Genomic DNA, 115,343 nt, shown 5'->3' with positions numbered 1-115,343 from the left:
TAGATGGCAGGAACAGGAACCGCGCACCTGCGCGACGCAGACAACGACGACCTGCTGCTCACCGTGCGTAATCTGGTGGTGGAGTACGACACCGGACGCGCCGGAAAGGTACATGCGGTGTCGGACATCAGTTTCGATGTCAAACGCGGTGAAACACTCGGCGTGGTAGGCGAATCGGGCTGCGGCAAATCGACCGTGGCCAAAGCGGTCATGCAGCTCCCCCAGCCCACATCGGGTGAGGTGAAATTCAAGGGTGACGATCTTGCCGCGATGTCCCCGCGCGAACTCCGGTCTGCGCGACGCACCCTTCAGATGATCTTTCAGGACCCCATTTCGTCTCTCAATCCGTTACGCAAGGTGCGGCACATCGTCGCCGAAGGACTCGATGTGGCCGGCGGCCGCAGCCGGGCGGAGAAGCAGGCGATGGTCGACGACATTCTCTCCGTAGTCGGACTCGATCCGGATGTCGCGGGAGACCGGCGACCGCACGAGTTCTCGGGTGGTCAATGTCAGCGAATCTCCATTGCCCGCGCCATGGTAGTGGAGCCCGAGCTGGTGATCTGTGACGAGCCGGTGTCCGCACTCGACGTGTCGGTACAGGCCCAGATCCTCAACCTCCTCGAGGACATGAAGGAACGCTACGGCCTCACGCTGTTGTTCATCGCCCATGATCTCGCTGTGGTCAAGAATGTCAGCGACAGAGTCATGGTCATGTACCTGGGAAAGGTATGCGAGGTCGCCTCCCCGGATCTGCTCTACGCCGAACCGCTGCATCCGTATACCGAGGCGCTGCTGTCTGCGATCCCTGAACCCGATCCCGATGTAGTGCCCGTGGAGATCACCCTCTCCGGTGACCTGCCCTCCCCGATCGCTCCACCCAGTGGCTGCCGCTTTCGCACGCGATGTCCACGGGCAGAGTCGATCTGTGCCGAGCAGGAGCCGCAGATCCGCGAGGTGCGACCGAAGCACTTCGTCGCCTGTCATCTGACGTCCTGAGGGGGATCTGAACAACGGTGGGCCCGGTCTGGAACGCACCGGAAGTCGGCGACGTCGGTCTCCCGATCAATGGGATGCGCGCTCTCATCGATGCCGTACGGGCCTACCGTGAAGTCGATGCCGATTGTGAGGAAAAGTCGACGATCACACATCTCACGTCGCGAATCCCTGTGGTTGCGAGGTGATCGCGGCAGGTGCAGCCCTGCAACACCTCGGTCCAGTGACTGTCCGACGACCTCGGCCCCCGACTTCAGCAATCGAGGTGTTATCCACGCCCGCTCAGCGTCCGTCCGGCTCGCTCTGCTTGCTGTGGCAACGTTCGTCGTCACGACGAACTCCCTGAACATCGCGGGACTGCTTCCGAATATCGCCGAAGCACTCGATGTGCCTATCGGCAGTGTGAGCTATGGGATCACGGCGTACGCACTGGTCGCCGCGATCGCCTCTCCGCTGTTTGCTTCCGTCTTCTCTCGCCGCTCCCGAACCGCCGTCCTGGCCACCGGCCTCGTTGTCGTTGCCGTCGGCACGTTGGTGGCGGCAGCGGCGCCGAGCCTCTCCTGGTTCATCGGTGGTCGTGCGCTCTCCGCGTTGGGCGCCGCAGCCGTGGTGCCGGTGGCTATGGCAGTGGCGCCGGAGATCGTCGCCCCTGAGCGGCGGGGGCGCGCCCTGGCCGCGGTAGGTCTGGGTTTCACGGCAGCATCCGTGCTGGGCGCACCGATCGCCACGGCTCTCGCCGCCTGGACAGACTGGCGGATTTCGTTGGGGATCGTTGCTGGACTGGCAGCTCTGGTATCCCTTGCGATGGCCGGGTTCATGCGAGGCCTGCCGATCGGGCACGTTCCAGGTGGGCGAGCACTGCTCACCGTATTCTCGAATCCTCTGTTGCTTATCGCCTTGGCGGGTAACGTCCTCGTCGTTCTGGCTATGGAGATCGTGTACATATTCGGTTCGGAAGTGTCGGGCCGTACCGGCACCCACTTGGCAATCTTGTTGCTGTTGCTCGGAATAGCGGCCATCGTCGGAAACCTCGTGGGCGGCCTGCTCAACGACAGGTGGGGCCATGATCCCGTCGGTTTGCTCAGTACCGCGGTATTGGCCTGCACCTTGCTTTTTCTCATGTTCGCCGACAACAGCTATGCACTGGCGGCCGTCGGGTTTGCGGCGTACGGCATGGCGTCGTACCTGGTGATCATTCCTCGTCAGGATCAATTGATCTCGATCGCACCACAGGTAGCCACGGTGTCACTCTCCTGGTTCTCCACCACGAACTATGTCGGCATCGCACTTGTACCGTTGATCGGGGCCCAACTGGTGCCCAGCGGTGGTTCTGCCCTCACACTGGGTGGAGCAGCGGTCGCATGCCTGGCCATCGCGCTCTTCGCTCTGGGACTGCAGGTGCAACGGCGGACAGCTCGCCTCACGCCAGTGGTCGTGACTTTCGCCGACGCCGGTACTCAGCCTGCGAGGAGCCTCGAGTGATCGGGGCGGGGTGGTGTTGCGAACCGGGTTTCATGGAGTCGAGTTTCCCTGCACCTGCTCCGGCCATCCGGTGGAAACTCGACTCGGCAGGCAAGCGGCGAACTACCCCTGATCGCGTGCGGCTGCCGCTTTTCCGGCTCGCCGCCCGAAGAAGCTGCCGTCACCGAGGCTGGCACCACTCGCATAGCCGCCGGCACAGACACCGGTGGTGCACCGCCCCGCCGCGAAGAGCCCCGGGATCTTTTCCCCCGAAACATGGAGGACTTCGGAATACACGGTCGTCTTCAATCCTCCCAAGGGGAAGCCGCTCGTCATTCCACGCAGATCGAAGGCGGCGATCGGAGTTCCGATGGGCCTCACCCATTTCTCGTTCTTGGAGAACAGTGGGTCGGATCCGTTCTCGGCGTGCATGTTGTAGACGTTGACCGTAGAGGTGAGCGTCCCAGCGGGCAGTCCCATCTCCGCCTCGAGTTCGGCAGCAGACTCACACACCCACGTCGGTTGCAGACCTGCCGATCCCGGGCCCAGCACTTCGTCGTGTGCCTGCTGGTCGATGATCAGAAATGCCTCATTGTTCTGGTGGAACAACATCGCCTGTCCGATTCTGCCCGGGTAGGTGTCCTCGGTGATGAATCGTTGACCGTGCGCGTTGACGATGATTCCTCGGACCATCAGCTGCGGTGAGGTATGGACAGCGACTTCTGCCGCATCCATGTGCGCCGTCGCGGCGCCGAGTGCCTGCCCGATCCGGATCGCGCGCCCGTCGTGTGCGTCGATCGCGGAGCCCGGGCGGCCGACGAGGACCGGAGCGTTGTCGCGCACCATGTCCTCGTCGAACGCGAAGCTTCCCATCGCGAGCACGACACCGCGGCGTGCTCGAACAGTGAACTGGCGACCGTACCGTCGCGCAACCACACCCACCACACGACCATCCTCGTCCACCGCCACAGTCTGGACCCGAACATCGTATTCGGCTTTCACTCCCAGCTTTTCGGCCGTGTCGACGAGCGGTTTCATGAGCATGTAGCCACCGCCGCGTTCCCCGGTCTTCTTGTTGTCCATCTGCGGAAGATGCCCGCGCGGTGCCGGCGGAATCAGGTCCTTGAAGGGTGCTGCGTTCTCTCCCCCGGAGTACATCAGCCCTTCGTCGCCGCCCGGCTCCCAGCCCGGCTCACCCCAGAACTCTTCTTTGAACGGCACTCCGGCTTCGACGAGCCAGTTGTAGTGGTCGACGCTGCCTTCGCAGTAGGCGTCGACCTTCTCGTCGTCGGTGGCGGGGCCGAGTGCCGCTTTCATGAACGCCTTCATGTTCTCGACCGTGTCGTCGAATCCACAGGCCTTCTGCAGCGGCGTCCCACCGCCGAGATAGATGAACCCGCCCGCCATCGATGCCGCACCACCCCAACCTCCTGACCGTTCGAGCACGAGCACCTCGGCACCGGCGCGCGCGGCTTCGATCGCGGCCGCGGCGCCGGCCACCCCATAGCCTGCGATCACGACGTCGGCGTCGGCGTCCCAGGCCGTGATCTCGGATTCGGGAATCGGGCGGACAGTGTCTACAAGCATGTGAATCTCCTCCGACAGACGGCATCTCAACGTGCCGCACGGTCTCACCGCCGGGATGTCAGGGGGAGATAACCTCCCGCTCAGTGGTCGGCGGACGGGGCGATCGCGGCAGTGACCGCCGACACTCGTATCAACTCGTACTCGGCCGGCGTGATCCGCCTTCGTCCACAGCTTGTCGCCGCATCAGGCAGCGAACCACGCCCGTCTCGTCTCAGGAGAACAATCGATGTCCGATTCCTCACCCCGGTCGTTCGCCGGTCGCCTCGATGGCGCAACGGCGTCGAAATCAACGGCCTTGGTCATTGCCGCTCTGGTCCTGGCGGAATGCGTAAGTGCATTCGAAGCCGGGATGATTTTCATCGCGTTGCCCCGGTTCGGCGAAATCTTCGATGCACCGGCGTCGACGACAGGGTGGGCGGTGACTGCCTACATGCTCGTGGGCGCGACGACGGCGCTCGTTGGCGGCCGTCTCGGCGACATGTACGGCCGCAAGAAGGTTCTCATCATCGCCATGCTGGTATCGACGCTCGGTTCGGTGATCAGCGTCTTCGGTGATTCGATGGGAGCGATCATCGTCGGCCGGGGTGTGCAGGGCGCAGCCGGCGCGATCCTGCCACTCTGTTACGGCCTCGCACGTGAAGCGTTGCCCCCGGGCAAGGTTTCCCTCGCCGTCGGATACATCAGCGGAGCGGCGCTTCTCGCCGGATCGGGTGGCTACTTCATTGCAGGGGTACTGCTCGATGTGGCCGACTGGCACATGATCTTCGTCTTTGCGGCCGTTCTCGCCGTCGTGGCTTCGGTGGTGGCCTGGCTCGTCCTTCCCGGAACCCACACACGCACAGAACTGCCACGATTCGACTATCTGGGCGCCGCGCTGCTGACGCCGGGTCTGATCGCACTTCTGTATGGCATCACCCAAGGACCGACATGGGGCTGGACGAGTTTCGGTGTCGTCGGTCTCATCATCGGTGGTCTCGCGATCCTGGCCGTGTGGACTCTGTGGGAACTGCGTCTAGAGGAACCCCTCGTCAATCTCCGTGTGCTCGCCACCAAGCGGATGTCGCTCAATCTGATTGCAGTGTCGGTACTCGCACTCGGCCCCATCGGGGCCGTGCAGATCGTCACCCCGATGGTGCTCCAGGCTCCGACGTCCCTGCCCGTCGGCCTCGGGATGTCCGCGACCGTTGCGGGCCTCATCGGCGGCATCGGTGCCATTGTGGGGTTCGCAGCTTCTCCGGTAGCCGGGATGGTCGCCGGACGCTGGGGCGGTCGCACCGCATTCTTCATCGGGGCCGCCCTGTTTGCCGTGGCCAACCTCATGATCCTCATCGGCCACAAGTCTCTGCTCGTCATGATCGGTGTCTTCGTTGTCGCCGCCGTCGCAACGGCATTCGCATACACCGGTTATCCGAAGATCGTCATCGAGTCGGTCCCCGAGGACGTCACAAGTGTCACGACCGGCGTGCTGGCCACCGCCCGGCAGGCGTTTTCGGCGATCAGCGTGGCCATCGCGTCGGTCATGCTCTCCATGTGGACCGTCCCGGGAACCACGATGCCCACACTGATGTCGTTCAACCTTGCGGTGGGATGGTTTGTTCTGTGTTCGCTGGTCGTGGCGGCCATCTGCCTGTTCATCGGCCGTCCGAAGCAAGAGGCGGCCACCGTCTCGGACACGGTGGGTGACGAAGACGGTGCCGACATGTCGACCGCTCCGGCCTGACCGAGAGCTCTGCATCCGGCAGTGTTCCGACCAGCGGGACGCTCTCTGTTCCTCGGCCCGGACAGTCCATCACCATGACGATCATCACACCAACCGCCCCATCTGCAGCCGGAGGACTCATGTCACAGAGCACAGTAGAAGCCGGATCCGATGACGTACGCGAGATCGAGGCAGCGGCACCGCCCACCCGGTTCGCTCGGGGATGGCACTGCCTTGGGCTCGCGCGGACATTCCGCGACGGGAAGCCCCATCAGGTGGACGCATTCGGCTCCAGCCTCGTCGTCTTCGCCGACAGCAAGGGGCAGTTGAAGGTTCTCGATGCGTACTGCCGGCACATGGGCGGCAACCTTGCACAGGGATCGGTCAAGGGCGATTCGGTCGCGTGCCCGTTCCACGATTGGCGGTGGGGCGGCAACGGACGCTGCACCGACATTCCCTACGCGCGCCGCGTACCGCCGCTGGCCAAGACGCGTGCGTGGCTCACCCTCGAGCGCAACGGGCAGCTGTTCGTCTGGCACGACCCGCAGGGCAATCCGCCCCCGTCGGACGTGACGATCCCTGAGATCGAGGGCGTCGGCTCGTCGGAATGGTCCGACTGGACGTGGAATTCGATCCTCATCAAGGGTTCGCACTGTCGTGAGATCGTCGACAATGTCGTCGATATGGCCCACTTCTTCTACGTGCACTATGCGTTCCCGGTCTATTTCAAGAACGTGTTCGAGGGACACGTCGCTACCCAGATGATGAACTCGAAAGGGCGACAGGACATCGCACTGGGTACCAACTACGGCAACCCGGACATTCCCAACAAGTCGCATGCCTCGTACTTCGGCCCCTCGTACATGATCGACTGGCTCGAGAACGAATCGAGCGGCGAGAAGATCGAAACGGTGCTCATCAACTGCCACTACCCCGTGACGAGCGATTCCTTCGTCCTGCAGTACGGAGCGATGGTGAAGAAGCTCCCCGGCCTGACCGACGCCGAAGCCGATGAGATGGCCGCCCAATTCGCGGCGGGCGTGGAGATCGGCTTCGAGCAGGATGTCGAGATCTGGAAGAACAAGACGTCGATCGACAACCCGCTGCTGTCCGAGGAGGACGGGCCCGTGTACCAGCTCCGCCGCTGGTACAACCAGTTCTACGTCGACGTCGAGGATGTCACGGACGACATGACCAAGCGCTTCGAATTCGAACTCGACACAACCCGGGCGGTGTCGAGTTGGAAGCAGGAGGTCGACGAGAACCTGGCGAAGATGGGAGCCGAACCGCACGCGGCGATGTGACACGATATTTCGCAGGCAGGTCCACACGGAAGCCGTGTGGACCTGCCTTTTTCTATCAGCAAAACCATCCCGCGAAGCGGGAGGCCACCTACGGGGGCGCCCTCACGGACCATAGAGTTTCGGTATGGCTGACGAGAAGATATTCGTGGTCGACCGCGTGGTCACGAAAGCCGGATGTGCGCGCGCGTTCGTCGACAAATACATCGCGGAGTACGCACCGGGCGGGAGCGAACGGGGGATGACTCTCGATCGGATTCTCGTGAGCCCACCGATCTGGTCCGACGACGAAACCAACGTCGTCACCATCACCTGGACCGTGGACGGTGTCGAGTCGTGGTGGCAGATGACCCGACAGGGCCGGCGGGATCCCGACCTGGGCCGGTGGTGGTCGAGAATGGACGAGCTGGTCATCGAACGCTCGCGCACCATGGCCGCCGAGTCTGACGATGTCGAAGGGCTTTCCGATGTATAACGTTATCAGAGTCGTGCATTTCGCCGAGGCCACCGACGCCTCGGATCGCGCCGAGTACATCGAGACAGTACGAATCGCCGTCAAAGAACTCGGCGCACTACGGCAACTCGTCGCGCCGACCCTTCCCGGGGTGATCAACGGCGGGGATGCACTCGTCCACCTTCACTTTCCCTCGGCCGAGGACGCCGCCCGCCACACCGCTGAACTCGACGCGGCGCTTCGGGGTCCCATCACAGTCAGGGTCGACGGGGTCGGATATCCCGCATGTCCGGCGCAGGCACGAGTAGACGAGCCGCGAACACTCTACCGGGCGTTGCTGATACGAGTGGATCCGAGCGCCGCTGGCGACGCCGTGGAGCGATTCGAACGCGACCTGCTGAAGATGCCCGACTACATATCCTCGATCGTCGCGTGGCGCCTGAGCCGGGTCGCCGACTCCGTCGGTAGCACCGAGTGGACACACGTCTGGGAACAGGAGTTCACCGACCACGCAGCACTCATGGGCCAGTACCTGAACCATCCCGTCCACTGGAGCGTCGTCGACCGCTGGTTCGACCCGGAATGCCCTGAGTCGGTGGTTCGCGATCGGGTGTGCCACACGTTTTGCACCGTCGACGACATCGTCGTCGAATAGTGCAAGGCCCTCGGACTGTCGATGGCAGTCCGAGGGCCACACGGGATCGGGACGACTCAGTCGAACAGTCCGCGCATCATTCTCCAGATCTCCTGGCGTGCAGACTCGGTCAGTGACAGCGAAGGGAACGTCAAGAACCCGTGGAAGAGACCGTCGAATCGCCGATGACGAACCCGAACACCCTCTGCTGTAAGTCGTTCCGCGTAGTCATCTCCGGAAGAGCACGGCGGATCCAGCTCTGCAGTGATCACTACGGCCGCCGGTAGTCCGGCAAGGGATCCGGTCCGTGTGGGGACTACTCGTGCATCGTCGGTGCCGTCCGGAGCGTACTGCTCCCAGTACCACTTCATCGCCTTGGTCGTGTTGTAGTACCCCGACCCGAACTTCCGGTACGACTCGGTGTCGAAATCGGCGTCGATCACCGGGTAGAACAGGGCCTGACCGAACACGGCGGGTCCGTCGTTGTCGCGAGCCGCGATCGCGACCGTCGCGGCGAGATTTCCGCCGGCACTGTCGCCGGCGAGCACGATCCGCGACGGATCGCCTCCGTAGTTCGCGGCGTTCTCGGCTGCCCACTCGAGGGCCGCATACATGTCCTCGTGCGCGGCAGGTGCCCGATGTTCAGGCGCAAGCCGGTAGTCGACGGACACGACGACGACACTCACTCCTTCTGCCATCGCGCGACAGAATTCGTCATGGCTGTCGAGATCACAGAAGACGAATCCGCCGCCGTGCGCGAACACGACCACCGGGAGTTCGGGCTCGGTGCTCTCGGGGCGATAGATACGCAGCGCCAGGACTCCGCCCGGGCCGTCGATGGTGAGGTCGTGCACCTCGCGCATGGCAGGGAGATGCTGCAGCGGCGCGCGCCTGCTACGGATGATGTCGCGCAACTCCGGAGGTGGAACCGTCGTGACGTCGGGAAATCCGGAGTTCAGGGCTTCCAGCATGGACGCAACTTCAGGGTGCAATGACATGTCGGTCTCCTCGTCGTGGTGCGACGTCACGCTAGGTCCGCTGTCGAGCGGTCCGAAACCCTGTCTCCCGGCCAGCGGTCGGCTACATCGGCACAACTCTTCGTCACGCTCAGTGGGACGACACCTTCATTCGGGTCGATTCGATGTCGACGATGAACCGTGAAGCACATCCGCAGCACGGTCCCCCGCCGTGCATCATCTGGAACGTGGAGGAATCGACACGATGGCCGTCTCTCCCGGCACTGCTCCCTCACCCGACGACGTCTACGATCCCGACGTCCTGCAGCTGGTCGAAGCAATCCGCGCGCGCCGCGGCGGCTCCCTGCAGGACACAGGAATCGACAGCGCCCGCCGCTCACTCGAGTCGATCACTCGGCCGCCCGGCCCCGAGATGCGTTCGGTGGAGGCCGTCGAATTCGCCGGCCCCCACGGCGTCGTTCCGATGCGCATCTACCGCCCTCACTCCGCACCGGAACACGATGCTCCCGCACTGCTCTGGTTTCACGGCGGAGGCATGATCATGGGCACGCTCGACTCGTTCGATCTTCTCGCGCGGGAAGTCGCAGACTCGACACAAGCCGTGGTGATCAACGTCGGCTACCGGCTCGCACCCGAATACCGGTATCCGGTCGCCCACGACGAGGCCTATGCCTCACTGCAGTGGCTACACGACAGTGCACACGATCGAGGTGTGGACCCGGCGCGCATCGGGGTCGGTGGGGACAGCGCCGGAGGTGGTCTGGCAGCGGCTACCGCCCTGCGGGCACGCAACGACAGCGGTCCGCGCATCGCACAGCAGATCCTGATGTACCCGGGCCTCGAGCGTCGCTGCGACCGCCCGTCCATGCGGCGCTTCGGCGACAGCCCTTTTCTTCGAGCCGACGACATCGATTGGATGAAATCCCTGTATCTGGGAGACGACCCCGCCGCGGACGATGAATACGGAACGCCTGTTCTTGCCGAAGATCTCACGAACCTCCCGCCGGCCGTCGTGGTCTGTGGTTACGCCGACCCCCTCCGTGATGGGGTGGAGGACTACGGGAGGCGTCTACAGGAAGCCGGTGTGTCGACGGCGATCATCCGCTACCCGGGTGTCGGGCATGGATTCTTCATGCAGACGCACGCCCTGGCACGCGCTCGCGCCGCGATGACGGAAGTCGGCGCTCTGGTCGCCGCACGATTCGCACATTCCGGCTGACCACGCACACACAGCGTTCCCACGGGCGCCATCCGGCTCCACTCCCCACACGCCGAGGAGACGATGATGTCCCGAAATTCTGAATCACACGCGGAGAGCCGCAATACCGAGCACGTGGATGTGGTGGTGATCGGCATGGGTGCTGCCGGCTGCGCCGCTGCACGGACGGCCCACGACGCAGGCGCCACCGTCGTCGTACTGGAGAAGGCGGCTGCCGCCGAAGCCGGGGGAAACACGCGAGTATCCGGTGGTGGCTGGTTCCACCACGATGACCCCGATCGTGCAGCGGTGTATCTCCGCGCGCTGTGCGGCGACCGGGCATTGCCCGAGTCCGTCGTCCAGGCATGGGCACACGGCTCCCGGGAGGTGTCGGCCTGGGTGGAGTCGCTCGGTGTCGAAGTGGGTCCCCACGGCGACTACAACTCCGCAGGCGCGGAGTATCCGGAATTGCCGGGCAGCGAATGCTACGGCGGATTGCACTGCGTCGACGGAACACTCGGGCACGGACGACTGTTCGACGCCTTCGAGAAGGCGTTACACGAGCGGGGAATCGATGTACGATACGACACTCCCGCGACCGGCTTGGTGACCGACTCTGCCACGGGCGCGGTGACCGGTGTCGTCACCGCAGCCGGTGAGCAAATCCACGCCCGCGGCGGCGTCGTACTGGCCACCGGTGGCTTCGAGGGCGATCGGACCCTGGTGCGTACACATCTCGGCCTCGACGATGTGCCGGTGTGGGGCAGTGCAGCGGCCACCGGCGATGGGCTTCGCATGGCGCAAGAGGTCGGAGCAGACCTGTGGCACATGGACAACATGATGGCGGTCAATGGAATCACCGAACCCGGTTCACGGCACGGATATTTCGCGATGTTCGTGCACTCACGCGGAGTGATCTGGGTGGACGACACCGGGCAGCGCTTCGTCGACGAATTCGTCCTGTCGGGACACGGACAGGCATTGATCGACGGAAAGTATGTGTTGCATCCGCAGCGATCCATGTGGGTCGTGTTCGACGAGCACACACGGTCGGCCGGGCCGATCAGCGGATCGGCCGATGTTCTGCCGGTCGGCTGGAACGTGCTGATGAACGGATACCGGTGGAGCGCCGACAACATTGCGGAGATCGAAGCGGGATGGATCCAGCGTGGCGACACTCTCGACGAATTGGCCTCGGCGACGGGCTTGCCCGCGGATGCGCTTGCCGAGGGCGGTGAGGCCCCCGTCGGGACGAACATGCGCGCGTTCTCGACACCGCAGGTACCGCCATCGAGGGACTCTATGCGGCGGGCACGGCGAGTTCGCCGTTCAGCTGGGCGAAAGACGGAGGCTTCCACATCGCCGATGCGATCGTGTTCGGCCGGATCGCGGGAGCCCACGCGGCTCGACACACCACCTGAACGTCGAAGATCGACACGGTCGATCACGAACTTCGGCAGGCACTTCTCGTGACCTGCTTCACAACGGTGGGCGCATGTGGCACTATTCCTAATAGAAACATCCACGTCCACGCGCCACAGGCGCCGCGGTTGTAGGAGCAACTATGACGATCCCAGTCGGATCCGACCACACGACACCCAGCGCAGTCCTCGAGCGCGTCGGTCTCGTACTCGACGCGTTCGACGGCGCAGGCCGTCTCACTCTCGCCCAGATCGTGCGCCGAACGGGCCTCCCCCGCTCTTCTGCCCACCGCATGCTCGAGCGACTGGTATCGATGCGATGGCTCCACCGCGAAGGTCGCGATTACACCCTCGGCTTACGGCTGATGGAGCTCGGCTCACTCGCTGTGCACCAAGACAGGCTGCACACCACAGCGCTACCACACCTGCAGGAACTCCACCGCGTCACCGGCTTCGTCGTCCACCTCGCCGTCCTCGACGGTGACGATCTGGTCTATCTCGAAAAGCTCGGTGGGCGGCTGGCCACGGTCGTTCCCACCCGCATCGGTGGGCGGCGCCGGGCGGACACCACTGCGCTCGGCAAATCGCTTCTGGCGTACTCGGGCACACCCGGTGACACCTACAACCACATCCGGGAGCACGGGATCGCCTACGAGAGAGAAGAATCTCTACCCGGATTCGGGTGTATCGCGGTTCCGATCGGCCCCATCGGCTCCGCGGTCGCCGCAGTATCGGTGTGCGGACCGTTGCCTCACCTGCGCTTCGACCATCGCCTGACCGCACCGGTCCGGATGACCGCCACCGCGATCTGGCGCAAACTCGACCGCAACCACGTCGCTCCGACACTCCAGCGTCGCCTGCCCCTGCGCATGGCTCCCAGCGCAAGAGAGCCCCAATACGCCTGACAGACAGCCATTGTGGATGTCCGGCAATTACTCAGCGCATTCCGAGTCGTCGGACGGGTCTCGGTTCGGCCCGTCCGACACGCCTTTCCAGCTTCCCGGATTCCGAGGAAGTGGCATACCGAACTCGCCGATGTCACTGCGAGCAAAACGACCCGCGGCGTCATCGATGTCGTCGAGAAGTTGCTTCGACAGCTCGATCTCGGCCTCGAAGTATCGTTCGGCCCATCGCAGGCTCATCTGTGAAAAGCCCCATCCGGGCTCACGATCGGAGTGTTCGGCGTGTTCGCCGGCTCGGCGCAGCTTGTCTTCGAGATTGACGATGTGGTCGCGCACAATCGCTTTCAGCTGCTCCGGGTCGTTGAGATGCCCCATGTACATCCGCAGCATGACACCGTGTTTGAGCACCGGTATCTCCACGGGCGCCTCACGCGACCATGTGCGTACCGCGTCGATGCCGGACTCGGTGATCGCGTAGACCCGTCGGCCGCGTGTACCCGGCTCACTCACCACCCGGGACTGTACGAACCCGAGCTTCTCGAGCTTCTTGAGTTCCGCATAGACCTGACTGACGGACGGACTCCAGTAGAAGAACCCGATGCTCCAATCAGCCCACTTCTTCAGGTCGTTGCCGGTGAGTTCCTCTCCGAACGACAGCATGCCCAGGACAGCCCAACTCGTGGCGGGCAGGGCGGGATACTGGTCGGCACCGGATTCTGACACTACCGAAGCGTAACAACGACGGTGAGCATCCAGCGTCCCGAATCTCCCGCTACGCGGGACGGACGCCCCTCATCGCCACCTCGACGCGGATAGCGTCGGCAGACCCGGCATTCCCCAGCGTCCTCACAGAAGAAGCCGTGCCGGTGTCCGAAGCCGACGCCCAGCTTCTGCAGACACCTGATGCCCGGCCGCCCGACAAGGAGACATCGTGACCGCCCGTGACATCCCCGACGTACTCGCACCCGCACAGCTGGGTCCGATCACACTGCGCAATCGCATCATCAAAGCCGCAACATTCGAAGCCGCCACTCCCGGTGCGCTGGTCTCCGACGATCTCATCGAGTACCACCGTCGTCCGGCGGCCGGAGGCGTCGGCATGACCACGGTCGCGTATTGCGCAGTCGCGCCAGAAGGCCGGACCGAGGCAAATCAGATCTGGATGCGCCCGGACGCCGTCCCCGGCCTGCGGCGGCTCACCGACGCGATCCACGCCGAAGGCGCTGCGGCTTCGGCTCAACTCGGGCACGCCGGTCCGGTGGCCAACGGTGCGAGCAATGGGTCGCCGGCGCTCGGACCGTCTCGCCAACTCAACCCGCTCAGTATGCGCACCGTTCACGCAGCGACACTCCACGACATCGAACGAATTCGTCTGGCGCACGGGAATGCCGCGCGCCTCGCGGTCGAGTCCGGCTTCGATGCGGTCGAGATCCACTTCGGCCACAACTATTTCGCAAGTTCGTTCCTCAGTCCCAAGATCAACAAACGCAACGACGCGTACGGCGGTTCATTGGCGAACCGCGCCCGCCTGGTACGTGAAACCGCACGCACGGTTCGCGAAGCCGTCGGCGGCAAAGTCGCGATCCTTGCAAAACTGAACATGGACGACGGCGTGCCGGGCGGCTTCTGGCTCGACGAGGCTGTGCACGTGGCGCAGTGGCTCGAGGAGGACGGTTCACTCGATGCCATCGAACTCACCGTGGGCAGCTCGCTGCTCAATTCGATGTATCTGTTCAAGGGAGATGTACCCCTACGCGAGTTCGCCTCGGTGATGCGTGAACCCGTCCGCACCGGAATGAAACTGGTGGGCAAGCACTTCCTCAAGTCGTATCCCTATCAGCCCTTGTTCATGCTCGAACAGGCTCGCCAGATCCGAGCGGCGGTGAAGATGCCGCTCGTACTGCTCGGCGGCGTCACCGACCGCGCCGGGATGGACACGGCCATGGCCGAAGGATTCGAGTTCGTCGCGATGGCCAGGGCGTTGCTGCGCGAACCCGACCTGGTCAACCGGATCGCCGACAACCAGGGCCACCGCTCTCTGTGCATCCACTGCAACAAGTGCATGCCCACGATCTTCACCGGCACCCGCTGCGTACTGGTGGAACCCACTCTCGCGCACTGACCGAGAGTAATCCGGGCCGGGCAGTTCACTGCCCGGCCCACGTTCGTTCACGAATACGACTCGGCTATTTCCCTCGGTACGAGTAGAACGCCGGCGTGTGATCGACCCGAAGTCGCGTGAGATTGCGGTAGCTGATCAGCCACGTCCCGTCCACCCTGCGGTATTCCTCGTGGTAATGGCCCCACCCGTGCAGATGTTCCTCGGTGGCGCCGTCCATCCACCACAGCACGTCCTCCATCGCCCAGATGCCGGTCGCGGTGGTGTCGGAGGTGAGGGTGATCTCCGGGTTGTGCCCGTGGTGGGCGGAGGTGACGGTGACCGGGCCGTCGAGGAACTGCTGGATCATGTTCTTCAGCGGTTCCCTGCCCACGACCACACCGGGTCGCTGCGCGGGAGGCAGGTGACTGTGGTCGCCGCCCTCGAGGCGGAACGTCTCGCTGACGACGTCCTCGGTGTGCAGCTCGGGGTAGCGCTCCCACTGCTTGAGGTCCATCACCCGCAGTCGAGCAGCGAACACACGCTTGATCTCCTCGATCGCGAGCAGTTGTTCTGCGGGCGAGAGGGTGAGGTCGGCGCCGGACATCAGAGCTTCCGCATATCTGCGGGCGACCAGAACGCACGCATCGAAGTGATGCGGCCCTGCTCGTCGAAGGTCATCACATCGATCGGTTCGACCTCGTAGGTGGCGTCGCCCATCGGCGTGCTGACGCGGAAATGGAATGCGGCGCTCGCTCCGCTGATCTTCAAGGTCAGCAGTTCGGCCGTCTGCCGGGTGCCCTCGAGTGCGCTGTAGTGCGCCACGATGGCCTCGCGACCCACCTTCGACTCGGAGCCGACCGGGTCCTCGAGGATCGCGTCGTCGGAGTACAGCGCAGCGATGGTCGCCGACGAACCCGAGTGCAGCGCGTCCAGGTAAGCATCGACCTTGGACCGGATCACGTCGGCGGTGGGGATGGTTTCGGTTACGGACATGGGCGCGACGCTACGACGACCCGGTCGCCGCCCGGAGGCACTTTCCCGTTGAGCGAGAGATCGGTTTCCGTACCGCCACGCACGGCGTTCCACCGCTCACCGGGAACCCGCGTGACCAATCCGGATCTCGTACCGGACACTGGTAGGGACGACGACTTCGGACAGGAGCTGGGATGACCACGGAACATGCAGTGCTGGATCCACGCACCATGCGCGACGTGATGGGCAACTTCTGCACGGGAGTCACGGTGATCACCGCCCTCGACGGTGACCAGCCGCTCGGCTTCGCGTGCCAGTCCTTCACTTCGGTGTCGCTGGAACCGCCGCTGGTGTCGTTCTGCCCGGCGCGCACGTCGACGACGTGGCCGAAGATCCGCGAGATCGGCACGTTCGCCATCAACGTCCTCGCCGACAGCCAACGCACCCTGTGTGGGGCGTTCGCGACGAGCGGCGGAAACAAGTTCAACGGCGTGAACTGGTCGCCGGGCGACAATGGCGCTCCCGCGATCGAGGGCGCACTCGCACGAGTGGAAGCGACCATCGAAACCGAACACGACGCCGGTGACCACACGATCGTGGTGGCCCGTGTCACCGGGTTGACCACCTTGGATCCGAACAGCCCTCTGCTGTTCTACCGCGGCAGCTACGGCACCTTCGACGAGATGTGAATCGCGTGCCGGAATAGCGGTCTCCGGTGACGGGTTGCACCGAAGGTGTGCCCGGCGGCCGATGCCGGGCCCCGACGCGAAGGACTCTCGGTGACCATTCCCCTCTCCATCCTCGATCTGGCACACATCGGCAAGGGCGAATCCGCACGCGACAGCTTCGAGGCGAGCGTGAAAATGGCCCAGCTCGCAGAGAAGTGGGGGTACCGACGGATCTGGTACGCCGAGCACCACAACATGCCTTCGATCGCGTCGTCGGCCACGAGTGTCCTGATCGCGCACATCGCCGCACACACCTCGACGATCCGTCTCGGTGCGGGCGGCATCATGCTCCCCAATCATTCGCCACTCACCATCGCCGAACAGTTCGGCACGTTGGAGACGCTGCATCCCGGTCGTATCGACCTCGGAGTGGGCCGCGCTCCCGGCAGCGACCAGAAGACGATGAGGGCGCTGCGACGCGACCCGTCGTCGGCAGACAGCTTCCCGCAGGACGTGCTCGAACTCCAGGCATACCTGCGCGGCGACTCCCGCATCCCCGGCGTCGACGCCGTCCCCGGCAAGGGCACCGACGTGCCGCTCTACATTCTCGGGTCGTCCCTGTTCGGCGCAAAGCTCGCCGCATTGCTCGGCCTGCCGTACGCGTTCGCATCACACTTCGCGCCGCAGTCCCTCGAAGAAGCGGTGCAGCTGTATCGCAACGAATACCAGCCGTCGGAGCAGCACCCCGAACCGCACATCATCGCGGGCGTCGGCGTCATCGCGGCAGACACCGCCGACGAGGCTGCAGAGTTGTTCGAGCAGACCAAGCGTCAGCGCGTCGTGCAGATGGTGGGGCGGGGTCGCACCTTCACCGACGACGAGATCGACCTGCTGCTCGACTCCCCCGCCGGGATGCAGGTGCTCACCATGTTGCGCTACACCGCTGTCGGCACCGCCGACGAGGTACGCGACTACCTGGACGCGTTCACGGAGCGCGCTCAGGCCGACGAGTTGATCGTCGTGTCGTCGGCGCCGGGTCGCGCGGCGTGGCTGCGGTCGCTCGAACTGGTCGCGCAGGTCAGCGGGCTGGTCCCCGCCTGACCATCGACCGAATGTCACCTTCATGCACCTCGAGTAGCCGAAGGTGACATTCGGCCCTACAGGGGAGGGAATCGGGAATGGGAAGCTGATCCCACCGATATCTACTCGTGGGTACACTTTGGCGGCCAGCCGGCCATTCGCAGTAGGCACCGAGACCCCCGCAGGAGCACAATGAAACTTCGCACCCGCGTCATTGCCGCCGCCGTATTCGCCGTCGCGACCCTCGCAGCCCCGGCCGCTGCCGGTGCCGAGGGACTCCCCGACGATGGCCCCACCATCACGATGACCGTCACGAACCACACCGACGCGCCCATGATCTACTCCGGGGACAGCAACGAATACGGGCAGTGGGTCGACAAGCCTGCAACGGTCATCGCGGCCAACGCGACCACGACGATCAGCGCTGTCGCCTCGGACCGTCGTGGATTCGGGCTCCAGGTGACCTACACGATGCCGGGCGACGCGCACGTGACGTTGATGTCGAACAATTACGGCACCGGACCCGCCAACGCCGACGGAACGCGGGTCGACGGCGGCAATCAACACGGTTACTCCATCGCATCGCACGTCGAGACGGGATTCCCGTTCATGAAGGCGACCTACACTGTCGCTCGTCCCTGAGACCACAGTTTCCCTGAAACCACAAGCGGCCGAACGCCACTCCCCTCGGGGCGAGTAACGTTCGGCCGCGTCTTCTCAGTGTGTCAGCGGGTCGCAGCGTCCTTCACGGCCAGATGCGCGAACAACGCGCTCGTGCCGATCGGGTTGCCACCACCGGGGTAGACGGTGCCGCTCGGCGCCGCCATCGTGTTGCCCGCCGCATAGAGGCCGGCGATCGGGGTGCCCTCGGTGTCGAGGACGCGACCGACGGTGTCCGTCTTCAGTCCACCCTTGGTGCCGAGGTCGGAGATACCGAACTGTGCAGCGTGGAACGGGCCCTTCTCGATCGGGACCAGTGCCGAACCGCCGCCGGTGAAGGCGAGGTCGTAGGGTTCGTCGCCGCGGCCGAAGTCCTCGTCGACGCCCTTGACCACGAGTTCGTTGAACCGCGCGACCGTCGCTTCGAGCGCCTCTGCGGGGACACCGATCTGCTCGGCGAGCCCGGTGAGGGTGTCGGCCGTCTTCCACAGCCCCTTCTCGACGTACTCCTCGGTCGCCGAGAACGGAACGTTCGTTGCCCCGACCGGAGGCACCGGGCCGCGGCTGTCGTCGTAGATCATCCAGAACGGCAGCGTCATGTCGCCGCTCTCCATGCGGTCGATGACCTCGCGACCCAGCCGGTCATACGGCGCGTACTCGTTCGTGAAACGCTTTCCGTCCTGGTCGACGAAGATTCCGGCGGTGAAGCACAACGCGAAGGCGGAGCGTCCGTCCGGATGCGTCAATCCGGGAGACCACCATGCCTCGCCCATGAGGTCGACGTCGGAGCCCACAGCGATACCGGCCTGGTGTGCCTTGCCGAGGTTCGACCACGGCCCCATCGAGTCGCGAGCAGCGCCGGGAACGCCGTATTTGCTGCGCATCTCGTCGTTCTGGTCGAAGCCGCCTGCCGCGAGGACGACACCCTTGCGCGCGCGGATTGCGCGACGCTCTTCGCCGTTCGACACGATCGCACCGACCACGACGCCGTCTTCGACGACGAGCTCTTCGAGCGGTGTGTTGCGGTGCAACTGCACGTTCGGGAACTTGCGCAGCGCGATGAGGAACCGGCCGACGAGCGCACGGCCACCGATGAGCATGTCGGGCAGCGCGTCGCCGTTGCGTTCGCGTCCGAGCGGGCCACGGATCGACTCGTTGAGTTCCGGGTCGTCGGCGATCGGCAGGGGCTTCGGCACGATGTGACGACCCTCCGCGCGCGCCTTGGGTGCCTTGCCGAAGTAATCCGGCCACGGATAGGGCACGAACTCGAGGTCGGTATCGGTTTCGAGGTAGTCGACCAAGGGTGCGCCGCCGCGGACGTATGCGTCCTGTAGTTCGCGGGGCGTCCGGTCGCCGACGACGGCGTGGTAGTACTCGAGTGCGTCCTCGATGGTGTCGTCGTCTCCGGCGCGCTTCAGTACCGCGTTGGTCGGGAACCAGACTCCGCCACCACCGGAGTACGAGGTGGTGCCGCCGTAGTACTCGGAGGCTTCGACGAGGGTGACGGAGAGTCCCTCACGTGCTGCCGTGTAGGCGCCGCAGCACCCTCCGGCTCCCGATCCGACGACGAGTACGTCACATTCTTCGGCCCAATCCACCATGCTTGATGCCTTCCGCTGCTCGGTTCTGTGGAACACGCCACAGTGTGCCCGCGGGGAAGGCTCTCCGTTCGTGGGATTCCGCTGATCGGGAGGGTATGCGGATCAGCGGTCGCGTTGGCCGCGCGGTTTCCACACCACCAGCGCATTGCTGCGCGGAATCGGAACCAGTTCGCGTCGGGCGGAGCGCAGCTGAGCGATCTCCAGCGACATCTCCGAGACCCGCTGCTGCAGGGCCTCGACCTGGTTGGTCAGTTCGATGATCCGCTTGATACCGGCGAGACTGACACCCTCGTCCTGGGACAACCGCTGGACCTCGCGGAGCAGTTCGACGTCGCGCGGCGAGTACCGGCGACCGCCACCACTGGTGCGGTGCGGGGTCACCAGTCCGAGCCGGTCGTAGTTACGCAGCGTCTGCGCGTGCATCCCTGCGAGTTCGGCCGCGACCGAGATGACGTAGACACGTGCATCCGGGTCGGGCGCGTTGCGGAAGCCTGGCATCTCGTTCATCGTGCACCTGCCCATCCTTCACGTGGATCGAATCCACTGGCCTCTTCGGCCTGAAGATATGTACGCAGCGCCTCGGTCGCCTTGTCGTCGAGGTTCTGTGGGATCGCCACCTTGAGGGTCACCAGCAGATCGCCCGCGCCGCCGCCGCGTTTCGCGACACCGCGGCCACGGACGCGCATGACCCGGCCGTCGGCGGTGCCCGGCGGAATCTTCAGCCCGACACGGCCTTCCAGTGTCGGCACGGACACGGTGCCGCCCAACACGAGTTCGCCGTAGCTGACGGGAAGTACGAGGGTCAGGTCGTCGCCTTCGCGACCGAAGATCTTGTCGGAGCGCACGTGCACCGTGACGAACAGGTCGCCCGACGGCGCGCCGCGCAGTCCGGCCTCACCCTGCCCGGCGAGCCGGATCTTCGAGCCGTCCTTCACGCCCGCGGGGACACGGACGGTGATGGTCCGAGTGCGGTTCTGCACTCCGGATCCGTGACAGTCGTGGCACGGGCTGTCGATGATCGAGCCGCTACCACGGCAGTCGTCGCACGGCTCCGAGAACCCGAACGCGCCCTGGTTGCGCGAGATGATGCCGCTTCCGTTGCAGCGTGGGCAGACCCGCGGGCTGGTGCCCGGTTCGGCGCCGCTGCCATGACACGTGGTGCACGGCGCGGGGCTGGTCATGCGCAGGGGAACCGTGACGCCTAGCACTGCGTCACGGAAGTCGAGTGTGGTTTCTGTCTCGACGTCGCTGCCGCGACGCGGACGCGACCGGGTAGCGCCACCGGCGCCCCCACCACGGTTGAACACGCCCCCGAACAGGTCGCCGAGGCCGCCGTCGCCGGCTGCGCCCCCACCGAACAGGTCGCCGAGGTCGAAGGTGCTGCTACCGGAGAATCCCCCGCCGCCTGGCTGGAATCCACCGCCTCCGGGTACGCCGCCGGAAGCGAACAGGCGACGGGTCTCGTCGTACTCCTTGCGCTTGGCAGGGTCGGACAGCACGGCGTTGGCTTCGCTGACCGCCTTGAAGCGTTCCTCTGCGGCAGAGTCGCCGGGGTTGGCGTCGGGATGCAGGTCCCGTGCCAGCTTGCGGTAGGCCTTCTTGATCTCGTCGGCCGATGCGGACGAGGAAACGCCCAGATCCTTGTAGAAGTCCTTCTCGATCCACTCCCGTTGGCTCACTGGGCGCCTCCTCCTTCCGTTGTTGTTGTTCTTACTCTGCGCCGGACTCGTCCGACGACTTATCTTGCGGTGTGTCCGACGGATCTCCGTCGGTCACGGTGACCATCGCGTGTCGCAGGATCCGCTCGTTGTAGCGGTAGCCCTTGCGCAGGACCGCCCCGAGAACGGGATGGTTACCGTCGCCCTCCATCTGGACCGCTTCGTGGAGTTCGGGGTCGAAGGGGTCACCTTCGACTCCGAATCCGGCCAGCCCCAGCGAGTCGAACACCGTGGTCAACTTGTCGGACATCGCCTTGAGCGGGCCCGACTCTAGATCTCCGTGTGCTCGCGCACGGTCGAGATCGTCGAGCACGTCGAGGAACTTCGCCGCGACCGAGGCCTTGGCTTCCTCCACCACTGCGGCGCGCTGGGCATCGGACCGACGCCGGTAGTTGGCGTACTCGGCCGTGACGCGCTGCAGATCCGCAGTGCGCTCGGCGAGTTCGTCCGATTCCGGCTTCTCCGCAGCCTCCTCGGCGGCCGCTTCTGCGTCGCCCTCCGAGGCAGGAGCAGGCTCGACCACGTCGCCTTCGAGAGGTTCGGTGTCGCGAACCTCGAAGGTCTCCGGGTCGATCCGTCGCTTGTCGGTGACGGTGACCGGCTCCTGCTCGGGGGTACCCGAAGTCACTTCTTCTCCGTGTCGTTGGGCTCGTCGACAACCTCGGCGTCGACGACGTCGTCGGCACCGGCGGCTGCGCCGTCACCGGCTGCCGCACCTTCGGCGCCCTGCGACTCGTAGATGGCCTGGCCGAGAGCCTGCGACTCGGTCGCGAGCTTCTCGACGGCAGACTTCACCGCGGCGATGTCGGACCCGGCGAGAGCGTCGTTGGCTTCCTTGATGGCAGCCTCGACCTTCTCCTTGACGTCGGCCGGCACCTTGTCCTCGTTGTCCTTGATGAACTTCTCGGTCTGGTGCACGAGCGACTCGGCCTGGTTGCGAACCTCGGCCTCCTCGCGACGGGTCTTGTCTTCCTCGGCGTGAGCCTCGGCGTCCTTGACCATCCGGTCGATCTCCTCCTGGGACAGGCCGGAGCCGTCCTGGATCTTGATCGTGTTCTCCTTGCCGGTGCCCTTGTCGCGGGCGGTGACGTGCACGATGCCGTTGGCGTCGATATCGAAGGTCACCTCGATCTGCGGGACACCGCGCGGAGCCGGTGCGATTCCGCCGAGCTCGAACGAACCGAGCAGCTTGTTGTGCGCTGCGATTTCGCGCTCGCCCTGGAAGACCTGGATCTGCACGGACGGCTGGTTGTCGTCGGCCGTGGTGAAGGTCTCGGACCGCTTGGTCGGGATCGTGGTGTTGCGCTCGATGAGCTTGGTCATCACGCCACCCTTGGTCTCGATACCCAGCGACAGCGGGGTGACATCGAGCAGCAGGACGTCCTTGACCTCACCCTTGAGCACGCCGGCCTGCAGGGCTGCGCCCACAGCGACGACCTCGTCGGGGTTGACGCCCTTGTTGGGCTCGCGGCCACCGGTGAGCTCGCGCACCAGATCGGTGACGGCAGGCATACGGGTGGAACCACCGACGAGCACGACGTGGTCGATGTCGCCGACCGCGATGCCTGCGTCCTTGACGACCTGCTGGAACGGTGCTCGGGTGCGCTCGAGGAGATCGTTGGTGATCTTCTGGAACTCCGAGCGGGTCAGCTGCTCGTCGAGGAAGAGCGGGTTCTTGTCCGCGTCGACCGTGATGTACGGCAGGTTGATGGACGTCGACTGCGAGCTCGACAGCTCGATCTTCGCCTTCTCCGCGGCCTCACGCAGACGCTGCAGAGCCATCTTGTCCTTGGTGAGGTCTACGCCGTGCTGCGACTTGAACTTGTCGACGAGCCAGGTCACGATGCGCTCGTCCCAGTCGTCGCCACCGAGGTGGTTGTCGCCGGAGGTGGCACGCACCTCGACGACTCCGTCGCCGATCTCGAGGAGGGACACGTCGAACGTGCCGCCACCGAGGTCGAAGACGAGGATGGTCTGTTCTTTCTCACCCTTGTCGAGGCCGTATGCGAGCGCGGCCGCGGTGGGCTCGTTGACGATGCGCAGGACGTTGAGGCCGGCGATGGTGCCGGCTTCCTTCGTCGCCTGACGCTGGGAGTCGTTGAAGTACGCGGGGACCGTGATGACCGCGTCGGTGATGTCCTCGCCCAGGTAGGCCTCGGCGTCGCGCTTGAGCTTCATCAGCGTGCGAGCGCTGATCTCCTGCGAGGTGTACTTCTTGTCGTCGATCGCAACGTTCCAGTCGGTGCCGACGTGGCGCTTGACCGAGCGGATCGTGCGGTCGACGTTGGTGACCGCCTGATTCTTGGCGGGCTGACCCACCAGAACTTCGCCGTTCTTGGCGAACGCAACAACCGACGGGGTGGTGCGTGAACCTTCAGCGTTTGCGACCACGACGGGTTCGCCGCCCTCCAGGACGGAGACGACCGAGTTGGTGGTCCCGAGGTCGATACCGACCGCACGAGCCATGATTTCCTCCAAATGCTTTCGAGAATGTTCCTTGCTCAACCTGAGCCTGTCCGACTCACACTGAGCGCGGTCGACTCGACTTTGCACCCACAGGACCCTGCAAGTCAAGCAAGTTGAGTGACATACGCTCAAGTTGTCTGATGGGTCCAACGGCAGGTATCGGAAGAATGTTCCGAATGTGACCTAAATCACTTACGGTTGCAACCGAAATGGGCAACCACACCGGCTACGAAACGCGGTATCTGCCCGAAAGCGTTGTAACGGTGCTTGTCCACAGGCGTCCCGGTTGTCCACAGATCCTGCGTCCGGGCACAGATCCTTCCCGATCTCGTCGCAGTGTGCCGCGACGCTGACCGGCATGACCGAACCACTGTTGACACTCCGATCCGATCTATTGGCAACCGGCACCACCGCCGACGAGATCCGGCACGCGCTGCGCAACGGATCACTGAAGCGCATCGCACGCGGCATCTACGTCGACGCCGCCACCGACCTCGATCCCGTCGCGCAACACCGCGCTCGCCTGTCAGTGCTTCGGGGCACCTTCTCCGACGACGAAGCCATCAGCCACGTCTCGGCTGCCGTCCTACACGGATTCGACTTGTGGGACATCGATCTGACGTGCATTCACCTCACCCGCGACCGCGCCTCCGGCGGAAGCCATCGCGGCACCCGGCATATCCGCACCACGCCACTACTGCCCGACGAGATCTGCCACGTCGACGGCGTCCCCTGACCTCCGTCGCGCGAACGGTCGTCGACCTGGCACGGACCCTGCCGGTCGACCAAGCGGTGATCACCGGAGACTCCGCGCTGCGGATGCACCCGGACGCCGCATTGTCGTTGCCCGAGACAGTGGCCGCGGGACGAGCGCGGCAAGGGATCGCGAAGGCCCGTCGAGCCGTGGAATTCCTCGACGGCCGCAGCGAGAGCCCTGGCGAATCACTCAGCCGGCTCCGGATCCACACCGCAGGTCTCCCTGCTCCCGCATTTCAGCAGGAACTCCGAACCGGCTCCGGAGTGTTCGTCGCCCGGCCCGACTTCTTCTGGAAGGACCCGGGCGTGGTCGGAGAGTTCGACGGGCGCGGCAAGTACGGCGCCGACGCGCCCGGCGCGACCGCGGAGGCCATCCACCGCGAGAAACTCCGGGAGGACGCGATCCGGTCGCTCGGCTACGAGGTGGTGCGGTGGACATGGCGGGAGTTGTTCGAGTTCGACGCGGTGCGCACACGCTTGGACGACGCAGCCGCCAGAGCACGTCGACGGTAGTTACAAGAACAACGGACAGATACAGACCCTCGCAAAGGTTGTATCTGTCCGTTGCTCCGCTTCTACACCGACCGAGTTCTACGCCGACCGAGCCTCGTTCGCCTTCGTGATGAACTCGATCTGCTCGGGACTCGGCCCGCAGAACTCCTGCTCGATCCGCTGCGCGTTGTCGGTGTGCATGCGGTACATGCCGTCGCGCAGTCCCTCGTCACCGCCGTGGAACTGTTCGAGCAGCCCCATCCACTGCGCCGCCATCTCCTGGGCTTCGGGCGCCTCCGGATCCATGCCGGCGCTCAGCGCGGCATTCACGCGTGGAATGAGCTCCTGCCACGACGATTCCGCCGCCGCAATCGTGTCCTCACCCAACTCTGCGCGACGCTCGGCCAGGTCTGCGAGCTGAGATTCGCTGAAATAGCGTTTCACTGTGTCATCCACGTCGGTCACTCCTTTGATCACTTCGAGGAAGTCGGCCACCGAGGCGTCCGGCGACGTCCGCACTCTCCGGGAGAGCATCTCGACGTGCGCGCGCAAGGTGCGTGTCGCGGTGAGTTGCTCGTCCAGATACGCACGGTGCGCATCGAGGATCTCCGACAGTGACGTGTCTCCGTCGGTGACCGCGGCGATGGAGTCGAGCGACAAACCGAGTTGACGCAACGCCAGCACTTGGTAGAGCCGCTGCACATCGTCCGCCTCGTACAGGCGATGCCCCGACGTCGTCCGCCCCGACGGACACACCAGTCCGATCTCGTCCCAGTGATGCAGTGTCCGCACGGTCAGGCCCGTCGCCGACGCGAGCGGTCCCACCTTCCATGTCTCGGTGGTTCGCATCGTTCACCCACTTCCACCGGCACTGTCTGCGCCGGCACGATCGACGCTAGGACCTCACGTTACGTGAGGATCAAGTCGACGAATTCTGCGACGCGGGCGCGTTCACGAGCGGAGCGCGGTGACGATCCCCTCCGCGCTGCGCGCCGCCACCGTCGCCGCCCGGGCGGTCAGTGGGTCGAGGAGCGGATGCTCGGCGCGCTCACGCCACCACCGCACCGCGGCGACACCGACATCGCGAACCTGGGTGAGCGGCGCGTCGCCGGGCAGACCGAGCCGCTGCGTCGCCTCGATCCCGAAACCACCGATCAGGCGTTGCAGGGCGGCGAGTTCATCGTCGGCCAGCGACACCTGCGCCGAGCGCAACCGGCCGAGCAGCCGCAACTCGGCGAAGCCGTGCCCGTCGGCGAGTTCCCGCTGCACTGCCGCGAGCAACTCCCGGTCGCCGCGCGTGCGCACCACCTTGTCGAGTGCGAGCAGTGCCGAGTGCGCCTTGAGCTGGTCTGCCCGCTGACCGAACTGCACGTCGATCACTTGGCGCAGTTCGTCGAGGCCGCTGCGTGCCACGAGTTCGGCAGCGAGCGACGACGAATCGCAGACCCCGAGCTGGACGAGGGCGACGGCCATCCGGATCCCGAAGAGCCCGAACCGGTCGGCGAGCTGTGCGCGCATCGCAGGATCGACAGGGAGCTCGATGTCGGACCGTGAGAAGCGGTCGGCGGAGAGCATCGCGATCTGCAGCTGCTCCCCCGGTACCTGCGCGAGCGCCTCGAACGCCACGAACTCGGACTGACGGAGCGTGCGCGCGGCCAGTGCCAGCAGGCCGGCAACGGGAACGACCGCCTGACACAATCCCGTTCGTTCGAGCTCGCCCGTGAGTCGCGACGCGACATCTCGGGCCGAGACCATGGCGTCGGCGCGTCCCGCCCCCACCTCGTCGGCGCGGGACACCACTCCGATGACACCGAGCGGTCCGGATTCGCCTCCCACATGCCGCCCGATCCGGTCGAGGAACTCGACGTCGGCGGCGCCGAGGGTTCGCATCAGATAGACCACCGCGTCGGCCCCGGACGCGGCGTCGTCGGGGGTCAGCAACGCCAGGGTGCGGGCCGACACGTCCCGAGACAGCGACGACGTGCCCGGGGTATCGACGAGCGTGGTGTGTGCGAGCGCGCTGGCAGGCCATTCGACATCGATTCGGTCGACGCGGTCGGCCGTGAGCGGACCGAGATCGAATGTGAGCCGACGATCGTGCCGTTGCACGGGCACGGCGAGCTTCCGGCCGCCGTCGTACCAGGCGGACACCGCCGGCGTGGACCCGTTCCGATACCACGTGACGACGCGTGTGCATTCGGTTGCGTCGGTCGGGGCGATGTCCTGTCCGACAAGCGCATTGAGGAGCGTGGACTTGCCTGCCTTCAGAGACCCGGCGAGCGCCACGCGCAGCGGCTGGTCGAGCCGGTGCGCACACGCTGCGATCGACTCGGCCACCACCGGATCCGCACCGTACCGTTCGCGGGCGGTTGCGACGAGGCGGCGGGCGCGCTCGAGAGCCGCGCTCACGACTCGATCCCGGCGAATCGGGCCATGCGGTCGCGCAGGCCGGCCAGCTGGGTCACCTGGCGGTCGAGGTCGATGATGCGCCGGTTTCGTTCCTGCTGTTCGATATTCGCGGCGTCCTGCGCGGCCTTCATCGATTCCGACAACGATCGGAGGGTCTGGTCGGCGATGTCCGTGAAGTGATCGCGCAACTGCCGCTGGATGGCCCGCAATCGATCTTTCGATTCCTTCCCCACCTGGAAGCTGACGTCGTCGGTGAACTTCCGGATCGCGACCTTCGCGTCGGCCCGCCGCTTGGCGACACGAGCCTGCCTGTCGTCACGATATGCCTTGGTGCCCAATACGACGCCCGCCCCGACCGAGATCGGGTTGACGAGCGCCATCCCCATCAGCGTGGTCACCAGTCCGAACATGAGCACACCACCGTACGACCCCTTCATCCCGACGAGCACTTTCTGCCCGACACCGATACGTCCCGACTCCAGATCGGACAGATCGTCGACGGGCTCGAGCAGCTCGGACAGGTCGCCGAGGTGCAGCGACGGCAGTTGGGCGTCGTCGAGCGTGAAGTGCTCGGCGACGGTGTCGGCCAGCGCCAGGGCACGTTCGTGCGCCCACACGAAGTTGTCGCCCACCGATTCGGCGACCTGCTCGCCGAGCCACTGACCGAGTCTTGGCCATTCGCGGCCCGGATCGCAGTCGTCGACGGACTTCTCGGCCACACGGGTCACGCTGCGTAGCCGGTCGCGTAGGTCGTGGTCGACGTCCGCGGCCAGGTCGGCGATCCCGTCGGCGAGAGTGATCTGCCACCGCGCGGCGCGCGTCCGCAACGTCTCCGCAACGGACTTGGCGCGCTGAAGATCCTCGACGGCCGCAGCACCGGCCGCGGGATCGCGGAGAGCGGTGAGTTCACTGTGCACACCGAGCGCCAGATGTTCGACGACGATCCGCACGTCGCGCGCGACCGACATCCGCGCCACGTCGGCGTTGCGTTCGACCACGCGTTCGCGCAGAAAGTCGTACACCGCCGCGAATCCGGATTCCGCCTGCAGCGACGCGTCGTCGGTGCGGAGCGCGTACTCGCGCAACAGCGACGACACCGGCACCAGTGGCACATCGAGGCTCTCGTCCTGCAGATGCGTCCGGTCGGCGTCGAGGATCCGACGCCAGTGCGGGTACAGGTCGGTCTTGGTGAGCAGCACCGCCGACGCCGGGCACAGCGTGTGCACCTGACGCAGGAACGACATTTCCGGGGCGGTGAACTCCTGGCTGGCGTCGGAGACGACGAACACCGCATCGGCACTCGCAAGCAATGTCAATGTGGCTGCGGTGTGCGGGTTTCCGGGACCACCCACGCCGGGGGTGTCGACGAATACCAGCCCGTCCGCCAGCAGGGGGCTGGGTGCACTCACCTCGAGTCGCTGTACGGTGCGCCCGTCGGCATGCGGGGTGGCCGGTGTGACGCGCGCAAGATCGTCGAGTGGGATTTCGACGCGCTCGGGCCCGTCCCCCGCGAGCACCAGTTCGGCGCGAGGCCTGACTGCGTGCTGCACGAGCGTCGGTACCGCGGTGGTCTCGTCGTCCCCGACGGAGCACACGTCGAGTCCCAGCAGCGCATTGACGAACCGGCTCTTGCCCTGGTTGAGCGGGCCTACCACGACGACACGCAACCTCTGGTCGGTGACGCGGGTCCGGGCGGCGGTGAGCCGGGCGTCGAGGTCGGAGCGACCGGCGGCTCGGGCTGATGCAAGCGCCTCGTCGATGAGATCGACGAGCGCCGCGCGGCGCGCAGCGGCGTCTGTTGATGGGAGTGGCATGGTGGGGCGTCGCACCGCCTTCTGTCGGGGGGCCGGCTCCGGCCATTATGGCCGGAGCCAGGAGGCGGATCAGGGCATCGGGTCGTCCAGCACGGTCGCGTCCCCGGCGGCCGGCTCTGCCGGGTCGGCGCCGACGGTTCCGAACAGGCCACCGCCGAGGCCTCCGTCGGCCGTGAGGTCGCCGGTTCCGAACAGGCCACCGGCTCCTTCTGCCGCGCCGAACACGTCGCCATCGAGCGACGACCATGCGTTCGCGGCGCCGTCGAGCGCCCCGGTGGCGGTGCCGCCGAAGTCGGTGGCCGACTCGAGTCCGGCGGACAGGTCGCCTCCGAGGTTCGCACCCGCATCCGCTGAGCCCTCGACCGCGGTACCGATCCCCCCGCTCAGACCTGCGCCCAGATCACCACCGAGCTCCGCACCGGCTACTGCACCGGCGTCGAAGGCTCCCTCCACCGCGGTACCGAGCCCACCTGCGAGATCTGTTCCCAGACCCACACCTGTGCCGAGCCCCCCGTCGATGCCGACCGTGACGTCACCGCCGACGCCGGCCGCGAGATCTGCGCCCGCGTCGAGTGCGCCGTCGAGGGCGTAGCCGAGCTGCCCGGTCGCGTCGGCTCCCGCACCGAGGCTGCTGCCGATCGTGGTCGCGATCCCGGTCGCGAGGTCGCCGCTCGATTCGAACGACACGCCTCCGGTCTCGAGTGCACCGCCGAGCTGCGCGCCGAGGTGAGCTCCGGCCTCACCGCCGGCAGCGAACGTCGAACCGAGCACTGCCGACAGGTCGCCGCCGAGGTCTGCCTGTGCATCTGCTGCGGCGCCGAGAGCACCGCCCAGCGCCGCGGACAGCTCCGTCGTAGCCGACGTCTCGAGGCCGAGCGTGCCGCCGAGGACACCCCCGACGACCGTGCCGAGGTCGACGTCCGTCTCCCCGGTGCCGGAGAGGAGCCCGCCGAGGTCCACGCCGCCCAGAAGCCCGCCGTCGGCACCGCTTTCGATCACGGCGCCGAGCGCAGCACCCAGGTCGCCGGCTGTCTCGCCTCCTGCGCCGAGCAATGCGGACAACGACGCGCCCAGGCCGGCGACGAGGCCGGTCCCCGCGTCGAGTTCGAGTCCGGCACCGAGCACCGAATCCACGGCACCGCCGAGGACGCCGCTGAGTTCGGCACCGGCGCCGAGCGCACCGCCGAGGCCGACACCGAGGGCGGTGCCCAGTTCCGCACCGCCGGCGAGTGCGCCGTCGAGCCCTGCCGAGAATTCACCGCCCACGCTGATCGCGGCGTCGAGGAGTCCGCCGAGCGTCACGCCGAGATCGGCACCGAGCGCACCACCGACACCGAACGCAGCTTCGAGGGTTGCGCCGAGGTCGGCGCCGAGACCGCCGGCCGCCTCGATGGCCGCGTCGAGCGTCGCACCGAGGTCAGCGGCAGCACCCGCACCGAGACCGAGTCCCGTGGTGATTGCGGTTCCGACGTCGAAGCCGAGATCTGCGCCGAGGTCGAGCCCGGCGCCTGCCCCGAGGGCGCCGCCGAGCGCGGCGCCGAGGGACGCACCGAACTCACCGCCGATTTCGAGGGCCGCGCCGAGGGAGCTCGACAGATCCACGTCGAGGCCTGTGCCTGCGCCCACCTCGGCACCGGCACCCCCGGAGAGTCCGGCACCGAGGCTCGCGCCGAGGCCGGCGGCTCCGCCGAGCCCCAGCGCGCCGCTACCCGCCAGGCCCGCCGACGTCACCAGCGCACCCCCGGCCCCTACGGCACCGTTCAGCGCGGCGGTCAGGTCCGCCGTCGACCCGGCGAACAGTCCGGTGTCGGCGACGAGGGGCGCGACCGCGACGATGTCGGCGTGGCAGACGTCGATCAGTCCTGCCTCGGCGAGCACAGCCTCCGGGTTCGCGCAGTAACGAGCGAGTTCGTCCTTGTCGCGGAACAGATCGAGGATGAAGTCGAGCACTGCATTGGACATCGCATCTCTCCTGGGTTGTCGAAACTGCCTTCGACGCTACGAACCCCCGCCCCCGGCTCCCAAGGGGTCTTCGCCCCCCACCTTCGGCGATCGGGCGGTTAGGGGATGGGGGGCATTAGGGGATTCGCCCCCGCTCTGTGGGGACGCCGCTAACGACATCGGCGCGGCGAACGACATAGGAGCCGAGAGACGTGCAGGTCCCCTGCACCCACGTCGGAGGAAGCATCCGCCCGGATCAGGAGTATGTGCATGGCATCAGGACTCGGCGTCACGGTGGGGTCGGCGAACTCGGTGGCGCTCACCGCGCACGGGCCGGCCGGAAACCGGGCACCGGCCGTGCTGGTCCGCTCGACGGAACTGCATCTGCCGGCCGACGGCGTCCCGCATCTCGGTCGCGTCACCAGCCCCGGGGCGCGGGCCCTGACCGGGTTCACGGCACGTGTCGGCGATCCCGTCGGCATCCTCACCGATGACGGCGAGTCCTACCTGGGCGAAGACCTCACCGCAACCGCGGTCGCGTGCCTGCTGCACGACGCGGTGGATCCGTCTGCACCGACGCCGGCGACGACGCTGGCGTATCCGGCTGCGTGGTCCGAACACTCGGTGGCTGCTCTGGAGGCCGCTCTCGTCCGCGCGGGAGTGGACGCAGTCCTCGTCACTGAGCCGGTTGCGGCCGTGCGGTGGCTCGACGGCTCCCGCGAGGCACTCGCCGATGACGATGTGACCCTCGTGTACGACCTCGGTGCCTGCACCCTCGACGTCGCGGTACTCCGGGGCGGTACCGATCCTGTGCTCCTGGGGCGCCCGGTGTCGAGCACCGAGGTGTCCGGCGATCTGCTGGATCACGCGCTCACCTCCCACGTACTCGATCAGGTGCGTGGCGCGGTATCCGACGCCGATCTGCTCGCACCGGCAACGGTGGAAGCTCTGCACGGTCTGCGCTGGAACTGCCGCGCCGCGAAGGAGTCGCTCTCGTCCGACACCGAGACCACCGTCGCGATCGACCTGCCCGGCATCCGGCAGAGCGTGCGCGTGGTGCGCGACGAGTTCGAGGAGCTCGCGCGCGGACCGCTCGAGGCGTCACTCGACACGCTGCACGACGCCCTGCGCGCCGCGGGCATCGACATGTCCGACGTGGGCCGTGTGTTGCTCACCGGCGGTGGAGCGTCGATTCCCCTTGTCGCGGAACTTGTCTCGTCCCGGCTCGGCCTTCCGGTGGTCGCGTCCTCACAGCCCGCGTTCACCGCTGCGCACGGTGCAGCACTCGTCGCCGCAGCCACGATTCCGGCCCCCGTGCCCGAAGCTGCGCCCGTAACGGACGTCGATGCCGATACTGTCGCTCTTGCTGCGATGCCGGCAAGCGGGGTGCATCGGCCCGCTGTGTTCGATCCGGCGCCGAACGAACCGGTGCGATCGCAGGCCCGCAGGGCCACCGTCATCGGAGCCGCGGCCGCAGCAATCGTGTTGCTCGCCGGTGGCGGGCTCGCGATCGGCACACTCGCGACCGGAGGCGACAGCGGGACCAACAACCTGCTGGGTGACGCGGCAACGACCAGCACCACTCGCACTCCCTCTTCGGGGTCCATTCCGGCCCTCGATCCGGCGTCCGGTGTCGCTGTCGGCGACCCCGGCCTGTCCGCGACTGCAGTGCCTGCGGGAATCACACGCGCTGCCACGACTGCGGACGCGGTCGCCACACCGGACGCACCTGCGAATCCCGGCACACCGGTGACCGCAACGGACGGTGCCCCGGCCCCAGCGCCCGCACCGGCCGGCACAGCGCCCGCACCGGCGCCCACCGCCGCGCCGGTGGTGCCGCCCGCGCCCGCACCGCAACCTGCACCCCAGCCCGCGCCGCAACCCGATGGCAGCGGGGTCGGCGACGCATTGCAAGGCGCGGGTGAAGGCGCGGGTGCAGTGGTCGACGGTGTCGGTGGCGGGGTCGGCAAGGTTCTGGACGGCACGGGCAACGTGGTCGGCGGTGTCCTCGACGGCACCGGCAACGTCGTCGGCGGTCTGCTCGGAAACTGATCACGTCACCGATGCCGTCACTTCCCGGGCGTTCCCGCCCCGTCCCGCGTTCGGTCGCGCATGCGCTCGCAGCCGATCCGCCGCTGCTGCTACTCGTCGGTGGGGCGGGGACCGGCAAGTCGGAGATGCTCGCCACCCTGTGCGAGACCGACCTGATCGGATCCGCGCGGATAGTCGACGACGCACATACCCTGCCCGCCGACTCCGTGCACGACCTCGCGGCGCTCGCGCAGGGCGGCGCGCACGCGCTCGTCGTCGCGACGCAGCCGCGCACACACCGCGCCGATCTGCGTGCGCTGGCCTCGGCGTTCACTGCCCGTTCAGCACTCGTCGAACTGCGACCGTGGAGTCCTCGCGAGATCGCCGGTCGCGCCTCCGCACTCGGAGACAGCCGGCCGCCCGACATCATCCAGGCGGTGCACCGTCTCACCGGTGGTGTGCCCGATCTCACCGAGGCGGCGTTGTCGGCATTGCAGTCGGGGGCAGATCCCCGGCAGGCGGTCGCGGAGCGGGTCCGTGAACGTATCGCGACCGACCCGAAACTCGCTGCAGTACTCGCGCTCGCCGACCTCGGAATTGCACTCGATGCCACCGAACTCGCCGCCGTCCTCGCGACCGAACCCGAGCAGGCCCGCGACACAGTCGATGCGGCACATGCCAGCGGTCTTCTCGTCGGCCACGACGCCCTCCTTCCCGGTGCTGCCGGTGCGCCCGCCGCCGTACTGGGAGCTCACGCGGTTCGTGCACTCGCCCGGGCACTGCTCGCTGTACGCGCACGCGACAGCACGCTCACCGTCGATCTCGCCGTGCGACTCACCTCCACGGGCATCACCGAATCCGCGCTCGCCGACTATCTGGTTGCGCAGTCGAACTCTGCCGATGCCACCGCCGCCGCGGTGCTGCTCGACACTGCGGTCGAGGCGGGCGCAGACCCCGACACACTCGCGAACCGACGCGCAGAGGCGGCGGTCGCCCTCGGCGATCTCACGACCGCCGAGCGATTGACCGACCGAATCCTCGAGGACGCGGCGTCGCGGACCGTCACCGATGTGCGGGCCGCCGTCCGCATCGCCGCGACCGCCGCCGCACAGCGGGGCATGCTCGGCCGCAGTGCCGACCTGTACGAATGGCTCGGGCCCGACAGGGCAGGTCCCGACGCACCGATCGGGGCGTCGGTCCTCCTCGCTGCCGGGCGCCCCGACGCGGCCGCCTTGCTCCGCGCTGCCGAGCCCGGTGCGCCCACGTCGTCGGCGGCGGCCGCGCAATTGTTCGAGGCGGGACTCCGGGAATCGGTGGGTGGCGACGGACGGATCGCGATGAACGGCCTCACCCGCGCGCTCGCCACCCGGGGAACCCTGCCGGGGCCGGTGCAACCCGACAGCATCGAGGCGGTCACTGCACTCTTGTGTCTGCACGCGGGCGAACTCTCCCATGCCCGGGTCGTCCTGGCTCACAACCCCACCGTGCGCCACCGGCTTCTCACGGCGTGGGCGTCGCTGCTCGGGGGTGACATGTCTGCCGCGACCGCCACGGTGGCCGAGGTGACGCCGAACGTCGTACATGCACGCGACCGGCTGTTCCTGCACGGCCTGCGCGTCGGACTCGCACGCCGCACCGGCGACCTCGGTTCGCTGCTCACCGAATGGGCTGCTGCGCAGGAGGTGGTCGCCGCGTACTCCGTGGATCTCTTCGGTCTGCTCCCGCTCGGCGAGTTGTGGCTGGCCGGTGTGCGCGCGGGCGACTCCGATCGGATCGCGCACCTGGTGACGCAGGCGCATGATCTGCTCGCCGCGCTCGGTGAACCTCCGCTGTGGGGCGCGGCACTGCACTGGTACGGGGTCCAAGCCGCGATCACAGCGAACCACCCCGCCGACCTTGTCCCACATGCACGAGCCCTCGCCGCAGCCGCCGAAGCATCGTCGTATGCAGCAGCGCTCGCCCGCGCGGGACATGCGTGGCTCACCGTGCTCCAGGGCGACGTCGACGCGGTCCGGATCCGAGACGCCGCGCAAGCGCTGGCCACGATCGGACTACCGTGGGACGGCGCGCGGCTGGCGAGCGAAGGCGCGCTCCGGGCGTCCGACACATCGACAGCGACGGCACTCCTGCAATTCGCACGCACGGTGCGGCAGACCTCCGATTCAACGCCTTCACCACCCGACTCTGTTCGCGAAGCGGCCCCCGGAAGGAACGCATCCGACGACCGGACCACCAGGGGACCGCTGTCCGAACGCGAGGCAGAGGTTGCCGACCTCGTCGTTTCGGGACTCACCTACCGCGAGGTAGGGAATCGCCTGTACATTTCCGCGAAGACCGTGGAACATCATGTCGCCCGGATCCGTCGTCGCCTCGGCGCCGGAACCCGCTCCGAGCTGCTCTCCATGCTTCGAGCGATGGGGTACGGCGTCGATGTTCGGCGATGTGACACGACCTACCAGAATGGGGGAACTTCGGCATGTCCGTAGGCGTAGGCCTGAGGGTCGGCACGACCGTGTCGTCGGTTGCCGTCACGTCCCCCTCCCCCGGACGACCCGACCCGGAACCCATCGAGCGGCGCAGTGCAGTGCATCTGCATTCCGACGGCACCGCCACACTGGGCGAACACCACGTCGCCGACGGCAACACGAGCTCGTTCACCGACTTCGTCGACCGGCTGGGACGTTCCAACGGTGTCCGTGCCAACGACGGTGCGCTGTCCCGCGCGGAAGATCTCGTGGCGACCGCGATGGAATGCCTCATCGCCGACGCCGGGTCCATGATCGGCGACGAGAACTACACCGTCGTGGCGTCCCACCCCACCGATTGGCCACCGTCGACCGTCGCGCTGCTCCGCAACGCCCTCGACTACGTGGGTTTGCGACACGTGTCCCTCATCTCCGATGCCGAGGCCGCTGCCGCGTGGTTCGAGTCGCAGGTGGCACACCAGACCGGCCGCCTCGTCGCGGTCTACCACATCGACCCGCATGGATCGACCGTCACACTCGTCCGCTCCGGTGTCGTCGCGGGTAAGGCGTTCCGCTTCGCCGAAGGTGACGCCCCGTCCGTCTCCGCGCAGTTGTCGACGGCGCTCGGAGCGTTCGGCTGGCTCGTGACCAATCTCGACGCCATCGTCGTGACCCTCGACGAAACGGTCGACACCAGCGCCGCGCAGATCGTCACCCAGTCCATCAAGGCCGGCCTCGGTGTGCGATGTGCACTTGCGCCCGACCCCCACCAGACGATGGTTCGTGGCGCGGCGCTCGCTGCCGCGGCAGGGTCGGTGGATCTCCTCGGATCGACACAGGTACTTCCCGCCACCCGGCCGACCGGCCCGAAGCGCGCCGATCTGGATCCCGAGACCACCACGGTGATCGCCAAGGTCACGCCCACCGCTGCCGCCACGGCCACACCAGCAAATGCCGGCAGGGGCGCTGCCTCCACGAACGCGACGACCCCCGGAAAGGTGGGCCCGGTCGACACCGCGCATCCGGCGACCGACACCGATCCCGACAAGAAGCCGAAGATCGGTGTCTGGGCCGCAGCCGCGGCAGTCGCATTGATAGTCGGCGTCGGCGTGCTCGTCTTCACACTGCGCGACACCTCCACTGCGAGCGCGAACCCGCCGATCACGACGACCGCGCCGAGCGCGATCTTCCCCACGGGCACGCAGTCCGAGCCGCGATCGACGTCGGCGAAACCCACAACCTCGGAAACCTCCGAGACCTCGACGACCGCTGAAATCGAAGAGGCCGAGTACACGGCGCCGGGGTACGCGGCAACGGACGTCCCTCAGACACAGTTCGAGGCGGAGACCTCGAACACCGAGTCGTCTGCGACCACGGAGAAGAACACCTCGTCCACCACTGCGCCGACGAGCAGCAGCACCGGTTGGTCGCGCCGTAACCCGCCGAACGAGCCGAGCATCGGTTCGGGCGGCTCCGGCGGTGGCTCGAGTTCGCCGTCACAGTCGTCACCGGCGCCGACCACAACGACCGAGCCGGACCCCACCGACGGGCCCGATCCGACCGAGACGACGGCAGCTCCCTCCGAAGAGGCCACCACCACGGTGCCGGAAGAGATCTAGCCGAATCGGTGCTTCCGGCCTATTCAAGATCAACGGCCGGTGCCGTACGCTATCCGAGGACCACACGGACCTCACGGCCAGGATTTGCAAAACACCAGTTCAGACACAAGATCGACCGATTATGAAAGGCCTTCATGCGTCACTCGTCGGCGTCGCGCGCCGCAGTCCGTACCACCATCCGTCGTGCCGCCACAATCGCGGCATCAGCGGTGCTGCTGATCGGACCGCTGACCGCAACCGCGAACGCCGCTCCCGCGGACCAGACGCCCGACCTTCCGCCGGAACTCGTCGAGGCCGTGCAGCGCGATCTCGGGCTCACCCCCGAGCAGTACCTCGAACGCGCGGCTCGCGCCCAGGAACTGAACAGCTACGCGCGCGACTTCCGCGCCGAGCGCCCCTCCGACTTCGCCGGAGCATGGATGAGCGACGACGGGAATCCCGTCGTCGCCGTCACCAACCGTGACGCAGCACGGCAGGCCGAGCAGGACGGCTACCAGGCCACGGTCGCACCCATCTCGGCCGATGGTCTCGAACAGGCCCTCGCAGAACTCAACCGCTGGGTCGCTGCACTGCCGCGCGAGGTGTCGTCGCAGGTCAACAACACGTCGATCGATGTGCTCAACAACCAGATCGTCGTCGACATCGTCAACTCGCCTCTCGGCCGCGCGCTGAACCTGCCCTCGCTCATCGCGAACATCCAGGTGCAGCTGACGCCCGGCATGCCCTCCAACGACCCGTCCCCGCTCGGCGGCGACACCTACATCACCGCCGACGGCAACGTGCGCGACACACCGCTCGAGCGCATCGGCATCTGCTCGTTCGGGTTCAACGGTGTCGACGCGAACGGTGATCCCGTCAACATCACCGCCGGCCACTGCGACGCCGTGGCCCGTGAAGACGGCGGATCCACCGTGTACCTGCCCAACCGCGGGAACATCGACGAGAGCGTACAGATCGGCTCGTTCACGAGCTCGACGGCAGGCACCGACAGCAACCTCGACTACGGCATCATCTCGCTCAACGATGCGGGTGTCGACGCAGGTCTCGACCGCCCGACGGTGCGCGGCGGAAACGGTTCGACTCTGACGGTCACCGGTACCGCACGTCCCGTGGTGGGCGCCCCCGTGTGCAAGTCCGGACAGTCGTCGTCGTTCACGTGCGGTGTGGTCGCCGCCGACCACGTCGAGACCCAGCTCTTGTACGCCAACGGCAGCGCGAGCACTGTTCGCGGCTTCGCGACCACCGCATGCACCCTGTCGGGTGACAGTGGCGGCGCGATCGTCACGGGCACTCTCGCCCTCGGTGTGATCTCGGGATCGAACAGTGCCGGTGCACCCGACTGCGTCGAGGCCAACCTCGTGCTCGCCACCACCGGCGGGACGTCGAGCCTCGGGATCCCGGTCGGCGACATCGCAGACGCCACCGGAACCCGCGTGCGCACGGCATCCTCGCCTGAATAATCACAGAAGTCACATGCGACACACTGGTAACCAGGGCGTCCGCCCGGGTTGCCGATATCAGCCCATATGATCGTGTCGCCGATCCGCTCCGATCGGCATCTCCACGTCACGCGTGGAGGTCACTGAGAAAGGTATCCATGCGACGCTCCTTCGCACGTCGGGCAGCCGTCCTCGGCACAGCCGCTGCGCTCCTCATCGGACCTGCAGCGCTGGTGGCCCAGGCCGACCCGGCTCCCGTCCAGACCACGGACCTGCCCGCCGAACTCGTCGAAGCGTTGAATCGAGACCTACAGATCAGCCCTGAGCGGTTCCTTCAGGACGCCGCGCGCAGCCAGGACCTCGCACGGTTCGCGGAGACGGCACGCGAGCAGTTCGCGTCCGTGTTCGCAGGCGTGTGGCTCGACGATCAGGGCACAGCCACTGTCGGACTCGCGGACGGTGAGCAGTTCGACGAGGCCCGCACGTCCGCTGAGGACGCAGGGTTCGCGGTGCAGCGGACCGAGGACAGCGAGAGCGCCCTCAACGACGAGTTGAAGGCGCTCAACGACTGGCTCGAGACACAGCCGCCGGCCATCGCCGATGTGGTTCGCGGTGTCGCCATCGACGTCATCAACAACGACGTCATCGTGCGCGCCGAGAACGTCGCTGGAGTGGAGCTGCCCGATTTCCTCTCGGGTGTGCGGGTGCTGTTCGCTCCCACCGAGCTCACCCCGCAGCCTGCCGCAGATCTACATCCCGTCGCAGGGAACGCCGCACCCGACGCACTGCTCGGTGGCGACGCATACGCATCACTCGGACAGGGAACGGGCCTGCGCTGCTCGCTCGGCTTCAACGCCGAGGACCGTCGCGGCCCCGTCAACATCACCGCCGGGCACTGCGACCCGAACCGCGCTCAGGCCGGCACCCAGTGGGCGTCCGATGTGTACCAGCTGAACGGTGAGACGCTCGGTCAGCACCTCGGCAAGTTCGAGAAGACCAGCCTAGACGACAGCGACTACGCGATCATCCGCCCGACCGGAGAAGCCGAAGGCCGGTTCGAGAACAACGGTGTCCGCGTCCCGGGTGCTGCTCCCCTGCCGATCACCGGTACCGCCGATCCCATCGTCGGAACACCCGTGTGCAAGTCCGGTCTGCGTACCGGCTACAGCTGCGGCGTCGTGACCGCGGCGAGCCAGAACGTCGAGATCGGCCATCGCATCCTGCAGAACGGCTTCTCCACCAACCTGTGCGCGCTCCAGGGCGACAGTGGCGGCACGCTCGTCACCGGCACCCTTGCCATGGGCATCTCGAGCGCCTCGAACGTCGGCCAATACGGCATGTGCGAGATCGCCACTCTCGTCAGCGGCCTGCTGGGTGAATCCCCCGAACTGTTCGCGACTCCGATCAACTCGATCCTCGCCGAGAACCCGGGCCTGACGATCCGCACCGGCTAGTCCTCGCGACGCAACCGCGTGAGCACCACAGTGCCCGCCTTCCACACGGAAGGCGGGCACTGTTGCATTCTGCCGCGACCGGCTGCGTCTACAGCGTGGCCCGCCGTTTCCGAGCCGTGGGAGCGGGACGGGATGCGACGTCGGGATGGGGCGCGGAGTGTCGACGCGGCATCAAGATCGAAGCGGGATACGCTCCGGAAATCTCGTTCGGCCGCGAAACGAACGATGACGGGAATGGTTCCGCATCGGCGGCGAACAATAGGGAGGACACACGAAGATGTTCGGATCTGTTACGGGTAGCGCCGATTTAGTAGCGGGTTGGATCAACCTCTTGGTCCGGTTGCTCTGGATGAGCTGACGTTGAACGTCGAACGGCCTCGCCATCCATTGGATGGCGAGGCCGTTCGTCGACTGAAAATCAGTTCGCGTACACCGTGGTTCCCGGGGGTGCCGTAAGCGTCTGGATCAGGCCGATTCCTGCAATAGCCAGAGTCGGGCCGCCAACGACGATAGTGCCGATGACGCCGCCGATACCCGCACCCGCAACAGTGCCGACCGCAGGCATCACGAACGTACCGATGATGGCACCGATGATCGTGCCGGTCAGGCCGCCGACAGCAGTCGCAATACCGAGCTGCGACGCGAAGTTCTGCTGAGCCTTGAGGTTCTCATCGGGCGAAGCAACGTCGGTCACCTTGAGAGCGACCGGCGTGATGCCCGGGACGACCTTGTCCTCGGGGGCAACGGGGGTTGCCTGCGACAGGTCGGTCGACGGGGTCAGCGTGAGGGTCTTGCCGTCCTCGCTGATCTCGCGCGCGAACGGCAGCTGGATGTCGCCGAGCTGAACCGCGAGCGGCAGGCTGACGACGGTGTTGCCCGCGTTGTCCTGCAGCTCGACGCTCTGACCGTCGCCCGAGACCTGGAATGCGCCCGCGTCGATGACGGTGACGACAGACTGACCATCGACATGCGACTCGTAGTTGATCTCGTCCTGGGCCGCCGGGGCCGCGTAGGAGGTTCCGGCCGTGATCCCCATAGCGGCGATGGTCATCGTCGCCACGGCGGCAAGCTTCCTGAGCTTCATGTGTTTCCGTTCTGTGACATGGCGCACGCCCTGAGGACGCCCCCAATTTTCCTGTAAGCGTGAGACTTCCGAACCCCCGACGACGTTCTATTTGTCCGAAAGTCACGTCCGGCACAGAATCATAACCGACCTCACAGCAATTTGTTATCCGGGTATCCCCTGATAGATGCCGAATCGTGTCCGAAACTACTCACACGTCACACATTCCTTATGGAGCGGTTAGGGCATCCTGGCTCGAATTGGCGAAATGCCCGACTATAAGTTGGCTGCCGCACTGGCCTCATCAGCGAATCGATTGATTACTCACGGGTAACTGCAGTTAAGTTACTGGCGGGTAGCTTAGCGTGCGTTACGATGCTGAGGCTTATACCAGGCGGGCTGTCCGCCCCCGACACGAAAGGCCACGTATGAATGCCCTGACGATCACGTTGGGCACGATCGGCGTGCTGCTCAGCCTCGTGTGCTGGTACTCCTTCATCGGCGGCGCATGGAAGATGGTCAGCGCGATCCGGATCGGCCAACCGGCCCCGGATCGCTGGCGCCCCTTCTTCCCGCGCTTCAAGCAGATGGTCGTCGAGTTCCTCGCGCACACGAGAATGAACAAGTTCCGGACCGTCGGCTGGGCTCACTGGCTCGTCATGGTCGGCTTCCTCCTCGGCGCCATCGTCTGGTTCGAGGCATACGGACAGACCTTCGACCCCGAGTTCCACTGGCCTCTCATCGGTGGCACCGCGGTCTACCACTTCATCGACGAGATCCTCGGCCTCGGCACGGTGATCGGCATCGTCACGCTGATCATCATTCGCCAGCTGAATCACCCTCGTCAGCCCGGTCGTATGTCGCGCTTCACCGGCTCCGATTTCAAGGCCGCCTACTTCGTCGAGGCAGTCGTCCTCATCGAGGGCCTCGGCATGATCTTCGTGAAGGCCGGGAAGATCGCCACCTACGGCGGCGGCCACATGTCGACCGACTTCTTCACGATGAACCTCGCCAAGCTGCTGCCCGCGAGCACGACGATGGTCGCGATCTTCGCGTTCGTGAAGCTGATGTCGGGCATGATCTGGCTCTACGTGGTCGGCCGCAACATCACGTGGGGTGTCGCATGGCACCGTTTTGCTGCGTTCTTCAACATCTATTTCAAGCGTGAGGACGACGGCGGAGTCGCCCTCGGCGCCGCGAAGCCCATGATGTCGAAGGGCAAGCCCGTCGACATGGAGAACGCCGATCCCGACACCGACACCTTCGGTGCCGGTCGCATCGAGGACTTCTCGTGGAAGGGCTGGCTGGACTTCAGCACCTGCACCGAGTGCGGCCGCTGCCAGTCGCAGTGCCCCGCCTGGAACACCGGTAAGCCGCTGTCGCCGAAGCTGCTCATCATGTCGCTGCGCGACCACGGCAACGCCAAGGCCCCCTACCTGTTGGCCGGTGGCCGCACAGACATGGGCGGCGACGAGGTCGGTCTGGTCGACAGCGAAGGCAATGTCGACGAAGCCGCACTCGCCAAGATCCCCGAAGCGGCGCGTGCCGAGGCGGGTCGCAAGCTCGTCGGCGAATCGGCCGAGCTCGTCGAGGCCGGCGAACTCACCCCCGTCATCGACGCCGAGACGCTGTGGAGCTGCACCAACTGTGGCGCATGCGTCGAGCAGTGCCCGGTGGACATCGAGCACGTCGACCACATCATCGATATGCGTCGCTACCAGGTGCTCATCGAGTCGGACTTCCCGTCCGAGCTCGCGGGTCTGTTCAAGAACCTCGAGAACAAGGGCAACCCCTGGGGCCAGAACTCCAAGGACCGTCTCAACTGGATCAACGAGATGGACTTCGAGATCCCGGTGTTCGGCCAGGACACCGACAGCTTCGACGGCTACGAGTACCTCTTCTGGGTCGGCTGCGCCGGCGCCTACGAGGACCGCGCCAAGAAGACGACGAAGGCCGTCGCCGAACTGCTCGCCACCGCCGGTACCAAGTTCATGGTGCTCGGCGCCGACGAGACCTGCACCGGCGACTCCGCTCGCCGCGCGGGCAACGAGTTCCTGTTCCAGCAGCTCGCGCAGCAGAACATCGAGGTCCTCGACGGAGTGTTCGAGGGTGTCGAGCAGAGCAAGCGCAAGATCGTCGTCACCTGCGCGCACTGCTTCAACGCGCTGAACAACGAGTACCCGGAGGTCGGCGGCAACTACGAAGTCGTCCACCACACCCAGCTGCTCAACCGCCTGGTGCGGGCGAAGAAGCTGATCCAGGTCACGTCGGTCGGTGAAGACGTCACCTATCACGACCCGTGCTTCCTCGGTCGCCACAACAAGGTGTACAACGCTCCGCGTGAGCTCATGGCGGCGTCGGGTGCGAAGCTCGTCGAGATGCCTCGCCACGGCGAGCGGTCCATGTGCTGTGGTGCCGGTGGCGCCCGCATGTGGATGGAGGAGCGGATCGGTAAGCGCATCAACGTCGACCGTGTCGACGAAGCGCTGAGCACCGACCCCAAGAAGATCGCGACCGGCTGCCCGTTCTGCCGCGTCATGCTCACCGACGGTGTCACGGCACGTCAGGAAGAGGGCAAGGGCGAGGGTGTCGAGGTCGTCGACGTCGCGCAGCTGATGCTCGAGTCGATCGCTCGCGTCGAGCCGGAGACGCTCACGGAGAACCTCAAGGTGATCCAGGAGCCGAAGACTCAGGTCGAGGTCGAGGCTGTTGCCGAGGCTGTCGAGGAAGAGCGTGTCGAGGAGGTTGTGGAGGCCGCTGAAGCTCCGGCAGCCCCCAAGACGACGGGTATTCCGAAGGCCGGCGGTCTGCAGATGAAGGGCGGACTCAAGGGCCCCGGCGCCAAGAAGGCAGCCGCACCCGCTGCTGCAGCGGCACCTGCAGCCGAGGCAGCGGAGGCTCCGAAGGCGAAGCCCGGCGGTCTGCAGATGAAGGGCGGGCTCAAGGGACCGGGCGCCAAGAAGGCGTCGGCACCTGCGGCAGCGGCTCCCGCAGCCGAGGCTGCTCCGACCGAAGCTCCGGCCGTCCCGAAGGCCAAGCCCGGCGGACTGCAGATGAAGGGCGGACTCAAGGGCCCCGGCGCCAAGAAGGCGGCGGCACCGGCCGCGCCCGCTCCGGAAGCTGCAGCTACCGAAGCTGCTGCGCCCGCAGCCGAGTCGGCACCTCCGACCGCCAAGCCCGGTGGTCTGCAGCTCAAGAGCGGGCTCAAGGGACCCGGCGCGAAGAAGGCAGCTCCGAAGGCTGCAGCGCCTGCACCCGAGACCGCCCCTGAGGCCGAGGCTCCCACCGAAGCCGCACCCGCTGCAGAGGCCCCGAAGGAGACTGCGATCCCGAAGGCGAAGCCGGGTGGATTGCAGCTCAAGAGCGGACTGAAGGGTGCGGGCCCGAAGAAGGCAGCGCCGGCGCCTGCAGCGGAGCCGGCTCCGGAGCGTGCTTCCGAGCAGGAAGCTGCACCTGAGCCCGCCGCCGAGCCCGAGGCCAAGCCCGCGTCGGACGCGCCGGCTCCGCCCAAGGCGAAGGCCGGCGGACTGCAGATCAAGGGTGGCCCCAAGCCTCCCGGCCGCAAGTAGGTAAGCAACGAAGAAGTGAGGCTCGCAACGCCGGTGGTTCGCCACCAGCATTGCGAGCCTCACTTTTGCGTTGCGAGCCTTCTGACTTTGAAGGTTCCCGTCGGACCGCTCCCCCGTTGCGCCAACGCAATCGCACCGCGAATCTTCGCCGCGACCGCACCGGGCGTCTCCACATCGGCCCACGTCCACCGCACCACCACCCAGCCCGCGTGACGTAGCTGATCCTCACGCAGCTTCTCCCGATAGACGACGTCCTCCGCGTCGGTCGTAGCGACACCATCGCGCCGATACTTGATCCGCCCGTCGAACTCGCCTATCACCCCGTGTTGAGGTAGCAGAAAGTCGACGCGTGCCAGCCATCGGCCGGCTGAGTCCAACACGTCGACCTGTGTAAGAGGAGTGGGCAGTTGCTCACGGGACATCAGCACTCGGCTGCGCGACTCGCCGACGCTGTCGCTTCGATCGCTCATGCAGCGCACCGCTCGCAACACGCGAGGACGGCCCGGACGGCTGCCCATTCGCTCGACAGCATGTTCCAGCTCACCGATGTCGACAAGCCCCTGACGCAACGACTGGTCGCCGAGCACCACGGCCTGCTCGAGCGGCTCCGACGCCGCGAGGTCGATGACGGTCCGAGCCACACCCAGGACACGGGCCCCGTATTTCTCCCTCAGGTCGCACTCATCCACACGCGCCGCGTGCATCACCCTCCCGCGCGACCTCTTGCTTCCGCTCGGCCGGTTCCGGGTCAGGTGGACGTCGTCGAGTGATATCCGCCAGGGTCGCAAGCCGTGGAGCACCGCAGCCGACACGTGGCTTACAGAGGTTTCGGTAATTGAGTTAGTGGTGGTCACAGGGAAAGCCCGGTGTGATCGAGGAAGCCGTGGCACAGGTCGTAGTTCGACCCGATCCGGACCAGCCCGGCCTCGGTCGCCACACGGACTTCGTCGAGGACGTCGGGGCAGAGATTGGCCAGCTCGGTGGATTTCATATTGCCCCAGACCTGTTCGATCGGGTTGAGTTCGGGCGCATAGGCAGGGAGCCGTTCGACGTGGAGCCAGTCGCGCTGGGTCGCCACCCATGCCTTCATCGCTGCAGACCGGTGAGCCATCAGCCCGTCCCAGATCACGATGACCTGCTCCCCAGCGAAGTGGGCGCGGAGTTCGGTGAGGAACTCGATGAGCTTGTCGGTGTTGTACGAGCCGTCGGTCATGGAGAACACGAACGCGCTCTCGCTGCGGTCGGGTCGATAGGCCAGGACTCCGGCCATGGACATGCGTTTCCAGGAGAATCGGTGATGCAGAACAGGTGTCACGCCTTTCGGCGCCCAGGTTGCGCGGACCACAGGCAGCAGCGACACACCGCTTTCGTCCTGGAAGCAGATCCACGCACCTCGACGCCGCGCTATTTTTTTATCCGCGGCCACTCGTTCTCGCGCCAGGCGACAATGGCGTCCTCGTCGCGTTCGACTGCCCGCCGTGCGGGTCGCTGTCGGCTCCAACCGAGCCGGGTTCGTAGGATCGTCCACGTCTGCGTGGGGCCGTAGGTCACGCCGGTGAGTCGCTCGATCACGATCGCGACCCGGCCCAGGGTCCATACTCCGGTTGCGAAGCCGTGGGCTTGGGGTCCTTTGAGTAGTTCCTCTCGGATCACCTCGATCTGGGTGTCGTCGAGGCGGGGCCGGCGTCCTGCCCGACCTGCTCCTTCAAGTGCCTCGTTGCCCCCGTCGGTCCACTGCCGGTGCCAACGTGAGGCGGTCTGCTGGGAGACCTCCAACTCGACCGCGACATCGATCTGGCGTCGCCCTGCGGCGAACATCTCTGCGGCCCGCATCCGTCGGTCACGCAACGCGTCGAGATCACGACGAGTGCCGCGTTGCTTGACTTTCCGGGCGTCGGACTCCTCGCCGGAACCGGTCTTCTTCCCTGCCATTCGTCAATGATCAAGCAGCACGGTGCGAATCACGCGCAACGACACGCCCTATTACCGAAACATCTTTAGTGCGGTGTCCGAAGACGCCACCTGCACTACGGCCAGCGAATGAAAAAGATGGCGGCCGTAATCGTCGACAGTGTCGTAGGTGTGGCGGGGAAGGAAGATTCCGGCAGCCAACCGCACCCATCGGCCGGTCGAGACGAAGCCGCGGATCTCCCCCGGTGTGTAGCCGAGCGCGAGCGCTTCTCTGCGATGGATGAGTGGTTCGTGTCCCATGCACAACAGCGTCGCGTACCCGTTGGACCACACACCTCGAACGTCTTGTCGCAGCCCGAATCTGTGGATGGATCGACCGCCTGTGGAGAAGTTCCATACAGCCCCCATGTGGAGGACCGGATTTAGGATGAGTCTCTGTGTTCTCTCGTGCCTTACCTGTGCTCGGAGCGACGGCCATCGCCCTCGCGATCACTCCCACCGCACTCGCTCAGGATCCGCTTCCCGTGCCGTACGACTACCACAACGGGGTCGTCGTCGAACTGACGAACCCGGGTGGCTCACCTGCGGGAGCGAACATTCCGTGCACCTCCGCACAGGAACCCGTCATTCTCGTGCACAACACGAGCGGAAACAAGCAGATCGGCTGGCAGACTCTCGCACCGCTTCTTGCGAACGAGGGTCGCTGCGTCGTCAGCTTCACGTACGGCGATGTCGGTGGTCCGTGGCCGATCGATGCCGTCGGTGGGCTCGGTCCCATCGACGCGGCCGCGCACGAGATGGCGGCATTCGTCGACGAAATGCTCGCCCGGACGGGCGCCGCAAAGGTGGATGTCGTCGGCCACTCGCAGGGCACTCTCGTCCCGTCGCAGTGGGTGCAGTTCCAGGGTGGCGCCGACAAGGTCGACGACTACGTGTCGCTGGCACCGATGTGGCATGGCACCGACGTGTTCGGATCCGAGACACCGGACGCCGTCCGACCCGCATTGGAGGCGGCGTGCCCGGCATGCGCCGACATGTTGCCGGGTTCACCTTTCCTGGAACAACTCTGGAGCACCGTGATCTTCGAGCCGTCGATCGACTACACGAACATCCTCACCAGCCATGACCAGACAGTCGTGCCATACACCAGCGGATACGCGGAGGCGCCGAACGTCACGAACGTCGTGCTGCAGGACGTATGTCCATCGAGCACCGCAGGGCACCTGGGTCTATTGGCCGATCCGACAGCAGCCGAGCTCGTGCTGAGCGCACTCGACGATCACAGCTCCATCGATGCCGCGAGCTGCGGCCAGGAACGCTGAAGCTCGTCTTCCCAATAGCCCCACGAGTGGGTGCCGTCAGGTCGGAAGTGGAACGTCGCGGGGATCTCGAGTTCCTCCAACCGTTCCTGGAGTCGGTGGGTGCAGATGTTGGTGGCTGCCTCGATGACGCCACCGACGACGACCTGATCGAGTAGCGGCGGGGCCTGCGGCGTCCGCGGAAGTGACGGATCCTCGTACGGTCCGGGCAAGCCGGTTCCGTTGGAGATGTACAGAGATAGACCGCGTAGGCCTTCGGCGTTGACCGTAGGGTCGTTTTCCACCCAGCCGTCACCGTCGTACGGACCCCACATGTTGGTCGCGTCGGTCTCCCCCATGCCCTCGATCACCGACCGCAGGTAGGCCTGGCCGAGCGGATCGCTGGTCTGCGCGCACCCGCTGTACGACGCGACGCCACGGTAGAGGTCCGGAGCATGGATCGCCAGCGAGAGCACCGACGTCGCCGCCATCGACAGGCCCGCGATCGCGTTGACACCCGTGGTGCCCAGGGCATCGTCGATCACCGGGGGCAACTCCTCTGTCAGGAATGTCTGCCACTTGGCCACTCCGACGACCGGATCTTCCTCGATCCAATCGGTGTAGTACGTGAACATTCCTTCGGCCGGGATGACGACGTTGACGTTCTTGTCCTCGAGGAAGTCGAGGATCTTGGTCTGGTTGAGCCAGTTCGCTCCGTCCTCGCCTCCACCGGCACCGTTGAGCAGGTACAGCGTCGGGCGCGGAACAGACGTATCTGCAGGCTTGATGACCTGCAGGGGAATGTTTCTGTCCATCGACGGCGAGTACACGTACATGTCCGTGTGTCGATCGTCGATCTGCTCGGTACTGTCCACGTGGGCCGCCGGCGCAGCGGACGCGGGCACGGCCGGCACCGCCAGGGCGACCGCGACCGCGGCGCACACGACCGCTCGACGCAGAACGTTCTTATTCATGTAGCGGATTCGCCCTTATCGGTAGTCGGATGCAGTTCGATGACTCTACGCACTGTCGGGCCGACGACCGCAAGGGCCTCGGGTGACGTCATGTGCCAATGAGTCACGGGCACTGAATGATCATGGATCTCGCCGGTGACGGCGTCGGTCCAACCCGTGGCTCCACGACGACCGTCGGCTGCCGCGGTGAAGTACAGGACGTCGCCGTCGAACACCTCCGGCCGGTGCCTGCTGAGCAGCATCGAGTTGTGCTCTGCCGTGGCAATCAGTCGCTGCACCATCTCTTCGGTGTCGTCGACCGAGTTACCGGTCAGCTCTGCGACGGTCGCGACGAGCCCGGCGACATCCTGCGGCTCGGTGCCGTCGAACCCGAAGCCCGCAAGCAGGTCTTCCATGGACACCGTTGCCCGTTCGTCGGTCGGAAGCTCCGACGAGCCGCCCACGAAGCTGTCGAGCATCACGAGATGGTCCACCGATTCACCGGCGGCCTGCAGCTGCACCGCCATCGCATGGGCGATCACACCGCCGAGTGACCAGCCCAGCAGACGGTACGGCCCGTGCGGCTGAACGCGGCGAAGCTCTTCGACGTACCGTGCGGCAAGGACGTCGAGGGTGGCAGGTACGAAGTCGGCCTCGATACCGGCCGGCGTCTGCAGACCGTAGACATCGGTATCGAGCTGCTGGGACAGGCCGGTGTAGCACCACGACAGCCCGACGATCGGGTGCACGCAGAACACGGGTGTGCCCGAACCCTCCGTGCGCAGCGGCAGCACCGGACGGAGCGCGTCCGACATGCTCGCACCGGAACCCTCGGCAATCAATCGGGCAAGGCCTTCGACGGTCGGCGCCTGGAACAACCACTGCAACGGCACCTGGGTGTCCAACTCTGCACGCAGACGCGAGACGAGTTTCGTCGCGACGAGGGAAGTACCGCCGAGCGCGAAGAAGTCGTCGTCCAGACCCACCTGCTCGACGCCCAATACCTCGGCGAACACCGCCGCCACCGATTCCTCCACCGGCGACACCGGCGCACGGAACTCACGAGCCTCGAAAACCGGCTCCGGCAACGCCTTCCGATCCAACTTGCCGTTCACATTCAACGGCAACGACTCGAGCACCACGAACGCCGACGGCACCATGTACGACGGCAGACCTGCCGCCAATTCGACCTTCGCGGCCGCCACATCGAACCCGGCCACATCGCCCTCGACACTCGACTCCGGCACCACGTACGCCACCAAGTGCGCACCGGTCCGTTCGTCCTTTCGAGCAACAACCGCCACGTCACGGACACTGTCCACACCACGCAGCGCGGTCTCGATCTCACCGAGCTCGATCCGGAAACCACGCACCTTCACCTGGAAGTCGGTGCGGCCCACGTAGTCCAGTTCGCCGTCCGCGGTGAACCGCACAAGATCACCCGTGCGGTACAGCCGCTCCCCCGCCGCAAACGGCGACGCAACGAAACGCTCCGCGGTCAGATCCACCCGACCGTGATAACCCCGCGCCAACTGCACACCCGCCAGATACAACTCACCCGCGACACCCACCGGCACCGGATGCAACCGCTCGTCGAGAACATAGACCCGGGTGTTCCACTCGGGCACACCGATCGACACCGACGCACCTGACGGATCCACCACCTCACCCGCGGTCACCGACACCGCAGCCTCGGTCGGGCCGTACAAGTTCACCAACCGCGCCTCGTTCGACGCCATGAACCGCTGCGCCGTCGACGGCGGCAACGCCTCACCGATCGCCAACACCCGACGCAACGACGACGACAACTCGCCCGACGACTCGACCAGCAACGCCTCGAGCATCGACGGCACCACATGCAACGTCGTTACGCCCTGCTCGGCAATCAGCGCATTCAGATACGCCGGATCACGATGCCCATCGGCAGACGCGATCACCACACGACCACCGGAAACCAGCGCCGACCAGAATTCCCACACCGACAGGTCGAACGTCGCGACGGTCTTGAGCAGCACGGCGTCGCCAGAGCCGATGTCGAAATACGACCGCTTCCACAACATCTGGTTCACGATCGCTGCGTGCGGCACCGCGACTCCCTTCGGGCGGCCGGTGGACCCCGATGTGAAGATCAGATATGCGGTGTTCGACGACCGCAAAGGTGCATGTCGCTCCACGTCCGACACCGGAGTGTCTGCGAATTCCGACAGGTCTGCGATGTCGATCTCGAGATTGGGGACAGAGCCTGCTCCGGGAACAACCACTGCATCACGTTCCGTGGTGAGAACAACCACCGGATCGGCCGCTCCAAGGATGTATGCGTTGCGCTCATCCGGCTGATCCGGATCTACCGGTACATACGCGCCGCCGGCCTTCACTACGGCGTACATGCTCACCAACAGTTCCACCGACCGGCGCATCATCAATGCCACGGTCGACTCCGGCCCCACACCGAATGCGATCAGGCGACGGGCCACTCGGTTGACACGCGCATCGAACTCGCCGTAGGTCAGCAGCTCACCCTCGAACACCAAGGCCGTCGCGTCGGGATCGCGTCGGACCTGCTCCTCGAACAGGTCCACCAACGTCGTCACGCTGTCCGCCACGTGTGCGGTGTCGTTCCAACCCTCGAGTATCCGGGACTTCTCTTCCGGTTCGAGCAGCTCGATGTCGCCGAGCGGAACCGTCGCGTCCGACATGATGGCGTCGAGCATCCGAACGAAACGCCCGACAAGTCCCGCTGCGGTCGCCTCGTCGAACAGGTCGGTCGCGTACGTCATCGTGCCGGACAAGCCGAGTTCTGTCCCGTCGGCGTCGTAGAGATCCGACACGATCAAATGCAGATCGAACTGCGAGACATGCGTATCGGCCTCCACTGCCGACAGCGTCAGCCCCGGAAGCTCGAATGTGGACTGAGTCAGATTCTGGAACGACAATCCCACCTGGAACAACGGATGACGCGCCGTCGACCGAGCCGGGTTGAGTACCTCGACGAGACGCTCGAACGGCACATCCGCGTTTGCAAAGACGTTCAGATCCGTCTCGCGCGTTCGCTCCAAGAGCTCCGCGAAACTCTGATCCGGTTCCACCCGTGTCCGGAACACGAGAGTGTTGACGAACATTCCGATCAGGTCGTCCAACTCGCGCTCGGAACGACCGGCGATGGGGCTACCGACCGCGATGTCATCGGTGCCGGTCATCCGCGCAAGGAATGCTGCCCACGCCGTGTGCACCACCATGAACAACGTGGCGTTCGACCGGCGACCGAGTTGCGCCAACCCACGATGCAGGTCGGCATCGATGGAGATGTCCACGCTCGCGCCACGGAGGGACTGCACGGCAGGACGCGGGCGATCGGCCGGCAGATCCAGCTGATCCGGCAGTCCGGCGAGCTCGCGCTTCCAGAATCCGATCTGGTGTCCTGTGACCGATTGTGGATCGTCCTCCGAGCCGAGAACCTCGCGCTGCCACAACGTGTAGTCCGCGTACTGCACCGGCAAGGTCGCCCATGACGGTTCTTCACCTGCAACCCGTGCGAGGTATGCAGTCATGACGTCACGCGCCAGCGGCCCCATCGAGAAGCCGTCGCCCGAGATGTGATGGACGACGAAAACCACGACATACTCGGATCGGTCGAGCTGGAAAAGCCTTCCTCTCAAAGGGACCTCGGCTGTGACGTCGAATCCGACTGTCACCACGTCGCTCACGACGGTGATCAGATCCGCTTCGGTGAGATGAGTCGGAGTGAGATCCAAATCGATGTCTGACGTGGGGAGAACCTTCTGGATTCCCACGCCGTCGATTTCGGGGTATACAGTCCGAAGCGATTCGTGCCTGTTGATCACGTCGCGCACCGCAGCCTGCAGCGCGTCGACGTCCAGTTCACCAGACATCCGCAACGCCATCGGGATGTTGTAGGCGGCCGACTCCGGGTCGAATCGGTTGATGAACCACATCCGTTGCTGGGCAAGCGACAACGGAACCAGCTCCGGACGCGACTGTGGAATCAGCGGCGCCGCCCGCCCCGAACCGGCACTCGCCTCAGCACGAGCAGCAAGTTCCGCGACCGTCGACGCCTCGAACAGCGCCCGCACCAGAACCTGCGTGTCGAGCGCCTCACCGATCCGCGCGACGATGCGCGTCGCGATCAGTGAATTGCCACCGAGTGCAAAGAAGTCGTCGTCAAGACCCACCCGCTCGACACCCAGCACCTCAGCAAACACCGACGCCACCGCGTGCTCAGCCGCAGTAACCGGCGCCCGGAACTCGTGTGCCTCGAACACCGGCTCCGGCAACGCCTTACGATCCACCTTCCCGGACGCATTGAACGGCAACGACTCGAGCGTCACGAAATGCGACGGGACCATGTAGCCCGGCAGAACCCGTGACATCGCAGCGCGCAGACCTGAAACATCCGTCTCTCCGGCCGGAACCACATACCCGACCAACTGATCCGACCACACCGCAACCGCGCCCGCGACGACACCCTCGGACCCACGCAATACAGCTTCGATCTCACCGAGTTCGACGCGCTGACCACGCAGCTTCACCTGCTGATCGTTACGACCCACATACTCGAGCTCACCCGCACGGTTCCACCGCACCAGATCCCCCGTGCGGTACATCCGCTCACCAGCAACACCGAACGGATTCGCCACGAACCGCTCGGCCGTCAACTGCGCACGGCCCGCATATCCCCGCGCAAGTTGAGCACCCGACAGATACAACTCGCCGACCACACCGACCGGTACTGGCTGCATCCGAACATCGAGCACCCACGCATCGGTATTCCACACGGCCGTACCGATCGACACTCGAGGACCGGCTACTTCGTCGGCAACTCGGTGTGTCGCCTGCATCGTCACTTCCGTCGGCCCGTACAGGTTGTGCACCTGCGCGCCGAGCGACCTCCGGGCACGTTCGGTGGTCGCCGACGACAGCGCCTCACCACCGGCGAACACCAACCGAAGCGCATCCGTGGAGTCGCCCAGTTCATCGAGCACTGCGTCGAGCACCGACGGCACGAACTGCGCGACACTCACCTCACCCGAGGCCAACACACCCGCCAGATACACCGGATCCCGATGGCCATCTGCTGTCGCGACAACCATCCGAGCACCGGACATGAACGGCAACAACAACTCCCACACCGACGCATCGAACGTCGCCGGAGTCTTCAAGAACACCGAATCCGATGCGCCGATACCGAACTGCGACTGCATCCAGAGAAGTTGGTTCACTACCGACCCGTGCGACACCGTCACACCCTTCGGCCGGCCCGTCGAACCCGACGTGAACAACATATATGCGGCATTTTCGGGGCGCAACGGCGCGAGACGATCGGCATCGGTCACCACGGCGGTCGGCTGGTCCGACACGTCGAGAGTGTCTGTGAACACGACGGTGCGATCGGTATCGATGCCTTCACCAGACGAGCTCAACACCAGCAGTGGATCAGCGATATCGAGCACATACGCGATACGGTCGTCCGGCTGCTCCGGGTCGATCGGCACATACGCGCCACCAGCGGCCAGCACCGCATGGATCGCGACGACCATCTCGACGGAACGGCTCATCGCCACCGCAACCGGAAAGTCCGGCCCGACACCACATGAAATCAGATAGCGCGCAAGACCCGCGACCCGGTCTCCGAATTCACCGGACGGCAGCGTCGAGTCGACACCGACAATCGCCACCGCGTCGCGTGACCGCCCAACGCCCTGCCCGATGAGATCAGGAACAGTGAATCCGGACGCAGGGGCGAGCTCTCCCCTGCCAGATTTCAGCGACCGAGCACGTTCGTCTGCAGTCAGGAAATCGACATCACCGATAACCACCTGCGGGTCTTCGACGACGGCCGACAACACTCGAGTAAAACGCTCAGCGACAGACACAATCGTCGACTCGTCGAACAGATCCGTCGCATACGTGAATGAGACAGCAAATCCGCCATCGTCGGGCCGCTCCGACATCGTCACCTGAAGATCGAACTTCGCGAGCTGCAGATCAGCCTCGACCGCCGACAACGTCAGTCCCGGCAACTCGAACTCCGACGGCGCAAAGTTCTGCAACGTCAACATCACCTGGAACAACGGATTCCACGCGGTCGACCGAACCGGATCGAGCGCCTCGACCAAACGCTCGAACGGCACATCCGCATGCCCGAACGCACCGAGATCCACATCTTTGACCCGCGACAACAGATCCTCGAACGACTCGCCCGCGTCGATCCGTGTGCGCAACACCAACGTATTGACGAACATCCCGATCAGATCATCGAGTGCCCGCTCACCGCGACCCGCCACCGGCGTACCGATCGCGATGTCATCGGTCCCCGACAACCGCGCCAGCACTACTGACAGCGCACCGTGGATCACCATGAACGGCGTGGCACCGTGTTCACGCGCGAACTCGTCGATCGCCGATCTCAGCACACCGTCGAGGATGAACTCGTGCGACGCACCCCGATACGAGGCCACCGCCGGACGTGGACGGTCCGACGGCAAACCCAGCACATCCGGTAACCCGGCCAACGCCTCGGACCAGTACGTCAACTGACGCGACAGCACCGATGTCGGATCCGACTCAGAGCCGAGGACCTGACGCTGCCACAACGCGTAATCCGCATACTGCACCTCGAGCGGCACCCACGCAGGCGCATCTCCCTGGACTCGCGCCGCGTAGGCCAACATCACATCACGCGACAACGGACCCATCGAAAAGCCGTCGGCCGCAATATGATGCACAACCACAACCAGCACATGCTCGGTATCGGACACCTCGAGCAACCGCACCCGAACCGGCGACTCGGCCGTCACATCGAAACCGACACCCACCAGCGCTGCTGCAGCGTCGAACACCTCATCTTCAGAGACCGTTTCGACCGACAACAGATCCGAAGCCTCAGAAGCCGGCAACACAACCTGGTAGCCGACACCGTCGACCTCCGGGTAGACCGTCCGCAACACCTCGTGTCGCGACATCAGATCCGCCACCGCCGCCCGCAACGCCTCGACGTCGAGACGTCCCGACAACCGAATCGCAGCCGGAATATTGTTCACCGCAGAATCCGGATCGAATCGGTTCAGGAACCACACCCGCTGCTGCGCCAGAGATAGTGGAGTTTGTTCACCTCGTGGCTGCGGCTCGAGATGGATCACACCTCTGGAACCCGCCACAGCCTCGACCGCGGCAGCAAGTGCTTCCACGTTCGTCGACTCGAACAACTGACGCACCGGCACTCGCGCGTTCAGCGCAACACCCACTCGCGACACCACCTGTGTCGCGATCAGTGAGTTACCGCCGAGAGCAAAGAAGTCGTCGTCCAACCCGACCTGCTCGACACCCAGCACCTCGGCGAACACTGACGCGACAGCCTGCTCGGCCAGCGATACCGGCTCCCGGAACTCACGGGTCTCCGACACCGGTTCCGGTAATGCCCGGCGATCCAACTTGCCGGACGCGTTGAGCGGCAATGACTCCAGCACAACAACCGAATCCGGAACCATGTACGACGGCAGCGTGCTCGCCACTGCGCGGCGAACGGAATCGACATGCACATCCATACCCGCGACATACGCGACGAGCCGATCACGCCACACCACCACGGCTGCTGACGACACCTGCGGATCACGACGCAGCACCGATTCGATCTCGCCGAGTTCGATGCGCAGACCGCGCAGCTTCACCTGGAAGTCACTACGCCCGATGTACTCCAGCCCACCGGAACGATTCCGCCGAACCACATCGCCCGTCCGGTACATCCGGGCGCCGCCGACGAACGGGTCGGCCACGAAGCGATCAGCAGTCAGATCAGCGCGACCCACGTACCCTCGCGCAACCTGACGACCCGACAGATACAACTCTCCCGGCACCCCATCGGGGACCAGCCGCATCCGATCATCGAGCACATACCCACTGGAATTCCAGACCGGCGAACCGATCGGCACCACGGGCCCGTCGCCGTCCGTCACTGTCTCGGTCGCATGCACGGTGAATTCGGTCGGACCGTACAGGTTGTGCACCGAAGCATTCGGCAACGCCGTTTGTACCCGGGACACCGTCGTCGGCGCCAATGCCTCACCCGCGACCATCACGGCTCGAAGCGAACCGCACGCATCGGTGCTCAACTGGTCGACGAACACATCGAGCATCGACGGCACGAACGACACCAAGCTGACCGCATGCTCGTCGATCGTCTCCGCCAGGTACTGCGGGTCCCGATGTCCGTCCGCGGAGGCCACGACCAACCGTGCACCGCTCGCCAACGGCGCGAACAACTCCCAGACCGACACGTCGAACGTGAACGGGGTCTTCAACAAGACCGTGTCGTCGGCGCAGATCCCGAATCGATCCGAGATCCAGGCAATCTGATTCACCACAGCAGAATGGCTGACCGCGACCCCCTTGGGTCGCCCGGTCGACCCTGACGTGAAGATCACGTAGGCGGTGTTCTCCGGACGCAACGGTGATAGGCGGTCGGCATCGGTGATCGCGGTGCCGGCATGCGTGGACAGGTCTATGTCGTCGACGAGCACCGTCGGGATGCTGTCGGACACCGTGGATCGTTCACCGACGGTGGTGAGGACAAGCACGGGCGCTGCGGCCTGCAGCACGTACTCCGTCCGATCGACGGGATGTTCGGGGTCGAGTGGCACGTATGCGCCCCCGGCCGCGAGGACCGCATAGACCGCTATCAGCATGTCGACGGAGCGCGACATGAACACCGCGACGTTCGATTCCGGGCCGACACCGCGGGCGATGAGTTCGCGCGCAAGGTGATTCACCCGGTCGTCGAGCTCCGTGTATGTCAGCTCCACTGCTCCCGCGCGCACTGCGGTGGCGTTCGGGGTCTGCGCGACCTGTGCCTCGAACCGCTCGAGGAGCATTCCTGCCGTAATCGCTTGTCCGGTACCGGTCTGGGCGGCAACCACTCGCGCACGTTCGGGGGCGGTGAGCAGGTCCAGGTCGCCGACGGCAACCTGGGATCCGGCGGCCAACTCGTCGAGCAACCGCACGAACCGATCGGCGAATTCGACGATCGTCGCGGGGTCGAACAGGTCGGTTGCATAGTGGAATCGCACGCCCAATCCGTCCGATTCGGCTGATTCCACCATGGTGACCTGCAGGTCGAACTTGACCGGCATCTCGCCGACGTCCAGCGCCGACACCGACAGATCATCCAGCTCGAAGGCCGTCGCACTCTCGTGTTCGAAGGCGAGCATCACCTGGAAGAGCGGGTTGCGGGCCTGCGAGCGGGGCGGGTCGAGGATCTCGACCAGACGCTCGAACGGCACGTCTGCATGCGCGAACCCGGCGAGGTCCGTGTCGCGGACCTGCTCGAGAATCTCCGAGAAGGAACGTCCACCGTCGATGTCGGTGCGAAGCACGAGGGTGTTGACGAACATGCCGATGAGGTCGTCGAGTTCGGCATGTCCTCGTCCTGCGACAGGTGTGCCGATCGCGATGTCGCTGGTGCCGCTCAGGCGAGCCAGCAGCACCGACAGTGCAGCGTGGACGACCATGAACGTCGTGGCATTGTGCTCGTGCGCCAGGCGGTTCAGTGCGTGACGCGTCGATGGTGCGATACGGAAGTCGTGGGAGGCCCCGCGGTAGGTGGCCACCATCGGTCGCGGCCGGTCGGCCGGCAGATCGATCTGATCCGGGACACCGTCTAGTGTCTTCGTCCAGTAGGTGACCTGCTGCGACACCACGCTCGACGGATCGTCTTCGGTACCGAGCATCGTCCGCTGCCAGAGCGTGTAGTCGGCGTACTGGACGGGAAGCGGCGACCATTGCGGCGACCCACCCTGCGCGCGCGCCGCGTAGGCAGTCATGACGTCCCGTGCCATCGGTCCTGTGGAGAACCCGTCCCCGGCGATGTGGTGAACGACGAGAACGATCACATACTCGGACTCCCCCACTTCGAACAGCCGAGCGCGCAGCGGAACCTCGATCGTCACATCGAACCCGGCACCCACGACACCGGTCACCGCATCGACGACCTCGTCCGCTCCGACCGCCTCCGGAGCCAGGTCGAGGAAAACCTCTGATGCGTCCAGAATCTGCTGGACTCCGACACCGTCGTTCTCGGGATAGACGGTTCGCAGAACCTCGTGCCGGGCAATGATGTCCGATACGGCCGCCTGCAACGCTGTCACGTCGAGAGAACCGGACAGGCGGATGGCCATCGGGATGTTGTAGGCCGCCGACGCCGGATCGAATCGGTTGAGGAACCACATCCGAGTCTGCGCCAGCGACAACGGAATCTGCCCCACCCGAGGTTGCGGCTCGAGGGGAATCACACCACCGGAACCTGCAAGCTCGTCGACTGCGGCGGCGAGTGCAGTCACCGTCGGCAACTCGAACAGCAGTCGCACCGGAACCCGGGCATCCACTGCCGCACCGACCCGCGACGCAACTCGGGTCGCGTTGAGAGAGTTACCGCCGAGCGCGAAGAACTCGTCGTCGCGACCGACCCGCTCGACACCCAGCACTGCGCCGAAGATCGACGCCACGATCTCTTCGGTCGGCGTCGCCGGCGCCCGGAACTCCCGCGCCTCGACCTCCGGTTCAGGAAGCGCCCTGCGGTCGAGCTTGCCGGAGGTGTTGAGCGGCATCGCATCGAGTGCGACGACGACGTCGGGAATCATGTACGACGGCAACTGCTCTGCCGCGGCCTGACGAACGGACTCGAGGTCCACTCGCGCACCGGCAGCGGGTACGACGTAGCCGACGAGCCGATCCGACACCACTGCGACTGCAGCCGCGACGACGGTGGCCATCGCCTGGAGCACCGTCTCGATCTCGCCGATCTCGATGCGCAGGCCACGCAGCTTGATCTGCTGGTCGCCGCGGCCCAGGTATTCGAGTTCCCCCGCCGACGTCCAGCGCACGACATCGCCCGTGCGGTACATCCGTGTGCCGCTCGTCGAATAAGGGTCGGCGACGAAGCGCGACGCCGTCTGACCGGCGGCGTTCTCGTAGCCGCGGGCAACCTGCACTCCCGCGACATAGAGTTCGCCGCGCACGCCGACCGGAACAGGCTGCAACCGAGTGTCGAGCACCAGCAACGTCGTCCCCGCGACCGGTGTGCCGATCGGGACACTCTGCCCCACAGCGGATGACCCCGCACGATGGGCGACCTGGATCGTGGTTTCCGTCGGTCCGTACAGGTTGTGGATCTGTGCGCCGAGCACATCGCAGACCCGTTCCGCAGTCGTGGCCCGGAGTACCTCACCACCCGAGAACACATGCTGCAGCGACGATCCGGGATCCTCGTCGAGGACGAGATCGAGCACCGACGGCACGAACTGAGCGACCGTCGCCTTCTCCTCGGCGATCACCGATGCGAGGTACGCCGGATCGGCGTGGCCATCGGGGGCGGCGACGACGAGGCGCGCGCCGAGGCGCATGGGCAGCAGTAGCTCCCACACCGATGCGTCGAAGGTCACGGGCGTCTTCCACAGGAACACGTCGTCGCCGTTCAGACCGAGAGTGTGCTGCATCCAATCGAGCTGAGTGTTCAGCGCGCGGTGTATCACGGCGACACCCTTGGGCCGGCCCGTCGATCCCGACGTGAACAGCACGTACGCGGTGTGGCCGGGGCGCAGCGGCGCGAGCCGCTCGTCGTCGGAGATCGGCGACCTACCGTTCGACGCATCAACCGAGGCGACGTCGAGCATCGGGACCGGCAGTGTCGCTGTCGAGGAGCGGACCAGCGCGAGAACAGGCTTCGAGGTCTCGATGATGTGAGCGATGCGCTCGGCCGGGTGATCGGGGTCGAGCGGAACATACGCTCCACCGGCCTGCAGGATCGCGTGGACGGCGACGAGCAGGTCGACGCTGCGCTCCATGTACACCGCGACACGCGTCTCCGGCCCGACGCCGCGTGCGATCAGTTCACGAGCCAGCCTCGCGACACGTTCGTCGAATTCACCGCGGGTCAACGATACGTCGGCCGAGGTGACTGCGGTCGCCTCGGAATTCGCGCCGATGATTCCTTTGTCTACAACGAGTTCCGGCCCCACACCGAACGCCAGAACTCGGGCCCGCTCGGCGGCGTCGAGCAACGGTAGCGCAGCAATCCGCAGGTCCGGATCCGCGACGACCGCACTCAGCAACCGTGTGAAGCGCTCCGCGAACGAGACGACGGTCGTGTCGTCGAACAGGTCGGTCGCATACGTCCACGCCGCATCGATGCCGGCGGGTGCGCCGTCGTCGTCGAACCGTTCGAACACGGTGATCTGCAGGTCGACCTTGGCCTCGCCGAGATCCGCATCGATCGCCTCGATCCGGACGTCGCCGAGTTCGAAGTGGCTGCGCTCCATGTTCTGGAGGGTGAGCATCACCTGGAACAGTGGGTTCCGCGCCTGCGACCGCGGCGGGTCGAGTACCTCGACGAGTCGCTCGAACGGCACGTCTGCGTGCGCGAAGGCGCCGAGGGCGATGTCGCGGGAGCGCGACAGCAACGCCGAGAACGGCTCGTCGGGGTCGACCCGGGTGCGGAGCACGAGGGTGTTGACGAACATGCCGATCAGGTCGTCGAGCGCCTGATCGCCGCGGCCGGCGACGGGGGTGCCTATCGCGATGTCGTCGGTGGCGCTCAGCCACGCGAGTTCGGCGCTCAGGGCGCTGTGCAGCACCATGAACAGTGTCGCGTTCCGTGAACGGGCCAGAGCGAGCAGGTTTCGATGCGTCGAGGCGTCGAGCTGCATGCGGTGGGTGGCGCCGCGGTAGGAGGCCACGGCGGGTCGTGCACGATCTGCCGGTAGTTCGAGGACGTCGGGGACCTCGTCGAGGGCGCCCGTCCAGTAGTCGATCTGCTGCGAGATCACGCTCGTCGGGTCCTCTTCGGAGCCGAGTATGTCGCGTTGCCAGAGGCTGTAGTCGGCGTACTGCACGTCGAGCGACGCCCAGCCAGGGGCGTCCCCCGTCGATCTGGCCGCGTACGCGACCATCACGTCGCGCAGCATCGGCCCGATCGAGAAGCCGTCGGCAGCGATGTGGTGCACGACGACGACGAGAACGAACTCGCGCTCGCCGACACGAAGAAGACGTGCACGTATCGGTACGTCCGCGGTCACGTCGAACCCCGACCGGATGACGCCGGTGACGACCTCGATCGCCCTACCGGGTTCGACGTCCTCCTCGATGAGATCGAGGGTGACCTCGGAGAACGCCCTGATGACCTGCACTCCGGCACCGTCGATCTCGGGGTAGACGGTTCGCAGGATCTCTTGGCGTGCAACGAGATCGCCGACGGCGCCGCGTAGCGCGTCGACGTCCAGGTCGCCTGTGAGTCTGATCGCCGCGGGGATGTTGTAGGTCGCGGATTCGGGATCGAATCGGTTGAGGAACCACATCCGCTGTTGCGCAAGCGACAACGGGATCCGCTCGGGGCGTTCTTGCGGTACGAGGGCCGGGCGGTCGGCAGATCCGTACCGGAACACCTCGGCGGCCAGGCCCGCCACCGTGGGTGCTTCGAAGATCGCACGAACTGGCACAGCGGTGTGCAGTGCAGCTCCGATGCGGGCGGCGATGCGGGTCGCGACGAGGGAGTTGCCGCCGATCGCGAAGAAGTCGTCGTCCAGCCCGACACGTTCGACGCCGAGGACGTCGGCGAACACGGACGCGACGGTCTGCTCGACATGCGTCACGGGTGCGCGGAATTCGCGTTCTTCGAACACGGGATCGGGCAGCGCCCTGCGGTCGACCTTGCCCGAAGGATTGAGCGGCATCCGGTCGAGCACCATCACGGTCGAGGGCACCATGTACGACGGGACACGCTGTGCCACTGCATTCTTCACGTCGTCGACGTCGAGCGCGGCGTCCTCGTGCGCGACGAGGTACGCGACGAGGCTGTCGCCGACGTGGAGATCCTTCCTCAGCACCACGACGACCTGACGCACCGCGGGGTGCGCACCGAACGCGGCTTCCACTTCGCCGAGTTCGATACGCAGACCGCGTAGCTTGACCTGGAAGTCGGTGCGGCCCACGTATTCGAGTTCGCCGGCACTGTTCCACCGCACGAGGTCGCCCGTGCGGTACATGCGGGTTCCGGTGGGTCCGTGAGGGTCTGCGACGAAACGCTCGGCGGTCAACTCCGACCGCGACACGTAGCCGCGACCGAGTTGCTGTCCCGCGAGATACAACTCGCCTGCGGTGCCGCGCGGAACGGGCTGCAGTCTGGCATCGAGGACGTACGCGCCCGCGTCGCCTTGCGGAACGCCGATGGGCAGCGACGGCACGCCCGTGTCGGACGCGACGTGACAGGTGATCGAGAGCGTGAACTCGGTCGGTCCGTATTCGTTGGACACCTCGGCCCCGCTTGCCGCATGCACGGCCTGCGCGAGGCGCGGAGTCAGGACCTCACCCGAGCAGTACACCTGACGCAGCGAGTCCAGCTGCCCCTCGCGTGCGACCGCCACGACCTCGCTGAGCACCGACGGAACGAAATATGCTGAGGTGACACCGTGTTCTTCGATCGCCGCGGCGAGGTAGGACGGGTCGCGGTGTCCGTCCGGGGAGGCGACGACGAGGCGTGCACCGGCGGTGAGCGGCCACCAGAATTCGCGACCCGACGCGTCGAATGTGAACGCGGTCTTCTGGAGGACGGTGTCGCCGACCCCGAGTCGGTACCGTTGCTGACGCCAGTCGATCGCGACAGCGGCCTGCCCGTGCGGAATCGACACACCCTTGGGCCTGCCGGTGGAGCCGGACGTGAAGATCACCCATGCGGTGTTCTCCGGACGCAGCGCACCGATCCGCTCCGCATCGGTCACGATCGTGTCGGCCAGATCCGTCAGTTCGACGGTGTCGACGCGCAGCACCGGGACGTCGCTGCGCGCGGTGAGCGTCTCGTCTGAGGACGTGAGGAGGAGAACCGGTGCGGCCATCTCGAGGACGTACTCGTTGCGCTCGTCGGGCAGATCCGGGTCGATCGGGACGTAGGCGCCTCCGGCCTTGACGATCGCGTACATCGCGACCAGCTGGTGCAGCGACCGTGCCATCGCCAACGCGACGTGGGTCTCGGGTCCGACGCCCAGGGAGATCAGGTGACGCGCCAGCCGGTTCACGCGCGCATCGAACTCGCGGTAGGTGAGGGTGACCTCGTCGGTCACTACTGCGATCGCGTCGGGGGTCCGCTGGACCTGCGCGTCGAACAGGTCCGCGAGGGTCCCCTGCGGCGCGGTGCCGTTCCAGGTGGTGAGCAGTTCCGCGCGTTCGGCGGGCTCGAGCACGTCGATGGTCGAGACTCGGCGTTCGGGCTCGTCCACCACGGTCCGCAGGACGCGTTCGAAGCGCTCGGCCATCGTCGCGATGGTGGAGGAATCGAACAAGGCTGTCGCGTAGGTGAATTCTGCGACCATACCGGTGATGTCGCCTACGTCGTCGTAGGTTTCGCCCATCGTGAGCTGCAGGTCGAAGCGGGCTTCGGCGAAGTCGACGTCGAGGGCACTCATCCGTACATCGTCGAGTTCGAACGCGGTGTGCTGCATGTTCTGCAGGACGAGCATGACCTCGAACAGCGGAGTCCGCGATTGCGACCGGGTGGGCGCGAGGACGTCGACGAGGCTTTCGAACGGCACGTCGGCGTGTGCGAACGCGGCGAGGTCGGCGGTGCGGACGGAGTCGAGGAACTCGCTGAACGACCGGTCCGGGTCTACGTCGGTGCGCAATACGAGCGTGTTGACGAACATCCCGATCAGGTCGTCGAGTGCCGCCTCACCACGTCCTGCGACGGGCGTGCCGACGGTGAGGTCGCGGCTGCCCGACAGTGTGGACAGCAACACCGCGAACGCCGCGTGGATCACCATGAACAAGGTCGAATGATGCGCTCGGGCAAGTTCGTCGAGCCGGTCGCGCAGGTCGCGGTCGATCGCGACGGTGTGTCGCGCGCCCCGCTGCGAGCGGACCGCGGGACGCGGGCGGTCGGTGGGCAGGTCGAGTTCCGCGGGCGCTCCGGCCAGTGTCTCGGACCAGTAGGCGATCTGCCGCGACACCACGCTCGCCGGATCGTCCACCGAACCGAGCAGTGCGCGCTGCCAGAGCGCGTACTCGGCGTACTGCACCGTGAGCGGCGTCCACGCCGGGCGCTCACCCGCAGCGCGGGCGGTGTACGCGACCATCACGTCGCGCATCAGCGGCGCCATCGAGTATCCGTCGCCCGAAATGTGGTGAACCACGAAGACCAACACGTATTCGTCGCCACCGAGGTGGAACAGCCGTGCCCGCACCGGGACGTCACGGGCCACGTCGAACGCACGCGCGATGAATTCGGTTGCCAGAGAGATCATGTCGTCGTCGGACGCCGGAACCGGGGTGAGATCGAGGGTCGCCTCGCGCGGCGCCAGGACCTGCTGGTGCCCGGTGCCGTCGACCTCGGGGTAGACGGTCCGCAAGATTTCGTGGCGGCCGATCAGGTCGGCGACCGCCGCGTCGAGCGCATCGACCTCGACGGCGCCGGACAGGCGCACCGCGATCGGGATGTTGTAGGCGGCCGAGTCCGGAACGAACCGGTTGAGGAACCACATCCGTTGCTGTGCCGGCGACAACGGCACCCGTTCGGGGCGTTCCCCCGCCACGAGAGGGAGTCGTTCTCCACCCGCGGTCTGTTCCAGTACTGCGACGGCGAGGTTTTCGACCGTCGGGTGCTCGAACAGCACCCGCACCGGGACGGTGGTGCCCAGTTCGGCACCCAGACGTGCGGTGACCCGGGTCGCGCTCAGCGAGTTGCCGCCGAGCGCGAAGAAGTCGTCGTCGACGCCCACGCGGTCGAGTTCGAGTACGTCGCTGTACACGCCGGCGACGATCTGTTCGACGGGTGTGGATGGCGTCCGGAACGGTCTCGTGTCGAAGGCCGGCGCGGGCAGCGCACGCCGGTCGACCTTGCCGTTGACGTTGAGCGGCAGCGCGTCGAGCACCACCCAGGCCGACGGCACCATGTAGCTCGGAAGTCGAGAGCTCAGCGCCTTCCTCAGGACATCCGTGTCGAGGGTCCGGTCTCCCACGACGTATGCCACGAGTTGCTCGCCGAGCCGCGGATCGCGGTGGGCGACGACCACGGCCTGGGCCACGGTGCTCTCGTTGCGCAGCGCGGTCTCGATCTCCCCGAGTTCGATACGGAACCCGCGCATCTTCACCTGGAAGTCGGTGCGGCCCAGATACTCGAGGGTTCCCTTGTCGGTCCAGGTCACGAGGTCGCCGGTACGGTACATCCGCGTTCCCGGGGTGAACGGATTCGCGACGAAGCGGTCCGCGGTCAGATCGGCGCGTCCGATGTAGCCGCGCGCCAGCTGTGCGCCCGCGAGGTACAGCTCACCCGGCACTCCGACCGGTACCACCTGGAATCGCTCGTCCAGGACGTACAGGCGCGTGTTCCATTCGGGTCCGCCGATCGACACGGTGGCGGTGTCGTCGTCCGTGACGTCGTGGCAGGTCACCGACACGGCGGCTTCGGTGGGGCCGTACAGGTTCGACAGGGTCGGCTCGGGTGCTGTGCTGCGGATGCGCTGCGCGAGATCGGGCGGCAGGGCCTCACCGATCGCGAGCACACGACGCAACGATGCGGGTAGCTCACCTTGCGCTGTCAGTGCTTCGAGCATCGACGGAACTGCGTGCAGGGTCGTCACCGCGGAGTCGTGCATCAGTGCCGCAAGGTAGGCGGGGTCGCGGTGGCCGTCGGGTTCGGCGATGACGAGCCGCGCCCCGGAGACGAGCGCAGACCAGAACTGCCACACCGACAGGTCGAACGTGGCCGCGGTGGCGAGCAGCACGGCGTCGCCGGCGCCGAGCGCAAATTGTTCACGCTTCCACTGCAATTGGTTGACGATCGCGGAGTGCGACACCGCGACACCTTTGGGACGGCCTGTGGACCCCGATGTGAAGATCACGTAGGCGGTGTGGTCGGGTCGCAGTGGCGCGACACGTTCGTTGTCGGCGACGGGTGTCGCGGGAAGGTCGCTGGGTTCGTCGACGTGCAGCACCGGGTGTGTTCCGGTGTCGAACGTGTCGTCGGCGGTGAGCACGCAGACGGGTGCTGCGGTGTCGAGGATGTAGGCGGTGCGGTCGGCGGGTTGGTCCGGGTCGAGCGGCAGGTAGGCGCCGCCGGCCTTCGCGACCGCATACATGCCCACGACGAGTTCGACGGAGCGACGCATGCCGAGCGCCACGACGGCCTCAGGCCCGACACCCGCGGCGATGAGGCGACGGGCCAGCCGGTTGACGCGCGCGTCGAATTCGGCGTAGGTCAGCCGCGTGCCCGGTGCGTCGAGGGCGAGTGCGTCGGGGGTGGCCGCGACCTGCGCGTCGAACAGTGACACCAACGTAGCCGGCGCAGCCTTGTGGTCGGAGTCGTTGAAGTCGTGGATGATCCGACGACGTTCGGTGTCGGCAATGATCTGCAGGTCGCCCACCGCAGCGGCCGGATTCGCGACGAGGGCTTCGAGCAGACGTACGAACCGGTCGGCGAAGACGGTCACGCCGGCCTCGTCGAACAGCGCGGAAGCGTAGGTGACGAATCCCGACATGCCGGCCGCGGCGCCCGTCTCGTCGTACTCGTCCTGGACGATCCAGTGCAGATCGAACTGCGATGTGCGGTGCTCGAGTTCGACGGGGGCAATGCTCAGACCCGGCAGCTCGATGGACGTCGGGGTCACATTCTGGAACGAGAATCCGACCTGGAAGAGCGGATGCCGCGCGGTCGAGCGCGGCGGATCCAACACTTCGACGAGCCGTTCGAACGGGACGTCGGCGTGGGCGAACGCCTGCAGATCGCTCTCCCGGACCGCAGCGAGCAGGTCGGTGAACGACGAGTCCGCCCGCACATCGGCGCGCAGCACGAGGGTGTTGACGAACATGCCGACGAGATCGTCGAGCGCGGACTCACCGCGACCCGCGATGGGGGTGCCCACCGCGATGTCGTCGGTACCCGACAGGCGAGACAGGAGCACGGCGAGGGCGGCGTGCACCACCATGAACGGTGTCGCGTGGTGGGCGCGGGCGAGCTCGACGAGACGCGCATGCAGTGCCGCGTCGATCGAGAACTCGATTTGGGCGCCCTCGTACGACTGCGCTGCCGGACGCGGGCGATCGGCAGGTAATTGCAGCAGGTCGGGCAGGCCGTCCAGCGTGCGGCGCCAGAAGTCGAGCTGCCGGGTCATCACCGAATCGGGGTCTGCTTCGTCGCCGAGTACGTGCCGCTGCCACAGGGTGTAATCGGCGTATTGGACGTCGAGCGGGTTCCACGCAGGCGCGTCCCCTGCGGCTGCCGCGCTGTAGGCGACGAGAAGATCGCGGACGAACGGCGCCATCGACGAGCCGTCGGCGCCGATGTGGTGCACCACCATCGCGAAGATGTGGTCACCGTCGGCGCGTTCGAACAGTCGTGTCCGCAGAGGTACCGCGGCGGTGACGTCGAACGGTTGCACGACGAAGTCGACCACGGCAGCGAACAGCGAATCCTCGCCGGGGCGTGCGATATCCAACTCGGGGACCGCCTGCTCCACCGGAAGGATGAGCTGCTGCGGACCGTCCGCCGTCTCGGGGTAGACGGTACGCAGGGTTTCGTGGCGTTCCACGACATGTGTGATCGCGGCCCGCAATGCGTCGACGTCGAGGTCGCCGCGCACGTGCAGGGCCATCGGCAGGTTGTACGCCGTCGAATCGGGGTCGAACCGGTTGAGGAACCACATCCGCTGCTGCGCGAGCGACAGCGGGATACGTTCGGGCCGGTCATATTTCACCAGCGACGGTTGCGCGCCCTCCCCAGCGCTGCCCGCCACCACTGCGGCGAGCGCACTCACCGTCGGGTTCTCGAACACGGCCCGCACGGGGAGGGTGGTGTCGAGGGCAACGCCGAGTCGCGCGGCCAGCTGGGTGGCGCTGAGCGAGTTGCCACCGAGTTCGAAGAAGTCGTCGTCGAGGCCTACCCGGTCGGTGCCGAGCAGGTCGGCGTAGACCCCGGCGACGACCTGCTCCACGGGGCTCGCGGGCGCCCGGAATGCACGCGCCTCGTATCCGGGGACGGGCAGGGCATTCCGGTCGAGCTTGCCGTGCGCGGTGATCGGCAGCGCATCGAGGACGAGGATCTGCGCGGGCACCATGTACGCCGGGAGTTCGTCTGCGATCCGGTCGCGGATCTGCTGCGGATCGACATCGGCCCCCTCCGCGGGCACGGCGTAGCCGATGATCCGATCGCCGGTGTGCGGGTCGGAATGCACGACGACGACGGCCTGCGCGACATCGTCGCCGCGGGTGAGGGCGGCTTCGATCTCCCCGAGTTCGATCCGCAGACCACGGACCTGAACCTGCGCGTCGCTGCGGCCGACGAAGTCGAGTTCGCCGGTGGCGGTGCGTCGCACGAGGTCGCCGGTGCGATACATGAGGTCGCCGGTGAACGGATTCGCGACGAATCGGGACGCGGTCTGGGCGGGCCGGTGGTGGTAGCCGCGGGCGAGACCGGCTCCCGACAGGTACAGCTCACCGATGACACCGTCCGCTACGGGCCCGAGCCGGTTGTCGAGCACCACGGCACCGGAACCCTCGATGGGCGTGCCGATGGTGATGTCGCCGCCCGGCGTCAGCGCTTCTGTGGCAGTGATGATGATGGTGGTCTCGGTGGGACCGTAGCTGTTGAAGAACCGGCAGGTCGGGCCGAATCGCTCGACGAGCTCGGGCGGGCACACGTCGCCGCCCACGACCACAGCGTCGAGATCGGGAAAGTCGCCGGCGGTGAGGGTGCCGAGCGCCGCGGGTGCGGTGAGGATGTGGGTGACGCGCTCGCGTCGCAGCAGGTCGGTGAGCTCGGCGCCGCCGACGATCTCCGGGTGCGCGACCACCATGGTGGCGCCCACCGAGAACGCGGCGATCTGCTCGAACACCGATGCATCGAAGCTCGACGACGAGAACCGCAGCATCCGCGAGGTCTTGTCCAGGCCGAGTTCCGGTCGGTGTTCTGCGGTGAACGCGGCCAGACCTCGGTGCGTGACGACGACGCCCTTCGGGGTGCCGGTGGAGCCCGACGTGTAGATCATGTACGCCGCGGACGATGGGGTGATCGACGGCGCGAGTGGTGTATCGGGATGGTCGTCGGCGTCGATGGAGAGCCACGGCACGTCGGACGGGCCGGAGCCGATCCCCACGCTGGCAGCCGAATCCGACAGCAGGTATTCGATGCGTGCCGTCGGCAACGCCGGGTCGATCGGTACGAACACCGCACCGGTCTTCACCACCGCCCACAACGCGACGAGCGCGTCGATCGACCGGGGGAACGACAGTGCCACCACCGTTTCCGGCCGCACACCGTGGTCGAGCAGCTTGTGGGCGAGCTTGGTGGACGCGCAGTCGAGTTCGGTGTAGGTGAGGTGCCGGGTGCCGTCGGTGGCGGCGATCCCGTCGGGATTCGCGGCGACGCCGGCAGCGAAGATATCGGGCAGTGTGCGGGGAGGCAGCGCCGCGGGCACCACGTGGGCAAGGGCGCGGGTGGTCTCGGCGTCGTCGAGTACAGGAAGATCGCCCACCGTGAGCGCCGGGTCGGTCGCGATCGCGTGGAGCAGTCGCACCCACCGCGCGGTGAGGGTCGCGGCTGTCGTGGAGTCGAACAGATCGGTCGCGTAGGTGAGCGACGCAGCGAGTCCGCCATCGTGGTCACGAAGGGTGAATTCCAGATCCACCTTGGCGACGTCGATACCGGAGTCGAGCGGTTCGACCATCAGACCGGGCAGTTCGAGGACACCGGTGCCCTGGTTCTGCAGCGACAGCGACACCTGGAACAACGGTGCGTGTGCCTGCGAGCGGACGGGGTCGACCGCGTCGACGATCTCTTCGAACGGCACGTCGGCGTGCCCGAAGGCGGCGAGGTCGGTGTCGCGGACCTGCTCGAGCAGCGCGGCGAATCCGGAGCCAGGATCGATCCGGGTGCGCAGGACGAGGGTGTTGACGAACATGCCGACAAGATCGTCGAGCGCAGCTTCTCCGCGACCGGCGATGGGCGTGCCCACGCTGACGTCGTCGGTGGATCCGAGCCGGCCGAGCAGCACGGCGAGCGCCGCGTGCAGAACCATGAAGCGGGTCGCGCCGTGGCGGCGGGCAAGGTCGTCGAGGGTGCGCACGGTGTGGGCATCGATGTGGAAGTCGGTGCGGGCGCCGCGCTGTGAGGCGACGGCCGGTCGCGGGCGGTCGGCGGGCAGATCGAGCACCGCCGGCGCGTCGGCGAGCGTCTCTGTCCAGTACGCCAGCTGACGCGCCGCGATCGACGCGGGATCCGAGTGATCCCCCAGCAGTGCGCGTTGCCACATCGCGTAATCGGCGTACTGCACGGCGAGCGGCGCCCACATGGGTTCCGATCCGGACAATCGTGCCTGGTAGGCGACGAGGATGTCGCGGGCGAGGGGCACTGTCGAGGCGCCGTCGGCGGCGATGTGGTGGACCACGACGACGAGCACATGCTCGTCGTCCGAGAGCCGGAACAGCGCGCCGCGGACGGGGGTCTCGACGGTGACGTCGAATCCGCGGCCGGCAACGGCGACGATCTCGTCGTACAGCATGTCGGCGGTGACGGCACGCGGGGTGAGATCGAGCGGTGCGGCGTCGACCACCACCTGGTGTGGGTGGGTCTCGGTCGCCGGGAACAGCGAGCGGAGGGTCTCGTGCCGCTGCACGAGGTCGTCGACCGCCGCCTGAAGTGCGTCGACATCGAGGTGCCCGGACAGGCGCACCGCAACGGGGATGTTGTAGACCGGCGATGCGGGGTCGAACCGGTTGATCAACCACATCCGCTGCTGCGCGGGCGAGAGCGGGATGCGCTCGGGTCGCGGACCCACGACCAGTGCAGGACGGTCCCCCGACACGCTGCCGCGGACCGCCACGGCCAGCGCCGCGACCGTCGGGTTCTCGAACAGCGCACGTACCCCGAGCGACGAATCGAGTCTGGCGATGACCCGCGTCGCCGACAGCGAGTTGCCACCGAGCCCGAAGAAGTCGTCGTGCGCACCCACTCGGTCGAGGCCGAGTATCTCGGCGAACACGTCGGCCACTCGCTTTTCATCCGTGCCGCTCGGTTCGACGAATTCGGTTGCGGCAAAGACAGGTTCCGGTAGCGCGCGGGTGTCGATCTTGCCGGCGCCGGTGCGGGGGAAAGCGTCGACGACGGTGATCGACGACGGCACCATGTACGCGGGCAGCACCTGCGCGGCGTGCACGGACAGCTCGGCCGGATCGACCCGGCCGGTCACGTACGACACGACCGTGCCGGTCGCCTCGTGCGACACGGTCACCGCTGCATCGACACCCGGGTGGCCGGCGAGCACCGCGTCGATCTCCGACAGTTCGATCCGGTGACCGCGCACCTTCACCTGGAAGTCGGTGCGCCCCAGGTAGTCGAGGTGGCCGTCGACCCAGCGGACGAGGTCGCCGGTGCGGTACATGAGCCCGCCGTGCAGCGGGTTCGCGACGAATCGTGAGGCGGTGAGCGCCGCCTGAGCGTGGTATCCGCGGGCCAGTCCGGCGCCGTACACGTACAGCTCGCCCGGGACCCCGGCGGGAACGGGGCGCAGGCGCGCATCGAGCACCATCGCGCCGGTGCCGATCACGGGCCGGCCGATCCGTACGGGCTCGTCGGTCGTCATCGGGCCGAAGTGGGTCGCCATGATGGTCGACTCGGTCGGGCCGTAGGCGTTGAACATCTCGCGGCCCGGCGACCAGCGTGCGACGAGCGAGGGCTCACATGCCTCACCGCCGACGACGACCACTCTGATCTGTTCGAGCCGTTCGGGGTTCAGGGTCGCGAGGGCAGCCGGGGTGAGGAACAGGTGTGTCACCGACGCGAGGTGTTCCTCGAGTTCGGCGCCGCCGTACACATCGGTCGGGACGAGCTGGAGTGTGGCTCGCCCGCCGACGGCCATGAAGATCTCGAGCAGCGACGCATCGAAACTCGGCGACGCGAACGCCGCGACCCGGTCGCCGGGCTGTAGCCGGTAGTGGCGCTGCTGTTCGGCGACGAATGCGGCGAGTCCGCGGTGTGTGACGACGACGCCCTTGGGGACGCCCGTCGACCCGGAAGTGTAGATGAGGTAGGCGGCCTCGTCCGGGCACGGCACGCGACCGGTGATCGGCCGATCCTCGCCACCGGAAGGCGGCGACACCCAGGTGACGTCGCCGGGCAGCGCCGTGGCGGCCACACCCAGGCGCGCACCGGAGTCGGTGAGCATGTGTTCGATACGCGCGGCGGGATAGCCGGGGTCGACGGGCAGGAACGTGGCGCCGGTCTTGGCGACGGCCCACAGCGCGATCACCGAGTCCACCGACCGCGGCACCGCCACCGCGACGACCGATCCGGGTACTGCCCCGGCGTCGCTGAGGTTGCGGGCCAAGATGTTCGAGCGTCGATCCAGTTCGCCGTAGGTCACGGACACGGAGCCGGAGACGAGCGCGAGAGCCTCGGGGTCGGATGCGGCGTCGGCGAAGAGGTCTGGCAGCGACCGGTACGGGGCGTTCTCCGGCGCACGCACCACCGCGACACGTTCGTCGTCCGACAGTATGTCGATGTCGCCCACTGCCGCCGACGGATCGGTCGCGGCGCCGGAGAGCATTCGCACATATCGCTCGAGCATCGCGGCGGCGGTGCGGTCGTCGAACAGGTCGCGCGCGAACGTCAACGCGACGGTCGCGTGGTCGTCGTGTTCGGTGACCGCGAACTCGAGATCGAACTTGGCGATACCGAAATCGACGGGCAGAACATCGATTTCGAGACCGGGCAGCGACACGGAAGTCGGGCGTGGCACCTCGAGCGCGAGGACGGTCTGGAACACCGGGTTGTGTGAGGTGGCCCGGGATGCACCGAGTGCGTCGACGAGCCGTTCGAACGGCAGGTCGGAATGCGCGTAGGCGGCCAGGTCCGTATCGCGGACCCGCGCGAGCACATCGTCGAACGACTCGCCGGTTCTCACCGTCACGCGCAGCGGAAGTGTGTTCACGAACATGCCGATGACGTCGTCGAGGTTCGACTGCCCACGACCCGCGACCGGCGTGCCGATGGTGACGTCGTCGGTGCTGCTCAGCCGGGCCAGCAGCACCGCGAGGGCGGCGTGCAGCACCATGAACAGCGAGGTCCCGCTGTCTCGTGCGAGCTCCTCGAGCCGCGAGTACAGCCGAGGGTCGAGTTCGGCCGAGACAGTGCCGCCGCGGAACGACGGGACCGCCGGACGGCGACGGTCGGTGGGGACGTCGGACACCTCGGGTGCACCGGCGAGGGTTTCGCGCCAGAAGTCGAGCTGACGGGCACCGAGCGAATCGCGCTCGTCGACGCTGCCGAGCAGATCGTTCTGCCACATCGCGAAGTCGGCGTACTGGATGGGCAGCGGCTCCCAGGTGGGAGCGTTGCCGAGAACGCGGGTTCCGTACGCAGCGACGAGGTCGCGGGCGAGGGCCTGCATGGACCAGCCGTCGATGGCGATGTGATGCACCACCAGCACGAGCACATGACTGTCGATGAGTGCACCCTCAGCGCTGCTCTCCCGCAGCACCGTCAACGCGACGGGCGGCGCTACGGTGACGTCGAAGCCGCGTCCCACCACCGTGCGCAGCCGCTCCTCGAGCGGGCCGTCGAGCGGCTCGATCGTCGGAGCCCGGCCGGCCTCGGCGACGGGCAGAACCTGCTGGTACGGGCCGTCGCCGGAGTCCGGGTAGCGGGTGCGCAGCGTCTCGTGGCGTCCGACGATGTCGATGACGGCGGCACGCAGCGCCTCCTCGTCGAGCGCGCCGGTGAGTCGCAGTGCGACCGCGACGTTGTAGGCGCCGGAGGTGGGGTCGAAGCGGTTGACGAACCACATGCGCGCCTGTGCGGGCGACAGCGGGATGCGCTCGGGGCGCGGTTGCGCGGTCAGCTGCGGTCGCCGGTCGCCGCGGCGGCCGTCGATGATCCGGGCGAGTCCGGTGACCGTGGGATTGTCGAACAGGTCGCGGACCTGCAGGCGCGTGCCGAAGTGGTCGTCGAGGCGGGCGAGGAGGCGGGTCGCGGTGAGCGAGTTGCCGCCGAGGTCGAAGAAGCTGGTCGTGGCTCCGATTCGGTCGTGGCCGACGAGTTCGGCGATCACTCCGGCGACGAGGTGTTCGGTGCCCGACGCCGGTGCCACATGTTCGGCGGACCCGAACTCGGGTTCCGGCAGAGCGTTCCGGTCGAGCTTGCCGTTTGCGGTGACCGGCATCGCGTCGAGGGACACGGCGAGGGTCGGGACCATGTGTCGCGGGAGGCGCGACTCGGCGTGCGCGAGGGCCGCATCGCCGTGCCCTGTTCCACTGTCGCCGACCAGGTACGCGACGAGATGTTCGCCGGCGGTGTCGTCGCGGTGCAGCACGACGACGGCCTGGGTCACGGTCTCGTGCTCGAGCAGTACGGCTTCGATCTCGCCGAGTTCGATGCGCTGGCCGCGCAACTTGACCTGGAAGTCGCTGCGTCCGACGTATTCGAGCGCGCCGTCGGCACGCCACCGCACCAGGTCGCCCGTACGGTACAACCGACCATCTCCTGCAGGGTCGGCGACGAATCGTTCCGCTGTCAGTCGCGCTGCACCGTAGTAGCCGCGCGCGAGCTGCACACCACCGAGATAGAGCTCGCCTTCGACCCCGATGGGCGCGGGGCGCAGGTGCCCGTCGAGGACCCGCACCGACGTATTCCATACGGGTGTACCGATGGGCACCGGAGTCTCGCCGGGCACCGTCTCGTGCACGGTGACATCCACGGCCGCCTCGGTCGGTCCGTACAGGTTGTGCACGGGCACGCCGAGAGTCTCCGCCACCCGCGACACGCTCGCCGCGGTCAGCGCCTCACCACTGGTGAAGATCTGCCGCACATCCGCGCACCGCGACACATCGCCCTCCGCGACGAAGACATCGGGCCATTCCGCCAGAAAGACATCCAGCATCGACGGGACGAAATGCACTGTGGTGACGTGATGTTCGTCGATCGTCCGCGACAGGTAGCGAGGGTCGCGGTGCCCGTCCGGGGTCGCGAGTACCACGGTAGCGCCGGTCAGCAACGGCCAGAACAGCTCCCACACGGAGACGTCGAACGTCGCCGGCGTCTTCTGTAGGACGACGTCATCGCCGGTCAGCGGGTACCGGCCTTGCATCCACTGCAGCCGATTGACGATGCTGCGGTGCGAGATCGCGACACCCTTGGGACGCCCGGTGGAGCCGGAGGTGAACAGCACGTATGCGAGGTCGTCGGAGCGCAGAGGCCTACGACGATCGGTATCCATGACCGCACTGTCGGAGAACGACAGAGCGTCGGGCAGCGCATCGAGCACACGTGCGGGCCGTGCCGTGTCGAGTACATGCGCGGTGCGCTGCGCGGGCTGGTCCGGATCGATGGGCACATACGCCGCGCCGGCGGTGACGACGGCGTGGATCGCGACGAGCTGCTCGAGCGACCGCGGCATCGCGACGGCCACGAGGTCGCCGGGGCCGATCCCGTCGGCGATCAGCGACCGCGCGACCCGATTCACGCGTCCCGCGAACGATCCGTAGCTCGATGCGCCGCCGCCGTCGACGACGACCGCGGTGTCGTCGGGTGTACGTGTCGCCCGCTCGCCGAGCAGATCGGGAAGGGTCTTCGTGGGCAGCGCCACGTTCTCGCCGCGCTCGAAATTCGCGATGACGTCGAGTTCGCCGGGTACGAACACCTCGACGTCGCGGACGTGTGTGTCGGGATGCGCAACGAAAGTTTCGAGCACGCCGAGCAATCGCTGCACGATCCGCTCCACGGTGGCGCGGTCGAACAGGTCGGTGCGGAAACGCACGCTCAACCGCAGGGTGGGTTCGAGGATCGCCATCACGGTGATCGGGTAGTGCGTGGCGTCGCGGGCGTCGATGTCCGTCACGTGCATCCCGGCGAGATCGGTGGTCTCGTCGAATCCGGCACGGTCGACGGGGTACGACTCGAAGACGGTCAACGTGTCGAAGAGGGTTCCGGCGCCGACGCGGTCCTGGATCTCGCTGAGCCCGATGTGGTGATGTTCGAGCATCGCGACCTGGTCGTCCTGCACGCGTCGGAGCAGGTCGACGACGGTGGCGGACTCGTCGAGCCGGACTCGCACGGGGAGGGTGTTGATGAACAACCCGAGCATGTGTTCGACACCGGGCAGTTCGGCGGGGCGCCCCGACACGGTGGCACCGAACACGACGTCGTCGCGGCTGAGGATGCGCCCGAGAACGAGCGCCCATGCCGTCTGCACCAGAGTGTTGACGGTGACATCGGTGTCGCGGCGGTCGACGAGGCTCGTGCGCAGCCACGCGGGCAGTTCGACGTCGATCTGCTCGGGGTTCGCGTCGAGCACTTCCCCGGCGTGCGGCGCGACGAGTGTGGGGTCGGTGAGCCCGGACAGTGCGTCGCCCCAGGCCTGCAGCGACCGGTCGCGATCCTGGACGCTCCACCACTGCAGGTAGTCGCGGTAGGGCACGGGTTCGACGAGCGCGTCGGGTGAGACGTAGCAGGAGAGCACTTCCCGCACGAGCAGCGGCATCGACCAGCCGTCGAGGATGAGGTGGTGATTGGTCAGCACCAGCACCGCGTCTGCACCGGTACGCACCACAACGGCCCGCAGCAGCGGCGGGCGTGCCGTGTCGAACGGTGACGTACGCTCCGAATCGAGCACTCCTGCAAGATCATCCGGATCCACCGAGACCTCGCGCCACGGAACGTCGACGCGGTCGAGCACGATCTGGGCGGGCACCCCGGTGTCATCGTGGACGAACACGGTGCGCAGGTTTGCGTGCCGGGCGACCACAGTCTCGATCGAGGCTCGCAGCCGCGCCGCGTCGATCCTGCCGGTGAGCTTCAGGGTGAGCTGGGCGACGTAGACGTCGAGCGACCCGGCGGCGAGCTGCGAGTGGAACAGCAGACCCGACTGCAGTGGCGGTAGCGGCCAGATGTCCTTCACGCCGGAGTATTCGGATTCCCACCGCTCGATCTGACTCTGCCCCACCGACACCAGCGGCACGTCGGAGGGAGTGAGACCGCCCGCGTCGGGGCGATCGACATGTGCAGCGAGGGCTTCGAGGGCCGCGCGCCAGCGTGTCGCGAGGTCGGCGGCGAACTCGGCCGGAACCACCCGCGGCGCGTACGCCAAGGTCGCGGTCAGGTGGGGCCCGTCGGGTCCGTCCACCACCATGGCGTTGATGTCGACGGCCGCGGATACCGCGAGTTGTGAGGTGCGCGTCGGGTCGAGGTCGATCTCCGCGGGCACCCATCCGATGTCGCGGATTTCCTCGGGAATGTGCCCGGAAGTCAGGCGCCCGAGATAGTTGAACCCGATCTGCGGGACACCGAGCGCTGCGAGGACGGGGCGGGCCTCGTCGTCGAGATGGCGGAGGATGCCGTATCCCGCACCGTGATTCGGGACGGCGGCAAGATCTTCCTTGACGGCCTTGAGTACTGCGCCCGCGGCGGGGCCGCCCGCGAACGCATCGTCGAGGTCGACGGACTCGGGAACCGCGGGACGAACCGGATAGATGCTCGTGAACCAGCCGACGGTACGCGCGAGGTCGGCGCCCTCGTGATCTCGGCCGTGACCTTCGAGCATGATCGGCACCGCGCGGTCGTACTTCGCCAAGGCAAGCGCGAGCGCGGCGATGAGCCCGTCGACGGTACCCGAACCGAACACGTCGGGCAGCCGTGTGAGTACCGCGGCGGTGGTCGCGGGATCGAGTTCCACGCGCACGCGCTCGGTGGTCGCGAGTGTGTCGATCTGCGGGTCGAGCGCGCCGATGCCGGGAAGTGGCGTCACAGCCCCGAGGGTGTGCTGCCAGAATCCGAGTTCATCGGCGTGTACGCCGTCGCGGGCATCGGAGTGCAGTGCGTGCGCCCACCGGCGGTAGGACGTGCCGACCTCGGCCGGCACCGCTTCGCCCGGCACAGTGTCGATATTCGCGGCGGCCTGCATCCACGCCTGCGCGAGGTCCGGCAGCAGCACGCGCCACGACACACCGTCGACAACGAGGTGGTGCGCCACGAGCAGCAGCCGGCCGTGCCCCTCTGCGGCGTCGATCCACACGCACTGCAACATCACGCCCGCAGCAGGGTCGAGACGCTGTGCAGCCGAGTCGCATTCGGTGGCGACGAGATCGCCGATCGACGCGGCGTCCGGAACGGTGATCCGCTCGAACGCGACCGCGCCGTCGGGGATCTCCGCCGAGACCTGCCACGTGTCGCCGGTGAAGGTCGAGCGCAAGATGGGATGCTGCGCCACCACGGCGGTGACCGCGGCGGTCAGCTGATCGTGGGTCAGATCGACCGGGGTCGTCACCAGAACGGCCTGGGCGAACGTCGAATAGTCGCCGCGGCCGAGCATCTCGTGCACGATCGGGGTGAGTGGCACCGGACCCACACCGCCACCGTCGAGTTCACTGAGGACCGAGTCTTCGGACACAGCGGACGCAACTCTGGCGAGTGCCGCAATCGTCTTGTGCTCGAATATCTGTCGCGCAGTGATGTACAGACCGACGTCCTTCGCGCGGGCCGCGAACTGCATCGCGACGATGCTGTCGGCGCCGAGCGCGAACAGCGAATCGTCGGCGCCGACGCGGTCGACGTCGAGCAGTCCCTGCGCAACCTCTGCCAGCAGGCGTTCTGTGTCGGTGACGGGAGCACGGAATTCTGCCGACGCGAACCGCGGCGCGGGCAACGCGGCGCGATCGAGTTTGCCGGCGAGTGTGACGGGCACGTCGTCGAGTTCGACGACGGACGCAGGCACCATGTGCGACGGCAGGGTGCGTTCCACGCCGCGAATCAGCGCCTCGGCGTCGAACACCGCACCGGTTTCCATCACCACGTACGAGACGGGAACGACGGAATGACCCGTGTCGTGGACGACGGTGGCCGCGTAGTCCACGCCGTCGAGCGCGAGCAGCGCCGCATCGATTTCGCCGAGTTCGATGCGGAAACCGCGGATCTTGACCTGGAAGTCGGAGCGTCCCACGAAATCGAGGGCGTGGTCGGCGGTCCAGCGCACCTCGTCCCCTGTGCGATACAGGCGAGTGCCGGGATCGAACGGGTTCGCCACGAACCGATCCGCCGTCTGCCCCGGACGATTCAGGTAGCCGCGCGCGAGCCCGGCGCCGCCGATGTAGAGCTCGCCGACGAATCCGACGGGGACCGGCCGGAGCCTGCGGTCGAGGACGACGGCCGTGACCCCGTCGATCGGGCTTCCGATCGTGATCGGTGCACCGACCGTCAGGGGGTCGCCTGCGGTGACGACGATCGTGGTCTCGGTGGGCCCGTAGCTGTTGACGAAGCGGCAGGTGTCGCCGAAACGGGCGACGAGGTCGGGGGTGCACAGGTCGCCACCCACCACGACGGCCTCGAGATCGTCGAGGCCCGTGGGGTCGACGGTGGTGAGCACCGTCGGCGCCGACACGATGTGCGTGACGCGGTGACGTCGCAACACCTCCGCGAGGTCGCCGCCGCCGAGGACGTCGGCCGGAGCCACGACCATCGCGGCGCCTGCGCTGAACGCCTGCAGCATCTCGAAGATCGACGCATCGAAACTCGCCGACGAGAACCGCAGCATCCGGGACTGCGACGTCAGACCCAGCTCCGGACGAGCGTCCGCCGCAAATGTCGCGAGGCCGGTGTGACTGACGACGACGCCCTTCGGTGTTCCCGTCGACCCGGATGTGTAGATCATGTAGGCCGCGTGGTCGGGACGCAGCGAAGGCAGAGCGAACGACGCGACCGACGGATCGACTATGATCGGATCGTCGACCGCGATCCAGCGCGGCCCCTCCGGCATCTCGTCGATCCGCGCGCGCACCGTAAGTCCCAGCTGCACACCGGAATCACGCACCATGTAGGCGACGCGTTCGGTGGGCAGCGCTGGATCGATCGGCACGAACGCGGCCCCGGTCTTCGCCACCGCCCACATCGCGATGATGGCCTCGGCACTGCGGTCCATGCTCAGCGCGACGAATTCCTCCGGCCCGGCACCCGCGGCGCTCAGCACCCCGGCAAGGAGGTCGGCGCGTTCATCGAGCTCGCGGTACGTCAGGGTCCTGACACCGTCGATGATCGCGGGCCCGTCGGGATTGCACGCGAGACCGTCGGCCAGCAGGTCGCGCAGCAACCGCACCGGCCGCGCGGACGGCCCGTGCGCGGGGACGAGTTCGGCGCGTTCGTCGTCGTGCAGCACATCGAGTGCGCCCACCGGCCCGGAGGTCGACACGAAGCCGTCGAGGAATTCCACGAACCGTGCGTGGTGCGAACGCAACTCCGCCCGCGAATACAGGTTCGGGTTGGCCTCGAGATCGAGGTGTGCCGGGTCGTCGGCGTCGCTCGGATAGATGTTGAGCGAGAGGTCCTCGACTGGCCCGGTGCTGAGCACGTGCAGCTTGCCGATCGCATCGCCGAGGCGGACCTGCCCCTGGAACATCATGACGTTCACGGCCGGCCCGAAGAATCCACGGTCGGCGCTGCCGTACCCCGTGTCGCGGCGCATGTCCTCGTGCCGGTACCGCTGGTGACGCAACGCCCCGGTCAGTTCGAGTTGCACGCGGCGCATGAGGTCGGCGGCGGTGTCGTCCGGTCCCACTGTCATCCGGATCGGGACGACATTGGAGACCATGCCACCGGAGCGACGCAGTTTCGCGGTGGTCCGCGCAGAGACGGGCAGGCTCAGCACCACTTCGCGTTCGCCGGTCACCCGCGACAGGAACGCCCCGAACGCCGCGACGACCACCGTCGCGAACGTGGTGTGTTCGTGTTCTACGAGTAGCCGGTCGACGGCCTCGGCCACGCGGTCGGGCAACGGTGCACTCCACCGCACCGGATGCGACCCGACGGGAGCCCCGCGTCCGGCGAGACTGATGGGGTGCGGGAGGTTACGGATGCGCTCGGCCCAGTGGTTGCGGTCGGAGTCGAACCGGGTGGACGAGCGGTAGCGGGCTTCGTCCTCGACGATGTCGGGCAACGCGCTCACCCCGAAGGGCTTGGGGTCGCGGCCTTCGACCACCGCGGTATAGCGCTCGGCGGTGCGGTTGCTGAAGGTCATCGCACCGAAGCCGTCGAGGGCGATGTGGTGGATGCGGGTGTAGATGAAATGACGCTGCTCGGCGACACGGAGGACAGCGCACACGATGAGCCGGTCGCGGAGCATGTCGAGGGGCGCCACCCACTCGGCGCGGATCCACTCGATCGCGGCCGCTTCGGGGTCGTCCTCACCGCGCAGGTCGATGATCGTGGCGCGATCGTGGAGGGTGTCGTCGATGACCTGCAGCGGCTCCCCGTCGATCTCGTAGAGCCGCAGCATGCCGGTACCGATCTCGCGGGCGGCCTCTGCGCCGGCGTCGGCGAAGGTCTCGGGGTCGAAGTCGCCTTGGACGTCGAGGTACTGGGCGATCGTCAGCGGCACATCGCCGAGTAGGTGTTGCGCGAACCAGATGCCACGTTGGGCAGTGGAGAGAGGGAAGCCGTCGAGCGAGGCGTTGCCCTCCTGATGTCCATCAGATCCGAAAACCGCTGACACTAGCCTCCCACCCGCGCGTTCCCCGAAGCTGCGACCCGATCGTTATCGCAAACTCATCTTCTTGTTACAGGATTGCCGGGCTGTCCGTACCGTGCAACCAGTGCATCCACTTTGTTCGGGTCCATATTGATACGACTCAGATCGTAGTCGTAGTGCTCGAGAAGCTTCGGATCGATGACACGACGCCACAGCGGCGGGAACAAAGACAGGATGATGAGCACGGCATATCCCGCGGGAAGTTGCGGCGCGTCGCCCATGGACCGCAATGTCTGGTAGCGACGCATCGGGTTGGCGTGGTGGTCGCTGTGTCGCTGAAGGTTGTACAGGAACAGGTTGGAGCACATGTGGTTGCTGTTCCAGCTGTGCTCGGGTGCCACACGCACGTACCCCCCGTCGTCACGTTTGCGTCGCAGCAGCCCGTAGTGCTCGAGATAGTTGGCGCCCTCGAGGAACATGATCGCCATGGCGGCCTGCACCACGAGCCACGGTGCGATCTGCCACCCGAACACGGCAAGGAGTGCCGCGTACAACACCACGCTCATCAGCCAGGCGCCCAGGACATTGTTGTGGATCGGATTCCACCTCGACACCCCGCGACGCCCGAGTCGCGCCTTCTCGTATTTCCACGCCGACATGAGGCTCCCCATGACGGACCGCGGCAGGAACTTCCAGTAGCTCTCGCCGAACCGCGCGGTCGCGGGATCCTCCGGGGTCGCGACGCGGATGTGGTGTCCGAAGTTGTGCTCGACGTAGAAATGCCCGTAGAACGACTGGGCGAGGGCGACCTTCGCGAGTCGTCGTTCGACCTTGGTGCGTTTGTGGCCCATCTCATGCGCCGCGTTGATCCCGACACCACCGACGATGCCGAGTGTCGCGGCCATCGCGAATCGTTCGGCCCAGCCCATCGGCTGCGACACCCACATCCAGCAGCCGAAGAAGAGACCCGCGTACTGCAATGGCAGGTACACGTACGTGCAGCGCCGGTAGTACTTGTCGTTTTCGAGGCTCTTCATGACCTCTTCGGGCGGATTGCTGGTGTCGAGCTTGGTGAAGCGGTCCACGAGGGGGCAGATGACGGCAATCATGATGGCACCGGTGGCCCAGAAGACGCCGAGATGCAGGTAGTGGACCAGAACCCAGGCGATGAACGGACTCAGCGGTATCGCCAGGCCGTACAACCACAGGTATCTCTTGGGATCTCGCCACCGACGTGTACTCCCACCCTGTTGCTCGCTGTGCGCAACAGAGTGTCCTCCCCTGACAACAGACACCATCAACCCGCTCCAAGCCACTCGGAAGAAACTTCCGAGCACGATTTGCTTGTTCACAGAAACAATCTGGTCTCTGTGACCCCCCGACGCGGGTAGATCTTACCGAAGTGCGCCTCACCTGCAGCAATCCGTCGCATCTTTGTGCTCCAGACCACAGAGTCCGCACCCCGGACATACGACGGCGGCGCCGCATCTCACGATGCAACGCCGCCGGCAGAAAAAGCTGTGGATCGAGTCAGATGACGCGGACGCCCTGAGCCTGCGGCCCCTTCTGCCCCTGTCCGATCTCGAACTCGACGCGTGCACCCTCGTCGAGGCTCTTGAAGCCCGAACCCGAGATCTCGGAGTAGTGCACGAAGACGTCAGCTCCGCCACCGTCCTGCTCGATGAAGCCGAACCCCTTCTCTGCGTTGAACCATTTAACTGTTCCCTGCGCCATTCCGAGTACTCCTAAATCGTCCCGCTTCATCACCCCGACGAAGCAGATCTTGCATGGAGCCCCAATCATTGCACTGATACGGACAAACGTCGCCCCTGGGTTTCGACTAATTTCGCGTGTCGCGAAAAACCGGGTGAAAATCGTTTGCTCGACAGTGGCACGATGGTCCCCGTGAACAACGAGGATCAGGGCCAACTTCATCATCGAATGACACGCACACTCGAGCAATCGTCGAAGCTCCAGAACGTGCTGTACGAGATCCGTGGGCCGGTACACGCCCACGCATCGCGCCTCGAAGCCGAAGGCCACCGCATCCTCAAGCTCAATATCGGCAACCCCGCACCGTTCGGATTCGAAGCACCCGACACGATCGTCCAGGACATGATCGCGTCGCTCCCGCACGCGCAGGGCTACTCCGAATCGCGCGGTATCGCCTCCGCGCGCCGCGCGATCGTCACCCGCTACGAGCTGGTGCCGGGCTTCCCCAAGTTCGACATCAACGACATCTACCTGGGCAACGGCGTCTCCGAGCTCATCACCATGACGATGCAGGCGCTGCTCGACGACGGTGACGAAGTCCTCATCCCCGCGCCCGACTACCCGCTGTGGACGGCGATGACCTCCCTCGCCGGTGGCACACCGGTCCACTACCTGTGCGACGAGACGAACGAGTGGAATCCGGACATCGACGACATCGAGTCGAAGATCACCGAGAAGACCAAGGCGCTCCTCGTCATCAACCCGAACAACCCGACGGGCGCGGTGTACTCGCAGGAGATCCTCACCCGGCTGGTCGCGCTCGCCCGCAAGCATCAGCTGCTGCTGCTCGCCGACGAGATCTACGACAAGATCCTCTACGACGACGCAAAGCACGTGTCGCTGGCGACGCTGGCCCCGGATCTGCTGTGTTTGACGTTCAACGGGCTGTCGAAGGCCTACCGTGTCGCCGGCTACCGATCGGGCTGGATGGTCATCACCGGCCCCAAGGATCACGCGTCCGGGTTCCTCGAGGGCATCGATCTGCTCGCCTCCACACGACTGTGCCCCAACGTCCCGGCACAGCACGCGATCCAGGTGGCGCTCGGTGGCTATCAGAGCATCGATGATCTGGTGCTGCCCGGCGGACGACTCCTCGAACAGCGCGACGTCGCGTGGGAGCGCCTCAATGCGATCCCAGGTGTCAGCTGCGTCAAGCCGCGCGGCGCGCTGTACGCGTTCCCGAGGCTCGATCCCGAGGTGTACGAGATCCACGACGACGAGAAACTCGTCCAGGACCTGCTGCTGCAGGAGAAGATCCTGATGGTGCAGGGCACAGGCTTCAACTGGCCCGATCACGACCACCTGCGTGTCGTCACCTTGCCGTGGGCACGCGATCTCGCGGTGGCAATCGAGCGGTTCGGAAACTTCCTGTCCAGCTACAAACAGTAGGAATCGTTGCCGAACAGAGATGTAGGCACTCGTAAGTCGGAAAGTACCAGGTCGGAGCAGCTTCACCCTTGGCCGACATGGGAGTTTTGTCCTAGGGTGATCAGCCACACACACCGCTCACCTTCCCGGATTGGTGAAACTACAAGTACCTTGGTTTCTGGCACTTCGAGTGCCGGGCTCCCTGGCTCACGCCATCCCCCCTGTGCGAAGCCAGGTGAAGGTGGCGGGGACACCCCCTGCTCCCCGCCACCACCAGCCCTTTCTCCCCTCTCGCGGAACTCCCGCCGATCTATGGCTAGCCTGTTGCGGTGAGTCATGGACACGGGCACGGACACGGGCATGTCGAGGGCCCCGCTCCGCTGGCCCCTCTCGCCGCCAGGATCGTCGTCGGCCTCCTCGTTGTCATCGGCACAGTCGTTCTGGTGGGCACAGCGATGCTGTGGCCGAGCGAGCAATCCGTCGACATTCCCGCGCCGTTCCAGACCTCCGACGGTGGCGCCGTCGTCACCGAGGCCGGAACCGTCACCGAGCAGAGCACCGGGTGGTGTGGAAGCGCCTCGATGGGCCGGGTGTTCACGGGTGAGCCGACTCCTCCCCCGACCGAGGCGTTCCAATGCGAGCGCAGCATCATCGACATCGAGACGGGCCCCAACGCAGGCACCCGCACCTTGCTCGAAGTGATTGCGGGCCCTGGCCAACCCGAACTGCACGCCGACGATTCGATCCGTCTGGTGCGCCAGACCGACCCGTCCGGCGCGACGCTGTACTCGTTCTACGACTTCGCCCGCGGACTGCCTCTCACGTTGATCGTCGCGGCGTTCGCGATCGTCGTCGTCGCTGTCGCCCGGTGGCGCGGCCTGCGCGCTCTCATCGGGCTCGGCGTCGCGTTCGGTGTGCTCGTGATCTTCATGCTCCCGGCATTGCTCGACGGGCAGCCTGCCGTCCCGGTCGCGCTGGTAGGTGGGTCGCTGATCCTCTACGCGGTGCTGTACCTCGCACACGGGGTCAACCTGAGGACGAGTTCCGCTCTCCTCGGCACCCTCGCGTCGATGGGCCTCGCGGCCCTGTTGTCGTATGTCGCGATCGAGATGACGCACCTGACGGGCCTGTCCGAGGAACAGAACACCGATGTGCAGCTCTACCTCGAGCAAGTGTCGATCACCGGTCTGCTGCTCGCCGGCTTCATCATCGGTTCTCTCGGTGTGCTCAACGACGTGACGATCACCCAGGCGTCGTCGGCGTTCGAGCTTGCGGCCCTCGACCCCCGGACCTCGCGTCGGGAGATCTTCGTGTCGGCGATGCGCGTGGGACGCGACCACATCGCCAGCACCGTCTACACCCTCGTCCTCGCCTACGCCGGTGGCGCCCTCCCACTGCTGCTGCTCTTCTCCGTCGCGGGCCGATCGGTGTCGGATGTGATCACCGGCGACGCCGTCGCCATCGAGGTGGTCCGCGCGTGTGTCGGTGGTATCGCGCTGACGCTGTCGGTGCCGCTCACCACCGGAATCGCCGCCGTACTCGCGCGCACCGGCGCCCCGGCTGCACCCGCCGGCCGCCACTCGCGCTGACGAAGACAACTTTCGTCCGCTTGTCCGGGTTTCCGTGGGTCGTGAGGCAACGGGAAGCCAGGTAGGTGGGGGAAGGTTTATCCACAGGCACAAAAGCTATCCACAATGTCGTCTTTGCGCGGTTCATAGAGCGTGATTTCGGGCAGGCTCACGGCATGCCGGATCCCACACCGCTCACCCGAGCCCAGCCATGCGTCGGCAGCACTCGTCCACGGCTTCGACATGTGGAACGTCGACCTGAGACGAGTACACATCTCGGGAAACAAGGGGCGGATCACCGAAAGTCTGCATCGGCACCAGACGCAGTTCTCCGACGGCGACGTCGTCGACATCGGCGTTCCCGTCACCTCGATCGAACGGACGATCGTCGACCTCGCTCGGTCGCTTCCGTTCGAGCAGGCGGTGGTCGCGGGAGATGCCGCGCTGAGGCAGGACCCGTCCGCGCGCAACCGGCTCGAGGGTGCCGTCGCCGCCGCATCGTGGGACCATGGCACGGCGGCGGTCCGCGCGGTCGTGGCGTTCATCGACGGGCGCAGCGAGAGCGTGGGTGAGTCCCGGTCGCGGGTGCGCCGATCCTGCAGCAGGTCGTCCAGTCCCGACACGGACACACCTATCGTCTCGATTTCTTCTGGAAGGACACTGGAGTCATCGGCGAGTTCGACGGACTCGGCAAATACGACGACCGCCGCGACCTCGTGGCGGAGATGCGGCGCGAAGACGCTCTCCGCGCACTCGGATTCCAACGCGCGCGCCGGGAACGCTCGAAAGGGTGCGTGACGGAAACCTTCCACCACCTACACGGCTTCCCGTTGCCTCACGACCCACGGAAACCCGCACAACCGGAGGAAACTTCTCAGAGGCCGGGTAGCTGGATCTGTGGGAGCGGTGGCAGCTGGATCGTCGGTAGCTGGATGACCGGAAGGTCGACACCCGGGATCAGCTGTGGCGGCGGTGGCGGAGCCTGTTCCGGGGAGGGAGGAACCGGACGCGGAGCTTCCTCCGTCACCGTCGTGGTGACGGGAGGAGTAGTGGTCACGGTCGCCGGTGCGACGGCAGGCTGCGGGCGCGGCACCGTGCGCGACGTCGTGGGCGTCACGAACGTCTCGGTGGGGCTGGTTCCGTCGTCGTCGGACGACCCGGAGAACAGGCCGTTGCCTGCACCCAGTCCCACACCGATCACCGCGACCACGGCCAGCGCGGTTCCGGCAAGACCGGCACCGGAGATCTGCCTGTCGCTGACCGCCGGTCCCTTCCTGGTCAGCGCGCCGACCCACGACTTCTTCGCGGTGGCGACGGCAGGCTCGGGCTGGGCCGACGACTTCACCGGCGCGGTGATCACCGGGATCTGCTCGGTGACCGCCGACATATCCGCCGACGGAGGAACGATGCGGGTCAAGGAGCTCACCGGCTGCGAGGCCGGCGGTTTACCTGCGAGGATCGCGCCGCCCTTGGCGAGGACGAGTTCCGGCTCGTGCGGCACGACCAGCGGAAGGCCGATCCACGAGCGCAACACTTCCTGCACGAGCGGAATGTGGGCGCCCCCGCCCAGCAGGACCACAGCCTCGGGATTGCGACCGGAACGCGCGATGATGTGATGCACGAATTTCGCCGACGACTCGACACACTGACCGATGAGAGGGTCGAACGTGTCGCGCGACATCAGCACGACACCGGCCGCACCGGGAACGGCCACGCTGTCGGTCTCCGACAGCTGTTCCTTCGCCTGCCGGCATTGCGCCGACAGTTCGTCGTCGGCCGTCGGATTGTCGGGTCGCCACACTCCGTTGGTGTCGAGCTGGTGCTCGCGGATCACCTGATCGAAGATGCGACCACCGATGATGTCGGTACGTTCGGCGAGGACCTCGCGGAGACCGAGATCGACCACGGTGACGGTGAGACCCGAGTCGCCGAGGTCGTAGAACACGGCGGTGTCGCTGCCCAGCTCACCGGTCGACTGCAGGTACGCGAGCGCTGCCTCCGGCTCGGAGACCAGCGTGAAATTGTCCAGATGCTCGACCATCATCGCCGCGCGGATGCGCTCGGCCTGAGCTTCGTCGCGGTAGACGATGCCCACCGCGTCGATCGGCTCGCCGGCGATACCGGTCTGGCTCAACACACCCAGCGTGCGGGCAGCGAGCTGAGCGGGCTTGTCCTTGCCCGTCTCCACCACTTGGAATTGGAAGCCCGCCGATGGTGCAGTCCGGTCGATCGGACGCACGATCCGAACGGCACTCTCCCCCACGGTTACCCCGAGAACCGAACTCATCAGCCGCCTTCGACAGTCGTTGTCGCGCCGGCTGTCAGCCACCCCCGGCACTTCGCACCCGACCGATGGTACCCAATGGGATTTTCCATATCACCAGGGTCGGCAACTCGAGGCGTTCGCCACGCCGAACCTCACGTGACAGTTACGTGACGTAACCATCAGACCGCGACACCCAGCCTCGAATAGGTCCATCCGGAGCTTTCCCACACCTCGCGGTCGAGGCACGCCCGACCGTCGAGCACGGCGCGGGTGTTGACGACCGACGCAATCGCCGTCGCGTCGAGGTCACGGAATTCGGGCCACTCGGTGAGTACGAGTACCGCGTCCGCCCGCGTGCAGGCCTCGATCGCGGTCGTTGCGTATCCGAGAGTCGGGAACACGCGTCGTGCGTTGTCCATGGCCTGCGGGTCGAACACCGTCACCGCCGCACCCTCGAGTTGCAGTTGCCCGGCGACGTTGAGTGCCGGGGAGTCGCGGACGTCGTCGGATCCCGGTTTGAACGCGGCTCCGAGCACCGCGATTCGCGTGCCGAGGACCGAGCCTCCGCACGCCTGCCGCGTCAGCTCCACCATCCGTGTCCGACGACGCATATTGATGCTGTCGACCTCACGCAAGAAGTGCAGCGCCTGATTGGCGCCCAGCTCACCGGCGCGAGCCATGAGCGCGCGGATGTCCTTCGGCAGGCAGCCGCCACCGAATCCCAGGCCGCTGTCGAGGAAACGTCGGCCGATCCGGTCGTCGTGTCCGAGGATGTCGGCGAGTTCGACGGCATCGGCGCCCGCAACCTCACAGACCTCGGCGATCGCGTTGATGAACGAGATCTTCGTGGCGAGAAAGGCATTCGCCGACGACTTCGCGAGCTCCGCGGTCGCGAGCTCGGTGACGAGGAAGGGCACGCCGCGGTCGATCAGCGTGGCGTACACGTCGCGCAGGATCGCTTCGCCGCGTCCTTCTCCCTTACGCTCCACTCCGCACACGAGGCGATCCGGCGAGAGGGTGTCCTGCACCGCGAATCCTTCGCGCAGGAACTCCGGATTCCACACGAGTTCGACGTCGGCCGGTGCCGCGGCGCGGACCCGCTCGACGAGGTCGACCGCCGTCCCGACGGGCACCGTCGATTTGCCGACGATCAGCGCGGGTTCGGTCAGGAGTGGACTCAGTGCATCGACGACGGCATCGACGTGCGACAGGTCCGCCGCGTACTCGCCCTGCTTCTGTGGGGTTCCGACACAGATGAAGTGGACGTCGGCGAATGCTGCCGCGTCTTCGTAGGAGGTGGTGAAGGTGAGACGGCCGGCCTCGAGGTTCCGGCGGAGCATCTCTGCCAGGCCCGGTTCGTAGAACGGCACCTCGCCCGATTCGAGCTTCGCGATCTTGCCGGCATCGACGTCGACCCCGAGCACGTCGTGCCCGAGTTCGGCCATGCAGGCCGCGTGTGTGGCTCCCAGATACCCTGTTCCGAACACTGCGCAGCGCATACCTGACTTACTACGCAGGCGATGTGAGCGGCGGGCAAACCGTCGGAAGCGACGAGCGAACGGCCGATGTACATCCGCCGGAATCAGTCCGGCGTCAGAGTCCCTCCGAGGACGACATGCGCTCTGCGTTCGACGAACAGTGGCACGAATTCTCTGATCCTGCGGCCGTCGAATTCGGCCCTGAGGTCGGCGACGAGCTTTTCGATGTCTGCGACGGGAACTTGCGGGAACCGGCTGCTCAGCTGCTCGATCACCCTGGAGATACCCTGTTCCTCGGAGCTACCGGTGCTCATGGGTCAATTGTTCCCCGGAATCATGGGATTTCATAGCAGTTTCCGTTACCGAATTTGTGGTCCAGCACAAAAGCTGCACGGAAGTGAGGGTCGGCCGGTTCTCAGCTGAGCAGGTTGACTGCGTTGGCAACGACGAGACTGAGGATGACGATCGACAGAAGCGACTGCACGGACATCGTCAGCTTCACCCAGCGCGCGAGCGGCATGACGTCGGTCGGACTGAACGCGGTCGCGTTGGTCAGGGCCAAGTACAGGTAGTCGACGAAGATCGGCCGCCATCCGGGCGCCGCGAGGCGCGGGTCCAACTGCTGGGGAAACGCCAGATCGGGATGGGCCGGTGGCCGAAGATGCCGGGTCACGGGTCCACCGCCGTCGAGTTCCCAGTACAGAAAGGCGAACGCGAGCACGGTCTGCAGCCACACCAGGGCCCCCGCGATGAGCAACTCCTTCGGCACCGTTGTCTGCGGGGCACCGTGGAGCAGATCCCAGACGAGCCGAGCCGATCCCCACGCCGCACCCGCGGCGATCACCACCACGAGCGCGATCGACAGCGCCCGCACCCATCGTCCCGGCCGGTCGATACGACCCGGATCGACCACGATCAAGGTGAGAAGAACAAGCCCTTCGATAGCCGGCAGCACCCATTCGGTGCCCGGTGAGTACCGCGCGGGCAGCAGGAAGGGTACGGCCATCGCGGCCAGGACGAACACCGATGCGGTCCAGCGTCGCTCCGCGCGGGGCGCGTCCCCCGCGGGGACGGGCGAATCGTCGCTCATCGTGGAACCTTCGTTCCTGAGTACGGAAATTCTCTTGTACGAGCGTCGGTGTCTTGTCCGACAGTGGGTGTACCTTGATTCCTCTGAGCCTCCGTGGCCTGGTGCCGTTGATCGTTCCGAACGTCTGCCTTGCTCACCGGTGGCCGACTCGAGACAGACGGTGAGGAAACAGCACGTGACCGATACGAGCCAGCAGCACACCTACGCCAGGCCCTGGCCTGCATTGTGGGCGCTGTGCCTGGGCTTCTTCATGATCCTCGTCGACACCACCATCGTTGCGGTGGCGAATCCGGCAATTCTCGAAGCCTTCTCCGCCGACATCAACAGCGTCGTCTGGGTGACCAGCGCCTACCTTCTGGCGTACGCAGTGCCCCTGTTGATCACCGGCCGCCTCGGCGACCGGTACGGCCCGAAGAAGCTGTACCTGACGGGATTGGCTCTGTTCACGGCGGCATCACTGTGGTGCGGCTTGTCAGGCAGCATCGAGATGCTGATCCTCGCGCGAGTGTTCCAGGGCTTCGGCGCCGCGATGATGACCCCGCAGACGATGGCTGTCATCACCCGCACCTTCCCGCCCGACAAGCGTGGTACCGCGATGGGCCTGTGGGGCGCCACCGCCGGTGTCGCGACGCTGGTCGGCCCGCTGGCCGGCGGCGTCCTCGTCGACGGACTCGGCTGGGAGTGGATCTTCATCGTCAACGTGCCGGTCGGTGTCATCGCGTTCCTCGCTGCGATGCGGTACGTCCCCACCCTCGAGACGCACCCGCACAAGTTCGATATTCCTGGCGTCGTGCTCAGCGCCGCGGGCATGTTCTTGCTCGTGTTCGGCCTGCAGGAAGGCAACACCTACGACTGGTCGCTGCGGATCTGGCTGATGATCGGGGCAGGACTCGTGCTGCTCGCACTGTTCGTCCGGAACCAGTCACGCAACAAGGACGAGCCGCTACTCCCCCTCGTGCTCTTCCGCGACCGCAACTTCTCGATGGCCAACATCGCGATCACCTCGATGGGCTTCTCCATCACCTCGATGATGTTGCCCCTGATGTTCTACGCACAAGGTGTGCGCGGGCTGTCCCCGACCGGTTCTGCCCTGCTGATGGTGCCGATGGCCGTGTTCTCCGGTGTGCTCGCCCCGTTCGTCGGCAAGTTGGTGGACCGCACCCATCCGCGCTACATCGCGGCGCCGGGATTCCTGATGCTCGCGATCTCGCTGGCGTGGCTGGCACTGGTGATGACGCCCCACGTCGAGATCTGGGAGTTGCTCCTGCCGATCACGTTGATGGGCATCGCCAACGCGTTCATCTGGTCGCCTCTTGCCGCGACCGCCACACGAAACCTGCCCCCGCACCAGGCAGGCGCAGGTTCCGGCATCTACAACACCACCCGGCAGGTCGGTGCGGTCCTGGGTAGCGCGGCCATCGGTGCACTCATCACTGCGCGCCTGTCTGCCAACGGCCTGTCCGGCGAGGGCGGCGGAATGGAGGGCATGACCGGCGAGATGCCCGAGATCGTCCGGGACGGTTTCAGCTCGGCGATGGCGCAGTCGACACTGTTGCCCGCCGTGGTGCTGGCCATCGGTTTCATTGCGTCGCTGTGTTTCACACGTCCCGTCCGGAAAGACGAGGAACGTCCGGCCGAGAAGTCGGCAACCGGCGGGAGCTGACCCACGACGATCTCCGGTCGACCATTGCAAGCACCTGTACAACTCATCCGTCAGAGGCCGCGCCTGGCAGTGATCCTCCCCAGATCGATCGCATCGACGAGCAGCGCGTGATCCTTGACGTTGCGCTCAGCGTACGTCTTCGCGAAGGCCATCATCGATTCGTCGAATTCGGTGTCCTCCCCCAGATACGCAGCGATGGCGACGCGGTCGCCGCTGCGAGCATGCGCGTAGGCCAACGTCCGCCCACACAGCCGCCCGTACAGCGTCATTCCCGTCGGCGACATCACCTCGACTGCCGCAGATCCCTTGCCGTCGCGCAACTGCCGCAGGTAGAAGTCGCGTCGTATGCCGTCGACGCCGGGTCCCTGTTCCCAGCCGAGGAAGATGTCGCTCGTCGCCTGCATCAACCGTTGACCGTTGACGACCCGCTCCCCCTCGTTCTGGAACGTCGGCCCCTCGACGTATCCGGACAGCACCGACTTCTGGGCTTCCTTCGCCTGCAGGAACAGCGGGTCGCCGTCGCCGGCGCCGCGCAGCAGGAAGATGAAACATCTGGTGCCGACACTGCCGACACCGACCACCTTGCGTGCTGCCTGGACGAACTCGAACGCTTCGAGCAGGACGCGACGGTCCCACTGCAGCGTCGACCGGTATGAGCGCATGCGTTGATGCAACTCCTCGTACAGCGCCGCGGTGTCGCCGACGGCCAGTGCTTCCTCGATCGGGACGATCAGCGGCGGATTGTGGATGATCCTCCGCTCCCCGTTCACGACCTCGGTGAGCTTGCTCAACGCCTGCACGCTGTCGTGGGTCTTCGACTTCTCGATGATCTTGCGGGTGCGTTTCCTCATCGTCGCGTCGAGTTCGTTTCGCAGCTCGGTGAGCTCGGTCGTCGGCTCGATGTGCGAGTACCACACCGCGAGATTGCCGCGCTCCGCCTGGAGGAGCATCGTCTCCCGGTACTCTGCGGCGCACGCCCGCGTGATCCGTTTGATGTGCTTGCCGCGGTACCCGTTCTGCAGACCGGCGACAGCCAGGCTCGCCACCAGCCGCTTGACGTCCCACTCGAACGGGCCGGGGTAGGTCTCGTCGAAATCGTTGACGTCGAACGCCAGCTTGCGTTCCGGGGTCGCGAAGATCCCGAAATTGCTCAGATGCGCGTCGCCGCACAGTTGTGTGTGCAGACCCGAGTTCGGGGTGCGCGACAGGTCGTCGGCCATCACCAGGGCCGCGCCCCGATAGAAGGGGAAGGGCGCGGCCGACATCCGCCCGTATCGCACGGGCACGAGCTCCGGCACCCGCGACCCCGCCTGCTGTTCGAGCAACCCGATCGGGTCGCGCGCGGACGCCGTGTCGACTTCGGCGAGCGCCTCCAAGGGCGTCACCTTCAGAGCGGCGCGACCGCGCTCCGCTCGTTCTTCACGGGTCGGATGCGCAATCACACCGGAAGCGGACATCGGCACTCTCTTCTGTCAGACCCGATCGGGGTTCCACGTCACGATCGCCCAGATGACGACGACGTCGAGCGCGATGATCAGGATCGACCACCACGGGTAGTAGGGCAGCCACAGGAAGTTGGCGATGATCGACAGCGCGAGGATGCAGATCGCCGCGAACCGCGCCCAGGTGGCACCCGTGAACAGGACCAGGCCGGTCAACGTGACGAGGATGCCGAGGATCAGGTGGATCCATCCCCACGTGGTGAAGTCGAACTTGTAGATGTAGTCGATGCCGGTGACGAACACCTCGTCCTTGGCGATGGCCGAGATGCCCTGGAAGATCTGCAGGACACCGACGGTGACCAGAAGAATCGCTGCGCCCATTGCTGTTCCTTTGGCGACAGCCTGCTTCGTATCCGGATCTGGGGACATGACTGTTCCTGTCTCGAATATGGGTGGGACAGAATTCAGTGTGCGCCATTGTGGACCGTTCGATGGGAGAACGGCACAATTCCGACGTAACCCGGAATTCCGGTAACTACCGTGGGGATCACCAGCGTTCGAGAGGTGGACCGGCATGCCCGAAACTGTGATCGGCGAGGATGCGACACCCGGGCGGCGCTGGTGGGCGCGCGCCGCCTTCGCGTTCGCGTTCCTCACCGTCGTCGTCCCCCTGCTGTTCGCCGGGGTTCTGAGCACGATGGGGATTCTCCTCATCGGGATCGGCGGCGCGGTGGTGTGTGTGGCTGCCCTGTATTGGTTCCTCGCCGGCCGCGCCCCGCTGCGCTGGGTGGCGCTTGCCGTGGCAGTGCTGGCTCCCCTGACGGTGTTCGTGTTCTTCGTGCGGGCGAATCTGCTCGCGGTGGTGATCGCGTCGCTGATCCTCGCCGGGATCGCGACCGCCTGTGGTCGCGCGGCGTTGCGGCGCAGGAAATCTGCAGAGGTGATGCTGGAGATTCCCGCGACACCCCCCAGCCACCCCTTTCTCATCATGAATCCCCGATCCGGGGGCGGGAAGGTCACGAAGTTCGATCTGCAGCACAAAGCGGAGAAACTCGGCGCCGAAGTGATTCTGCTCGACGAAACGAACTTCGCCGACGTCGACGAACTCGCCCGCCGCGCGGTCATGGACGGTGCAGATCTGCTCGGCGTGGCCGGCGGGGACGGGACTCAGGCTCGTGTCGCTGCGATCGCAGCGGAAACCAGGGTGCCGTTCATGGTGATCAGCGCGGGGACACGCAATCACTTCGCGATGGATCTCGGGCTCGATCGCGACGATCCCGTGCGATGCCTCGATGCGCTCCGCGACGGGGTCGACGTCCGCGTCGATCTCGGACGGATCAACGGACGGGCATTCGTCAACAACGCGTCCTTCGGTGTGTACGCGGAAGTGGTGCGTAGCCCCGCCTACCGCGACGACAAGACCCGGACTGTACTGAAGATGCTTCCGGATCTGCTTGCCGGACAGTCCGGTCCGAATCTGGTCGCGCAGATCGGCGATGTCACCGTCCGCTCTCCGCAGGCGGTGCTGGTGAGCAACAACCGATACGGCGGAAGCGACCTCGCGGGTATGAATCGTCGGGATCGGCTCGACCGGGGCCTGCTCGGCGTCGTGACGGTGTCGGTCACCGGTACCGGTCAGGCTGTCTCACTGCTGCGACGGACACATGCGCGCGGTCTGACCCAGCACGAGGCGTCCGAGGTGACCGTCGACGCCGACGCCCCCGAGATCTCGGTGGGGGTGGACGGCGAATCTCTCCTGCTGACCACCCCGGTGCGGTGCACGATCGAGCCCGGCACGCTGCGGGTGCGGGTGCCTCGGGAGCGCCCGGGTATCCGGCCGACGGCGCCTCCTGTCGACTGGGTGCGGCTGAGTGCGTTGGCACGCTTCTGACGAGAACGCTCGGACGCTAGGAGAATTGATTCTCACGCACTCGAGGCAGTACCTGATCCGCGATGTCGGCCAGCAGTCGGTGAGGAAGGTCGTACGACCCCACATGCTGAAGAAACACCGCGTCGGCGCCCGCCTCACGCACGTGCGAGAGCCGCTCGACGATCTCCTCGGCCGCGCCGTAGAGACAGAACTCGCGAGCGAATGCAGTGATCGCATCATCGCTGATGTACGGATCGCACGCGCGCACCGCGGCATCCCAGTCTTCCGCGTGAACGAGATCGGGGTAGACATCGGGTAGATGGTCCGGGACATCCACGTGCACACCGGCGAGCGAGAGGAACGACTTGCCGCCGTTCTGGGCGATGCGCGCGCAGAACGGCTTCAGTTCACGCGCGTCGCGGGCCACGTCGTCCGTGACGCGGCAGAACGCCGACACCGTGGTCTGCACCCCTGTTCTGGCTGTAGCCGCCGCACCGTCCCGCACGCGGCCGATGGCCGCGGCGAGTGGGGCTGCCGAGACACCGGACAGGAGGATCGCTCCGTCCGCCACCTCCCCTGCCAGCCGGAGATTGCGCGGCCCGCTCGCCGCCAGATGGATCGGCACCGAGGCGGGGTCGCGGATCCGCGACCGTGTTCCGGCAAAGTCCACGTTCCGGCCGGCAAGAAGATCCCGCACCACCGCGATCCCCGCTCGCACCTCGGCGCCGGTGGATTGTCGCAGTCCCACCGGCCCCACAGCGCTGTCTCCCACTCCCACTCCGAGAACGAATCGTCCCGGTGCGATTTCCGTCACCGTGCGCGCCGACGACGCGACCACACTCGGGTGTCGCGTCGCGAAGTTCGTGACGGCGGTGCCGAGTGTGATCCGTGTGGTGGCCTCGGCAGCTGCTGCGGCAACAGCGAATACGTCGCGCCACAGCAACTGCGAGTCCGGAAACCATACTTCGTCGAAGCCGGCGCATTCGGCGTCGTGGGCGAGATCTGCGATCTGCCCCACCGGCGCGCACGGCGGGATCCGGAGTCCGATTCTCACAACAGGAACTTCAGCGCGAGTTCGTTGAACCGGCCGGAGTGCTCGTGCTGGGGCCAGTGACCGCATTCGGGGAAGATCTCGAGCGCAGATCCGGGGATCGACTCCTTCATCCGCTGCGCTTCCGGGACGTCGCCGAAGGGGTTCTCCGCACCCCACACGATCAGGGTCGGAGCGGTGATGCGGGCCATCTGCTCCGGGTTGAGCAGGTCTTCGACCCGGTTTTCCATCTTCTGCAGGCAGAGGAGGTGATCGATGCCGGCGACGAACTCCGGGCGGTGGTAGATCGTGTGGCGCACGTCGACCAGTTCGTCGGACACGTTGACCGGATCGTGCATGAGCAGTTCGAGGCGCTGGCGGGTGAGCGCGCGGTCGTCGCTCGACACGGCCGCCTTCGTGCTGGTCCGGATTCGGTTCATGACCTCCGGATTGGCGACGGTCCCGCCGGGTGCAACGAGAACCAGCCGAGAGACGCGGTCGGGGTGATCGGCCGCGAGCCGTCCCGCCACCCAGCCTCCGAGTGACTCCCCGATGAAGTGGGCCCGTTCGATGCCTCGACTGTCGAGGTAGTCGAGCACATGCTGTACGTAACGCGGAATCCTCAGGTCTCCACCGGGGTTCTCGGTGTAGCCGTGACCGAGCATGTCGAGCGCGTGTACCTCGAAGTGCGACGCGAAGGTCGGCACGTTGCGGACGAATGCTTCGAGATGGCCGCTGGTGCCGTGCAGCATCACTACGGCTTCGCCTTCTCCTGCGCGCAGCACTCGGGTGCGGGCGCCGTTCACCGGCGCGTAGGACATCTCGAATGGGGTTCCGCTCAGGTCGGTCCAGATGGTCATGCGGGTGTCTCCTCGTTCGTGGGGGTGGTCAGGCTGACGCCCATTCCGGTCAACCAGTTCGGGACGGCGCCGTAGGCCAGGGTCCGGGCCTTCGTCGGGCCGGAGGTGGCCAGCGCCGCGGACATTGCGATCCAGGCACGCAATTCGTGTGCTCCGTTGCCTCCTTCCTGTTCGATCTGTTCGTCGCTCTTCGCCAATAACGATGTGAGGTCGCCTTTTTCGAGCAGATCTAGAAACCATTCGTCGAACGTTTCGCTGATGTTCGATTCCGCCGCGCGGATGATCTGCCGACGGCGGACCTCGTACTCGGTCCAGGAGGTGCGTCCGTTGAGCCATGCCTGCACCAGGAACCGGTCGTCGTCGGTCAAGGCGGAAAACCATTTCGGCCAAGGCAGATGGTGCGAGAGGCCTCCCGAGGCGATCACCGCGACGCGTTTGGATTCGCCGTCTTCGGCGATGGCCTTGCCGATCGCTGCTCCCAGGTCGCGGCAGCGTCGCATCGAGGGGAGCGGTGGCGCGAACATGTTGATGACCACCGGCACGATCGGTATGTCGAGTGACGGTGCGAGATGCTGCAGGGAATGGGTGATCCCGTGGTCGACGGTCAGGCGCAGCGAGAATGCCGGGTCGAATCCGTCGTCCACGAGTCCGTCGACGATGCGACGTGCCAATGCGGTATCGACGGGAAGCGGACCGCCGGGTGTGCCTGCCTCGCCGGCACCGATGACCTCCGCCACACCGATCGTGAAGGCGGGCATCAGGTCCAGGAACATGCCGCGGAAGTGATTGGAGCCGATCACCACGATGGCGTCGGGGCGTGCCTCGGCGATCTCGTCGCGCGCCTGCGCCAGGCCTTCGACGAACCTGTTCGCTGCCGGAAGGTCGGCCACCTCGGACCAATGCGTGTTCATCAGGGTGCTGTGCGAGGCACCCACACCGAGAACGAGATTGCTCACGTGATGCTCCGTTCTCGGGTGCACAGCGTGATTGCGGTGTGCACGATTGTCTGTGTCAGTCGCACCGCGTCACGGATGTCGACGACGTTCATCCCGGACGGGAAATCGAGTCCCAGCGGCGCGTCGGGCCCGATCCGATCCATACCGATGCGCGCGGTCGGGAGGCCACGCCCGCGCAGGATGTTGGCGTCGGTGGCGCCACTGTTGGCGATGATCGCCTCGTGCGGGCGTCCGGTTGCTTCTTCCCACGCGGCCACCGCCGCTGCGACGACCGGAGCATCCTGCGGGGTTTCCGTTCCGGGAATGGAAAGGATCATGTCCCAGTCCAATTCGATGTCGGGGTGGGCAGTGGTGATCGCAGCGATCGCCTGGGCGAATTCACGTCGCACCTCCGCGGGGGTGGATCGGGGGCTGGTACGCAGGTCGATCGTGAACCTGGTCATCGCGGGGGCAACCGCCGCCATCCGCGGCCAGCCACCCTCGACGGACGCGACGATGCCCTGGGGTGCGACGAGACCGTCGGTGTGTCGAGCAGCGTATTCGGGAAACCAGCGCTCCAGCTCTGTGATCACCGTGGCTGCGGCCGCGATCGAGTTGCGGTAGGGCATCCGGTGCCTGCTACCGACGTAGGTGTAGGTGCCGCGCACCCGAACTTCGAACCAGCACAACCCGACTTCTTCCCACGCGACCGCCCAGCCGGGTTTGGCGATGAGTGCGTGGTCGGCCCAGACTCCTTGCTCGAGCATGAAGGAGCACCCCACTCCCTGACCGGTGTTGCGGCGGGTCAGGTCGCGAACAAGCCGACCGTTGGTGGGCATTCCGCCGGCGCCCAGGCCGACGAGCAGATCACCACGCAACGGGATTCCGGCTTTGGCGATCGCTTCCGCTGCCGCGACGACTGCTGCGGCGTGCCCTTTCGGGTTGCTTGCGCCGAGACCGAGCACATGATCGCCGTGGACCTCTGCACGAGCACGCATGTCTGCCCGCAGTTCCGGCCCGATCCATGGCACGTCTTCGTCGGGATCGCCGACGGTCAGTGTGTCGATGGGTGCGTAGAGCAGGAGATCTTCGCCGCTTCCGTCACCGCGCAACCGTCCGATCGCGTTGGCCTGACGGTCGTCGATCTCCTGGTATCGGGCGTCGATGCCGGCGTCGTCGAGGGTCGTGGTCAGCCATCGGGCGAGTTCGGCTTCTTCGCCGGTGGGGCTGGGGATGTCCACCATCCCGACGACGAGTTCGATGATCCGTCCGGGCTCGATCAATCTACACGCATCGTCGAACCAGGCGCTTTGCTCCTGTGTCGAGGTGGAGGACATGCTCTGGCTGGTCATCGCGCTCCCGGGGCGACCGTGCGCACGGTCGTGCCACGACCGAGCCGGGCCGGCAGTCGGGTGCGCCGCGCTGCGATGAGTGCAGCTCCGGTCGTCAGTGCCGTGAGGGAAATCAGAGTGAGCGTGCGGGACACGGGAATCAGCTCCTGTCGGTGAAGAAGGCTTCGGCGAGCGCGGCGACGATGTCGGGGCGCTCGGACTGGGGATGGTGCGAGGTACGGCCGATGACGACGAGATCGCCTCGGGGCAGTGCGTCCGCGAGCGCGGCCGCGTAGTCGGGAGCAGCGAATGGGTCGTGGCGTCCCCACATCACGAGGGTCGGAGCCGTCACTGTGTGCAGGTGTGAGCCGAGGTCTTCGGCGGACACGGTCGCACTGGCGGTGGCGGGCCCGGTCGCCGTGACGGCGGCACGATGTCGCATCCGTATCAACGAATCGGGAACCGCATCCCTTTCGTACCACTCCAATTCGCTCATCATGGTTCTCATCTTGGAGAGCTCCGGGCCGGAGCCTCCGTAGTACGCGGTGCGTGCCCGGGCACCGAGGCCGGGGTCGCGGGTCAGACTGTTACGGCCGGCCGGTGCCGCCGTGGGTTGGCTCCCGATCGCCACGATCCTGCGGAACACATTCGGCCTCTCTGCCGCAAGCCGGAGAGCCACTGTTCCGCCCCATGATTGAGCGAGTACGTCGAGGTTCCTGATTCCGATACCGGCGAGCAGCGAGTCGAGGGCGGGTACGGCCGCCTCCAGCCGAGATACGTCCGGGTCGGTGCCGGGCGCGGATGCACCGTAACCGGGGAGATCGACCCACAGCCAATGACGTTTCGGATGTCTCGCCATCACCGCTGCGAAATCCGATGCCGAATGACAGCCGGGTCCGCCGCCGTGCAGGACCAGGGTGACGGGGCCGCCTGCGGTACCTGCCCAACCGTGGGCCAATTCGGTGGTCACCATGATGCCCGGTCAGTGACCGATGCGTCGTTCCGTCGGTTGCACCACCGGCGCAACCTTTTCGACGTGCCGGCGCCACGCGGTGATCGACAGATCCGGACGGTAGAGGCGCTCCGGCGGGGCATCCGTAACGTTGACCATCCACGCGTCCTGGCGGGTGAACTGACCGTGGAACAACCACCGGAACGCGGCGAGGTATTTCGCCTTGAAGGCGAGTCCGGTGAGGCCCTTCTCGAAACGCACCATCAGCTGCACGTAGCGAACGTGATCCGCATCGACCGGGACGTACCATTCGTAGTGGATGAACTTCGGGTATGCCACCCGCAGGAGTCCGGGCATCCGCACCGACACGAATCCGGGGATGTCCATCGCGGCGATCACCGGATTCGCGTCACCGTTCTTGCCGGGGTGATCGGGTAGCGGGACACGCTTCCACCAGCGCTTGTTGGTGAAGGTACCGACACCGGGAAACTCCGCCTCCCAGTGCAGCTCGTCCTGTACGCGAACGAGCCATCCGTCCTTCTCGACGATGCGCGTCTTGTTCCACGTCGGCATCACCTTGAACAGACGCCACAGCGCTGTGTTGTGGAGGTACTTCGCGTGCCCTTCGTCGAAACCGTTCTCGGTGGCGAAGCGCCAGTTTCCCTTTCGAACCTCGGTGCGACCACCCAGGACGAACGAATTCTCGGTGAGCTCGGCGGGAATGTCTCGTTCGACGGGCGGCGCCGGGTTTTCCGGGGTCACTTCTCCGATGTAGACCCACAGCATGCCCAGCCGCTCTTCGACGGGATATGTCGCGACCGACAGCTTGCCGCAGATGGGGCTGTCCGGTCCGTCGGTGATGACAGCCTTGAGCTTTCCGTCGTCCGTGCCGAAGGTCCAGCCGTGGTAGGCGCAACTGATCGTGCCGGGAAACTCCCGTCGACCGTGCGAGAGCGGCACGCCGCGGTGCGGGCATCGATCGTGCAGCCCGCGGACCACGTCGCCGTCACGGACGAGGACGATGCGTTCGCCGGCCAAGGTGATGGGCACGGGATCGTCGCCGACCTGATGCGCCCAGATGGTGGGATACCAGTAGTTGCGAAAGCCGTGCGCGGCCGAATTGTAGGTGGGCCACGAGGTCCAATCGGCTCCCTCCTGCACCGGAGGTCCCGGCTCCACGGGTGTTGTGCCGGTGGGCGTCGCAGTGCGTGACCGTGCCGGTCGCCGGGGCGCGGCGTCGGGGGTCGGAGTGGTCGGTGCGCTCACAATTCCTCCAAGGATCGGTTCAACGCAAAGGGCTGTGCGCTGGTGAAAGTGCTGTGGGGATCGCGTTACAGGTCGAGAACGAGTTCTGCGCTCCGAGATCGCGACACACACGGATAGACGATGTCGGTGCGGTCGGGGTCTGCCAGTGCGTCGCGATGTAGTGGCAGACCCGCGAGTACGCGGGTCTCGCAACTACCGCACACCCCGTCTCGACACGCGTTGGGCAGGTCGATGCCGGCGGCGCCCAGGACGTCGAGGGCCGACGATTCGGCCGGTACGGTGAATCGTTGACCGGAACTGGCGAGCACCAATTCGAAGGCGCGCAGGTCGTCTTCGTCGTCTCGTGGGCGAGCCGAGAAGCGTTCGACGTGGAGTGCTCCGGCCGGCCATGTCTCGCAGTGATTCTCGACAGCGGATATCAGTGCCTCTGGACCGCAACAGTATACGACTGTGTTGTCGGAGGGGGTCGCCAGTTCGGAATCCAGGTCCAGGTGGCCGCACTCGTCGAACGGTCGCACGTCCACGCGGCGTCCGTATTCGGCCAGCTCCGCGAGATACGCCATCGATCGGCGCGATCGACCACCGTAGAGCAGCCGCCAGTCCTTGTTCTGCGCATGCAGTTCGCGAATCATGGGCAGGAGCGGCGTGATTCCGACACCGCCCGCGATCATCAGGTAACGGTCGGCGCCGGCCAGCGGAAAGTTGTTGCGGGGGCCGCCGATTTCGACGAGTTCGCCAGGTCGCAACTGCGCGTGCACGTAGCTCGAGCCCCCGGAGGACTCCGGTTCCCGCAGCACCGCGATCCGGTAGCTGTGGCGATCGCTCGGGTCGCCGACCAGCGAGTATTGCCGAATATGTTCGGGTAATCCGAGGTCGATGTGTGCGCCGGGCTTCCAACCCGGCAAGGCGCGCTTTTCCGGATCTGCAAGCTCGACACTGAGCACACAATCCGATTCCCGACGAAGCGCGATGACCTCGAGTTCCAAAACGCCGGTGTCACCGTCGTTCATGTCCACCTCCAAAGGTTCGTACTTAGTACGGTACTAAGAACTCGGTCACTCGACAAGTATTGACTTCCCAGCAGCGAACTGCTGTGATGCACGGCCGCTCATCCGCGTGGACAATGTCCGATACGCTGTACCACGCAATCAGACGAGGAGAGCCATGCCCCGGCCACAGAACCGGTCGCCGCGCCGCGACACGCCGCTCACTACCGAGCGGATCATCGAAGCCGCCCTCCGCTTGTCCGATACCGATGCAGACCTCGACCGCCTGACGGTGCGACGTCTCGCCACCGAACTGGGCGTGGGCACCATGACGCTCTACAGCTATTTCCGCAGCAAGGAAGACATTCTCGACGGCATGGCCGACCACGTGCTCGGCCGGATGAAACTGCCCGACGAACCCGACGCCGGCCCCGCCGACGCCCTCCGCACCGTCGGCTACGCCTTCCTGACGATGATGCGTGAGCATCCGAGCGTCGTCCGACTGTTCTCCAGTCGCGTCACAGACAGCCCCACAGCACTTCGCGGCGCAATGGAGGCGGTGCTGCAACGACTGATCGACTCGGGAATCCCCGGGCCCGCCGCCGTCCGCTGCTACGGATTCTTGATCACCTACGCGATCGGTTTCGCCGCGTACCAGGCACCGCGCCAGTGGGGCCGGCTCAGCGGCGAGGACGGAACCGAAGCGCGCCGGCAGCGCAGTCACTTCTACGCAGGGCTGCGGATCGACGAATTCCCGCAGGTCGTCGCGTACGCAGACGAAGTCGCGGAGCTTCCGTACGATTCACAATTCGACGCCGGGCTGAACGCATATATCGAAGCAACGGTGCAGTCACTCGCCGACCACGCCTGACCGCTCGAGATCTGCTCCTGCACACCACGGCTCACTCGAGCGCGCGTACCGCAGGAAATGTCCGATTTCTGTGAACATCGTGTCACTCCGGGTTATCCGGCGGTTAAATTTACCGCACCTCTTGACACCGCACGCAGCACCGTACAGAGTACCAATCAACGTACGGCCCGAGTCGATACCGTGCGCGACACCGCCAGCCCACACGAATGACGCGCATCTCGACTCATTCAGAGATGTATCAGGCTTATCCGCAACGGATTTCGGATCCGCCCAGGAGGCTTTGATGGGACCGAGCCTTCTGATCCCCACAACACGCTCGGCCGCGTATACGGCCCGTCACCCGAAGGACACCCATGTCCCACTCGCCCCAGCCCACCGTCGACCCATCCACCGCCGTACGACGAAGGAAAGCCGTCTTCGCGAGTTGGATCGGTACGACGATCGAGTACTACGACTTCTCAGGCTACGGCCTGGCTGCGTCGTTGATCTTCCCGATCCTCTTCTTCCCGACTTCCAACCCGGCGGTGGCCACCCTGCTGTCGCTGTCGACATTCGCGGTCGGCTATATCGCCCGACCCGTCGGTGCTGCCGTGTTCGGACACTATGGCGACCGCATCGGTCGCAAGAACGCGCTCGTCGTCACGCTCGTCCTGATGGGTGCATCGACCTTCGCCATCGGCCTTCTGCCCACCTATTCACAGATCGGCTTCATCGCCCCGGCCCTACTGGTCTTTGCTCGACTACTCCAGGGCTTCTCCGTCGGCGGCGAATACGGTGGTGCCGTCCTCATGACCGTCGAGCATTCCGGTGAACGCAAGGGCTTGTTCGGATCATTGGTGAATACTGGCGCCACTGCCGGACTCATCCTTGCGAACATCGTCTTCCTCGTCGTCTTCCAACTCCCCGACGACCACCTCTACACGTGGGGCTGGCGAATTCCGTTCCTGCTCAGCGGTATCCTCGTCGTCATCGGCTTGGTGGCTCGCGTCGCACTCGAGGAAACTCCGGATTTCGAGAAGGCCAAGCAGCACAGCGAAATTCAGGAACGACCCCTCGTCGACGTCTTCCGCAACCACGCCTCGACCGTGCTACTGCTCGCACTCGGCATCATCGCGGCGGGCACTGCATTCACGATGACGACGGTCTACTCCCTGAGCTATGGCACCGCCGTCCTCGGACTCAGCAGCAGCACCATGCTCGGAGTGCTCCTTCCTGCCACCGTGGCCATCCTGATAGGCCTGCCACTGTTCGGATCACTCGCTGATCGGATCGGCGTGCGGAAGGTCTTCCTCGGTGGCGCAGCCGCTCTGATCGTCGTGCCCTTCCTCTGGTTCCCTCTCATGGAAACGCGCCAGTACGTTCCGATGCTTGCAGGATTCGTCCTCGTCTTCTTGGGTTACTCCGCAAACTATGCAGTGGTACCCGCCTATTTCTCTCAGGTCTTCCCGCCCTCGGTCCGATTCACCGGCATGTCCATCGGGCTCACGATCGGCCTCATCGCGGGCAACGCGATAGCACCGTCCGTCTCCTCGCTGCTTCAGGAGATGACCGGGGGCTGGGTCGGTATCGCCATCTACATGGCGATCGCTGCGATGATCTCGTTCGTTGCGGCACTGTTCCTCAAACTTCCCCAGACCGCCGGCAGCATCGACGACCCCGTGGCCGCACCCGTGGCCGTGGAAACGAAGTGACAGATGACCACCACAATTCGGCCTCGTCACGGGTTCGCCGACACCCGGTACGGACAGGTGCACTACGTCGAACACGGACACGGTCGCCCGGTACTGCTTCTCCATCAGACCCCGCGATCGTGGGACGAGTACCGTGACGTGATTCCCGTCCTCGGAAAATCGTTCCACGTAATCGCCATGGACACCCTGGGTTTCGGATCATCTGCACGACCTCCGACGCCGTGGTCCGTCGAGATGTTCGCAGAGAGCGCCGTCGACCTGTGTGATGCACTGGACCTCGACAGCGTATCCATCGTGGGCCACCACACCGGGGCAGTGGTCGCGGTCGAGGTCGCCGCAGCCCATCCCGAACGCGTCGAGGCCCTGGTGCTGTCCGGGATGCCGTTCGTCGACGCCACGCGGCGGCGCATCGTCGCCGACCGGGCACCGATCGACCACGTCGAACCGAAGACCGACGGCTCACATCTGCAGCAGTTGTGGAACAACCGCGCTCCGTACTACCCGGCGGACCGACCGGATCTACTCGACCGACTGGTTCACGACGCCACCGGCGTGCTCGACAGTGTCGAGGAAGGTCACCTTGCGGTGAATCGCTATCTCATGGAGGAGCGAATCGGCCGCATCACCGCACGAACTCTGGTGTTGTGCGGTGAGCTCGACACGTTCTCGCTGCCCGACCAATCCGTGATCGCGGAGTCCATCTCCGGGGCACGGGCCGACATCCTCCCGGCAACGGGCGTACCCGCAGTCGATCACGAACCCGAACAGTTCGCTGCAGCAGTCGGTGACTTCCTCACCGGCCCGGTGTCACCGGCAGCAACCTCGTCATAGGAGACAGAGATGGACATTCGAAGCCGGTCATTGCCGTTGGACGGCACCACGCTGTCGTACCACGTGAGCCGACCCGCAGCGGAAGGAATCCCCACAGTGTTTCTGCATCCGTGGTTCGGGTGCTGGCAATTCTGGATCTCGACGATGGACGGACTCACAGACCGCCCCTGCTTCGCCGTCGACTTCTATTCCCCGGCCGGCGGTGATTGGTCGTCCGTCGACGGCCCGTCCGGTCTTGCCGACGCTGTCCTGCACATGCTCGATTCGGAAGGACTCGACCAGGTGGACCTGGTAGGCAACTCCGTCGGCGGCATCGTCGCTCAGATCATCGCATCGACAGCTCCCGACCGGGTCCGCCGGCTCGTTCTCGTCGGAACCGGAGCGAACACTGCCGGTGCGCTTCCGGCCTTCGCCGAAACAGTCGACCGGTGGACCGTCGGCGCCAGCGCCGACGGGGGTCCCTCACGCGAGGCGATCGCCGACACCGTGGGCATGCTGTTCACCTGCAGGCCGGAGCCCGACGTCTGGGAAACATACGTCCAGGCCGTGTCGGACACCGATCCCGCCTACATGGGCTCCGTACTCAGCGCCGCAAGGCGCCTCGATCTCACCCCGGATCTTCCCTCCATCACCGCCGAGACCCTGATCCTTCGAGGTACCGAGGACTGTGCCCGCACTGCAGCGCACGCTGCAGCGCTGGCCGAGGGAATCCCGGTTGCCCACGCCGTGGAGATGGACGGTGCCGGGCACTCCCCCATGGTCGACCACCCGGACGAGTTCCTTCGCCTGGTCACCGATCATCTCGACAAGGAGTACGCGGTCCCCTACGCAGACGGCAACGGCCGATGAGTCTCGGGTTCGGTCACCTCGCCCGGATCGGCCACCTGTATCCCTCCGGTGGGCTCTGCGACTACGAAATACAACAGATGTCGCCCGACGGCGTGCAGTTCGTCACCACTCGCCTCCCGTTCCCGTCCACGGGCATCGAGGAGGATCTGCTCCTCGTCGAGAACCTGGAGACTCACGCGCGGTTGCTCGCCGATGCGGAAGTCGACATCATCGCGATCAACTGCACCGCAGCCACACTTCTCTCAGGACCGGATCTACTCAATCGGCGGGTGCACGCCGCCACCGGAATCGAGTCGGTCACCACCATCGAGGCAGTGATGGCGGCACTCGCCGCGACGGGGATCCACCGTCCGGCACTGCTGACTCCCTATCCGGACGAGGTCGTCGGCGCCGAAGTCGAGTACCTGCGCACACACGGCATCGATGTCGTGACAAGCCTCGGCATACCACGCTCGACACCCGTGGAGCAGGCACGAATAGAACCCCAGCAGTGGCAGGATCTCGCCGATACCGTGGATCACACGGCCGTCGACGGGGTGCTCTTCAGCTGCGCGGGCATTCGGATCTCCGACAGGATCGACTCCATCGAACGTCGCCTCGGGCTCCCGGTCGTCGCAAGCAACCAGGCACTGTTGTGGCACCTGCTCACGAGACTGGGCGTGCCCGCGCGTCCTGACGGATTCGGTTCGCTGTTCTCCCTTTCACCTCCGACACCCCTCCTCATGAGGTCCTGACACAGGTCGGACACCCCATGTCGTTCGGTGTCGAGCTGCATCGGGGTTTCGGATGGGTATGGTACGACCGGTCGGTCGCTTCGCCATGGCGACCGATGGGGACGCATCCGACTACGCTCGACGCCGTGAGCGTACGTGCAGGAATCATCGTGACCGGAACCGAGATACTCACCGGGAGGATCGCCGACCAGAACGGACCATGGCTGTCCACTCAACTCCTGGCACTCGGCGTCGACGTCGCCCACATCACGATCTGCGGCGACCGGCCCGCCGACCTGACCGCGCAACTGCGCTTCCTCACCGATCAGGGCGTCGACCTCATCATCACCAGCGGTGGTCTCGGCCCCACCGCCGACGACCTCACTGTCGCCACCACCGCCGAGTTCTGTCATCGCGAGCTCCTGCTCGACCGTGAACTCGAAGAACACATCGCGGGAATCATCCGCCGCTACCGCCCCCGCACCCCGGACCTCGATGCAGGACCCACCCGTATCGGGATCCGCAAGCAGGCACAGGTTCCCACCGGCGCCACCGTCCTACCGCCGACCGGTACAGCGCCGGGCGTGGTAATCCCCGCGGTGGCCGGCGACCGGCAGGTCCCGACCCTCGTCATCCTCCCCGGACCGCCCGGTGAGCTGCAGGCAATGTGGCCGAGTGCAGTCACCTCACCTGCAGTCGCCGAGGTACTGTCCCGAGCCGACGACCTGCAGCAGGAAACCGTGCGCGCCTACGGATTGCACGAGGCACAACTCGCCGAGACACTACGCCGGGCCGACGCAGAGATCGCCGAGCTCGACCGACTCGAGATCACCACATGTCTTCGACGCGGTGAACTCGACATGGTCACCCGATTCGCCGCCGGCGACGCGGACGTCTATCGCCGTCTTCTCGACATCCTCACCGAACACCACGGACACCGGATCTTCTCCACCGACGGGTCCACCATCGACGACCAGCTGATCGACGTCCTCGACGGCCGGCTGATCGCGACCGCGGAGTCGTGCACCGGCGGGCTCATCGCTGCGCGTCTCACCGCCCGCCCCGGATCGTCGGCCTATGTCACCGGTGGCGTCGTCTCGTACTCCAACGACGCGAAGTCCGATCTGCTCGACGTACCGGCCGAGATGATCACTGCGCACGGTGCGGTGAGCGAACAGGTCGCCGCAGCGATGGCCGAGGGCGCCCGACGCCGTCTCGAGGCTGACGTCGCGGTCTCCACTACCGGCATCGCCGGTCCCGGTGGTGGCACCGACGCCAAGCCGGTGGGCACCGTCTGCTTCGGCGTCGCGATCGACGGACGGCCGACGTACACGCTCACCCGCCGCTTCCCCGGGGACCGCGAGCAGGTTCGAACCCTCACCACCACAGCCGCACTGCATCTGGTTGTCGCACAACTCCAACGAGGTTGAGCGTGCACTGAGCGCCCCCAGAAGAAGAGCAGTTCAGGCCGTGTGCCGGCCCGGTTTCTCGGCGCCCATGCCGGAGAAGCCGACAGAGTAGCCGCCGTCGGCCGGCATCAGGACGCCGGTGATGTACGACGAGGCGTCGCTCGCGAAGAACAATGCGGCCGACGCGATCTCGTCGGGCACACCCCATCGGTCCATCGGGATACCGGGCACCCGGTTGACACCCGGGGGCGGCGTCGGATGGTCTTTCGACAGGGCCACGAGACCGGTCCACACGGTTCCGGGGCACACGGCGTTGACCCGGATGTTCCCGTCCGCGTAGTCGAGCGCGGCGGTCTTGGTCAGCTGGTTGACGCCCGCCTTCGCCGCCCCGTACACGCCGTGGTGTTTGAACCCGACCATCGCGGTCATCGACGAGATGTTGACGATGGAACCGCCGTCGGTGTTCAGCATCGAGCGGATCCCGTATTTCATGCACAGGAACACCCCGCGCAGGTTCACGTCGTGGACCTGATCCCAATCGTCGAGCGACTGCTCGTGCAACGGCTTCATCGGCCCACCGAACCCGGCGTTGTTCACCAGCACATCAACCCGCCCGAACACGTCTTCCGTGGTCGTGATCATGCGTTTCACGTCGGGTTCGCTGCTGATGTCGGCCTTGATTCCGATGGCGTTGTCGCCGATCTCGTCGGCGACGTCGACTGCGCGTCCGGTGACGCTCACGCACACCACGTTCGCCCCCTCCGCGGCGAACCTGTGCGCGATGGCCTTGCCGATCCCGGAGCCCGCACCGGTGACCACGGCGACCTTGCCGTCGAGTTGCATCTCAGGCCCCTACCGTCGCCTGGCGCAGACTCGTGATGGGCTCGTCGCCGGCCAAGGTGGTGCGATGCATACGGCGTGCTTCGGTGCGGTCGAACGGGCAGGCGCGGTGCAGCAGTCCGAGGTTGTCCCAGATGACGAGGTCGCCCACCTGCCAGTCGTGCCGCAGCACGCGGTCAGGGCTGGTGGCGCGACTCATCAGGTCGTCGAGCAGTGCGCGACCCTCATCGAAATCCATGCCCACGACGTGAGAGGCGCTGTGCCCGAGCACCAACGACCGCCGGCCCGAGCGGTGCTCCCAGACCAGCGGGTGTTCGCGCTGCGGCCAGGTCGCCCAGTCCTCGAGCTGTTCCGGCGTCGGGTCCGGGTAGCTGCGGCGCTGGATCGCCTCGAATGTGTGCAGCACCCGTAGCTCCGCGAGGCTCTCCTTCTCATCGTGCGAGAGGGCGTCGTATGCGGCGTAGGTGCTCGCGAATTCGGTTTCTCCTCCGTCGCTCGCGAGGACGCGGGCACTCAGGGTGACGGCCTTCGCGGGTGTGTCGTCCATCGACCCGTCGAAATGCCAGTGATCGTTGCTCGGGAAGTAGTTCACGTTGGGGTTCGACGGGTCGAAACTGATCTCCATGACGTTCGGGTTCTCGTACTTGGGGAACTGCACCACCTCCCCGAGTCTGCGGCAGAACTCGACCTGCAGGTCGTCGTCGATGGGTAGCCCGCGAAGGAGCAGCACACCGTACTGTTCGAGAGCTTCCAGGCACTCGTGTGGCAGGTCGTCGTCGTGGAGGAGCCGGTGAACGTCGACATCGACGAGTTCGGCACCCACAGTGTCGGTCAATCGGCGCGCGGTCAGCGTGGCCATCGGGGAACTCACCTTCCATTGCACAGCTCAGATACCAGCATCGCGAAGGGAACTTCATGCAATATAAGGGTTTTCATCCATACATGCAATCCTTGCGAGGATAGACGTCGGGGTGTATGCAGGAATGGGCGGCGTTTGCGGCAAACGTCCATTCGACGACACACGGGAGATCGGCATGACCGACGCACTGGGCTTCAGACTCAAACTCGGGGTGGTCACGCCGTCGGTGAACACCATCGTCCAACCCGAATACGACGACATGCGACCCCGCGGCGTCACCAACCACATCGGCCGCATCCACATCCCCGACCGCGTCACCTCCGACGACGACGACTTCGAGGAACTCGTCCGCGACATCGACCGCGGGGTCGACGACGCCGTGGAACGCGTCCTGACCTGCAAACCCGACTGCATCGTCCTCGGCGTCTCGATCGAATCGGTCTACGGCGACCCGAAGGCCGGCGAAGCGATCCAACAGCGACTCCGCGACAAGTTCGGCCACGACCTGCGGCTCATCCACGCCGGTGAAGCGATACCCACTGCGTTGCGCGCCGTGGGGGTCGACGACGGGCCCATCGCACTGCTCACCCCCTATCAACCGGTATCCGAGGGCCACCTGAAGACCTTCGTCGAGACCTGCGGCTACCGGCTGCACGACGCCATCCACCTGCGCGCTCCCAGCGCGGTGGGGATCGCGCACATCTCGCAGGAGACCGTCGAACGCGGTTTCGCCGACCTCGCCGCGACCCGGCCCCGCGCACTCGTCCAGTTCGGCGCCAACATGTGCGCCGGCCGCATCGCTGCCGACGCCGAGCAGCGACTCGGCCTCCCGGTGATCGCAGTGAACACCGCGACCTACTGGCATGCATTGCGCAGCAACGGGATCACCGATCGTGTCGAGGGATACGGACAGTTACTGGAGCAGCACTGACCATGCACGCCTACCCCACCCTGTTCTCGCCGATCGCGCTGGGGCCGCGCACGGCCCGCAACCGCATCTGGATGACGGCCCACGCCACCGAGTTCTCCACCGACGGCACGTTCGCCGACGCGAGCGCCGACTACTACGCGGCGCGCGCCCGCGGTGGTGTCGGTGTGATCACCATGGAAGCGATGGCGGTGCACCCGACCACCCAGCCGCGGCGCGGGGTCATCCACGCCTACGACGAGGCCGTCGTCGACAGCTACCGGAAGGTCGCCGACGCGGTCCACCCGCACGGAACACTGCTGCTGGCCCAACTGTGGCATCGAGGACGCCAGACCGACGGCGTCATCTCGCGCCTGCCGACCTGGGCCCCGAGCGCGATACCCGACACCGTCTACCGCGAGATCCCGCACGAGATGAACCGCCGCGAGATCGACGAACTGGTGGAGCATTATGCACGGGCCGCGGAGTATGCGATCGAGGGCGGTGTCGACGGGATCGAGGTGCACGGCCTCGCCCACGGTTACCTGCTGGGCCAATTCCTGTCGCCGGCAACCAATCACCGGACCGACGAGTACGGAGGTTCCTTCGAGAACCGGATTCGGATCGTACGACGGATCGTAGAGCAGGTCCGTCGCAAAGTTCCGGCGGACCGGATCCTCGGAATCCGGCTGAACAGCAACGACGGTGACATGTCGGGTGGTCTCACCAACGCCGACTGGGTCCGGATCGCACAAGTCATCGATGGCGACGGCATCGACTACATCTCGACCAGCCAGGGCACGTATCTGGATCGGATGCAGATCTACGGAACGTCGACTGCGCGCCCCGCCGGATACGAACTCGCCGACACCGCCGCGATCACCCGGGCAGTCTCGGTGCCGGTGACGGCCGTCGGGCGCATCACCACTCCCGAGATGGCCGAGGATGTTCTCGCCACCGGCAAAGCGCAGTTCGTCGGTATGGCGCGTCAGCTCATCGCCGACCCGATGTGGACGGAGAAGGCCCAGCGGGGCGAACCGGATTCGATTCGTCCGTGCATCGGATCGAACTGGTGCGTCGCGTCGTTCGCGCGCGGTCCGCTCTCGTGCATCCACAATCCGAAGGTGGGTCGCGAGAAGGAGTTCGACGGCGACGACGCCCGGCCGAGGCCACGCCGTACCGTCGCCGTCGTGGGCGGCGGCCCCGCAGGATTGCGCGCCGCCTTGACTGCCCACGAATTGGGCCATGCGGTCACACTTTTCGAGCAGGATTCCACGCTGGGCGGTCAGGTGCGATGGATCGCCGCAGCCGAGCCGTATCGCGAGTGGTCGGGTGTCACCGACTGGCTCGCCACACAACTCGCCGAGACCGGCGTCAAGGTCGAACTCGGTCACCGCGTCACGGCGGACGAGCTCGCGGACAGGTTCGAGGCCGCGGTGATCGCAACCGGCTCGACACCGTTGCGACACGGGTGGACCGCGCGGCACCCAGATCTGTGGGCCGGTGGTTCTCTGCCCGGCTCCGATCAGTGGAATGTGTACACGCCGGCGGAGGTGCTGAGCGGTCGCGCCGAACTCCCCCACCGCATCCTCCTCGTCGACGACACCGGCGACCGGCAGGCCTTCATCACCGCCGAGTATCTGCTCGAACGACGCCACCCCGTGCACATCGTGTCGCAGTATCCGCAGCTCGGGCACGCTTTCGCCGATGCCCACGACCTCCCGTTCGCGTTCGGCCGGTTGCGTCGCGCCGGGGTCACGTTCACACCGCATGTGGAGGTCGCGGAGATCGACGGCGACACCGTCACCCTCACCGACGTGTTCACCTCCGAGCCCTCGACACTGACGGACGTCGACGCGGTCGTGCTGATTCTCGGCAACGCCGCCGACGATCGGTTGGC

At 66.1% G+C, this 115,343-nt stretch carries 76 protein-coding genes (2 of these 76 cut by a window edge); 37 read left to right on the top strand and 39 right to left on the bottom strand.

The window, feature by feature from the left end; all coding sequences use genetic code 11:
* From ACZ46K_RS11415 to ACZ46K_RS11405, 3 genes are all read left to right on the top strand, one after another.
* Positions 1–3 carry the final stretch of an ABC transporter ATP-binding protein gene (locus ACZ46K_RS11415; protein ID WP_464748312.1) on the top strand. 1,128 nt of this gene lie to the left of the window's left edge, so 3 of the gene's 1,131 nt are visible here — the last part of the coding sequence; its start codon lies beyond the left edge, outside the window; it ends in the stop codon at positions 1–3.
* Positions 4–996, top strand: a complete 993-nt coding sequence (locus ACZ46K_RS11410) for an ABC transporter ATP-binding protein (RefSeq protein WP_464748310.1) — start codon at positions 4–6, stop codon at positions 994–996.
* Positions 997–1,305: 309 nt separating this feature from the next.
* Positions 1,306–2,475, top strand: coding sequence for an MFS transporter (locus tag ACZ46K_RS11405; protein ID WP_464748308.1), 1,170 nt, complete (start codon positions 1,306–1,308; stop codon positions 2,473–2,475).
* 102 nt (positions 2,476–2,577) lie between these two features.
* Here ACZ46K_RS11405 and ACZ46K_RS11400 read toward each other — a convergent pair whose 3' ends face one another.
* Positions 2,578–4,041: an FAD-dependent oxidoreductase gene (locus ACZ46K_RS11400; RefSeq protein WP_464748306.1), complete on the bottom strand. Its 1,464-nt coding sequence runs from the start codon at positions 4,039–4,041 to the stop codon at positions 2,578–2,580.
* A 226-nt stretch (positions 4,042–4,267) separates the two neighbouring features.
* Here ACZ46K_RS11400 and ACZ46K_RS11395 point away from each other — a divergent pair, with 226 nt between their 5' ends.
* From ACZ46K_RS11395 to ACZ46K_RS11380, 4 genes are all read left to right on the top strand, one after another.
* Entirely contained in the window at positions 4,268–5,761 is a 1,494-nt protein-coding gene (locus ACZ46K_RS11395; protein WP_464748304.1) for an MFS transporter, read from the top strand.
* A 119-nt stretch (positions 5,762–5,880) separates the two neighbouring features.
* Entirely contained in the window at positions 5,881–7,044 is a 1,164-nt protein-coding gene (locus ACZ46K_RS11390; protein ID WP_464748302.1) for a Rieske 2Fe-2S domain-containing protein, read from the top strand.
* A gap of 124 nt (positions 7,045–7,168) precedes the next feature.
* A complete protein-coding gene (locus tag ACZ46K_RS11385; RefSeq protein WP_054805588.1) occupies positions 7,169–7,516 on the top strand; it encodes a hypothetical protein in 348 nt (115 codons plus the stop codon).
* Complete coding sequence (locus tag ACZ46K_RS11380; RefSeq protein ID WP_464748300.1) at positions 7,509–8,150, top strand: Dabb family protein; 642 nt, start codon at positions 7,509–7,511, stop codon at positions 8,148–8,150. Before ACZ46K_RS11385 ends, ACZ46K_RS11380 begins: the two co-directional genes overlap by 8 nt.
* Before the next feature lie 56 nt (positions 8,151–8,206).
* Here the strand turns inward: ACZ46K_RS11380 and ACZ46K_RS11375 are convergent, their stop codons facing one another.
* On the bottom strand, positions 8,207–9,127 hold the full coding sequence (locus ACZ46K_RS11375) for an alpha/beta hydrolase (protein WP_464748298.1): 921 nt from the start codon (positions 9,125–9,127) through the stop codon (positions 8,207–8,209).
* Between the two features lie 223 nt (positions 9,128–9,350).
* Between ACZ46K_RS11375 and ACZ46K_RS11370 the strand changes: the two genes are divergently transcribed.
* The 3 genes from ACZ46K_RS11370 (at position 9,351) to ACZ46K_RS11360 (ending at position 12,630) form a co-directional block, all read left to right on the top strand.
* Positions 9,351–10,325, top strand: coding sequence for an alpha/beta hydrolase (locus ACZ46K_RS11370; RefSeq protein ID WP_464748296.1), 975 nt, complete (start codon positions 9,351–9,353; stop codon positions 10,323–10,325).
* 66 nt (positions 10,326–10,391) lie between these two features.
* Positions 10,392–11,777 carry an FAD-dependent oxidoreductase gene (locus ACZ46K_RS11365; RefSeq protein WP_464748294.1) on the top strand — a complete coding sequence of 462 codons (1,386 nt, stop codon included), beginning with the start codon at positions 10,392–10,394 and terminating at the stop codon, positions 11,775–11,777.
* Between the two features lie 91 nt (positions 11,778–11,868).
* A complete protein-coding gene (locus ACZ46K_RS11360; RefSeq protein WP_054805592.1) occupies positions 11,869–12,630 on the top strand; it encodes an IclR family transcriptional regulator in 762 nt (253 codons plus the stop codon).
* A gap of 27 nt (positions 12,631–12,657) precedes the next feature.
* Here ACZ46K_RS11360 and ACZ46K_RS11355 read toward each other — a convergent pair whose 3' ends face one another.
* Entirely contained in the window at positions 12,658–13,287 is a 630-nt protein-coding gene (locus ACZ46K_RS11355) for a PadR family transcriptional regulator (protein ID WP_464749288.1), read from the bottom strand.
* Between the two features lie 271 nt (positions 13,288–13,558).
* Here ACZ46K_RS11355 and ACZ46K_RS11350 point away from each other — a divergent pair, with 271 nt between their 5' ends.
* Positions 13,559–14,749 carry an NADH:flavin oxidoreductase gene (locus tag ACZ46K_RS11350; protein ID WP_464748292.1) on the top strand — a complete coding sequence of 397 codons (1,191 nt, stop codon included), beginning with the start codon at positions 13,559–13,561 and terminating at the stop codon, positions 14,747–14,749.
* A gap of 64 nt (positions 14,750–14,813) precedes the next feature.
* Here the strand turns inward: ACZ46K_RS11350 and ACZ46K_RS11345 are convergent, their stop codons facing one another.
* Both ACZ46K_RS11345 and ACZ46K_RS11340 read right to left on the bottom strand, forming a co-directional pair.
* Positions 14,814–15,332, bottom strand: coding sequence for a nuclear transport factor 2 family protein (locus ACZ46K_RS11345; protein WP_054805593.1), 519 nt, complete (start codon positions 15,330–15,332; stop codon positions 14,814–14,816).
* Positions 15,332–15,721: a nuclear transport factor 2 family protein gene (locus ACZ46K_RS11340; protein WP_464748289.1), complete on the bottom strand. Its 390-nt coding sequence runs from the start codon at positions 15,719–15,721 to the stop codon at positions 15,332–15,334. The genes ACZ46K_RS11345 and ACZ46K_RS11340 overlap by 1 nt, the downstream gene beginning before the upstream one ends.
* A gap of 173 nt (positions 15,722–15,894) precedes the next feature.
* On the opposite strand from ACZ46K_RS11340, the gene ACZ46K_RS11335 reads away from it, so the two are divergent.
* From ACZ46K_RS11335 to ACZ46K_RS11325, 3 genes are all read left to right on the top strand, one after another.
* Positions 15,895–16,389 (top strand): flavin reductase family protein, encoded by a 495-nt coding sequence (locus ACZ46K_RS11335; protein ID WP_054805594.1) that lies wholly within the window; start codon positions 15,895–15,897, stop codon positions 16,387–16,389.
* 90 nt (positions 16,390–16,479) lie between these two features.
* On the top strand, positions 16,480–17,469 hold the full coding sequence (locus ACZ46K_RS11330) for an LLM class flavin-dependent oxidoreductase (RefSeq protein ID WP_464748286.1): 990 nt from the start codon (positions 16,480–16,482) through the stop codon (positions 17,467–17,469).
* A 171-nt stretch (positions 17,470–17,640) separates the two neighbouring features.
* Positions 17,641–18,090, top strand: coding sequence for a hypothetical protein (locus ACZ46K_RS11325; RefSeq protein WP_054805595.1), 450 nt, complete (start codon positions 17,641–17,643; stop codon positions 18,088–18,090).
* Positions 18,091–18,173: 83 nt separating this feature from the next.
* Here ACZ46K_RS11325 and ACZ46K_RS11320 read toward each other — a convergent pair whose 3' ends face one another.
* The 5 genes from ACZ46K_RS11320 to dnaK all read right to left on the bottom strand — a co-directional run bounded on the left by ACZ46K_RS11320 (position 18,174) and on the right by dnaK (position 23,893).
* The gene (locus ACZ46K_RS11320) at positions 18,174–19,745 is read right to left on the bottom strand and encodes an FAD-binding protein (RefSeq protein WP_464748284.1); all 1,572 of its coding nucleotides are present in this window, start codon (positions 19,743–19,745) and stop codon (positions 18,174–18,176) included.
* A 66-nt stretch (positions 19,746–19,811) separates the two neighbouring features.
* On the bottom strand, positions 19,812–20,216 hold the full coding sequence (locus tag ACZ46K_RS11315) for a heat shock protein transcriptional repressor HspR (protein ID WP_054805596.1): 405 nt from the start codon (positions 20,214–20,216) through the stop codon (positions 19,812–19,814).
* Positions 20,213–21,388: a molecular chaperone DnaJ gene (gene dnaJ / locus ACZ46K_RS11310; RefSeq protein ID WP_464748282.1), complete on the bottom strand. Its 1,176-nt coding sequence runs from the start codon at positions 21,386–21,388 to the stop codon at positions 20,213–20,215. Before dnaJ ends, ACZ46K_RS11315 begins: the two co-directional genes overlap by 4 nt.
* 31 nt (positions 21,389–21,419) lie before the next feature.
* Complete coding sequence (gene grpE / locus ACZ46K_RS11305; protein WP_054805597.1) at positions 21,420–22,055, bottom strand: nucleotide exchange factor GrpE; 636 nt, start codon at positions 22,053–22,055, stop codon at positions 21,420–21,422.
* On the bottom strand, positions 22,052–23,893 hold the full coding sequence (gene dnaK / locus ACZ46K_RS11300; RefSeq protein ID WP_464748280.1) for a molecular chaperone DnaK: 1,842 nt from the start codon (positions 23,891–23,893) through the stop codon (positions 22,052–22,054). The genes grpE and dnaK overlap by 4 nt, the downstream gene beginning before the upstream one ends.
* A 358-nt stretch (positions 23,894–24,251) precedes the next feature.
* Here dnaK and ACZ46K_RS11295 point away from each other — a divergent pair, with 358 nt between their 5' ends.
* The gene (locus ACZ46K_RS11295) at positions 24,252–24,629 is read left to right on the top strand and encodes a hypothetical protein (protein ID WP_464748277.1); all 378 of its coding nucleotides are present in this window, start codon (positions 24,252–24,254) and stop codon (positions 24,627–24,629) included.
* Positions 24,630–24,685: 56 nt separating this feature from the next.
* Positions 24,686–25,162 (top strand): hypothetical protein, encoded by a 477-nt coding sequence (locus tag ACZ46K_RS11290; protein ID WP_464748275.1) that lies wholly within the window; start codon positions 24,686–24,688, stop codon positions 25,160–25,162.
* A 78-nt stretch (positions 25,163–25,240) separates the two neighbouring features.
* On the opposite strand, the gene ACZ46K_RS11285 is transcribed toward ACZ46K_RS11290, so the two are convergent.
* From ACZ46K_RS11285 to ACZ46K_RS11270, 4 genes are all read right to left on the bottom strand, one after another.
* Positions 25,241–25,990, bottom strand: a complete 750-nt coding sequence (locus tag ACZ46K_RS11285) for a MerR family transcriptional regulator (protein ID WP_464748273.1) — start codon at positions 25,988–25,990, stop codon at positions 25,241–25,243.
* 102 nt (positions 25,991–26,092) lie between these two features.
* Positions 26,093–27,550, bottom strand: coding sequence for a dynamin family protein (locus ACZ46K_RS11280; RefSeq protein WP_464748271.1), 1,458 nt, complete (start codon positions 27,548–27,550; stop codon positions 26,093–26,095).
* Positions 27,547–29,364, bottom strand: coding sequence for a dynamin family protein (locus tag ACZ46K_RS11275; RefSeq protein WP_464748269.1), 1,818 nt, complete (start codon positions 29,362–29,364; stop codon positions 27,547–27,549). Before ACZ46K_RS11275 ends, ACZ46K_RS11280 begins: the two co-directional genes overlap by 4 nt.
* Positions 29,365–29,433: 69 nt before the next feature.
* Positions 29,434–31,326: an IniB N-terminal domain-containing protein gene (locus tag ACZ46K_RS11270; protein ID WP_464748267.1), complete on the bottom strand. Its 1,893-nt coding sequence runs from the start codon at positions 31,324–31,326 to the stop codon at positions 29,434–29,436.
* Between the two features lie 249 nt (positions 31,327–31,575).
* Between ACZ46K_RS11270 and ACZ46K_RS11265 the strand changes: the two genes are divergently transcribed.
* From ACZ46K_RS11265 to ACZ46K_RS11245, 5 genes are all read left to right on the top strand, one after another.
* Complete coding sequence (locus tag ACZ46K_RS11265; protein ID WP_464748265.1) at positions 31,576–33,357, top strand: Hsp70 family protein; 1,782 nt, start codon at positions 31,576–31,578, stop codon at positions 33,355–33,357.
* A gap of 11 nt (positions 33,358–33,368) precedes the next feature.
* On the top strand, positions 33,369–35,822 hold the full coding sequence (locus tag ACZ46K_RS11260; RefSeq protein WP_464748263.1) for a LuxR C-terminal-related transcriptional regulator: 2,454 nt from the start codon (positions 33,369–33,371) through the stop codon (positions 35,820–35,822).
* Positions 35,813–37,420, top strand: coding sequence for a DUF7159 family protein (locus ACZ46K_RS11255; RefSeq protein ID WP_464748261.1), 1,608 nt, complete (start codon positions 35,813–35,815; stop codon positions 37,418–37,420). The genes ACZ46K_RS11260 and ACZ46K_RS11255 overlap by 10 nt, the downstream gene beginning before the upstream one ends.
* A gap of 134 nt (positions 37,421–37,554) precedes the next feature.
* Positions 37,555–38,880, top strand: coding sequence for a S1 family peptidase (locus ACZ46K_RS11250; protein WP_054810371.1), 1,326 nt, complete (start codon positions 37,555–37,557; stop codon positions 38,878–38,880).
* Between the two features lie 137 nt (positions 38,881–39,017).
* Positions 39,018–40,313 (top strand): S1 family peptidase, encoded by a 1,296-nt coding sequence (locus tag ACZ46K_RS11245; protein WP_464748259.1) that lies wholly within the window; start codon positions 39,018–39,020, stop codon positions 40,311–40,313.
* A 418-nt stretch (positions 40,314–40,731) separates the two neighbouring features.
* On the opposite strand, the gene ACZ46K_RS11240 is transcribed toward ACZ46K_RS11245, so the two are convergent.
* Positions 40,732–41,397, bottom strand: a complete 666-nt coding sequence (locus tag ACZ46K_RS11240) for a DUF8020 domain-containing protein (RefSeq protein ID WP_054806939.1) — start codon at positions 41,395–41,397, stop codon at positions 40,732–40,734.
* A gap of 407 nt (positions 41,398–41,804) precedes the next feature.
* Here ACZ46K_RS11240 and ACZ46K_RS11235 point away from each other — a divergent pair, with 407 nt between their 5' ends.
* On the top strand, positions 41,805–44,945 hold the full coding sequence (locus ACZ46K_RS11235) for a (Fe-S)-binding protein (protein ID WP_464748257.1): 3,141 nt from the start codon (positions 41,805–41,807) through the stop codon (positions 44,943–44,945).
* 59 nt (positions 44,946–45,004) lie between these two features.
* On the opposite strand, the gene ACZ46K_RS11230 is transcribed toward ACZ46K_RS11235, so the two are convergent.
* Positions 45,005–45,415 carry a hypothetical protein gene (locus tag ACZ46K_RS11230; protein WP_464748255.1) on the bottom strand — a complete coding sequence of 137 codons (411 nt, stop codon included), beginning with the start codon at positions 45,413–45,415 and terminating at the stop codon, positions 45,005–45,007.
* Between the two features lie 60 nt (positions 45,416–45,475).
* Here ACZ46K_RS11230 and ACZ46K_RS11225 point away from each other — a divergent pair, with 60 nt between their 5' ends.
* A complete protein-coding gene (locus ACZ46K_RS11225; protein ID WP_464748253.1) occupies positions 45,476–45,715 on the top strand; it encodes a hypothetical protein in 240 nt (79 codons plus the stop codon).
* An 80-nt stretch (positions 45,716–45,795) separates the two neighbouring features.
* On the opposite strand, the gene ACZ46K_RS11220 is transcribed toward ACZ46K_RS11225, so the two are convergent.
* From ACZ46K_RS11220 to ACZ46K_RS11210, 3 genes are read right to left on the bottom strand one after another with little or no spacing between them, the layout of a single operon-like run.
* The gene (locus ACZ46K_RS11220) at positions 45,796–46,371 is read right to left on the bottom strand and encodes an IS630 family transposase (RefSeq protein ID WP_464743395.1); all 576 of its coding nucleotides are present in this window, start codon (positions 46,369–46,371) and stop codon (positions 45,796–45,798) included.
* Complete coding sequence (locus ACZ46K_RS11215; protein WP_464743397.1) at positions 46,350–46,877, bottom strand: winged helix-turn-helix domain-containing protein; 528 nt, start codon at positions 46,875–46,877, stop codon at positions 46,350–46,352. The genes ACZ46K_RS11220 and ACZ46K_RS11215 overlap by 22 nt, the downstream gene beginning before the upstream one ends.
* A 51-nt stretch (positions 46,878–46,928) precedes the next feature.
* Positions 46,929–47,156, bottom strand: coding sequence for a hypothetical protein (locus ACZ46K_RS11210; protein WP_464748250.1), 228 nt, complete (start codon positions 47,154–47,156; stop codon positions 46,929–46,931).
* A gap of 137 nt (positions 47,157–47,293) precedes the next feature.
* On the opposite strand from ACZ46K_RS11210, the gene ACZ46K_RS11205 reads away from it, so the two are divergent.
* Positions 47,294–48,178 carry an esterase/lipase family protein gene (locus ACZ46K_RS11205; protein WP_464748247.1) on the top strand — a complete coding sequence of 295 codons (885 nt, stop codon included), beginning with the start codon at positions 47,294–47,296 and terminating at the stop codon, positions 48,176–48,178.
* On the opposite strand, the gene ACZ46K_RS11200 is transcribed toward ACZ46K_RS11205, so the two are convergent.
* The 4 genes from ACZ46K_RS11200 to ACZ46K_RS11185 form a co-directional block, all read right to left on the bottom strand.
* Positions 48,136–49,128 carry an alpha/beta hydrolase gene (locus ACZ46K_RS11200; protein ID WP_464748246.1) on the bottom strand — a complete coding sequence of 331 codons (993 nt, stop codon included), beginning with the start codon at positions 49,126–49,128 and terminating at the stop codon, positions 48,136–48,138. The genes ACZ46K_RS11205 and ACZ46K_RS11200 overlap by 43 nt on opposite strands.
* Complete coding sequence (locus tag ACZ46K_RS11195; protein ID WP_464748244.1) at positions 49,125–82,619, bottom strand: non-ribosomal peptide synthase/polyketide synthase; 33,495 nt, start codon at positions 82,617–82,619, stop codon at positions 49,125–49,127. Before ACZ46K_RS11195 ends, ACZ46K_RS11200 begins: the two co-directional genes overlap by 4 nt.
* Positions 82,620–82,672: 53 nt before the next feature.
* Entirely contained in the window at positions 82,673–83,893 is a 1,221-nt protein-coding gene (locus ACZ46K_RS11190) for an alkane 1-monooxygenase (RefSeq protein WP_464749287.1), read from the bottom strand.
* A 232-nt stretch (positions 83,894–84,125) separates the two neighbouring features.
* Positions 84,126–84,329, bottom strand: a complete 204-nt coding sequence (locus tag ACZ46K_RS11185; protein WP_054807297.1) for a cold-shock protein — start codon at positions 84,327–84,329, stop codon at positions 84,126–84,128.
* 162 nt (positions 84,330–84,491) lie between these two features.
* Between ACZ46K_RS11185 and ACZ46K_RS11180 the strand changes: the two genes are divergently transcribed.
* The 3 genes from ACZ46K_RS11180 to ACZ46K_RS11170 all read left to right on the top strand — a co-directional run bounded on the left by ACZ46K_RS11180 (position 84,492) and on the right by ACZ46K_RS11170 (position 88,102).
* Positions 84,492–85,757: an aminotransferase class I/II-fold pyridoxal phosphate-dependent enzyme gene (locus tag ACZ46K_RS11180; protein ID WP_054810539.1), complete on the top strand. Its 1,266-nt coding sequence runs from the start codon at positions 84,492–84,494 to the stop codon at positions 85,755–85,757.
* A gap of 308 nt (positions 85,758–86,065) precedes the next feature.
* A complete protein-coding gene (locus ACZ46K_RS11175) occupies positions 86,066–87,325 on the top strand; it encodes a YibE/F family protein (RefSeq protein ID WP_054810540.1) in 1,260 nt (419 codons plus the stop codon).
* 132 nt (positions 87,326–87,457) lie between these two features.
* Positions 87,458–88,102 (top strand): hypothetical protein, encoded by a 645-nt coding sequence (locus ACZ46K_RS11170; RefSeq protein ID WP_464748242.1) that lies wholly within the window; start codon positions 87,458–87,460, stop codon positions 88,100–88,102.
* A gap of 76 nt (positions 88,103–88,178) precedes the next feature.
* On the opposite strand, the gene ACZ46K_RS11165 is transcribed toward ACZ46K_RS11170, so the two are convergent.
* The 4 genes from ACZ46K_RS11165 to ACZ46K_RS11150 form a co-directional block, all read right to left on the bottom strand.
* Complete coding sequence (locus ACZ46K_RS11165) at positions 88,179–89,591, bottom strand: DUF7159 family protein (protein ID WP_054806762.1); 1,413 nt, start codon at positions 89,589–89,591, stop codon at positions 88,179–88,181.
* Between the two features lie 158 nt (positions 89,592–89,749).
* The gene (locus ACZ46K_RS11160) at positions 89,750–91,069 is read right to left on the bottom strand and encodes a UDP-glucose dehydrogenase family protein (protein WP_464748239.1); all 1,320 of its coding nucleotides are present in this window, start codon (positions 91,067–91,069) and stop codon (positions 89,750–89,752) included.
* A gap of 83 nt (positions 91,070–91,152) precedes the next feature.
* A complete protein-coding gene (locus ACZ46K_RS11155; protein WP_054806763.1) occupies positions 91,153–91,362 on the bottom strand; it encodes a three-helix bundle dimerization domain-containing protein in 210 nt (69 codons plus the stop codon).
* 101 nt (positions 91,363–91,463) lie between these two features.
* Positions 91,464–92,138, bottom strand: coding sequence for a hypothetical protein (locus ACZ46K_RS11150; RefSeq protein WP_464748237.1), 675 nt, complete (start codon positions 92,136–92,138; stop codon positions 91,464–91,466).
* Positions 92,139–92,313: 175 nt separating this feature from the next.
* On the opposite strand from ACZ46K_RS11150, the gene ACZ46K_RS11145 reads away from it, so the two are divergent.
* The gene (locus ACZ46K_RS11145; protein WP_464748235.1) at positions 92,314–93,801 is read left to right on the top strand and encodes an MFS transporter; all 1,488 of its coding nucleotides are present in this window, start codon (positions 92,314–92,316) and stop codon (positions 93,799–93,801) included.
* 50 nt (positions 93,802–93,851) lie between these two features.
* On the opposite strand, the gene ACZ46K_RS11140 is transcribed toward ACZ46K_RS11145, so the two are convergent.
* Both ACZ46K_RS11140 and ACZ46K_RS11135 read right to left on the bottom strand, forming a co-directional pair.
* A complete protein-coding gene (locus ACZ46K_RS11140) occupies positions 93,852–95,258 on the bottom strand; it encodes a DUF2252 domain-containing protein (protein ID WP_464748233.1) in 1,407 nt (468 codons plus the stop codon).
* Positions 95,259–95,273: 15 nt separating this feature from the next.
* Complete coding sequence (locus tag ACZ46K_RS11135) at positions 95,274–95,672, bottom strand: DUF7144 family membrane protein (RefSeq protein ID WP_054806764.1); 399 nt, start codon at positions 95,670–95,672, stop codon at positions 95,274–95,276.
* A gap of 145 nt (positions 95,673–95,817) precedes the next feature.
* Here ACZ46K_RS11135 and ACZ46K_RS11130 point away from each other — a divergent pair, with 145 nt between their 5' ends.
* Positions 95,818–97,134, top strand: coding sequence for a diacylglycerol/lipid kinase family protein (locus tag ACZ46K_RS11130; protein ID WP_464748231.1), 1,317 nt, complete (start codon positions 95,818–95,820; stop codon positions 97,132–97,134).
* Positions 97,135–97,150: 16 nt separating this feature from the next.
* On the opposite strand, the gene ACZ46K_RS11125 is transcribed toward ACZ46K_RS11130, so the two are convergent.
* The 8 genes from ACZ46K_RS11125 to ACZ46K_RS11090 all read right to left on the bottom strand — a co-directional run bounded on the left by ACZ46K_RS11125 (position 97,151) and on the right by ACZ46K_RS11090 (position 104,497).
* A complete protein-coding gene (locus ACZ46K_RS11125) occupies positions 97,151–98,167 on the bottom strand; it encodes an LLM class flavin-dependent oxidoreductase (protein ID WP_464748229.1) in 1,017 nt (338 codons plus the stop codon).
* Positions 98,164–99,003 (bottom strand): alpha/beta fold hydrolase, encoded by an 840-nt coding sequence (locus ACZ46K_RS11120; protein ID WP_054806179.1) that lies wholly within the window; start codon positions 99,001–99,003, stop codon positions 98,164–98,166. The genes ACZ46K_RS11125 and ACZ46K_RS11120 overlap by 4 nt, the downstream gene beginning before the upstream one ends.
* Entirely contained in the window at positions 99,000–99,959 is a 960-nt protein-coding gene (locus ACZ46K_RS11115) for a DODA-type extradiol aromatic ring-opening family dioxygenase (protein ID WP_054806180.1), read from the bottom strand. Before ACZ46K_RS11115 ends, ACZ46K_RS11120 begins: the two co-directional genes overlap by 4 nt.
* Positions 99,956–101,290: a M20/M25/M40 family metallo-hydrolase gene (locus tag ACZ46K_RS11110; RefSeq protein WP_054810107.1), complete on the bottom strand. Its 1,335-nt coding sequence runs from the start codon at positions 101,288–101,290 to the stop codon at positions 99,956–99,958. Before ACZ46K_RS11110 ends, ACZ46K_RS11115 begins: the two co-directional genes overlap by 4 nt.
* Positions 101,287–101,424 carry a hypothetical protein gene (locus ACZ46K_RS11105; RefSeq protein ID WP_464748226.1) on the bottom strand — a complete coding sequence of 46 codons (138 nt, stop codon included), beginning with the start codon at positions 101,422–101,424 and terminating at the stop codon, positions 101,287–101,289. Before ACZ46K_RS11105 ends, ACZ46K_RS11110 begins: the two co-directional genes overlap by 4 nt.
* Positions 101,425–101,429: 5 nt before the next feature.
* Positions 101,430–102,242 carry an alpha/beta fold hydrolase gene (locus ACZ46K_RS11100; protein WP_054810106.1) on the bottom strand — a complete coding sequence of 271 codons (813 nt, stop codon included), beginning with the start codon at positions 102,240–102,242 and terminating at the stop codon, positions 101,430–101,432.
* A 9-nt stretch (positions 102,243–102,251) separates the two neighbouring features.
* Positions 102,252–103,487, bottom strand: a complete 1,236-nt coding sequence (locus ACZ46K_RS11095) for a Rieske 2Fe-2S domain-containing protein (protein WP_464748224.1) — start codon at positions 103,485–103,487, stop codon at positions 102,252–102,254.
* A gap of 65 nt (positions 103,488–103,552) precedes the next feature.
* Positions 103,553–104,497, bottom strand: coding sequence for a PDR/VanB family oxidoreductase (locus tag ACZ46K_RS11090; protein ID WP_464748222.1), 945 nt, complete (start codon positions 104,495–104,497; stop codon positions 103,553–103,555).
* Between the two features lie 154 nt (positions 104,498–104,651).
* Here ACZ46K_RS11090 and ACZ46K_RS11085 point away from each other — a divergent pair, with 154 nt between their 5' ends.
* The 6 genes from ACZ46K_RS11085 (at position 104,652) to ACZ46K_RS11060 (ending at position 110,858) form a co-directional block, all read left to right on the top strand.
* A complete protein-coding gene (locus ACZ46K_RS11085) occupies positions 104,652–105,344 on the top strand; it encodes a TetR/AcrR family transcriptional regulator (protein WP_054806181.1) in 693 nt (230 codons plus the stop codon).
* Between the two features lie 353 nt (positions 105,345–105,697).
* Complete coding sequence (locus ACZ46K_RS11080; protein WP_054806182.1) at positions 105,698–107,035, top strand: MFS transporter; 1,338 nt, start codon at positions 105,698–105,700, stop codon at positions 107,033–107,035.
* Positions 107,036–107,038: 3 nt separating this feature from the next.
* Complete coding sequence (locus tag ACZ46K_RS11075) at positions 107,039–107,866, top strand: alpha/beta fold hydrolase (protein ID WP_464748220.1); 828 nt, start codon at positions 107,039–107,041, stop codon at positions 107,864–107,866.
* A gap of 9 nt (positions 107,867–107,875) precedes the next feature.
* Entirely contained in the window at positions 107,876–108,715 is an 840-nt protein-coding gene (locus ACZ46K_RS11070; protein WP_054810105.1) for an alpha/beta fold hydrolase, read from the top strand.
* On the top strand, positions 108,712–109,449 hold the full coding sequence (locus ACZ46K_RS11065) for a maleate cis-trans isomerase family protein (protein ID WP_054806183.1): 738 nt from the start codon (positions 108,712–108,714) through the stop codon (positions 109,447–109,449). The genes ACZ46K_RS11070 and ACZ46K_RS11065 overlap by 4 nt, the downstream gene beginning before the upstream one ends.
* Before the next feature lie 125 nt (positions 109,450–109,574).
* On the top strand, positions 109,575–110,858 hold the full coding sequence (locus ACZ46K_RS11060; RefSeq protein WP_464748218.1) for a competence/damage-inducible protein A: 1,284 nt from the start codon (positions 109,575–109,577) through the stop codon (positions 110,856–110,858).
* A gap of 33 nt (positions 110,859–110,891) precedes the next feature.
* Here the strand turns inward: ACZ46K_RS11060 and ACZ46K_RS11055 are convergent, their stop codons facing one another.
* Both ACZ46K_RS11055 and ACZ46K_RS11050 read right to left on the bottom strand, forming a co-directional pair.
* On the bottom strand, positions 110,892–111,680 hold the full coding sequence (locus ACZ46K_RS11055) for an SDR family NAD(P)-dependent oxidoreductase (RefSeq protein ID WP_054806184.1): 789 nt from the start codon (positions 111,678–111,680) through the stop codon (positions 110,892–110,894).
* Position 111,681: 1 nt separating this feature from the next.
* Positions 111,682–112,536 carry a TauD/TfdA dioxygenase family protein gene (locus tag ACZ46K_RS11050; RefSeq protein WP_464748216.1) on the bottom strand — a complete coding sequence of 285 codons (855 nt, stop codon included), beginning with the start codon at positions 112,534–112,536 and terminating at the stop codon, positions 111,682–111,684.
* 175 nt (positions 112,537–112,711) lie between these two features.
* Here ACZ46K_RS11050 and ACZ46K_RS11045 point away from each other — a divergent pair, with 175 nt between their 5' ends.
* Positions 112,712–113,467, top strand: coding sequence for a maleate cis-trans isomerase family protein (locus ACZ46K_RS11045; RefSeq protein ID WP_054806186.1), 756 nt, complete (start codon positions 112,712–112,714; stop codon positions 113,465–113,467).
* 2 nt (positions 113,468–113,469) lie between these two features.
* A protein-coding gene (locus ACZ46K_RS11040; protein ID WP_464748214.1) for an oxidoreductase crosses the window boundary here: on the top strand, positions 113,470–115,343 show its 5' portion. The gene runs 112 nt beyond the window's last position; 1,874 of the gene's 1,986 nt are visible here — the first part of the coding sequence; it begins with the start codon at positions 113,470–113,472; its stop codon lies beyond the right edge, outside the window.

It is taken from the genome of Rhodococcus sp. JCM 9793 (assembly GCF_055380405.1).
This window is presented reverse-complemented; position numbering and strand designations above follow the sequence as displayed.

What these genes read in the sequence shown, in the direction of transcription:
- ACZ46K_RS11410 (WP_464748310.1), top strand. Translation starts at nt 4, where the DNA reads ATGGCAGGAACAGGAACCGCGCACCTGCGCGACGCAGACAACGACGAC.
- ACZ46K_RS11400 (WP_464748306.1), bottom strand. Translation starts at nt 4,041, where the DNA reads ATGCTTGTAGACACTGTCCGCCCGATTCCCGAATCCGAGATCACGGCC.
- ACZ46K_RS11395 (WP_464748304.1), top strand. Translation starts at nt 4,268, where the DNA reads ATGTCCGATTCCTCACCCCGGTCGTTCGCCGGTCGCCTCGATGGCGCA.
- ACZ46K_RS11390 (WP_464748302.1), top strand. Translation starts at nt 5,881, where the DNA reads ATGTCACAGAGCACAGTAGAAGCCGGATCCGATGACGTACGCGAGATC.
- ACZ46K_RS11385 (WP_054805588.1), top strand. Translation starts at nt 7,169, where the DNA reads ATGGCTGACGAGAAGATATTCGTGGTCGACCGCGTGGTCACGAAAGCC.
- ACZ46K_RS11380 (WP_464748300.1), top strand. Translation starts at nt 7,509, where the DNA reads ATGTATAACGTTATCAGAGTCGTGCATTTCGCCGAGGCCACCGACGCC.
- ACZ46K_RS11375 (WP_464748298.1), bottom strand. Translation starts at nt 9,127, where the DNA reads ATGTCATTGCACCCTGAAGTTGCGTCCATGCTGGAAGCCCTGAACTCC.
- ACZ46K_RS11370 (WP_464748296.1), top strand. Translation starts at nt 9,351, where the DNA reads ATGGCCGTCTCTCCCGGCACTGCTCCCTCACCCGACGACGTCTACGAT.
- ACZ46K_RS11365 (WP_464748294.1), top strand. Translation starts at nt 10,392, where the DNA reads ATGTCCCGAAATTCTGAATCACACGCGGAGAGCCGCAATACCGAGCAC.
- ACZ46K_RS11360 (WP_054805592.1), top strand. Translation starts at nt 11,869, where the DNA reads ATGACGATCCCAGTCGGATCCGACCACACGACACCCAGCGCAGTCCTC.
- ACZ46K_RS11355 (WP_464749288.1), bottom strand. Translation starts at nt 13,287, where the DNA reads ATGCTGTCGTTCGGAGAGGAACTCACCGGCAACGACCTGAAGAAGTGG.
- ACZ46K_RS11345 (WP_054805593.1), bottom strand. Translation starts at nt 15,332, where the DNA reads ATGTCCGGCGCCGACCTCACCCTCTCGCCCGCAGAACAACTGCTCGCG.
- ACZ46K_RS11340 (WP_464748289.1), bottom strand. Translation starts at nt 15,721, where the DNA reads ATGTCCGTAACCGAAACCATCCCCACCGCCGACGTGATCCGGTCCAAG.
- ACZ46K_RS11335 (WP_054805594.1), top strand. Translation starts at nt 15,895, where the DNA reads ATGACCACGGAACATGCAGTGCTGGATCCACGCACCATGCGCGACGTG.
- ACZ46K_RS11325 (WP_054805595.1), top strand. Translation starts at nt 17,641, where the DNA reads ATGAAACTTCGCACCCGCGTCATTGCCGCCGCCGTATTCGCCGTCGCG.
- ACZ46K_RS11315 (WP_054805596.1), bottom strand. Translation starts at nt 20,216, where the DNA reads ATGAACGAGATGCCAGGCTTCCGCAACGCGCCCGACCCGGATGCACGT.
- dnaK (WP_464748280.1), bottom strand. Translation starts at nt 23,893, where the DNA reads ATGGCTCGTGCGGTCGGTATCGACCTCGGGACCACCAACTCGGTCGTC.
- ACZ46K_RS11295 (WP_464748277.1), top strand. Translation starts at nt 24,252, where the DNA reads ATGACCGAACCACTGTTGACACTCCGATCCGATCTATTGGCAACCGGC.
- ACZ46K_RS11285 (WP_464748273.1), bottom strand. Translation starts at nt 25,990, where the DNA reads ATGCGAACCACCGAGACATGGAAGGTGGGACCGCTCGCGTCGGCGACG.
- ACZ46K_RS11275 (WP_464748269.1), bottom strand. Translation starts at nt 29,364, where the DNA reads ATGCCACTCCCATCAACAGACGCCGCTGCGCGCCGCGCGGCGCTCGTC.
- ACZ46K_RS11270 (WP_464748267.1), bottom strand. Translation starts at nt 31,326, where the DNA reads ATGTCCAATGCAGTGCTCGACTTCATCCTCGATCTGTTCCGCGACAAG.
- ACZ46K_RS11265 (WP_464748265.1), top strand. Translation starts at nt 31,576, where the DNA reads ATGGCATCAGGACTCGGCGTCACGGTGGGGTCGGCGAACTCGGTGGCG.
- ACZ46K_RS11260 (WP_464748263.1), top strand. Translation starts at nt 33,369, where the DNA reads ATGCCGTCACTTCCCGGGCGTTCCCGCCCCGTCCCGCGTTCGGTCGCG.
- ACZ46K_RS11255 (WP_464748261.1), top strand. Translation starts at nt 35,813, where the DNA reads ATGTCCGTAGGCGTAGGCCTGAGGGTCGGCACGACCGTGTCGTCGGTT.
- ACZ46K_RS11250 (WP_054810371.1), top strand. Translation starts at nt 37,555, where the DNA reads ATGCGTCACTCGTCGGCGTCGCGCGCCGCAGTCCGTACCACCATCCGT.
- ACZ46K_RS11245 (WP_464748259.1), top strand. Translation starts at nt 39,018, where the DNA reads ATGCGACGCTCCTTCGCACGTCGGGCAGCCGTCCTCGGCACAGCCGCT.
- ACZ46K_RS11240 (WP_054806939.1), bottom strand. Translation starts at nt 41,397, where the DNA reads ATGAAGCTCAGGAAGCTTGCCGCCGTGGCGACGATGACCATCGCCGCT.
- ACZ46K_RS11235 (WP_464748257.1), top strand. Translation starts at nt 41,805, where the DNA reads ATGAATGCCCTGACGATCACGTTGGGCACGATCGGCGTGCTGCTCAGC.
- ACZ46K_RS11230 (WP_464748255.1), bottom strand. Translation starts at nt 45,415, where the DNA reads ATGAGCGATCGAAGCGACAGCGTCGGCGAGTCGCGCAGCCGAGTGCTG.
- ACZ46K_RS11225 (WP_464748253.1), top strand. Translation starts at nt 45,476, where the DNA reads ATGTTCCAGCTCACCGATGTCGACAAGCCCCTGACGCAACGACTGGTC.
- ACZ46K_RS11215 (WP_464743397.1), bottom strand. Translation starts at nt 46,877, where the DNA reads ATGGCAGGGAAGAAGACCGGTTCCGGCGAGGAGTCCGACGCCCGGAAA.
- ACZ46K_RS11210 (WP_464748250.1), bottom strand. Translation starts at nt 47,156, where the DNA reads ATGGGACACGAACCACTCATCCATCGCAGAGAAGCGCTCGCGCTCGGC.
- ACZ46K_RS11200 (WP_464748246.1), bottom strand. Translation starts at nt 49,128, where the DNA reads ATGAATAAGAACGTTCTGCGTCGAGCGGTCGTGTGCGCCGCGGTCGCG.
- ACZ46K_RS11190 (WP_464749287.1), bottom strand. Translation starts at nt 83,893, where the DNA reads ATGGTGTCTGTTGTCAGGGGAGGACACTCTGTTGCGCACAGCGAGCAA.
- ACZ46K_RS11185 (WP_054807297.1), bottom strand. Translation starts at nt 84,329, where the DNA reads ATGGCGCAGGGAACAGTTAAATGGTTCAACGCAGAGAAGGGGTTCGGC.
- ACZ46K_RS11180 (WP_054810539.1), top strand. Translation starts at nt 84,492, where the DNA reads ATGGTCCCCGTGAACAACGAGGATCAGGGCCAACTTCATCATCGAATG.
- ACZ46K_RS11165 (WP_054806762.1), bottom strand. Translation starts at nt 89,591, where the DNA reads ATGAGTTCGGTTCTCGGGGTAACCGTGGGGGAGAGTGCCGTTCGGATC.
- ACZ46K_RS11160 (WP_464748239.1), bottom strand. Translation starts at nt 91,069, where the DNA reads ATGCGCTGCGCAGTGTTCGGAACAGGGTATCTGGGAGCCACACACGCG.
- ACZ46K_RS11155 (WP_054806763.1), bottom strand. Translation starts at nt 91,362, where the DNA reads ATGAGCACCGGTAGCTCCGAGGAACAGGGTATCTCCAGGGTGATCGAG.
- ACZ46K_RS11150 (WP_464748237.1), bottom strand. Translation starts at nt 92,138, where the DNA reads ATGAGCGACGATTCGCCCGTCCCCGCGGGGGACGCGCCCCGCGCGGAG.
- ACZ46K_RS11140 (WP_464748233.1), bottom strand. Translation starts at nt 95,258, where the DNA reads ATGTCCGCTTCCGGTGTGATTGCGCATCCGACCCGTGAAGAACGAGCG.
- ACZ46K_RS11135 (WP_054806764.1), bottom strand. Translation starts at nt 95,672, where the DNA reads ATGTCCCCAGATCCGGATACGAAGCAGGCTGTCGCCAAAGGAACAGCA.
- ACZ46K_RS11130 (WP_464748231.1), top strand. Translation starts at nt 95,818, where the DNA reads ATGCCCGAAACTGTGATCGGCGAGGATGCGACACCCGGGCGGCGCTGG.
- ACZ46K_RS11120 (WP_054806179.1), bottom strand. Translation starts at nt 99,003, where the DNA reads ATGACCATCTGGACCGACCTGAGCGGAACCCCATTCGAGATGTCCTAC.
- ACZ46K_RS11110 (WP_054810107.1), bottom strand. Translation starts at nt 101,290, where the DNA reads ATGACCAGCCAGAGCATGTCCTCCACCTCGACACAGGAGCAAAGCGCC.
- ACZ46K_RS11100 (WP_054810106.1), bottom strand. Translation starts at nt 102,242, where the DNA reads ATGGTGACCACCGAATTGGCCCACGGTTGGGCAGGTACCGCAGGCGGC.
- ACZ46K_RS11090 (WP_464748222.1), bottom strand. Translation starts at nt 104,497, where the DNA reads ATGAACGACGGTGACACCGGCGTTTTGGAACTCGAGGTCATCGCGCTT.
- ACZ46K_RS11085 (WP_054806181.1), top strand. Translation starts at nt 104,652, where the DNA reads ATGCCCCGGCCACAGAACCGGTCGCCGCGCCGCGACACGCCGCTCACT.
- ACZ46K_RS11080 (WP_054806182.1), top strand. Translation starts at nt 105,698, where the DNA reads ATGTCCCACTCGCCCCAGCCCACCGTCGACCCATCCACCGCCGTACGA.
- ACZ46K_RS11075 (WP_464748220.1), top strand. Translation starts at nt 107,039, where the DNA reads ATGACCACCACAATTCGGCCTCGTCACGGGTTCGCCGACACCCGGTAC.
- ACZ46K_RS11070 (WP_054810105.1), top strand. Translation starts at nt 107,876, where the DNA reads ATGGACATTCGAAGCCGGTCATTGCCGTTGGACGGCACCACGCTGTCG.
- ACZ46K_RS11065 (WP_054806183.1), top strand. Translation starts at nt 108,712, where the DNA reads ATGAGTCTCGGGTTCGGTCACCTCGCCCGGATCGGCCACCTGTATCCC.
- ACZ46K_RS11055 (WP_054806184.1), bottom strand. Translation starts at nt 111,680, where the DNA reads ATGCAACTCGACGGCAAGGTCGCCGTGGTCACCGGTGCGGGCTCCGGG.
- ACZ46K_RS11050 (WP_464748216.1), bottom strand. Translation starts at nt 112,536, where the DNA reads ATGGCCACGCTGACCGCGCGCCGATTGACCGACACTGTGGGTGCCGAA.
- ACZ46K_RS11045 (WP_054806186.1), top strand. Translation starts at nt 112,712, where the DNA reads ATGACCGACGCACTGGGCTTCAGACTCAAACTCGGGGTGGTCACGCCG.